At 65.7% G+C, this 84166-nt stretch carries 79 protein-coding genes, 1 tRNA gene and 1 pseudogene (1 of these 81 running past the window's edge); 38 read left to right on the forward strand and 43 right to left on the reverse strand.

Annotated features, from left to right (window positions below; genetic code table 11):
• The 5 genes from RQI43_RS12795 to RQI43_RS12815 form a co-directional block, all read left to right on the forward strand.
• On the forward strand, window positions 1–615 hold the 3' portion of the coding sequence (locus RQI43_RS12795) for an SAM-dependent methyltransferase (protein WP_311275383.1). It extends 462 nt beyond the left edge of the window; the window shows 615 of its 1077 coding nt (coding positions 463–1077); its start codon lies off the left edge, out of view; it ends in the stop codon at window positions 613–615.
• A gap of 287 nt (window positions 616–902) precedes the next feature.
• Complete coding sequence (locus RQI43_RS12800) at window positions 903–1226, forward strand: rhodanese-like domain-containing protein (protein WP_311275384.1); 324 nt, start codon at window positions 903–905, stop codon at window positions 1224–1226.
• A gap of 142 nt (window positions 1227–1368) precedes the next feature.
• Window positions 1369–2517 carry an efflux RND transporter periplasmic adaptor subunit gene (locus RQI43_RS12805; RefSeq protein ID WP_056429913.1) on the forward strand — a complete coding sequence of 383 codons (1149 nt, stop codon included), beginning with the start codon at window positions 1369–1371 and terminating at the stop codon, window positions 2515–2517.
• A 140-nt stretch (window positions 2518–2657) separates the two neighbouring features.
• Window positions 2658–5867, forward strand: coding sequence for an efflux RND transporter permease subunit (locus RQI43_RS12810; protein WP_056429910.1), 3210 nt, complete (start codon window positions 2658–2660; stop codon window positions 5865–5867).
• A 198-nt stretch (window positions 5868–6065) separates the two neighbouring features.
• A tRNA-Pro gene (locus tag RQI43_RS12815) sits at window positions 6066–6142 on the forward strand.
• Between the two features lie 207 nt (window positions 6143–6349).
• Here RQI43_RS12815 and RQI43_RS12820 read toward each other — a convergent pair.
• The 11 genes from RQI43_RS12820 to RQI43_RS12870 form a co-directional block, all read right to left on the reverse strand.
• On the reverse strand, window positions 6350–6604 hold the full coding sequence (locus RQI43_RS12820; protein WP_311275385.1) for a PilZ domain-containing protein: 255 nt from the start codon (window positions 6602–6604) through the stop codon (window positions 6350–6352).
• 111 nt (window positions 6605–6715) lie between these two features.
• Window positions 6716–8275, reverse strand: a complete 1560-nt coding sequence (locus RQI43_RS12825; RefSeq protein ID WP_311275386.1) for a SpoVR family protein — start codon at window positions 8273–8275, stop codon at window positions 6716–6718.
• 117 nt (window positions 8276–8392) lie between these two features.
• Window positions 8393–9694: a YeaH/YhbH family protein gene (locus RQI43_RS12830; protein WP_056429901.1), complete on the reverse strand. Its 1302-nt coding sequence runs from the start codon at window positions 9692–9694 to the stop codon at window positions 8393–8395.
• Window positions 9695–9803: 109 nt separating this feature from the next.
• Window positions 9804–11756: a PrkA family serine protein kinase gene (locus tag RQI43_RS12835; protein WP_207413608.1), complete on the reverse strand. Its 1953-nt coding sequence runs from the start codon at window positions 11754–11756 to the stop codon at window positions 9804–9806.
• A 183-nt stretch (window positions 11757–11939) separates the two neighbouring features.
• A complete protein-coding gene (locus RQI43_RS12840) occupies window positions 11940–12389 on the reverse strand; it encodes a hypothetical protein (protein WP_056429894.1) in 450 nt (149 codons plus the stop codon).
• A gap of 198 nt (window positions 12390–12587) precedes the next feature.
• Window positions 12588–13079 carry a MerR family transcriptional regulator gene (locus RQI43_RS12845; protein ID WP_056430493.1) on the reverse strand — a complete coding sequence of 164 codons (492 nt, stop codon included), beginning with the start codon at window positions 13077–13079 and terminating at the stop codon, window positions 12588–12590.
• Between the two features lie 86 nt (window positions 13080–13165).
• The gene (locus RQI43_RS12850; RefSeq protein ID WP_056429891.1) at window positions 13166–13486 is read right to left on the reverse strand and encodes an integration host factor subunit alpha; all 321 of its coding nucleotides are present in this window, start codon (window positions 13484–13486) and stop codon (window positions 13166–13168) included.
• A gap of 129 nt (window positions 13487–13615) precedes the next feature.
• Window positions 13616–14593, reverse strand: a complete 978-nt coding sequence (locus RQI43_RS12855) for a beta-ketoacyl-ACP synthase III (protein WP_056429888.1) — start codon at window positions 14591–14593, stop codon at window positions 13616–13618.
• Between the two features lie 27 nt (window positions 14594–14620).
• Window positions 14621–15655, reverse strand: coding sequence for a phosphate acyltransferase PlsX (plsX, locus tag RQI43_RS12860; protein ID WP_056255658.1), 1035 nt, complete (start codon window positions 15653–15655; stop codon window positions 14621–14623).
• 238 nt (window positions 15656–15893) lie between these two features.
• Window positions 15894–16400: a DUF177 domain-containing protein gene (locus RQI43_RS12865; RefSeq protein ID WP_056429883.1), complete on the reverse strand. Its 507-nt coding sequence runs from the start codon at window positions 16398–16400 to the stop codon at window positions 15894–15896.
• Window position 16401: 1 nt separating this feature from the next.
• Window positions 16402–16956 (reverse strand): ubiquinol-cytochrome C chaperone family protein, encoded by a 555-nt coding sequence (locus RQI43_RS12870; RefSeq protein WP_311275387.1) that lies wholly within the window; start codon window positions 16954–16956, stop codon window positions 16402–16404.
• Between the two features lie 173 nt (window positions 16957–17129).
• Between RQI43_RS12870 and RQI43_RS12875 the strand changes: the two genes are divergently transcribed.
• Window positions 17130–17627: an outer membrane protein assembly factor BamE gene (locus tag RQI43_RS12875; protein WP_056429879.1), complete on the forward strand. Its 498-nt coding sequence runs from the start codon at window positions 17130–17132 to the stop codon at window positions 17625–17627.
• 142 nt (window positions 17628–17769) lie between these two features.
• Here RQI43_RS12875 and hisA read toward each other — a convergent pair whose 3' ends face one another.
• From hisA to RQI43_RS12925, 10 genes are all read right to left on the reverse strand, one after another.
• Window positions 17770–18504 (reverse strand): 1-(5-phosphoribosyl)-5-[(5-phosphoribosylamino)methylideneamino]imidazole-4-carboxamide isomerase, encoded by a 735-nt coding sequence (gene hisA / locus RQI43_RS12880; RefSeq protein WP_056430488.1) that lies wholly within the window; start codon window positions 18502–18504, stop codon window positions 17770–17772.
• 41 nt (window positions 18505–18545) lie between these two features.
• On the reverse strand, window positions 18546–19205 hold the full coding sequence (gene hisH / locus RQI43_RS12885) for an imidazole glycerol phosphate synthase subunit HisH (protein ID WP_311275388.1): 660 nt from the start codon (window positions 19203–19205) through the stop codon (window positions 18546–18548).
• On the reverse strand, window positions 19205–19693 hold the full coding sequence (locus RQI43_RS12890; RefSeq protein WP_311275389.1) for a DUF2628 domain-containing protein: 489 nt from the start codon (window positions 19691–19693) through the stop codon (window positions 19205–19207). The genes hisH and RQI43_RS12890 overlap by 1 nt, the downstream gene beginning before the upstream one ends.
• Before the next feature lie 33 nt (window positions 19694–19726).
• The gene (gene hisB / locus RQI43_RS12895) at window positions 19727–20314 is read right to left on the reverse strand and encodes an imidazoleglycerol-phosphate dehydratase HisB (RefSeq protein ID WP_311275425.1); all 588 of its coding nucleotides are present in this window, start codon (window positions 20312–20314) and stop codon (window positions 19727–19729) included.
• Window positions 20315–20506: 192 nt separating this feature from the next.
• Window positions 20507–21382 carry an S-methyl-5'-thioadenosine phosphorylase gene (locus RQI43_RS12900; RefSeq protein WP_311275390.1) on the reverse strand — a complete coding sequence of 292 codons (876 nt, stop codon included), beginning with the start codon at window positions 21380–21382 and terminating at the stop codon, window positions 20507–20509.
• Between the two features lie 111 nt (window positions 21383–21493).
• On the reverse strand, window positions 21494–22393 hold the full coding sequence (locus tag RQI43_RS12905; RefSeq protein WP_056430485.1) for a cytochrome c1: 900 nt from the start codon (window positions 22391–22393) through the stop codon (window positions 21494–21496).
• A 19-nt stretch (window positions 22394–22412) separates the two neighbouring features.
• Window positions 22413–23696, reverse strand: coding sequence for a cytochrome b N-terminal domain-containing protein (locus RQI43_RS12910; RefSeq protein WP_056429863.1), 1284 nt, complete (start codon window positions 23694–23696; stop codon window positions 22413–22415).
• A gap of 86 nt (window positions 23697–23782) precedes the next feature.
• Window positions 23783–24343 (reverse strand): ubiquinol-cytochrome c reductase iron-sulfur subunit, encoded by a 561-nt coding sequence (gene petA, locus RQI43_RS12915; protein ID WP_056430481.1) that lies wholly within the window; start codon window positions 24341–24343, stop codon window positions 23783–23785.
• 241 nt (window positions 24344–24584) lie between these two features.
• Entirely contained in the window at window positions 24585–25997 is a 1413-nt protein-coding gene (locus tag RQI43_RS12920) for an MATE family efflux transporter (RefSeq protein ID WP_311275391.1), read from the reverse strand.
• The gene (locus tag RQI43_RS12925) at window positions 25994–27862 is read right to left on the reverse strand and encodes an ABC transporter ATP-binding protein (RefSeq protein WP_311275392.1); all 1869 of its coding nucleotides are present in this window, start codon (window positions 27860–27862) and stop codon (window positions 25994–25996) included. The genes RQI43_RS12920 and RQI43_RS12925 overlap by 4 nt, the downstream gene beginning before the upstream one ends.
• A gap of 98 nt (window positions 27863–27960) precedes the next feature.
• On the opposite strand from RQI43_RS12925, the gene RQI43_RS12930 reads away from it, so the two are divergent.
• From RQI43_RS12930 to hslU, 9 genes are all read left to right on the forward strand, one after another.
• Window positions 27961–28419 carry a tRNA (cytidine(34)-2'-O)-methyltransferase gene (locus RQI43_RS12930; RefSeq protein ID WP_311275426.1) on the forward strand — a complete coding sequence of 153 codons (459 nt, stop codon included), beginning with the start codon at window positions 27961–27963 and terminating at the stop codon, window positions 28417–28419.
• Window positions 28420–28515: 96 nt separating this feature from the next.
• A complete protein-coding gene (locus tag RQI43_RS12935; protein WP_311275393.1) occupies window positions 28516–29196 on the forward strand; it encodes a PspA/IM30 family protein in 681 nt (226 codons plus the stop codon).
• Between the two features lie 318 nt (window positions 29197–29514).
• Window positions 29515–29787 carry a YiaA/YiaB family inner membrane protein gene (locus tag RQI43_RS12940; RefSeq protein WP_027172548.1) on the forward strand — a complete coding sequence of 91 codons (273 nt, stop codon included), beginning with the start codon at window positions 29515–29517 and terminating at the stop codon, window positions 29785–29787.
• Window positions 29788–29841: 54 nt separating this feature from the next.
• A complete protein-coding gene (gene hemF / locus RQI43_RS12945; RefSeq protein WP_311275427.1) occupies window positions 29842–30762 on the forward strand; it encodes an oxygen-dependent coproporphyrinogen oxidase in 921 nt (306 codons plus the stop codon).
• Complete coding sequence (locus tag RQI43_RS12950; RefSeq protein WP_311275394.1) at window positions 30759–31877, forward strand: AAA family ATPase; 1119 nt, start codon at window positions 30759–30761, stop codon at window positions 31875–31877. Before hemF ends, RQI43_RS12950 begins: the two co-directional genes overlap by 4 nt.
• A 70-nt stretch (window positions 31878–31947) precedes the next feature.
• Window positions 31948–32343, forward strand: a complete 396-nt coding sequence (locus tag RQI43_RS12955; protein WP_311275395.1) for a GFA family protein — start codon at window positions 31948–31950, stop codon at window positions 32341–32343.
• 114 nt (window positions 32344–32457) lie between these two features.
• On the forward strand, window positions 32458–32994 hold the full coding sequence (gene hslV / locus RQI43_RS12960) for an ATP-dependent protease subunit HslV (RefSeq protein WP_056429836.1): 537 nt from the start codon (window positions 32458–32460) through the stop codon (window positions 32992–32994).
• Between the two features lie 87 nt (window positions 32995–33081).
• Window positions 33082–34752 carry a HAMP domain-containing methyl-accepting chemotaxis protein gene (locus RQI43_RS12965; RefSeq protein WP_311275396.1) on the forward strand — a complete coding sequence of 557 codons (1671 nt, stop codon included), beginning with the start codon at window positions 33082–33084 and terminating at the stop codon, window positions 34750–34752.
• A 300-nt stretch (window positions 34753–35052) separates the two neighbouring features.
• On the forward strand, window positions 35053–36366 hold the full coding sequence (hslU, locus tag RQI43_RS12970; protein WP_207413585.1) for an ATP-dependent protease ATPase subunit HslU: 1314 nt from the start codon (window positions 35053–35055) through the stop codon (window positions 36364–36366).
• Window positions 36367–36385: 19 nt separating this feature from the next.
• Here hslU and RQI43_RS12975 read toward each other — a convergent pair whose 3' ends face one another.
• From RQI43_RS12975 to RQI43_RS12995, 5 genes are all read right to left on the reverse strand, one after another.
• A complete protein-coding gene (locus RQI43_RS12975; protein WP_311275397.1) occupies window positions 36386–36541 on the reverse strand; it encodes a hypothetical protein in 156 nt (51 codons plus the stop codon).
• Window positions 36542–37864, reverse strand: coding sequence for a Cache 3/Cache 2 fusion domain-containing protein (locus tag RQI43_RS12980; RefSeq protein ID WP_311275398.1), 1323 nt, complete (start codon window positions 37862–37864; stop codon window positions 36542–36544). It lies immediately after the preceding gene.
• Window positions 37865–38305: 441 nt separating this feature from the next.
• Window positions 38306–39373: an MBL fold metallo-hydrolase gene (locus RQI43_RS12985; RefSeq protein ID WP_311275399.1), complete on the reverse strand. Its 1068-nt coding sequence runs from the start codon at window positions 39371–39373 to the stop codon at window positions 38306–38308.
• A 44-nt stretch (window positions 39374–39417) separates the two neighbouring features.
• Window positions 39418–39588: a hypothetical protein gene (locus tag RQI43_RS12990; RefSeq protein WP_200919138.1), complete on the reverse strand. Its 171-nt coding sequence runs from the start codon at window positions 39586–39588 to the stop codon at window positions 39418–39420.
• A gap of 97 nt (window positions 39589–39685) precedes the next feature.
• Window positions 39686–40795 (reverse strand): aromatic ring-hydroxylating dioxygenase subunit alpha, encoded by a 1110-nt coding sequence (locus tag RQI43_RS12995; protein WP_311275400.1) that lies wholly within the window; start codon window positions 40793–40795, stop codon window positions 39686–39688.
• A gap of 471 nt (window positions 40796–41266) precedes the next feature.
• Between RQI43_RS12995 and RQI43_RS13000 the strand changes: the two genes are divergently transcribed.
• Window positions 41267–41860, forward strand: coding sequence for a hypothetical protein (locus RQI43_RS13000; protein ID WP_311275401.1), 594 nt, complete (start codon window positions 41267–41269; stop codon window positions 41858–41860).
• On the opposite strand, the gene RQI43_RS13005 is transcribed toward RQI43_RS13000, so the two are convergent.
• Both RQI43_RS13005 and RQI43_RS13010 read right to left on the reverse strand, forming a co-directional pair.
• The gene (locus tag RQI43_RS13005) at window positions 41852–42313 is read right to left on the reverse strand and encodes a hypothetical protein (RefSeq protein WP_311275402.1); all 462 of its coding nucleotides are present in this window, start codon (window positions 42311–42313) and stop codon (window positions 41852–41854) included. The genes RQI43_RS13000 and RQI43_RS13005 overlap by 9 nt on opposite strands.
• Window positions 42314–42655: 342 nt before the next feature.
• Window positions 42656–43255, reverse strand: coding sequence for a hypothetical protein (locus RQI43_RS13010; protein WP_244478089.1), 600 nt, complete (start codon window positions 43253–43255; stop codon window positions 42656–42658).
• A gap of 295 nt (window positions 43256–43550) precedes the next feature.
• Here RQI43_RS13010 and pgeF point away from each other — a divergent pair, with 295 nt between their 5' ends.
• From pgeF to RQI43_RS13025, 3 genes are all read left to right on the forward strand, one after another.
• On the forward strand, window positions 43551–44321 hold the full coding sequence (pgeF, locus tag RQI43_RS13015) for a peptidoglycan editing factor PgeF (RefSeq protein ID WP_311275403.1): 771 nt from the start codon (window positions 43551–43553) through the stop codon (window positions 44319–44321).
• A 269-nt stretch (window positions 44322–44590) separates the two neighbouring features.
• A complete protein-coding gene (locus RQI43_RS13020) occupies window positions 44591–45412 on the forward strand; it encodes an outer membrane protein (RefSeq protein WP_056429813.1) in 822 nt (273 codons plus the stop codon).
• 270 nt (window positions 45413–45682) lie between these two features.
• The gene (locus RQI43_RS13025; RefSeq protein WP_056429810.1) at window positions 45683–46408 is read left to right on the forward strand and encodes a DUF2076 domain-containing protein; all 726 of its coding nucleotides are present in this window, start codon (window positions 45683–45685) and stop codon (window positions 46406–46408) included.
• A gap of 100 nt (window positions 46409–46508) precedes the next feature.
• Here the strand turns inward: RQI43_RS13025 and RQI43_RS13030 are convergent, their stop codons facing one another.
• A complete protein-coding gene (locus RQI43_RS13030) occupies window positions 46509–47294 on the reverse strand; it encodes a L,D-transpeptidase (protein WP_311275428.1) in 786 nt (261 codons plus the stop codon).
• A gap of 333 nt (window positions 47295–47627) precedes the next feature.
• On the opposite strand from RQI43_RS13030, the gene RQI43_RS13035 reads away from it, so the two are divergent.
• Complete coding sequence (locus tag RQI43_RS13035; protein ID WP_056429805.1) at window positions 47628–48359, forward strand: chemotaxis protein; 732 nt, start codon at window positions 47628–47630, stop codon at window positions 48357–48359.
• A gap of 81 nt (window positions 48360–48440) precedes the next feature.
• Entirely contained in the window at window positions 48441–50495 is a 2055-nt protein-coding gene (gene uvrC, locus RQI43_RS13040; RefSeq protein WP_056429803.1) for an excinuclease ABC subunit UvrC, read from the forward strand.
• An 18-nt stretch (window positions 50496–50513) separates the two neighbouring features.
• On the opposite strand, the gene RQI43_RS13045 is transcribed toward uvrC, so the two are convergent.
• Both RQI43_RS13045 and RQI43_RS13050 read right to left on the reverse strand, forming a co-directional pair.
• A complete protein-coding gene (locus tag RQI43_RS13045) occupies window positions 50514–50852 on the reverse strand; it encodes a type II toxin-antitoxin system RelE/ParE family toxin (protein ID WP_311275404.1) in 339 nt (112 codons plus the stop codon).
• Window positions 50845–51129 carry a ribbon-helix-helix protein, CopG family gene (locus RQI43_RS13050; RefSeq protein ID WP_311275405.1) on the reverse strand — a complete coding sequence of 95 codons (285 nt, stop codon included), beginning with the start codon at window positions 51127–51129 and terminating at the stop codon, window positions 50845–50847. Before RQI43_RS13050 ends, RQI43_RS13045 begins: the two co-directional genes overlap by 8 nt.
• 162 nt (window positions 51130–51291) lie before the next feature.
• Here RQI43_RS13050 and pgsA point away from each other — a divergent pair, with 162 nt between their 5' ends.
• Genes pgsA through RQI43_RS13065 form a run of 3 tightly spaced genes read left to right on the forward strand, consistent with a single transcriptional unit; the run spans window position 51292 to window position 52639 of the window.
• A complete protein-coding gene (gene pgsA, locus RQI43_RS13055; RefSeq protein WP_311275406.1) occupies window positions 51292–51891 on the forward strand; it encodes a CDP-diacylglycerol--glycerol-3-phosphate 3-phosphatidyltransferase in 600 nt (199 codons plus the stop codon).
• A 31-nt stretch (window positions 51892–51922) separates the two neighbouring features.
• Window positions 51923–52174, forward strand: coding sequence for a molybdopterin converting factor subunit 1 (gene moaD, locus RQI43_RS13060; protein WP_056430470.1), 252 nt, complete (start codon window positions 51923–51925; stop codon window positions 52172–52174).
• Between the two features lie 36 nt (window positions 52175–52210).
• Entirely contained in the window at window positions 52211–52639 is a 429-nt protein-coding gene (locus RQI43_RS13065; RefSeq protein ID WP_056429793.1) for a GNAT family acetyltransferase, read from the forward strand.
• A 30-nt stretch (window positions 52640–52669) separates the two neighbouring features.
• On the opposite strand, the gene RQI43_RS13070 is transcribed toward RQI43_RS13065, so the two are convergent.
• A complete protein-coding gene (locus tag RQI43_RS13070; protein ID WP_311275407.1) occupies window positions 52670–53587 on the reverse strand; it encodes a metal ABC transporter solute-binding protein, Zn/Mn family in 918 nt (305 codons plus the stop codon).
• Window positions 53588–53785: 198 nt separating this feature from the next.
• Here RQI43_RS13070 and RQI43_RS13075 point away from each other — a divergent pair, with 198 nt between their 5' ends.
• From RQI43_RS13075 to RQI43_RS13100, 6 genes are all read left to right on the forward strand, one after another.
• Window positions 53786–55564, forward strand: coding sequence for an ABC transporter transmembrane domain-containing protein (locus RQI43_RS13075; RefSeq protein WP_311275429.1), 1779 nt, complete (start codon window positions 53786–53788; stop codon window positions 55562–55564).
• A gap of 56 nt (window positions 55565–55620) precedes the next feature.
• Window positions 55621–56658: an aldose epimerase family protein gene (locus tag RQI43_RS13080; RefSeq protein WP_311275408.1), complete on the forward strand. Its 1038-nt coding sequence runs from the start codon at window positions 55621–55623 to the stop codon at window positions 56656–56658.
• A gap of 69 nt (window positions 56659–56727) precedes the next feature.
• Window positions 56728–57288, forward strand: coding sequence for a GbsR/MarR family transcriptional regulator (locus tag RQI43_RS13085; RefSeq protein ID WP_056145774.1), 561 nt, complete (start codon window positions 56728–56730; stop codon window positions 57286–57288).
• A 23-nt stretch (window positions 57289–57311) separates the two neighbouring features.
• A complete protein-coding gene (locus RQI43_RS13090) occupies window positions 57312–58010 on the forward strand; it encodes a DUF4166 domain-containing protein (RefSeq protein WP_311275430.1) in 699 nt (232 codons plus the stop codon).
• 25 nt (window positions 58011–58035) lie between these two features.
• On the forward strand, window positions 58036–59538 hold the full coding sequence (locus RQI43_RS13095) for a TIGR01777 family oxidoreductase (protein ID WP_311275409.1): 1503 nt from the start codon (window positions 58036–58038) through the stop codon (window positions 59536–59538).
• A 49-nt stretch (window positions 59539–59587) separates the two neighbouring features.
• On the forward strand, window positions 59588–59911 hold the full coding sequence (locus tag RQI43_RS13100) for a YnfA family protein (RefSeq protein WP_311275431.1): 324 nt from the start codon (window positions 59588–59590) through the stop codon (window positions 59909–59911).
• 10 nt (window positions 59912–59921) lie between these two features.
• Here RQI43_RS13100 and RQI43_RS13105 read toward each other — a convergent pair whose 3' ends face one another.
• The 5 genes from RQI43_RS13105 to tesB all read right to left on the reverse strand — a co-directional run bounded on the left by RQI43_RS13105 (window position 59922) and on the right by tesB (window position 67200).
• On the reverse strand, window positions 59922–62648 hold the full coding sequence (locus tag RQI43_RS13105; protein ID WP_311275410.1) for a DNA translocase FtsK: 2727 nt from the start codon (window positions 62646–62648) through the stop codon (window positions 59922–59924).
• Window positions 62649–62861: 213 nt separating this feature from the next.
• The gene (locus RQI43_RS13110) at window positions 62862–63818 is read right to left on the reverse strand and encodes a TorF family putative porin (protein WP_244478085.1); all 957 of its coding nucleotides are present in this window, start codon (window positions 63816–63818) and stop codon (window positions 62862–62864) included.
• 296 nt (window positions 63819–64114) lie between these two features.
• Window positions 64115–65620 (reverse strand): ammonium transporter, encoded by a 1506-nt coding sequence (locus RQI43_RS13115; protein ID WP_311275411.1) that lies wholly within the window; start codon window positions 65618–65620, stop codon window positions 64115–64117.
• An 88-nt stretch (window positions 65621–65708) separates the two neighbouring features.
• Entirely contained in the window at window positions 65709–66047 is a 339-nt protein-coding gene (locus RQI43_RS13120) for a P-II family nitrogen regulator (RefSeq protein ID WP_018044676.1), read from the reverse strand.
• A gap of 283 nt (window positions 66048–66330) precedes the next feature.
• A complete protein-coding gene (gene tesB / locus RQI43_RS13125; RefSeq protein ID WP_311275412.1) occupies window positions 66331–67200 on the reverse strand; it encodes an acyl-CoA thioesterase II in 870 nt (289 codons plus the stop codon).
• 283 nt (window positions 67201–67483) lie between these two features.
• On the opposite strand from tesB, the gene RQI43_RS13130 reads away from it, so the two are divergent.
• Window positions 67484–68755, forward strand: coding sequence for an FAD-dependent monooxygenase (locus tag RQI43_RS13130; RefSeq protein WP_311275432.1), 1272 nt, complete (start codon window positions 67484–67486; stop codon window positions 68753–68755).
• Window positions 68756–68982: 227 nt separating this feature from the next.
• Here the strand turns inward: RQI43_RS13130 and ppa are convergent, their stop codons facing one another.
• From ppa to RQI43_RS13145, 3 genes are all read right to left on the reverse strand, one after another.
• Window positions 68983–69519, reverse strand: coding sequence for an inorganic diphosphatase (gene ppa / locus RQI43_RS13135; RefSeq protein WP_018044679.1), 537 nt, complete (start codon window positions 69517–69519; stop codon window positions 68983–68985).
• 202 nt (window positions 69520–69721) lie between these two features.
• On the reverse strand, window positions 69722–70063 hold the full coding sequence (locus RQI43_RS13140; protein ID WP_056429778.1) for a hypothetical protein: 342 nt from the start codon (window positions 70061–70063) through the stop codon (window positions 69722–69724).
• A 140-nt stretch (window positions 70064–70203) separates the two neighbouring features.
• Window positions 70204–70710: a GNAT family N-acetyltransferase gene (locus RQI43_RS13145; protein WP_056429776.1), complete on the reverse strand. Its 507-nt coding sequence runs from the start codon at window positions 70708–70710 to the stop codon at window positions 70204–70206.
• A 205-nt stretch (window positions 70711–70915) separates the two neighbouring features.
• Here RQI43_RS13145 and RQI43_RS13150 point away from each other — a divergent pair, with 205 nt between their 5' ends.
• Window positions 70916–71641: a fused DSP-PTPase phosphatase/NAD kinase-like protein gene (locus tag RQI43_RS13150; RefSeq protein ID WP_056429774.1), complete on the forward strand. Its 726-nt coding sequence runs from the start codon at window positions 70916–70918 to the stop codon at window positions 71639–71641.
• 36 nt (window positions 71642–71677) lie between these two features.
• On the opposite strand, the gene RQI43_RS13155 is transcribed toward RQI43_RS13150, so the two are convergent.
• Both RQI43_RS13155 and RQI43_RS13160 read right to left on the reverse strand, forming a co-directional pair.
• Window positions 71678–72580 carry a prephenate dehydratase gene (locus RQI43_RS13155; RefSeq protein WP_311275413.1) on the reverse strand — a complete coding sequence of 301 codons (903 nt, stop codon included), beginning with the start codon at window positions 72578–72580 and terminating at the stop codon, window positions 71678–71680.
• 20 nt (window positions 72581–72600) lie between these two features.
• Window positions 72601–73344, reverse strand: a complete 744-nt coding sequence (locus tag RQI43_RS13160; RefSeq protein WP_056429770.1) for a 3-deoxy-manno-octulosonate cytidylyltransferase — start codon at window positions 73342–73344, stop codon at window positions 72601–72603.
• A 240-nt stretch (window positions 73345–73584) separates the two neighbouring features.
• Here RQI43_RS13160 and RQI43_RS13165 point away from each other — a divergent pair.
• The 6 genes and pseudogenes from RQI43_RS13165 to RQI43_RS13190 all read left to right on the forward strand — a co-directional run.
• Window positions 73585–74199 (forward strand): annotated as a pseudogene (locus RQI43_RS13165) (c-type cytochrome); the annotation flags it as partial.
• Window positions 74200–74626: 427 nt separating this feature from the next.
• Window positions 74627–75892: an alpha-hydroxy acid oxidase gene (locus tag RQI43_RS13170; RefSeq protein WP_311275414.1), complete on the forward strand. Its 1266-nt coding sequence runs from the start codon at window positions 74627–74629 to the stop codon at window positions 75890–75892.
• A gap of 484 nt (window positions 75893–76376) precedes the next feature.
• On the forward strand, window positions 76377–78245 hold the full coding sequence (locus tag RQI43_RS13175) for an extracellular solute-binding protein (protein WP_405030616.1): 1869 nt from the start codon (window positions 76377–76379) through the stop codon (window positions 78243–78245).
• Window positions 78197–80104 (forward strand): extracellular solute-binding protein, encoded by a 1908-nt coding sequence (locus RQI43_RS13180; RefSeq protein ID WP_311275415.1) that lies wholly within the window; start codon window positions 78197–78199, stop codon window positions 80102–80104. Before RQI43_RS13175 ends, RQI43_RS13180 begins: the two co-directional genes overlap by 49 nt.
• A 9-nt stretch (window positions 80105–80113) precedes the next feature.
• On the forward strand, window positions 80114–81220 hold the full coding sequence (locus RQI43_RS13185; RefSeq protein WP_207412419.1) for a microcin C ABC transporter permease YejB: 1107 nt from the start codon (window positions 80114–80116) through the stop codon (window positions 81218–81220).
• Entirely contained in the window at window positions 81217–81747 is a 531-nt protein-coding gene (locus tag RQI43_RS13190) for an N-acetyltransferase (RefSeq protein WP_311275416.1), read from the forward strand. Before RQI43_RS13185 ends, RQI43_RS13190 begins: the two co-directional genes overlap by 4 nt.
• Before the next feature lie 220 nt (window positions 81748–81967).
• On the opposite strand, the gene RQI43_RS13195 is transcribed toward RQI43_RS13190, so the two are convergent.
• The gene (locus tag RQI43_RS13195) at window positions 81968–84052 is read right to left on the reverse strand and encodes a hypothetical protein (RefSeq protein WP_311275417.1); all 2085 of its coding nucleotides are present in this window, start codon (window positions 84050–84052) and stop codon (window positions 81968–81970) included.
• Window positions 84053–84166 lie beyond the last annotated feature (114 nt).

Consider the following 84166-nt stretch of genomic DNA (forward strand, 5'->3'; position numbering starts at 1 on the left):
TTCGATGCGCTTCCCGTTCGCCAGTTCCAGCGTACGGAACGCGGCTGGTGTGAGCGTCTCGTCGGCCTTTCGCCGGATGGCGGTCGTCTCACGTTCGGTCTTGCCGCCGAGCCCGATTGCGAAATCAGCGCACCGGCGCCGGTCGGCGTGCTGATGACCGTTCCAGCACCGGCCCTCGACATCGCGCGAAATCTCAGCCGCCGGATTGTCGCCCAGGGCGGCGCGCTGCTGGCCATCGATTACGGGCATGTGCGACCCGGATTCGGCGATACGTTCCAAGCGGTATCGGCTCACCGCTTCGCCGATCCCCTGCTGTCTCCCGGTGAGGCGGATCTGACGACCCATGTCGATTTCGCCGCCCTCGGCCGAGCGGCCAGGGGTGAAGGCGCCCGTATCGACGGTCCGCTGGAGCAGGGAGCGTTCCTCCTGAACCTGGGACTACGCCAACGCGCCGATCGCCTTAAAGTCGGGGCGAGCCGTGCGCAGGCCGACGCGGTCGATACCGCGTTTCATCGGCTCACGGCATCGGGAAAACGAGGCATGGGCAGCCTGTTCCAGGCCATCGGGATCGCCGATCCAAGACTGCCCGTTCTCAGCGGTTTCAACCCGGCCTAACTACGATCTCGGCGGTTTGCGACGACCCTCGGGGCACGGGCGATGCGGTCGCGCAGGTCCTGCACCTACCCAGGATCTGTCGCAGACTTCGAACAGATGCGGCGGGAATTGGCGGTCATCGCGCCTATCCGTGTCACTCGAACAGCTTCGCTCTATCGAGCCGAACCTCCTCTGGCTTAGATTGCCGAATATTGGCGTTGGCCCTTGTCCGGCCGAGGATTTGCCGAGATGACGCCTGACGCATAAGAACATTCGCCACACCGGGCGATGAAGCGAGGGCCAAACGCATGAAGGTTGTCGATCTCGATCGGGAAACGGTCAAACGCGGGCTCGACGACGGATCGATCCTGCTCATCGATGTGCGGGAGCCGCACGAATATTCGGCCGGGCATATTCCGGGTTCGGTCACCCACCCGCTATCGACCTTCGACACGCAAGCGTTGTCGGCCCTCATCTCCGAGGACGGGCGCCGCCCGGTCTTTTCGTGCGCGGCCGGTGTCCGTTCGGTTCATGCCTTAGCCGCCGCGCAATCCGCCGGGATCCCGGTGGAGGAGCATTATGTCGGCGGGTTCAAGGACTGGTATCGTGCCGGCGAAACGGTCGAGTCCTGAATATCCGGTGTCCGAAGTCCGGCCGGTCGGCGGTTCGGCGATTATTCCACGCCTCAATCCCATCGCTCCACGGGCTATGTGCGGCAGCGCACGACATCGCGGGAACGGTGCCTTTAGCTCGCTGGGCGCAGGGAAAAGCAACATGATCAAGCGTCCGCTCTCCGGATGGTCGTCCGCGATCCTCCTGTCCGCAGCATTTCTAGCCTTCGCATCTCCGGTCTCCGCGCAGGCGCCCGGTGGGCCGCCTCCCAAAGTCACCACGGCCAAGCCGGTGGTGCGTGAGATCGTCGAAACCGACATGTATACCGGGCGGTTCGATCCGGTAGAGATCGTCGACGTCCGGGCGCGGGTCACCGGTTATCTCGAGAAGGTCAACTTCGTGGATGGCGCGACGGTGAAGAAGGGCGACCTGCTCTTCGTCATCGACCGCCGCCCTTACAAGGCTGCCCTCGACCAGGCCAAGGCCGCCCTCACCTCCGCGCAGGCCGGGCTGACCTTCTCGCAGACTGACCTCGAACGCGCTCAGACCTTGAGCCGCTCGGGCAACATCTCAGAGCAGGTGACGGATCAGCGGCGTCAGGCGTCGCAGACGGCACAAGCCAATGTGGACAGCGCCGATGCCCAGCTTCGACAGGCTCAGCTCAATTACGACTTCACCGAAGTCCGCGCCCCGATCTCTGGCCGGATCAGCCAGCGCCTCGTCACCGAGGGCAACATTGTCATCACCGATCAGACCCAGCTGACGACCATCGTCTCCCTGGACCCGATCTATTTCGGCTTCACCGTCGATGAGCGCTCGTTCCTGAAATACCAGGGCAGCCTCGGCATAGGCATGGGCCAGACCCAGAAGGGCAAGGGCGTTCCGATCCTGATCGCCTTGACCAACGAGACCAAGCCCACCCGCAAGGGCACGCTCGACTTCGTGGATAACCGGGTCGACAACGCCACCGGTACGGTGCTGCTGCGCGCCACGGTCGAGAACCCGGACGGCTTCATCAAGCCGGGCCTGTTCGGCATCGTTTCGCTGCCGGCGACGAAGCCGTTCCAGGGTATCCTGCTCCCCGACGAGGCCATCTCCGCGAACCAGGACAAGCGCATCGTCTACATAGTGGCCGACGATGGTTCTGTGAGCACCCGCGACGTGAAGCTTGGGCCGAAGGTCGATGGATACCGCGTGATCCGCGAAGGCCTGAAGGGCGACGAAAACATCGTCGTCAACGGCCTGTCCCGCGTCCGCCCCGGCGCCAAGGTGACGGCAGAGGCGAGCACGCTGCCGCCAAGCCGCAGCTGACGCGACCCCATTCTAGACCGGGCCCGCTCGTTTCCGCCTTCCGTTTCAGGGGCGTGACATCAGGCGGGCTCGTGACGGCGAACGAAGAAACATTCCCGCAGAGGTTGCCTAGGGCTCCTATGCGGCGAGAGGTTTGACCGATGCGCTTTGCCCACTTCTTCGTCGATCGGCCGATCTTCGCGTCGGTGACGTCGATCATCTTCCTGATCCTCGGCTACGTCTCCTACGAGTCGCTGCCCGTCGCGCAATATCCCGAGATCGTTCCACCGACCGTCGTCGTGCGCGCCTCCTATCCGGGCGCCAATGCCGAGACGGTTGCGGCGACGATCGCGACGCCGATCGAGCAGGAGGTGAACGGCGTCGACAACATGCTCTACATGACGTCGTTGTCGACCAATGACGGCAACATGCAGCTGACCGTCACCTTCAAGGTCGGCACCAACCTCGATATCGCCAACGTGCTGGTGCAGAACCGCCTTTCGGTTGCGCAGCCGCGTCTTCCGCCGGACGTGCGCAACCTCGGCGTCACGGTGCGTAAGTCGTCGCCCGATCTGATGATGGTCGTGCACCTGCTCTCGCCCGACAACACCTACGACCAGAACTACCTCTCGAACTACATCTACCTGCGGATCCGCGACGAACTGCTGCGCCTCGATGGCGTCGGCGACATCACCGTGTTCGGCGGCAGCGAATACGCGCTCCGCATCTGGCTCGATCCGAACAAGCTGTCCGCCTACGGGCTCTCGACCACCGACGTCATCTCGGCCCTGCAGGAGCAGAACGTCCAGGTCGCTTCCGGCGCCCTCGGCGCCCCGCCCGCGCCGAAGGACAACGCCTTCCAGCTCGTCGTCCAGTCCCAGGGCCGCTTCCAGACCCCGGAGGAGTTCACCGAGGTCATCGTCAAGGCCAGCGACGGCCGCCTCGTGCGCGTAAAGGACATTGCCCGCACCGAGATGGGCCAGAAGGACTACACCACGCAGTCCTTCCTGAACGGGACCCCCGCCGTCGGCGTCGGCGTGTTCCAGCGTCCGGGGACCAACGCACTCGAAGCCGCCTCGCAGGTGCGGGCGACGATGGAGACGATCAAGAAGAGCTTCCCGCCGGGGGTCGAGTACCGCATCGCCTACAACCCCACGGAGTTCATCGAAGAATCGGTCCACGAGGTCTACAAGACCCTGTTCGAAGCCGTGGCCCTCGTGGTCGTCGTGGTCATCGTCTTCCTGCAGAGCTGGCGCACGGCGCTGATCCCCGTGATCGCGATCCCGGTCTCGCTCATCGGCACCTTCGCCGCCATGCAGGCCTTCGGCTTCTCCATCAACAACCTGACCCTTTTCGGGCTCGTTCTCGCCATCGGCATCGTCGTCGACGACGCGATCGTCGTGGTGGAGAATGTCGAGCGCAACATGGCCGAGGGACTCTCGCCCGGAGACGCCGCGCACAAGACCATGGACGAAGTGGGCGGCGCGGTGCTCGCCATCGCCCTCGTCCTGTCGGCGGTGTTCATCCCGACGGCGTTCATCCCGGGCATTTCCGGCCAGTTCTACAAGCAGTTCGCGCTGACCATCGCGGCCTCGACCATCATCTCGATGTTCAACTCGCTGACGCTGTCACCGGCGCTCTGCAAGCTTCTGCTGAAGCCCCACCACGAACATGCCAAGCCGAAATTCTTCCTGACGCGGTTCTTCGGCTGGCTCGCCGACTTGTTCAATCGGGGCTTCGACAAGCTCTCGCATTGGTATGCGGCGACGATCGGCTTCCTGACCGGACGCATGATCGGCTTGCTCGGTATGATGGTGGTGTATGCCGCGATCATCGCCGGAACGCTGCATGTGGCCACCACGACGCCCACCGGCTTCATCCCGCAACAGGACCAGGGCTACCTCATCGGCGTCGTCCAGCTGCCGGCGGGCTCGGCTCTGGAGCGCACTACCGCCGTGGTGCGGCGGGCCGCCGACATGGCCCTGAAGGTCGACGGCGTCGCCGATGCCGTCATCATCTCGGGCTTCGACGGGGCGACCTTCACCAACACCACCAACGGCGCCGTGATGTTCCTGGTCCTGAAGGGGGCAAAGGAGCGTGCCACGACGGGTAGGACGGCGGCGGCCATCACCGGCGACGTGTTCAAGGCCACGGCCTCGATCCAAGAGGCCCGCGTCCTGTTCATTCCGCCGCCGCCCGTCCGAGGCCTCGGTACCGGCGGTGGCTTCAAGATGCAGATCGAGAGCCGCCAGAACTCGGCCATCGCTCCGCTGCTGGCTGCCACGAACGAGATTCTCGGTCAGGCGAACCAGAGCAACGACGTCCAGCGCGTGTTCACCACCTTCGGCAACGACACACCTCAGCTCTTCATCGACATCGATCGCACGATGGCGCGGATGCTGAACGTGCCGCTCGCCTCGGTCTTCGCGACGCTGCAGACCAATCTCGGCGGTGCCTACGTCAACGACTTCAACACGTTCGGCCGTATCTATCAGGTGCGTGCCCAGGCCGACGCGGCCTTCCGCCTGGAGAAGGGCGATATCGAGCGGCTGAAGGTGCGTTCCTCCACCGGCGCCCTTGTGCCGATGGGAACCCTCGCTTCGATCCGCGAGATCAGCGGGCCGCAGATCGTCCAGCGGTTCAACCTGTTCTACTCGGTGCCGATCCAGGGCGATGCCAAGCCCGGCGTGTCGACCGGCCAGGCGCTCGCAGCGATGGAGAAGATCGCTCAGTCCCTGCCGGAAGGCTACGCCTACGACTGGACCGAGATCGCCTTCCAGCAGAAGGCGACGGGTAACACCGCGATCTACGTCTTCGGTCTCGGCGTGCTCCTCGTCTTCCTGGTGCTCGCGGCGCAGTACGAATCCTGGGCGCTGCCGCTGGCGATCATCCTCGTCGTGCCGACAGGTGTGCTCTCGGCCTTGGGCGCGGTCCAGTTCAGGGGGCAGGACAACAACATCCTGACCCAGATCGGGCTGATCGTGCTCATCGGTCTGGCGGCGAAGAACGCAATCCTGATCGTGGAATTCGCTCACCAGCTCGAGGAGACGGAGAAGAAGGGGCCGGTTGCCGCTGCGGTGGAAGCCTGCCGCCTGCGCCTGCGCCCGATCCTGATGACGGCCTTCGCCTTCATCCTCGGTACGGTCCCCCTCGTCATCGCCACCGGTCCCGGCGCGGAGATGCGTCAGGCTCTCGGAACCGCCGTCTGTTTCGGTATGATCGGCGCGACGTTCTTCGGGCTGTTCCTGACCCCGGTCTTCTACGTGGCGATCCGCAACATACTGATCTGGTTCGCCAAGAAGCGTGGCAAGGATCCGCACGACACCACCCCCGACAAGCACGATCCCCACGCGACGCCGTCGCACGCGTGAAGACGACAAGGTCCGGCGCATGAAGCTCTGCGCCGGACTCGCGGAAAAGGGGTTGCACGGGAAGGACCGTGAAGCTAAGACCCCTCAGCCCGTTACAGGGCGTCGAAGCGGAGCGCAGTCCAGTCAGCGCGTTGGTCCTCGGACCAAGGACTGGATCGGTGTCTTTCGCAATCGATCGGTAGTCAGGACGGTTCTTGACGGAGTATAGCGCAGCCCGGTAGCGCACCTGTCTGGGGGACAGGGGGTCGCAGGTTCAAGTCCTGCTACTCCGACCATTAAAACGCGGTGACATTGGCCTTCGAGCTTATGTCGTCCGTCCTGACGGAAAGGCCGGGGTGCGCAGCCCCGGCCTTTTTGTTTGCCCGGGGATTCCGGATTTCGGCATCGACTCCGGATGCATCGCGATACGGCTGAATTGAGATCAGACGCCGATCGGGCGGCGGGGACGGCTACGCGGCCGGCGAGGTCCGGTGTACCGAACCTCAGGCCGTCAGCCTGCTGAAGGTCGCACCGATGGTCTCCTCGCCGCGCCATACCACGCGGCAGACTTCCATCCCCGCGACACAGGCGGAGTACAGGATGAAGGTGTCAGGGACCTGAATGGCTTCCGGGAGGGTGAGGCGCACACCGGAGGCGGATATGTCGTAGACGATGCAGGGGATCGTCGTGTGTTCGTCTATGGCGATCAGGCCAGCCTCGTCCTTGCGGAGCCGCTCATCGATCCGACGCTCACTCATACAAACCTCGCCATTTGCGCCTTCGAGGATGGGTGAGCGCCTGCGAAGGAAAGGCGAGCGCGATGGATCAAATACGATGCATCGCGGCTCAATCCCGTGTTTTCCGGCCCGTCAGAAGAAGATCGGCCGCGCCGCCGCGTGATGTTCGGCGAGGATCGCGCCCGTCGCCGGGTCGATTTCTTTCAGCACCGCGTCGTAGCCCCAGAGATTCGCCAGATGCTGCAGGACGCGTCTGGCATCGTCGGCCTGGAGCGTGATGCGGTTCAGCGCCTTGTGATGGACGATGAGGCGGCGGTCGCCCTCCAGGTCGACATCCACCACCTCGATATCGGGATCGAGCCAGGCAACGTCGTATTGTCGTGCGAAGGATCGGCGTAGCTTGCGGTAACCGCGCTCGTCATGGATCGCCTCGACGCGCAGTTCGGCTTCGTCGGGATCGTCGACGACGTGGAACAGGCGCATGTCGCGCATGAGCTTGGGGCTGAGGAACTGCGCGATGAAGCTCTCATCCCGATAATTCGCCCAGATGTCGCGCAGGGTCGCCATCGCGTCGCCCGTGCCGGCGATCTCGGGGAACCATTGCCGGTCTTCCTCCGTCGGCTGCTCCACGATGCGGGCGATGTCCTGCATCATCGCGAAGCCGATGGCGTAGGGATTGTGCCCGCCATAGCCGCGCTCGTTGTAGTTCGGCTGGCGAATGACGTTGGTGTGCGACTGCAGGAATTCGAGATAGGCGGCTTCGTTGATGAGCCCTTTCTCCGACAGCGAGGTCATAATCCGATAGTGGCAGTAGGTGGCGCAGCCCTCGTTCATCACCTTGGTCTGGCGCTGGGGATAGAAATACTGCGCCACGAGACGGACGATGCGCAGGATCTCGCGCTGCCAGGGCCGGAGCCTGGGGGCGGCCTTCTCGAGAAAATAGAGCAGGTTCTCCTGCGGTAGCTCCAGCAGCGCCTTGCGGCGCTCCAGGGCCGCATCCGGCCTGGCGCCGGCGGTCTTTTGCGGGAGGGTTCGCCAGAGATCGTTGTAGATCTGTTCGCCATGCTCAGCCCGCTCCCGCTCGCGACGTTGCTCGGAGGCGAGGTCGGGCCGTTTCTTGCGGGGATAGCGATGGATGCCCTGGCTCATCAGCGCATGCGCGGCGTCCAGCACTTGCTCCACGGCATGGTGGCCGTAGCGCTCCTCGCATCGGGAGATGAAGCCCTTCGCGAAGTCGAGGTAATCGAGGATACCCTCGGCATCGGTCCATTGCTTGAACAGGTAATTGTTCTTGAAGAAGTGGTTATGGCCGAAGGCGGCATGCGCGATCACCAGCGTCTGCATCGTCGCCGTGTTCTCCTCCATGATGTAGGAGATGCACGGATCGGAATTGATGACGATCTCGTAGGCGAGCCCCATCATCCCCCGCCGGTAACCGGCCTCGTGCTGGGCGAAATGCTTGCCGAAGGACCAGTGCTTGTAGAAGAGCGGCATGCCGATGGAGGCATAGGCGTCGAGCATCTGCTCGGCGGTGATGATCTCGATCTGGTTCGGGTACCAGGACAGGCCGAGTTCCCGCGCCTCGGCCTCGCACGCGTCATGAATGCGGCGGATGGTGTCGAAATCCCAGTCGTTCCCGCTGAACAGGGGTGTCTGGCGGCCCGAGATCGTTTGGGGAAGCGTGAGTGTCATGCGTGGTCCCGATCTATGCGTCGGTATAGTCCGTCCGCCTCATCGCTGAAGACCGAGAGGCCGGAACAGGTCTTCCCTCCTCCGTAGCGGGACGAGGGTCGCGCGCGTGAGCGCCGCTCACCCCTCCGCCTCCGCCCGGGCGTCTTTTCGCCCGAACAGGTCGCGGAAGACGGGGTAGATGTCGCGGCGGTGGTTGACCTTGCGCATGGCGATGGCGCCGCCCGATTTGGCGAGCCCCTCATAAGTGCGCCAAAGGGTGGTGCGGTGCTCCACGAAGCCGGCCCGTGGACCGTTCTCGTCGCCGACCTCGAGATAGGCGAAGTGCTGACAGGCGGGCAGGATATGCGCCCGCAGCAATTCGGTGGCAGTCGGGCCGTCGCTGGAGACGTTGTCGCCGTCAGAGGCCTGCGCGGCGTAGATGTTCCAGTCATCCGGGCTGTAGCGCTCGGTGATGACGCGCTTCATCTCCACCAAGGCCGACGAGACCAAGGTGCCGCCGGTCTCGCGCGAGCCGAAGAACGTCTCCTCGTCCACCTCCGTCGCCTTGTCGGTATGGCGGATGAAGACGATCTCCACGTGGCGGTAGCGCCGCGTGAGGAAGATGTGCAGCAGGATGTAGAAGCGCTTGGCCAGATCCTTCATGTGCTCGGTCATCGAACCGGACACATCCATCAGGCAGAACATGACCGCCTGAGCGATGGGGCGCGGATAAGGCTCGAAGCGGCGGTAGCGAAGATCGATCGGGTCGACATAGGGAATGCGCCGGGTGCGCTCGCGCAGGGCTTCGAGGGCGAGCTTCATGTCCGGCAGAAGCGGGTCGGTCCCGTGGGCGTCGGCGATCCGCGCCTCGAGTTCCGCGATCTCGTTCGGCTTCGGCCGCTTCAGAGCGATGCGGCGCGACATGGAATTGCGCAGGGTGCGCGTCAGGGCGAGGTTGGCGGGCGAGCCGGACACCGTATAGCCCGCCCGACGCAGTCCCTCGGTTTCCACCACGGAGAGGCGGCGCTTGGCGAGGTCGGGGAGCTCCAGGTCTTCGAGGAAGAGTTCGAGGAACTCATCCCGCGTCAGCACGAAGTTGAAGGCGTCCTCGCTGTTCTCGGAGCCTTCACCGCCCTCCCCCGAGCCCTTTCCGCCGCCGCCGCCGGGGGGACGCTCGATCCGGTCTCCCTCCACGTAGGTCTTGTTGCCGGGAAGAATGTAATCCTGAAATCCGGTGCCGGATTGCCGGCTGAATCTCGGTTCGCGAACGCCGTCGCCCGGAACCGTGACGCGGCCATCCTTGCCGAGATCTTTGATGTCCTTCTCGCGGGCCGATTCTCGCACGGCACGTTGGGCCATGTCTTTGACCCGGCGCAGGAAGCGCTGACGGTTCGCGAGGCTCTTGCCTCCTGGATTCAATCGACGGTCGACGATGTGCATCCGGTGTTTTCGCCCTCGCCTTCAAGACTCTGGCAGTTCGCTGGTCGTGGCGGGCGGACATCGATGATGCCCGCCCGTCTGTCCGTCGCGACGGGACGCGCTCGGAAAGCTAGCCCGCCTGTTTCACCCTCATGTACCATTCGACCAGCCGTCGGACCTGCCTTTCGGTGTAGCCGCGCGCCACCATGCGGTCGACGAACTCGCCATGCTTCTTCTCGGTGTCGCCGTCCTTCTTCGAACCAAAGGAGATCACCGGAAGCAGTTCCTCCACCTGGCTGAACATCCGGCGCTCGATCACCTCCCGCAGCTTCTCGTAGGAGGTCCATGATGGGTTGCGTCCGCCATGCTGGGCCCGCGAGCGAAGGGCGAACTTCACCACCTCGTTGCGGAAATCCTTGGGATTCGCGATGCCGGCCGGCTTCTCGATCTTGGTGAGCTCCTGGTTCAGGAGTTCACGATTGAGAAGCTGCCCCGTCTCGGAATCCTTGAAGTCTTGGTCCTCGATCCACGCATCGGCGTAGTCGATGTAACGGTCGAACAGGTTCTGTCCGTAATCGTGGTAGGATTCGAGATAGGCTTTCTGGATCTCGTGGCCGATGAACTCGGCATAACGCGGCGCTAGCTCGGTCTTGATGAATTCGAGGTAGCGCTTCTCCGTCTCCGGCGGCAATTGCTCGCGGCGCAAGGCCTGTTCGAGCACGTACATGAGGTGCACGGGATCGGCGGAAACCTCGGTGGTGTCGTGGTTGAACGTCGCCGCCATCACCTTGAAGGCGAAGCGCGTGGAGATGCCGTCCATGCCCTCGTCGACGCCTGCCGAATCCTTGTATTCCTGCATGGAACGGGCGCGGGGATCGACCTCCCGCAGGGATTCGCCGTCGTAAACGCGCATCTTCGAGAAGGCGTTGGAATTCGCGTGTTCGCGCAGGCGCGAGAGCACGGAGAAGCGTGCCAGCATCTCCAGCGTGCCGGGAGCGCAGGCCGCGTCCGCCAGTTCGGAGCCCGAGACGAGCTTCTCGTAGATCCGCTGCTCTTCCGTCACCCGCAGGCAGTACGGCACCTTGATCACGTAGATGCGGTCGATGAAGGCTTCGTTGTTCTTGTTGGTCTTGAAGGTCTGCCACTCGGACTCGTTCGAGTGCGCCAGGATGATCCCGGTGAAGGGGATCGCACCGATATTCTCGGTCCCGACGTAATTGCCCTCCTGCGTCGCCGTGAGCAGCGGGTGCAGCATCTTGATGGGCGCCTTGAACATCTCGACGAATTCGAGAACGCCCTGGTTCGCCCGGTTGAGGCCCCCCGAGTAGGAATAGGCATCGGGGTCGGCCTGGGATAGCGTCTCCAAGCGGCGGATATCCACCTTGCCGACCAGGCTCGAGATGTCCTGGTTGTTCTCGTCGCCGGGCTCGGTCTTGGCGATGCCGATCTGGCGCAGGCGCGACGGCCGTACCTTGATGACCTTGAATTGCGAAATATCGCCGTTGAACTCATCGAGGCGCTTCAGGGCCCAGGGGCTCATCAGTCCGGTGAGACGGCGGCGGGGAATGCCGTAGCGCTCCTGGATCTCGGCCCCCATCACTTCGGGGTCGAAGAGGCCGAGGGGGCTTTCGAAGACGGGCGAGACCTCGTTGCCTGCCTTAAGCACATAGATGGGGTGGACCTCCATCAGCGCCTTCAGCCGTTCGGCCAAAGACGACTTGCCGCCACCCACCGGGCCGAGCAGATAGAGGATCTGCTTGCGCTCCTCCAAACCTTGCGCGGCGTGCCGGAAGAACGAGACGATCCGCTCGATCGTCTCCTCCATGCCGTAGAATTCCGAGAAGGCTGGGTAGATCCGGATCGTCCGGTTCATGAACACCCGGCCGAGGCGGGCATCCTTGGACGTATCGACGAATTCCGGTTTGCCAATCGCATCGAGGATGCGTTCGGCCGCTGTCGCATACATCAGGGGTTCGTCGCGGCAGGCCTCGAGAAATTCGGAGAGGCTCATCTCCGTGTCGCGGCGTGCTTCGTAACCCCGGGTAAAGCTCTGGAACAGGTCGTTCGTCGATGGCATTGGCATCCCGATCCCTTCACGACTGACGTAGCTTCATCCTGTCTCGGCTAGGATGCAACTGACAGGCCCAGTTTTGTCGCAGTGCGGTCGCGACGGCAATTGAGCGTGGGAAGCTTGCCACAGTGCGGAGTCCGGCGGCGTGGATACAGGCCGCCGGACGCGTCATGCCTGAATGGTCTCAGGCTAGGCTCACAGGTCGGTGGCGCCCTTCTTGCTCTCGTCACCGCCCTTTGTGGCCGAACCGCCGACGGTGATGTTGATCGTCTGGGTCGTGGTCTTCCCATCGGCCTTCTTCACCTCGACCACGACTTCGTCGGTTCCGGTGAACCCGTCCTTGCTCTGGTAGAAGACACCCGTCGCGGCGGTCTTCTTGTTCGGGCATTTGTGGCTCGACGGGGTCGTGACGCTGCCGGTCTTGGTGATGAGCGATCCGTTCTTGGGCGACGTGCTGATGCGGATCTCGGGCATCGAGCCCGGCTTGCAATCGTCCTTCAGGTTCGAGGCGATGAGAATGCGGACGCTCTTGCCGGGTGCCGCGGTCTCAGAGCGGGTCGCGGTGTCCTGGGCGATAGCCGGGACGCTGGCCAGGGCGAGAAACAGGCCTGCTGCGAGAGAGGTCTTCGATTTGACGGCGTACATCGGGCGGTCTCCGGTGATGCCTGGCGACCTTATGGGACGAAAAAAGTGCGACCGCCGTGGCCGGATGCATGTGGGAAGGCGCCTGCCCGCCGTCGAGGGCACCGGAACGTTTCCTTCGCGAGCAGGATTCCGCACGCTCCCGGACACAAACGATCCATCAGGTGCAAAACGTCCCTCGCGCCGACCCCGATGGACGTCTCAGGAGTGAGCCGAAGGATCCGACGGGTCGCGGAGATGCCGTAGAGCATCCCGGCACGCGTAAAGGTCGTCCAGCACTGCCCTCAGAGCCTGTCGATCGAGGCTCTGGCGCTCGTCGCCGGCGAGATGGCTGACCGCTTCGTCCTCTGCCTCAGAATCCCCGGCGTCGAGATCGCGCTGGCTCGGCGCCGCCACCTCCGCTTCGCCTCGGCCGACCGATTGCACGAAGCGGATGCCATTCTCCTTCAGGACACGCTGGGCACCACGGATCGTGTAGCCCTGGTCGTGAAGCAGGCGGCGGATGCCCTTGATCAGGTCGACGTCTTCGGGCCGATAGTAGCGCCGACCACCGGCACGCTTGACCGGCCTGACCTGGGTGAACTTGGTTTCCCAGAACCGAAGGACGTGCTGCGGAACGTCGATATCGTCGGCGACTTCGCTGATGGTGCGGAAGGCGCCGGGGCGCTTCTCCACGGTGTCGCGGTGATCCATCAGGCCGGGGATGCTCGCCTCGAAGGAGCCATCCCTGCCGGAGGTCGGATCGGTCGGAACCTTGGCTGCCAGCGGCATGATGGACCTCAATCGTCGTCCTGTTCCGCGACGCCGTTCACGCCGTTGATCCGGGCCTTGAGCACGTTGGAAGGTTTGAACACCATCACCTGGCGCGGCTCGATGGCGACCTCTACGCCGGTCTTGGGGTTGCGGCCGACGCGCCGGCCCTTGCCGCGAACGACGAAGGAACCGAACGAGGACAGCTTCACCGTTTCACCGGATGCGAGGCAGCTGCAGATCTCCGACAACACGGTCTCGACGAGAGCCGCGGATTCCGTCCGCGACAGGCCGACCTGCTGATAGACGGCCTCGCTCAGATCGGCGCGTGTGACCGTCTTCCCTGCCATGCGTCATTCCCCAAACGAATCGTATTTTCTAACGTATCTCTATGATCGGACACGCTAATCTTCGTTTGCCCCGCGGTCAACCGCGCGTCCGATCCAAAGCTTGGCCATGCCATGGAAGCGTGGCGCGCCCTACCAACGGATGAGTGAGGCGCCCCAGGTGAAACCACCGCCGATGGCTTCGATCATCACGAGATCGCGGCGCTTGATCCGACCGTCCTTGCGGGCCGCATCGAGGGCGAGCGGGATGGAGGCCGCCGAGGTGTTGCCGTGCTGGTCGACGGTGAGGACGACCTTGCTCCGGTCGATGCCGAGCTTGTCGGCGGAGGCTTCGATGATGCGCCGGTTGGCTTGATGCGGCACGAACCATGTCAGATCGTCCGCGCTCGTCCCCGTGGCGGCGAACGCGTCGGCGATGACATCCGTCACCGAGCCTACCGCGAAGCGGAAGACCTCCTTGCCTTCCATCCGCAGGTGGCCGGTCGTGCCGGTGGAGCCGGGGCCGCCATCGACGTAGAGCTTCTCCCGGTGCCGTCCATCGGACCGCAGGTGGCTGGTGAGTACGCCACGATCGTCACTCGTCCCTTCGCCGTCCTGGGCTTCGAGCACGATCGCCCCTGCCCCATCGCCGAACAGCACGCAGGTCGTGCGGTCTTCCCAATCGAGGATTCGCGAAAAAGTCTCGGCGCCGACCACGAGCGCGCGTTTCACGCTCCCGGAGGCAATGAACTTGTCGGCGGTGGCGACGCCGTAGACGAACCCGGCGCAGACTGCCTGGAGGTCGAAAGCGAAACCCGACCGTATCCCCAGCCCCGCCTGGATCTGGGTCGCCACGGACGGAAAGGTATGGTCCGGCGTGGACGTGGCGCAGATGACGAGGTCGATATCCTCCGGACCGAGCCCGGCATCTTCCAGGGCAGCGGCAGCGGCCTTGATGCCCAGGGTCGATGTGGTCTCACCGGCATCGGCCAAGTAGCGCTGACGGATACCCGTGCGCTGGACGATCCATTCGTCGGAAGTGTCGACGGTCTTCGTCAACTCGTCGTTCGTCACCAGGCGAGCGGGAAGGGCCGAGCCCGTTCCCGCCACTACGGAGCGTATAACCGCCATGTCAGATCCGATCCGGCATCGACCACCTCATGCGGAGGCGGCCATGGGCGTGAGTTCGAGCATGTCGCGAATGGTCCGCATCAGGTCGTGACGCGCCATATCGTGCGCAAGATCGACGGCGGCTGCGAAACCATGGGCATCTTCCGAGCCGTGGCTCTTGATGACGATACCCTCCAGACCGAGGAAGACGCCACCGTTTGCCCGGCTCGGGTTCATCTTGTCGCGGAGTGCCTTGAAAGCCTGCCGGGCGAAAAAGTATCCGATCTTGGCCGAGAGGGTCCGGCTCATGGCCGCGCGCAGGTAGCTGCCGATCTGCTTGGCTGTGCCCTCCGCGGTCTTCAGCGCGATATTACCGGTGAAGCCTTCGGTGACCACCACGTCCACGGTGCCCTTGCCGAGGTCGTTGCCCTCCACGAAGCCGTGATAGGTCAGGTTCGGCAGATCGCTTTCACGGAGGCGCCGGGCGGCTTCCTTCACCGCCTCGTTGCCCTTCATCTCCTCGGTCCCGACATTGAGCAGGCCCACGGTCGGCTTGTCGAGATCGAACACGATCCTGGCCATGGCGGCACCCATCAGGGCCATCTCCACGAGATGCTCGGCGTCGGTGCCGATGGTCGCCCCCACATCGAGAACGACGCTCTCGCCGCGCACGGTCGGCCAGAGGCACGCGATGGCAGGGCGCTCGATACCGGCCAAGGTCTTCAGGCAGATTTTCGACATCGCCATGAGCGCACCGGTATTGCCGGCGGAGACGGCCGCATCGGCCTCCCCGTCCTTCACGGCCTGAATCGCGCGCCACATCGAGGACTTGCCTCGGCCCGAACGCACGGCTTGGCTCGGCTTCTCGTCCATGGAGATCGCCACGGTGGTATGGCGGATCTCCACGGCGCCCTTCAGGCGCGGTTCGGCCGCCACCAGCGGGGCGAGGATGGCCTCGTCCCCGAACATCAGGAACGTCATCTCGGGATGGCGCTCGCGCGCGATGGCGGCGCCGGGAACCACGGTCGTAGGACCGTGATCGCCGCCCATGGCGTCGAGCGAGATGCACACTCTTTGAGACATGTGGTTCGGCCGGAGGCCTCTTTCAGGACGGACAGACCCCTCTTGCAAAAGGGTCGATGAGACGCCCTTCGGCGAGAAGGGATGGTCGAGAGGCATGGACCCGCATGGGCGGGCCCCTCCTCGGCGCGGCGGAAAATAGCGGTTCGAGCCCGGCGGGCAAACGAAATCTCAGCTTTTCCGGAATCCGTATCGCGACTTCGGCGCCGGAACCCCGAAAATCCGTCGCTCGGGCAGAGCGTCAGGCCTCGTCGCGCTTCAACGTCTTGAGGATGGCCAGCGGCGATTCCGTCGCGTCGGTGACGGGCTCGAAGTCGATGCCGGGCTTACGCGGATACGGATCGAGGCCAAGCGCCAGGAATTCGGCGGTGACCTGTCCGAGGTCGATCGTACCGTTGACGATCGGATCCGGGATATCGGCCTCCTCGTCTCCGGCGTCCTTTTCCGGCTCGTGATCACTGAACACGATCTCGACCGGTTCGGAGATTTCCGCCTCGAACGGCTCGAGGCTGATTGTGCAGACCTGCGTGACGAAGGCCGAGACCGTGCCGGTGATGACGAGGCGGGCGGACGTTCCGCTCCAGTGTAGCCGGCCCACGAGATCGCGGATGGCCGGAATCCGGAAATCCGCCGCCAGCGCCGCTTCTTCCTCGGGGGTCGCATCAATGACGATCCCTGCCCTGTCCCTGGGCAGGCGGTCGACCCGGAATGGCCGCGACAATGGCCCGGCCGTCGACTTTGCCGTCATGTCAGATGTCTCCTGATTGGCTGAGGGTGAGCGGGGAGGGAAAGCCCGGCCCGTACGAGACGATCCGGTCGAGGTCGCGCGCATCGAGAAGATCGACACTTCTCAGCACGTAGCGCGCGAGGCCGGCACCCGCCTCCGGTGTCTCGGTGCCGATGACGTTGCGGGCCAGGGCGGCCTTGAGGCCGTCCTCGTCCCTCGCATCCAGGGCGCCGTCGTAACCCGCCGCGCGACCGTAGAAGGCCGCACCCAGTTTCTTCATGCGCTTGGGCACGCCGAAATCGCCGACACCGAGTTCGCGCAGCGAGGAATCGAGTTGAAGGAAGACCGCGTTGACCAGATCCTGGGCGATGTCCGCCGCGGGAGCCGGCAATTGGTTCATCCGTCGCAGAACCATGATGACGTGGAGCGTCAGGCATTCGAAACGGCCCTCCACGGTGTCGGGGACGCCGAGATGGGTATAGAGCCCCGGCGCCCGCGAGGCTTCGTTGATCCGCAGATGCAACGCCTCGACGACGCTGGCGCGCGCCGAGCTTCGCTTGAAGAATCGCGAAATCATGCCGTCCACCGGAGGCGCGAGGGGTGTGGCCGAGCTTGCCTTGTCAAAACCATAACCTCGCGGTACGGCAACCGACAGCCAGGGCGCAAGCTCCACCGGAACGTCCAGGTGGAGATCTGCACCGAGCTATGACGTTCAAACGTCGTGTTGTCTCAACGGATCAAGGGTGGCTGATGTCGCGCCGTTTCGTCTCGTCGATCAGCCGTCTCGCCGTCATCGGCCTTGTCGGAGTGGGAATCTCCGGCTGCATCGGTGAGGATCTCCGGCACGGATACCAGATCGATCAAGCCGCTCTCGCCACGGTGAAGCCTGGCATGAGCGCGGAGCAGGTGCTCCAGATCCTCGGTACGCCCTCCACGGTATCCACCGTCGGCAACAAGACTTGGTACTACATCACCCAGAACTCGCGCCGCACGGTGCTGTTCCTCGGGGAACAGGTGGAGGACCAGAAGGTCACCACCGTCTATTTCAACGCCGGCTTCAAAGTGGAGCGCATCGCTCTCTACGGCCTCCAGGACGGCAAGGTGTTCGACTTCATCGAGCGCACCACGCCCACGAGCGGCGCCGATCGTGCCTTCCTCGGCCAGTTGTTCCGCGGCCTCACCCGCTACGAGCCCTTCGGTAGCGGCTCGGGCGCTAGCATTGTGCCCGGGGCCAAGAACGGCCTGTAACCCCGTTTCCTAGGGAAACGAAAAAGCCGCGCGCCCCATGGGCGCGCGGCTTTTTCATGTCGATTCTGACTGTGGCGCGATGACGTCCTATACGAAGTCCCGGTGAGCCCGCCCCATGAGGGGCCCTCACCAAGGCCGGGTGTTACGCCGCTTTCCGGGCGATGGCGGCGAGCGCTTCGCGCGGATCGATGCGGCCGTCATAGAGCGCACGCCCGGTGATCGCCCCGGCGAGCATGGCGCAATCGGGTTCGAGCAGGCGATGGACGTCGTCGATCGAGGCCAGGCCGCCAGACGCGATAACGGGGATCGTCACGGCCTGCGCGAGGGCGAGGGTCATCTCGATGTTCAGGCCCTTGAGAATGCCGTCGCGGGCGATGTCGGTGTAGATGATGGCGGCAACGCCCGCATCCTCGAACCGGCGCCCCAATTCCTCGGCCGTGGTGCTGGAGGTCTTCGCCCAGCCTTCCACCGCCACGCGACCGTCCTTGGCATCGACGCCGACGGCGATCTTGCCCGGATACAGGCGGGCCGCTTCGCGTACGAAGGCCGGGTCGCGTACGGCGGCCGTGCCGATGATGACCCGGCTGACGCCCTTCTCGATCCAGGCTTCCACCGTACGCATCTCGCGGATGCCGCCGCCGAGCTGAACCGGAAGGTTGGTGCGGGCGAGGATGGCGTCCACCGCCGACGCATTCATCGGCGCGCCCGCGAAGGCCCCGTCGAGGTCGACGACATGAAGCCAGGAGAAGCCCTGCTCCTCGAACACGCTCGCCTGCGCGGCCGGATCGTCGCTGAAGACGATGGCCTGCGCCATGTCACCCTGGACGAGGCGAACGCAACGCCCTTCCTTCAGATCGATCGCCGGAAACAGGATCACGGTGGATGTCGCTTTCTGAATGTCGATGAGCGGTGGGGCGTCTACGGACGCCAACGCAGGAAGTTCGCGATCAGCGCCAGACCGAGATGCTGGCTCTTCTCGGGATGAAACTGGGTTCCGGCGACGTTGTCGCGCGCAACGAGGGCGGTGACCGGACCGCCATACTCGCTATCGGCCACGACATCGCGCCGGTCGACCGGATCGAGGGCATAGCTATGGACGAAATAGGCATGCAGCCCGTTCTCGCCCGTGGCGATGCCATCGAGAAGCGCATGCGGACGCTCGAGCCGAAGGGTGTTCCAACCCATATGGGGAACCTTCAGGTCGGGGTCGGACGGGCGGATCGGGCTGACATCGCCGGCGATCCAGCCGAGCCCCGGCGTGACCTCGTATTCGAGGCCCCGGCTGGCGAGGAGCTGCATGCCGACGCAGATCCCGAGAAATGGGCGGCCGCGTTCGTGGGCGGCATGCGTCATCGCCTCGACCATTCCGGAGACGGAATCGAGGCCCTTGCGGCAATCGGCATAGGCGCCGACGCCGGGCAGCACGACGCGGTCTGCGGACGACACCACGTCGGGATCGCTGGTGACGACGATGCGGGTCGCGCTCAGTCCAGCCTCCCGGGCGGCGCGCTCGAACGCTTTGGCGGCCGAATGCAGGTTGCCCGATCCGTAATCAATGATGGCGACGGTCTCGGACATCACGAACGACGCGGCTCGGCGAAGGGGAACATGCCGATGGCCGTATCGACCGGTCGCGCCGATGCGGCGGGATAGGCGGTCGGGCCCGGCCGGACCACGGGGGGCGCCGTCAGCCAGCGGTTCACAGCCTTCATCTCGGCCTCTTCGGCGGAATGGGCGACCACGGCGTCACGGGCGGGACGACCGCGCCTGGCATAGGTCCACCGGCGCAGGCTGGATGCCTCCATCCCCACTAGAAGGAGCAGGAGAATCGTGATGAGGAAGCCCGCGAAGGTGCCGAGCCCCAGGAAACGGCCGGCGAAACCGGCTGCCACGAGGAGGGACAGCACACCGAGACCGGCCAGCCAGAGTCGATGAAAGAAAAACCAGAGCGGACCGAAGACGAAGGCCTGGAGCGAGAACCCGTCGGGGACCAGGACCGCCCGGTCGAGACCGTGAGATTCGCCCGCGACGGCATCCGACGGCAGATGAATGGTGTAGGTGCGCATGCGTCTGTCCGCCTCTTCCCGCCCCTGAAGGCCCTACAGAGAACCCTTCGTCGAGGGAATCCGACCGTCTTCGCGCGGATCGACCGCAACCGCTTTCCGCAAGGCACGGGCCAAGCCCTTGAAGCAGCTCTCCGCGATATGGTGCGCGTTGTCGCCGTACAAAGTCTCCACATGCAGGGTGATCCCTGCATTCATGGCGAAAGCCTGGAACCATTCACGCACCAGCTCGGTGTCGAACTGCCCGATCTTCTCCACCTTGAACGTGGTGCGGAACACGAGGAAGGGCCGTCCGGAAATGTCGATGGCGACCCGCGTCAGTGCCTCGTCCATGGGCATGTGGATATCGGCGTAGCGCGCAATTCCACGCTTGTCGCCCAACGCCCGCGCAAAGGCCTGCCCCAGAGCGATGCCGGTATCCTCGACGGTGTGGTGGTGGTCCACATGGAGATCGCCGGTGACCTTGGCCTCCACGTCGAACAGCCCGTGCCGGGCGAAGAGTTCGAGCATGTGGTCGAAGAAGCCGATTCCCGTCGAGATCGTCGATCGGCCGGTTCCATCGATTCCGATGGACACGCTGACGTCGGTCTCCGCCGTCCGGCGGCTGATGCTTGCGGAGCGCATCGCTGAGGGTTCGCTCATGGTTTGACCGTCACGGACAGGGCCGCCTTCAAGAGCATCGGCACATGGGGGACATCGCCCACGAGCCTATGCCGAACGAGAACTCCGGACCGTCGATCCGGATCGCTATCGGGACCGACGCTCTAGAGGCAAATGCCTTCCTCTGGAAAGGCCTTACTGTCGAATGCTGCCGGGTCAGGCGTCGAGTACGCGCCCCGCCACGGCATCGAGCTTGGCCAGCAGCTCCGGATCGCGGTGGGACGGTGCGGTCATGATCGCGCCGTCCAGGGCACGGTGGGAGCCCGCCGGGCATTCCTCGCGCTCGGCCGGGAAGTCGCGGGCGATCCGCGAGATCAGGCGGGCCGCCTTGTCGGCATTCGCACGCGCGACCGCGACGACCGAGGAGACGTCGACATCGGCATGGCCCGGATGCCAGCAATCGAAATCCGTCACCATGGCGATGGTGGCGAAGGTGATCTCCGCCTCGCGGGCGAGCTTGGCCTCCGGCATGTTGGTCATGCCGATCACGTCGTAGCCCAGGCCCTTGTAGGTCCGGGATTCGGCGAAGGACGAGAATTGTGGGCCTTCCATGCAGACATAAGTCCCGCCGCGATGGACGGGCAGTTCCTCGGCGGCGGCGGCGGCCGCGATGCGCGCCTGAAGGGCCGGCCCTACCGGATGTGCGAAGGGCACATGCGCCACGCAGCCATTGCCGAAGAACGACGATTCCCGGCCGTGAGTCCGGTCGACGAACTGGTCGACGAGGACGAAGAGGCCGGGATGAAGCTCGCTCTTGAACGAGCCGCAGGCCGAGACCGAGACGATGTCGGTGACGCCGGCGCGTTTCATCACATCGATATTGGCGCGGTAATTGATGCCGGAGGGGGAGAGGCGATGGCCCCGTCCGTGACGGGCGAGAAAGACCACCTTGGTCGCGCCGATCCGACCGATCCGCAGCGAATCGGAGGGTTCGCCCCAGGGCGAGACGACGGCTTCTTCACGGATATCTTCGAGGCCTGGCAGATCGTAGACACCGGATCCGCCTATCACGCCGAGCACTGCTGCGGTCATGCCGAATCTCCTGTGGTCTTCATCGAGGGCGCGCCGGGCGTGCCCGCAGGGTGGAAACGAAAACGGGCCCGCCACAGCGAGCCCGTCGGTCGTGAACCGCCTTTAAGGGGCTCAGCTCGTCTTGTGAAGCTCCGGCTGCAGGCCGTGGACCTCGCCGCCCACATCCGCCCAGACCTTCTTCTTCACGTAGTAGAGAAGGCCCGACAGGATGAGCAGGAACAGGATCACACGGAAGCCGAGGGCCTTGCGGGCTTCCATATGCGGCTCGGCCGCCCAGGACATGAACGCCGCTACGTCGTGCGAATATTGCTCGACCGTTTCTGGAACGACGGGGTTGCCCTCTGCACCCTTGGCGTAGGTCACCTGGCCGTCGCTCAGGGGCTTTGCCATCGCGATGAGGTGGCCGGGATAGTACTTGTTGTAGTTCGTGCCCGCCGGGACATCCATTCCCTTCGGCGCGTCCTCGTAGCCGTTCAGGAGCGCGTGGATGTAGTCCACGCCCTGTTCCGAATAGCCGATGAAGGGCATCGCATCGAAGATGAAGTAGGGGAAACCGCGCTCGTAGGTGCGAGCCTTGGCCAGCACCGAGAAATCGGGCGGGGCCTTGCCGCCATTGGCGGCCGCCGCCGCCTTATCGTTCGGGAAGGGAGACGGGAAGGCGTCGGCCGGGCGGCCGGGCCGCTCGAACATGTCACCCGCGTCGTTGGGGCCGTCCTTGATCTTGTACTCGGCTGCCAGAGCCTTGACCTGACCGGCGGTGAAACCCGGCCCGCCCTTCTCGGCGAGGTTGCGGAACTTCACGAGGCTCATGCTGTGGCAGTTCGAGCAGACCTCACGATAGACCTGGAAGCCGCGCTGCAGCTGGGCCTCGTCGAACTTGCCGAAGATTCCGGCGAAGCTCCACTTCTCCCGCGGCGGGTTGGGCGTGGAGTGACCGTCCTCGGCACTGACCGAGGCCGAGCCGAGAAGGGTCGCGACGAGCGTGACGGCGAGGATGCGCGATGTGTTCATGCTTTTCACGATCCGCACCTCAACCCTTCGACGATGGTGCGGCGGCCGCACCGGCTGGCATGCCCGAACCGCCATATTGCGGATGAGGTCCGGTCACGCTTTCCAGGATCGATCCCGGCATCGCCTTCGGCGTTTCGAACAGCCCCACCAGCGGCATCACGATGAGGAAATGCGCGAAGTAGTAGGCGGTGCAGATCCGCGACGCGAGGACGTAGCCACCCTCAGGCGGCTTGGCACCGAGCCAGCCGAGCACCACGCACACCGCTACGAACAGCCAGAAGAACTGGCGGTAGATCGGACGGTAGTTGGACGAGCGGACACGGGACGTGTCGAGCCAGGGCGCGAAGGCGAGGATGATCACGGCGCTGAACATCAGGATGACGCCGCCGAGCTTGTCCGGAACCGCGCGAAGGATCGCGTAGAACGGCAGGAAGTACCATTCCGGCACGATGTGGGCCGGCGTCACCGAGGCGTTGGCGGGAATGTAGTTGTCCGCGTGGCCGAGGTAGTTCGGCTGGTAGAAGATCCAGTAGGCGAAGAAGACGAAGAACACGACGGTGGCGAACACGTCCTTGATCGTCGCGTAGGGCGTGAACGGCACCGCGTCCTTGCCGGTCTTGATCGGGATGCCGGTCGGGTTGTTCTGGCCGGTCACGTGGAGCGCCCAGACGTGGAGAACCACGACGCCGAGGATCATGAAGGGCATCAGGTAGTGCAGCGAGAAGAACCGGTTGATCGTCGGGTTGCCGACGGAATAGCCGCCCCAGAGCAGGCTTTGGATGGTGTCGCCCACGACCGGGATCGCGGCCAGGATGTTGGTGATGACGGTGGCGCCCCAGAAGCTCATCTGGCCCCACGGCAGGGTGTAGCCGAGGAAGGCGGTGGCCATCATCAGGAGGTAGATGATCACGCCCAGGATGTAGAGCACCTCGCGCGGGGCCTTGTACGACCCGTAATAGAGCGCGCGGAAAATGTGGATGTAGACCGCCACGAAGAACATCGAGGCGCCGTTGGCGTGCATGTAGCGCAGCAGCCAGCCGTAATTCACGTCGCGCATGATGTGCTCGACGGAGTTGAAGGCGTTGCCGGCCGAGGGGTCGTAATGCATCGCCAACCAGATGCCGGTGACGATCTGCGCCATCAGCATGGCGATCAGGATCGCGCCGAAGGTCCAGAAATAGTTCAGGTTGCGCGGGACGGGGAACGAGACGAACGACGAATGGACCAGCCCGACGATGGGCAGCCGCGATTCGAACCACTTGGCGATCCGACTCTTGGGGACGTAGGTGGCGTGACCGCTCATGAGGTTACCCGCTTCGAAGTCTGTTTCGCTCAGGTCCGTCGCTGCCGGACCCCTCCCCTCATCGCTCGTAAGCGATGCTGCCGAAGTCAGGCGACGGCCTTGCCGCCGTCTTCACCGATCCGGATCTTGGTGTCGTTCAGGAATGCGTAGGGCGGGATCGGCAGGTTGGTCGGTGCCGGTCCACGGCGCACGCGCCCGGACGTGTCGTAGAGCGAGCCGTGGCAAGGGCACGACCAGCCTTCATACTGGCCCTGGTGGCCGATCGGCACGCAGCCGAGATGGGTGCAGTTGCCGTAGACCACGAGCCACTTGGCGTGGCCTTCCTTCACGCGGGCGGAATCGGGCTGCGGATCCATGAGCTCGCTGAGCTTCGTGTCCTCCGATTCCTTGATCTCCTTCTCGGAGCGGTTGCGCACGAAGATCAGCTTGCCGCGCCAGAACACGTTGACGATCTGGCCTTCCTGAATCGGCGACAGGTCGACCTCGAGGGGCGCACCGGCGGCGATCACCTCCGCATCCGGGGCCATGGACGCCACGAAGGGCCAGGCCAGGGCACCGGCGCCCACGGCGAGACCGGCTCCGGTCGCCAGGAACAGGAAGTCGCGGCGGGACCCGTCGTGACCTGATGAGGGAGGGGTGTTCGCCAAGATCGACACTCCGGTACAGGATGGCTCCGGTTCGGCGACCCGCAGAGTGAGGGCGCGCCGCTTCCGTTCGCCGAGATTTAGAGGCGCTCGAAAGAAGCGCGTAGGGCAGACGCAGACACGATTGCACAAATCTGTGCAATGCGACCGGGCGTCACCCGAGACGAGCCTTCTGAGGCAGGTTTCTCTGGCACGCCAGATGCGAACCTGTCCAGAGTAGGCCCGTGACGGGAAACAGTATTCGTCACGAGCGCGAAATGACGCTGCCGCTAAGCCATAGCCAGCGCCGCACCAGCATCACGGCGACCACCGCCAGACCGGCGCAGAACCCCATCCAGATCCCCGATCCGCCGAAGCCCAGGCCCCAGGCGGCGAGGATGCCGGCCGGGATGCCGACGATCCAGTAGCCGAACAGGGCGATGGCCATGGGCACACGCGTATCCTGCATGCCGCGCAGCGCGCCGAGGGCGACCGATTGGATGCCGTCCGCCATGGCGAAGAGCGCGGCAAAGCCGATGAAGGTGACGGCGTAGGGGATGACGTCGACATTTCCCGGCGCGTCGAGGTCGAGAAAGAGGCCGATGAGCGGTCGCGGCAGCGTCACCTGGATGAGCGCGCATGCGCTCATGAAGCCGAAGCCGAGGAGGATCGCGATGGTGCCGGCCCGGCGCATGGCCATGCGGTCCCCGGCCCCGAAGGCCCGTCCGACCCTCACCGTCGCGGCTTGGCCGATACCGTTGGGCACCATGAAGCAGATCGCGGCGATCTGGATCGTCACAGCATGGGCCGCCAGCGGGGCCGTGCCGAACAAGCCCATCCCCAGAACGGCCGCCTCGAACAGGCTCGCCTCGGCCAGACCCGTCGCCGCCATGGGCAGGCCGAGGCGGAACATGGTGGCGAGGCGCGCAGCATGAGGGCGCCAGACCCCGAGAAAGAGCCGACGCTGGCGCAGGCCGGGCGCAAGCAGCATCACCACGACGAGGGCGGCGAGGGACAGGAAGGCCGCCAGCGTCGTCGCCAGCCCCACGCCGACAAGTCCGAGGCCGAGCAATCCCGGCCCCTCGAAGGCGAGCCAGATCGCTAGGCCAACATTCACCGGCAGGGCCGCGATGCTGATGGCGAGGGGCCAGCCCGGTCGTTCCAGGGCGGACAGACTGGCGCGCAACGCCATGAAGGCGAGTGCCGGCCACATCGACCATTGCAGGGCGCGCATGTAGAGCCCGGCATCCTCGGTGAGCTTCGGTTGCTGCCCCATGGCGAGCAACAGCGACTCGGTGTGCCAGAGCGCGAGCATCACCGGGACGATCGCGATGGTGACGGCCCAGAGCCCGGCGCCGACGATACGGCGCACGTCGTGCTCGGCCGAATCGCCCCGGCCGATGGCGCCCGCGATCAGGGGAGAGACCGCCGAGGCGAGGCCGATCCCGCAGATGAACAGGATGAAATAGAGGCTCGTCGCCAGGGCCCCGGCGGCGAGCGGCTCCGCCCCGAGACGCCCGAGCAGAACCACATCGGCCGTGACCAGGCCGTGCTGAGCGAGATTGGTCAGGATCAGAGGCGCGGCGAGCACCAGCGTCGCCCGCAGTTCGGTGAGCCACGGACCGCGCGAGGGCCGCTGCCGCTCAGCTGCCCCAGCCGAAGCATTGAGGGCGATCATTCCGCCGCGTCCTCGTAGACGGTCGGCGATACGTCACCGAGAAAGCCGCCGGACTGGCGCTCCCATAGGCGCGCATAGAGCCCGCCGGTGCGGATCAGCTCCGCATGGGTCCCCTCCTCCACAATGCGGCCGGCATCGATCACGATCAGCCGGTCGAGAGCGGCGATGGTGGAAAGCCGGTGCGCGATGGCGAGCACCGTCTTGCCCTGCATGAGGGTGTCGAGACTGTCCTGGATCGCCGCTTCGACCTGGCTGTCGAGGGCGGATGTCGCTTCGTCGAGGATCAGGATCGGCGCGTTCTTCAGGATGACGCGCGCGATGGCGATGCGCTGGCGTTGGCCGCCGGAGAGCTTCACGCCCCGCTCGCCGACCTGGGCGTCGTAGCCTGTCCTGCCCCTGTTATCCACGAGACCGGCGATGAACCCGTCGGCCTCCGCGAGTTGCGCCGCCCGCTGGATCTCCTCCAGCGTCGCGTCCGGCCTGCCATAGGCGATGTTGTCACGGATCGACCGGTGCAGGAGGGAGGTGTCCTGCGTCACCATGGCGATCGCCTCGCGCAAGGAATCCTGCGTGACGCCCGCGATGTCCTGACCGTCGATGAGGATCCGGCCGTTCTGGATGTCGTGCAGCCGAAGCAAGAGCGCGGTCAGGGTGGTCTTGCCCGCGCCGCTGACGCCAACGAGACCGACCTTCTCGCCCGGACGGATATGGAGGCTGAAATCCTGGATGACCGACGGCGTGCCGTCGCCGTAGCGGAAGCCGACCCGGTCGAAGCGGATGTCGCCCCCGTCGACCGCGAGCGTCCGCGCGTTCGGAACATCCACGATCCCGTGCGGGCGCGAGATCGTCTGCATGCTCTCCTGGATCACGCCGACATTCTCGAAGATGCCGCGCACCGTCTGCATGACCCAACCGGACATCGCCATCAGCCGCAGCACGAGGGCGAGACCCGCTGCCGCCTCGCCGGTGGTCATTCCACCGCTGCGCCAGAGCAGGAGACAGGCGGTGGCGGTGGCGACGATGAGCGCGCTGTTGAGGATGCCGAGCAGCGTCGTCGTGGTCGTCACGAGCCGGAACTGGTGGAGATGCGCCGTGGTGTGGACGTCGATGGCGTCGCGCACGGCCGCGCGTTCTTCCCGGTCGCGGGCGAAGAGCTTCACGGTGAGGATGTTGGTGTAGCTGTCGACGATCCGCCCGATGAGAATCGACCGCGTGTCGGCCGTCACGAGGGAGCGCGCTCGGGCACGGGGCACGAACCACCAGGTCAGCACCGAATATGCCGCCACCCAGACGATGACCGGCAGGGCCATCCATAACGAGATGGAGCCGAACAGCCCCACCGCCGTCACCGCGTAGATCGCCACGTAAAGAAGCGTATCGATGAAGACCACGGCCAGTTCGCGCACGGCCGGTCCGACCTGCACGACCCGGTTGGCGAGCCGTCCGGCGAAATCGGCCTGGAAATACGAGAGCGAGTGGCCGAGCGTATAGAGATGCGTACGCCAGCGGACCTGGTTGGTCGCCTGCGGCACGAGCAGCTGGTTGGACATCACCTCGTGCAGCCAGATCGTGAAGGGACGAACCACGAGGAGCAGCATTGCCGCGAGGCCGAGCTTCCATCCGTGGTCCTGCAGGATCATGGCCCGGTCGGCATTGTTCAAGAGGTCGATGAACCAGCCCATGAGCAGGTAGAGCGATGCCTCAACCGTCCCGGCAGCCACTGCCACGAGGAACAGCATCACCAAGGCGGTCCGCATCGGCCTGAGATAGAAAGCGGCGAAGCCCGTCACCGTCTTGGGCGGCATCCGCCCGTCTTCGAAAGACGCGAACGGGTCGATGCGGCGCTCGAGCCAATCGAGAAACATAATCTGGTCCGGTGTTGGAGACTTGCCTGAGGTAGTGGGCCTTGACGACGTGCCAACCGCGAGGCGATGCCGCAGACGCAATGCAGCCGTCCGGTCCGATGCTCCGTCTCGCCCTCTACCAGCCCGACATTCCCCAGAATACGGGGACGATCCTGCGGATGGCAGCGTGCCTCGACGTGGCCGTCGACATCATCGAGCCGGCAGGATTCGATGTGTCCGACCGGCACCTGCGCCGCTCAGGACTCGATTATCTCGACCATGTGGCGATCACGAGGCATCGCTCCTGGGCCGCCTTCTCGCAGTGGCGGGAAGAGACCGGAACACGGCTCGTCCTCGCCACCACCGCCGGCGCCCTTCCCTACACCGCCTTTGGCTTCCTCCCCGGTGACTGCATCCTGCTAGGACGGGAATCGGCGGGTGTCCCCGCATCCGTCCACGAGGTAGCCGATGCCCGGATCGTCATTCCCATCCGTGAGGGAATGCGCTCGCTCAACATCGCCGTGGCGGCGGCGATGATCCTCGGCGAGGGGCTGAGACAGATCGGGTCGTGTGCGTGACAAGATTTTGAACGGTGTGCAGTTCAGCACTTGAACGCCGTTCAAATATCGTCGAGACCATGAGTGTGAACAGCGTTCAAACGCCGGAGGCACACCATGCTCAAGTTGTTTCGGCTCCTCGCCCGCGGCGCAGCCGCCCAGGCCGAGGAAGCGGTGATCGATCGCCACGCCTTGCTCATCCTCGACCAGCAGATCCGGGAGACGCGAGTCTCACTGGAGCGCAGCCGTCAGGCCCTCGCCGCCGCAATGGCGGGCGACAAGGCGGAAGAACGGCGTTTCGTCGAGGTCGAAGCCCGCGCGGCCGATCTCGAAGAGCGCGCTTTGGCGGCGCTGACGGCGGGACGCGAGGAACTGGCGTCTGAGGCGGCGGAGGCCATCGCCGAGCTCGAAGCCGAACGGGACGCCATCGGTGAGGCGCGCCTGAGATTTGGCCGCGAAGTCGCCCGCATCCGCTCCGTCGTCGCCGACGCGACCCGTCGTCAGAACGAACTGGAGCGTGGACGCCGCATCGCCGCCGCGGCGGAGGCGGCACGACGCCTCGGCGTTCAGGCCAACCCGAGCGAGCGGGCGACACTCAAGGAAGCGGAGGCGACGTTGAGCCGGCTGCGTGCCCTCCAGACCGAGGCCGCCGACACGGAAGCGGCGCTCGCCGAGACCGAGCCCGGCCTCTCCATCGCCGAACGGCTCGAGCGCGAAGGCTTCGGCGCCAGCACCCGCCCGAGCGGCGGCGCCGTCCTCGACCGCCTGCGGCGCAAGGTCGAGGCGCGTGCTGCATGAAAGTTGATGCGACGCGGACTCGATGGGTCTGGGCAGGTCATCGGAGCATAAAGACATGGGAAACACCATTCTCCCACCCGCCACCTCATCCTGAGGCGCCGGAGCGCAGCGGAGGCCTCGAAGGAGCCCTCCAGCAAGCTCGCTCTAACTGGAGGCCTCCTTCGAGGCTGCTTCGCAGCACCTCAGGATGAGGTCGAGGTGAGGAATAACCTTCAGAACAACCAAATCCGGGGCGATCGACATTCGAAAATATCGCCGATGACTTGAACAGAACTCACGCAACTCAGCTCTCTCCCATCAAGGACCACGACCATGACCATGAACAACGAGACCACTCAGCATTCCGGCGCCTGGGTCACCTTCACCTACGCCTCCTTCATCGGCTCGGCCGCGATGGTCGCCCTCGGCATCCTGTTCATGCCCATGGACATCTGGATCAAGGGCTACCTCGCCATGGGCACGATCATGTTGGTCCAGTCCTGCATCACCGCCACCAAGACGATCCGCGACGTCCATGAGGGTCGCCGCATGGTCAACCGGATCGAGGACGCCAAGACCGAGCGTCTGCTGATGTCGGTGGGTAAAGATTGACCGGACCTCGATTGACGATGGGCGGGAGGGATGGGACATCCCTCCCCCATGACGATGTCCGACACGACTCCGCCACCGCCCCCCGAGGCCGAACTCGCGCTCCTCAAGGACGAGGTGACCACGTGGTTCGCGAGCCTGCGCGACCGGATCCTGGCGGAGCTGGAAGCGATCGAGGCGGAGGCCGTAGGGCCGTTCCATCCCGATGCATCGGCCGAGGCCGGACGCTTCGTGAAGACGCCCTGGAAGCGCACCGACCATAGCGGCACGCCCGGCGGCGGCGGCACCATGTCGATGCTGCATGGGCGCGTGTTCGAGAAGGCCGGTGTCCACGTCTCGCAGGTCTTCGGCGAGTTCGCGCCGGAATTTCGCGCTCAGATGCCGGGCGCATCGGAAGACCCGCGCTTCTACGCCACGGGCATCTCGCTCATCGTCCATCCCTGGAACCCGCATGTTCCGACGGTTCACATGAACACCCGCTTCGTCTCCACGACGAAGACGTGGTTCGGCGGCGGGGCCGACCTGACCCCCGTCCTCGACCGGAGGCGGACGCAGGACGATCCGGATACGCTGCGGTTCCATGCGGCGATGAAGGCGGCCTGCGACGCCCATGCGCCGGCGGCGGATTACGACCGCTACAAGGCGTGGTGCGAGGAATACTTCTTCCTCAAGCACCGCAACGAGCCGCGCGGGATCGGCGGAATCTTCTACGACTACCACTGGACCGGCGATCCGAAGGCCGATCTCGCCTTCACCAAGGATGTCGGCCTCGCCTTCCTCGATGCCTATCCGGCGATCGTGCGCGCGAACCTTTCGACGCCATGGACGGAGGAAGACCGGTTGGAGCAGCAGGTGCGGCGCGGGCGCTACGTGGAATTCAACCTGCTCTACGACCGGGGCACCATCTTCGGCCTGAAGACGGGCGGCAACGTCGCCTCGATCCTGTCCTCGCTGCCGCCCACCGTGCGCTGGCCGTGAGCGACGACCTTCCGACCCGGTTCGCGCCCCAGCAGGACGCGGCGCTCAAAGCCATCGCCGAATGGCGCAAGGCCGGCGGTCCGCAGGTGTTCCGCCTGTTCGGCTATGCCGGCACCGGCAAGACCACCCTGGCGCGCCGGATCGCCGACGATGTCGAGGGCAATGTCGTCTTCGGCGCCTTCACGGGCAAGGCCGCCTCTGTGATGCGGTCGAAGGGCTGCCACGACGCCGCGACGATCCACAGCCTGATCTATCGCAGCAAGGAGACCGAGGAGGGAGGGCCGGCCTTCACCCTCAACCGCACCGGGCCGGTCTCGAAGGCGGAGCTCGTCGTCATCGACGAGTGCTCCATGGTCGATTCGGATCTCGGCAACGACCTGCTCTCCTTCGACAGGCCGGTCCTGGTTCTCGGCGACCCCGCCCAATTGCCGCCTGTGCGTGGCGGCGGCTTCTTCACCGAGGCCGAGCCCGACGTGATGTTGACCGATGTCCACCGGCAGGCCGCCGACGACCCGATCGTGCGTATGGCCATGACGATCCGGGAGGGCGGCCGGCTCAGCATCGGCGAGTATGGCGAGAGCCGCGTCGTCTCGCGCCGCTCCCTCGATCCGTCGAGCGTGCTCGAATGCGATCAGGTCCTCGTCGGGATGAACAAGACGCGGCGGCTCTACAACAACCGCCTGCGGGAGCTCGCCGGCCATACCGATCCGATGCCGGCGGTGGGCGAGAAACTGGTCTGCCTGCGTAACGACCGCACCAAGGGCCTGCTCAACGGCTCGACCTGGACGGTCCATGCCCTTCGCGCCGCGCCGCGCGTCGACACGATCCGCCTCGATGTCGTGCCCGACGACGACCCGGCCTTGAGGCGGCGGCCCATCGACATCAAGGTGCTGCGGGCGGTGATGTCGGGCTCCGAGGAGGAGATCCCAGCCTTCCTCAAGCGCGAGACCGACGAGTTCACCTACGGCTACGCCCTCACCGTCCATAAGGCGCAGGGCTCGCAATGGGACAATGTCGTGCTCTTCGACGAATCCTTCGCCTTTCGCGAGCACCGGGCCCGCTGGCTCTATACCGGGCTGACCCGTGCCGCCCGCGCCATCACCGTGGTTGTGTGAGCGAGGGCGATGCCGTCTTGCCCGCGTCATCGTCCTCTGAGACAACGGCGAGAACGAAGGGGGAACTTACATGGTCTTGACGGGACGGTGCCGCTGCGGAGCGATCCATTACAGCGCCGAGGGCGAGCCGAGCCATAATGCCCTGTGTCATTGCGCCGATTGCCGGCGCTCGTCCGGTGCTCCGGTGGTGGCCTTTGCCCTGTTCCCGGCCGAACGGGTGACGATCTCGGGTCACCCGACCGATTACGAATCCTCGCCCGGCGTTATCCGGCAGTTCTGCGGCACCTGCGGCACGGGGCTGTTCTACCGTAACGAGGCGGTCTTTCCTGGCCAGATCGACATCCATACCGCGACCCTGGACGATCCCGAGGCGCTGCCGCCCCAGGTCAGGATTCAGATCGCCGAGGCCGCCTCGTGGTTCGCTCGGTTCGAGACCCTGCCGGCCTTCCAACGCTACCCGGAATAGCGCGGTAACGCTCCGGCGGAGGTTGGAGTCCGCGTTCCGAAAGACTACCTGACACCGGTCAGAACCAGACCGGAGTCAGCCTTGTCCCATTCCGCATCCGGCGGCCCGCCGCAAATGCACGCCACCACGATCCTGATGGTCCGCAAGGGCGGCAAGGTGGTGATCGGCGGCGACGGGCAGGTCAGCCTCGGCCAGACCATCGTGAAGGGCAATGCCCGCAAGGTGCGCCGCCTCGCCAAAGGCTCCGTCATCGGCGGATTCGCCGGGGCAACGGCCGATGCCTTCACCCTGTTCGAGCGGCTCGAAGCCAAGCTCGATCAGTATCCCGGTCAACTGACCCGCGCCTGCGTCGAACTCACGAAGGATTGGCGCACCGACCGCTACCTGCGTCGTCTCGAAGCGATGATGTTGGTGGCGGACAAGGATGTGAGCCTGCTTCTGTCGGGCGCGGGCGACGTGCTCGAGCCGGAAGGCGGCGTCATGGCGATCGGATCGGGGGGAAATTATGCCCTCGCCGCTGCCCGCGCCCTGGAAGATGGCGAGCACGATGCAGAGGCGATCGTCCGGCGAGCACTCGGCATCGCGGCGGAAATCTGCGTCTACACGAACGGCAATCTCGTCATCGAGCAGCTGGAGTTTTCTGCATCTTAGTGCCAGATTGCAGCTCCGATTAACGTAAACTTGCGGATGTTCCCCTAGCGCTATCGGCTGTCTTTCTTGGAAAGCTGGCCGACGGCGATGCGCATCAAAGCTAAAATTCTAGGTTTCGTCGGTCTCTGCTCGATGGTGACGCTCGTCGTCGCCACGATTAGCATCATGTCGCTCCAGACCTTCAACACTGCGCTCACGGATGCGAAACTCGCCTCCCAGCGGGCCCTCGATGCCGCGAACATGAACCGGCTCGTCACCAGCGTGGTGGTCGAGTCGCGCGGTATCTACGCGGCCAAGGATACGCAGGATGCCGAGAAATACGCGGCCCGGCTGAAGAAGAACCTCGAGGCGATGAACGCTCTCCTGACCGCATGGGCTCCGAAAGTGCCCGCGAGCGAGCGGGCGCTCTTCGAGAAGATCACCGCCGAAGCCGCCGGCTTCACTACTCTGCGTACGGAAACCGCACGTCTCGGCACGCAGGTTTCGCCGAAGGCCGCCGCCGAGCAGGGCTTCAACGAGGCCAACCGCGCCAACCGTCAGGCTTTCCAGGACAGTATCGAGACGCTCGTGGCTCATAGCTCCGCCGAGGTGGAGGCTATCGACCGCTGGACGGACACGCTCTACGCAGAGCGCCTGAACCTGCTCCTGGCCTTGGCGATCGGCGGAACCCTGGGCAGTCTTCTCATCGGCGGCTTCGTCGGAGCGCGGGCGATCGCCCGGCCCCTGGCCGGCGTCTCCGCCGCGATCCGCCACCTGTCCGAGGGTGACCTCACCCTTCCCGAGACGAAGGCCCGACGCGACGAGATCGGCGAGATCTGGACCAGCATGCGGGTCTTCTCGGCAACGATGAAAGAGGCGGCGGAGCTGCGGATCCAACAGAATGAGGCCGCCGGTATCGCGGGCCAACGTCGCCATGCCGAGATGGGCGCCCTGGCGGATCGCTTCCAGGGAAGCGTCGGCCAGATGGTCGGCACCCTGGCCGGCTCGGCCGCCGAGATGGAACTCACCGCCCGGACCATGGCCGCCACCGCCGACCAGACCAACCGGCAATCCACCGCCGTGATGAACGCGGCCAACGAGACCGCCATGAACGTTCAGGCCGTCGCGGCGGCGACCGAGGAACTCGCGGCGACGGCCAACGAGATCGGCGCGCAGGTGTCCCAGACATCCGCCGCCGCCGCTGGCGCAGTGGAAAGTGCGCGCCGAACTTCGGAGCGTGTCCGTGTTCTCGCCGACAGTGCGTCCCGCATCGGCGACGTGGTCGCCTTGATCTCCAACATCGCCAGCCAGACCAACCTGCTCGCCCTGAACGCCACCATCGAGGCCGCTCGCGCCGGTGAGGCCGGTCGCGGCTTCGCGGTGGTCGCAGCCGAGGTGAAAGGGCTCGCCGCCCAGACCGCGAAGGCGACGGACGAGATCACGGTTCAGATCGCCACGATCCAGGAGGCGACCCGCGACACGGTGGGCGCCATCGAGGAGATCGGCTCCACCATCGGCACCGTCCATACGATCGCGATGGGTGTCGCGGCAGCGGTGGAGCAGCAGCAGGTGGCCACGCAGGAGATCGCCCGGAGCGTCAACGATGCCGCGCGCGGAACCCAGGCCGTCACCGAAACGATCGCGGACGTGCAGCTGGCCGCCGTTCAGACCGGGGCTGGCGCGTCCCAGGTTCTGGCCGCCGCCGAGCAATTGACGCAGCAATCCAACAGCCTGGGCAACGAGGTCGAGGATTTCGTCGGCGGCATCCGGGCAGCCTGACCGTCTTGCCCGACCATCTGGAAAGGGCGGGTGCCGACGCTTAGATCGGGGTCGTGCAAGACCGCGTGCTTCTCCTGACCCACCGCAACGATCCCGCCGCAGGCTCGCCGCATCTGGCCGGGCCGGCGGCGTTCCTGCATGAATGGGCTGGCACTTCCGACAGTCGGCGTGTCGTCTCATCGCTCGCCTGTCCCGGTGCTCACCCGCTGCAGGCCGCGTCGGGTATCATTTGCTGGCGGATCGGCTCGGCGCCCTCCCCTCATCCTGGGCAGCTCAACTGCCGCATTCGACCGGAGCGTGATGACAACTTTCTCCCCCCGCGAAATCGTCTCGGAACTCGACCGGTTCATCGTCGGCCAGCATGACGCCAAGCGTGCGGTCGCCATTGCCTTGCGGAACCGCTGGCGCCGTCAGCAGCTCGTGGGGCCATTGCGCGAGGAAGTCGCGCCGAAGAACATCCTGATGATCGGCCCCACCGGCTGCGGCAAGACCGAGATCGCCCGTCGACTGGCCAAGCTCGCCGGAGCGCCGTTTCTCAAGATCGAGGCGACGAAATTCACCGAGGTCGGCTATGTCGGCCGCGACGTCGAACAGATCGTGCGCGACCTCGTGGAGGTCGGTATCGGCCTCAAGCGCGAGGAGAAGCGTCGTTCGGTCAAGGCGAAGGCCGAGGCGGCGGCGGAATCACGCATCCTCGATGCCCTGGTCGGACCGACATCGGGCCAGGCCACCCGCGAGAGCTTCCGCAAGAAGCTGCGGAACAGCGAGCTCGACGACAAGGAGGTCGAGATCGAATTGTCGGGCGGATCGCCAACCGGTCTGCCGATGTTCGAGATTCCCGGAATGCCCGGAGCCTCCATGGGGGCGGTCAATATCGGCGACATGCTCGGCAAGGCGCTCGGCGGCCAGAAGGGCAAGCCGAGGCGTATGACCGTGCGCGAGGCCTACGCTCCCCTGCTCGCCGAGGAGTCCGATAAGCTGGTCGATTCGGAATCGCTGACGCAGGAGGCGATCCGCGAGGTCGAGAACAACGGCATCGTGTTCCTCGACGAGATCGACAAGATCTGCGCGAAGGAAGGTCGTTCATCGGCAGATGTCTCGCGGGAAGGTGTACAGCGCGACCTGCTGCCGCTGATCGAGGGGACCACGGTGGCGACGAAGCACGGTCCGGTGAAGACCGATCACGTACTATTCATTGCCAGCGGCGCTTTCCACGTCTCTAAGCCGTCCGATCTTCTGCCCGAGCTACAGGGGCGCCTGCCGATCCGCGTCGAGCTGCAGCCTCTGACGGTAGAGGATTTCAAGCAGATCCTCACCACCACGGAGGCGAGCCTGCTGAAGCAGACCGTGGCGCTGATGGCCACGGAAGGCGTGACCCTGGATTTCACGGACGATGCCGTGGACGCGCTCGCACGGGTCGCCGTGGAGGTAAACAATTCGGTGGAGAATATCGGCGCGCGCCGGCTCCAGACCGTGCTGGAACGGGTGATCGACGACATCTCCTTCACCGCCACCGACCGGTCCGGGGAGACCGTGGCGATCGACGCCGCCTATGTTCGCGAGCGTGTCGAAAGCCTCGCCGCGAACGCCGATCTCAGCCGGTTCATCCTGTAGCCCTCGTCCCGGCGAGGATTCAGGCCGCGACGGCCGTGAGGAAGCGTCCGATCTCGGCTTCGAGTTCGGCCGCGACGTTTTCCACCTGGGCGGCGCTGCCCTGGACACTTTCGGCCATCGTGGCCGTGCTGCGGGCTGCCCCCGTGACGGTGCCGAGATCGCGTGCGATCTCCACTCAGGTGGCGGCGGTGTTCCCGGCATTGCGTGAGATCTCGCCGGTCGCCGCGCCTTGTGCGGCGACGGCTGTCGCGAGCTCGGTGGTCATCGCGCTGATCGCACCCATCCGATCCGTCACGCGACCGATGGCATGGGCGGCCTGATCCGTCGAAGTCTGGACGGATGCGACCTGACTGGCGATCTCGTCCGTCGCCTTCGCGGTCTGGCTCGCCAGGGCTTTCACCTCCGCCGCCACGACCGCGAAACCACGGCCGGATTCGCCGGCCCGCGCGGCCTCAATGGTGGCGTTCAGGGCGAGGAGGTTGGTCTGTTCCGCGATGGCCCGGATGAGACCCACGACGGTGCCGATGCGTTGCGCGGTATCGGCGAGCTGCCCCATCTGCTGGTTGGTGGCGGACGCCTCGCTAAAGGCTGCGTCGATCTCGCCCTTGGCGACATCGAGGCGGGCGCCGATCTCAACGATCGAAGCGGAGAGTTCCTCGGCGGCGCTTGCGACGGTCTGCACGTTGGCGGAAGCCTCGCGCGAGCCGGCCGAGGCGCCCTCCACCGCACGGGTGGCGTCCGAAGACGCGTCCGACATGGCGGCGGCGCGGGCGCGAAGTTCGCCCGTCTGCGCGCCGACCAGGCGGACAGATTTTGAGACCTGGGCTCGGAAACGGGCGATCTCCGCATCGATGACCGCACGGCGCTCTTCAATGTCTTTGGCACTCGCCATCCGCTCGGCTTGCAGTTCACGCGCCTTCAGGCTGGTTTCGCGCAACGCCTCGAGCGCACGGGCCACGGCACCGACTTCGTCCCGTGCGTCGCGATAGGGAATCGCACCCTCGAGATCCCCTGAAACGAGACGGGAGGTCCGCTCCGCGACCACGCGAATGGGTCGAAACATGCGGAACGCGGCAAAGCCCAGGACGAGACAGGCCAGAACGGCCACGGACAGGATCGTCCAGCGCAGGGTCGAGAGGGTCTGCGCCTGGACGGCGTCATAGGTTTCGAGGGGTACGCCCACGAACAGGATGCCGTTGATCCTACCCTTCGCATCCTGCATCGGTTGATAGACTGTGAGATACCGGCGGCCGAAAAGAGTTGCAGGCCCGAAATATGCCTTGCCGCTTCGAATGAGTGACTGCGCCGGGTGATCGGCGGCGAGGGCGGTGCCCACGGCTCGTTCGCCATTCTCCTTCTTCACCGTCGTGACGCGCCGCACGAAACGGTCGCCCGCGGGGTCGTAGGTGAAAACCGTGGCGGTTCCCCCGACATAGGCGACGGTGCGGTCGACGATGGATTGATCGTCTAATGCGCCGAGGTCCGGCGATCTGGCCAAGGTTACCCGATCCCCATCGAATTCGATCTCCGCCCCGGGGACCGCATCTCGGTACACTAAACTCAGTGTTCGCAGATGAAGGTTCCCATCCGCAGCCTGCTTTTCCTTGAGTTGATGGTCGATCTCCCAGTTGGTGACCATGAGAAGTATCATGGAGACTAGAATTATCATTGCCGCCGTGAGGAGGATCACTTTTCCGGTCAATGATCGGAGGTACACCATCATGCCGCAATCCAAATATAGAAATATGATCGAGGCTTGTATTGAAGCACAATAAGTTTATCGGCCTATTAATGCTTTATTTTGATTTGATAAAGCAGTCTAAGTTTTCATCTACAATTATATTTCTGATTTCTACTCGATCCGCGGCAGATAAGGAGATGAATTGTGCTGTTAATAGTCGCCCCTATGGAATTGCCGGGCGCCGAACCGCTATCCGTCTCACCGAGGTTCCCAGACTTGTCCCGGACGCAGGGCAACGAACCGCTCCGGCGGAATTCCGCCCGCCGCGCATGCCGCCGCCAAAGCCTCCACCGGTTGTTCGATGCCCTCATCGGTGAGGCGGAACGTGCCCCAATGGTGCCCGAGTACCTGGTCCGCCCCGAGCAACCCGGCCGCGACGACGGCGTCGGCCGGGTTCATGTGCTGGGCTTTCATGAACCACCGTGGCTCGTAAGCCCCGATCGGCAGGGTCGCGAGGCGGGCAGGACCGAAGCGCTCGCGGGCATCGCGGAAGATCGCGCCATCGGCGAGACCGGTATCGCCGGAATGATAGACGACACCGGACGGGCTGGTCAGGATGTAGGAGCACCACAGCGCCATGCGCTTGTCGTTCAGCCCTCGCGCCGACCAATGGTTGGCCGGTGTCATATGCACGCTCAGGTCGCCGCCGAGATCGATGGACTGACCCCAGTCACGCGTCTCCACATGCATCGTATCGTCGTAGGACCGAAGGATGCTGTCATTGCCCAGCGGCGCGACGATCAAGGGCTGATAGCTTTGCCAGAGCCGCGCCACGGTCGGCCCGTCGAGATGGTCGTAATGGTTGTGAGTGATGAGCACGACGTCGATGGGCGGAAGAGCGTCGAAGGCGATGCCCGGAGGATTGACCCGCTTCGGACCCGCCAGGGAAAACGGGCTGGCGCGGGGGGCGAAAACCGGATCGACGAGGATGTTGCGGCGCGCGACCTGAAACAGGTAGCTCGCATGGCCGATGAACGAGACGCGCAACCCGTCGACGCGCTCGGGCGGCGTATCGCTGAAGGGGCTCGGAAACGACGTCGGCCAGGCGATCCCGGCCCGCTCCCGCTTCCAGCGCAGGATGTCACCCAGCACCTTGTCGGGCGGCTGATCGACGCCGTGGAATTGAAGCCCGTCGAAATTATCGGTGACGGGGCCGTTGTAATAGGGGTTTCGGCCCTTGCTGCGCCGGTGCGCCGCGTAGCCGACGCCGCCTAGCGTCATGACGGTGACCGCGGACAGGGTCGCGAGAAGGCTTTGCCGTTTCATCGTTCCGAGATGGCGGTGGCCGCCGGGCAATCAAGACGCGTTCGTCAGGCTTCGCACTCCTTCGGCATCACGGCGACCAGTTCACCGGCGAGCGCGCGGATCTTGCGATGAGCCTCGACCTCGACCTCCTCGCGGGTCTTGTTCTCGGTGGGAATGGCGACCACGCCGGTGATCCGCCCATGCGCGCCGATGAGCGTGAAATTGAATCGTCCCATGCGGCTGCGGCGAACGACGTAATGCGGCAACGGTTCCGTCCCTTCCAGAAGGCATCGGCCTGAAAGGAGCAGCTACGGGGCGGCTGACGGAAAAGTTTCAGGACCGCCAGCGCAATTCCTGCTGAACCAGCGGGTTGCGGAAGGGCCGCGTCTCGCGCGCCGCCTGAAGGGCTTCCCGCTTGAGACGGAAGTACCATTGCGACGGGAGATCGCCCTGGCCGAACAGCACCATGGTCGGCTTCCGGTCAAGGCCGGCCTGGGCGTGCTGGAGCACCTGCTGGTCCTGCGTCAGGAACTGCCGCATGAGCGGCCGCGCAAGCGGCTTCAGCAGGTTGAGGAGCGGCATGTTCCAATAGAGGGCGTTCGTCAGCAGGGTGCGATTGTGCGTGAGCGGCGTCGCGAAGGTGTAGTTGGCCACCCGCTTGGCTCCGGCCTCGATCCGCTCCAGCCGCACGCCCGGCAGGCGAAACTCGATCTCGACCTCGGGTACACCGCCCAGCAACTTGTAGACCGGCGAACTCGTCGTCGTGGAATGGCTCGACATGGTGAAGCCGTGCGGCGTCGGCGTGAACGTCTTCACCTTCTCCCGTAATTCCTTCGACGGCCGGAACCACCAGGAATCGTGGACGAAGGCCACGTGGCCGGGGTCGACGAGGCTCAATGTGGTGAGGTCGAACGAGGCCTCGACCACGAGTTCGACCACGAGGGAGCCCGCCGCCTCGAAGCCGAGCTCCGGCAGGGGCGGCAGGTCACCGCCCGGCGCACCCAGGAAGGGATTCACCCAGACGAAGCCGGCGCTCTCGCGAATGGGGAAGCGCTGGACCGTGATCCGCGTAAAATCCGCCGCATCGGCGGAGGAGAGGGTCGGTACGTCGCGGCAGCGTCCGTCCGTGCCGAAGCGCCAGCCATGGAACGGGCAGGTCACGGCGTCGCCATCGAAGCGTCCCTTCGACAGGGCCATGCCCCGGTGCGGGCAGCGGTCGCGCATGGCGAAGGCGGCTCCAGCCTTGTCGCGGCCGAGCACGATCTGCTCGCCGTTGAGTTCGACCGCCCGCAAGGTGCCGGCTTTCAGCGTGTCGGAGCGGCCGACGCAGTAGAAGGCGTCGGGCAGCGGCTGGCGCATGGCGTCCGGGTCGAGGGCCGCGTCGTCGGTCGCCGAATGCGTCGCCGTATCGGCCTTTGCCTGGGTCGGCAGGGATGAGAGCATGACGGGCTGCGATTGTCCTGTATCGGTCTCGCCTCCGGCGACGCCCGATCCGTTCGGATATAGGCCGATGCGTGGCGAAGAGCGCCCCGTCTTACGCTTCGGTGGCGGCGGTGACCATAAGCGGAAAAGGCCAGCCGGGACCGTGGTCCCCACATGATCGGAATTGTGCGCCGTCCCGCTCGCCGACGGAGATCTAGCCCGCTCCTGGTGCCGGTCTTCGGCACAGGGAAGCGACGAGCCATCAATTCCTGAAGGAGCTGTCGCGGGATGTGGACATGCAGGAAACCGCCGCTGGCAAAACTAAATGTAGCACAAATAAATAACGGTCATTTGTTACGGTCGTTCCATCGTTTTAACAATTTTTTAATCTCCATCATTTCACTTATGTAGTCCGGTGATCCATATTGAGAAGCTGCGATGATTGGATTGACAATATACAGCTCTTCTTCCGCAACGCGGACGGGCTTTGCCGTGGCCGACCCGAAACAGGCCGCCGTGACGTCGCCTCAAGCCGGCAGCAGTCAAGCGGAGGGCTCGAATCAGTCGGTCGGCACAGTCTCGCCAACTCAGACGACCGCGCAATCTGCTCGCGCCAAACTTGATGCGGATTATGCCAAGGCAGTAACGCAAGGAACAAACATTGTCGCGGATACCGCGCATGGCGGCCGGCACCTCGACGTATCGTCTCTGAATGACGAAGAACTGGCCGCCGTATCAGCAGGTGGTGGCTTCAGCGATGATGAAAGCCTGACAGCGAAAGCAGAATTGGCTGGACGCATGTGGGCTACCTTGGCGCCTTTCGAGGGGAATCCGCGCGCATCGGCTATGGCTGTCAGGGCCCTCTATCCGGCGCTTAGCGCCACTGTTCGCGAAGCGCTTGGTTGGAACGAGGAAACTCTCTCTTCAAGCGACGCGCTTATCCGGAATTTTAGTGGATCCGACCAGAACCGGGAAAAAGACACCGTCCTCGAGAAGCTGCGAACTATGCCGCAGTCTTTAGACACGTTGAAATTCGATGCCTCTCTGATGCCTTTGAAAGGCGGTACGGTCGATGTTCTAGCCTAGTCTGGAAGACTGAGCATTGGGCGCTCGCATTGCTGAATGCGAGTTCAGAAGGAGATCAATTCTGCCGATTGCCGCCGATGCCCCTCGGCAGAGTTTCGTGGATAAGTCGACGATATTGAGGGAGTACGCGTGGAACTCCGGATGGCAGCGGGAAGTGCGCGGGCGGGACCGCTCCAGAACATCTCGACCGGCTCGTCGACATTCGCCACGGAATAGGAGTGGCCAGAGGAGCGCGGAGAGCAACAGGCCGATACGCAGGTAATCGAAGCCCGACGTGAAACCGGATCCCTTCGCCATTTTGCCGTCGATGGACGTCATTGCCCGAAAGCCCATGGCCAGCAACGAAGCCTTCACCACCATGGAAATCGTGTCGTAAAAATGCTCCATCGTGACGCGATCACAATCGGTGTGATTCGAACCGCTAGCATCAACGGCATCGCGCCGCGCGGGCATCCGCCGCATCCCTCGAGGGTTCCTCTCACGGAGCATGCGCGGGCGGTCCGAAGCCCCCCAGCGGCGAGGCGCCGCGCCCACCGCATCGGGGCTTTTCAAGCCGCGGATCCGTGACTAGCTTGGGGTTCTCGCAACGAACGAAAGGAGGTGATCCAGTGTCTCATTGCCTAAATCAGCCGCTTACCTCGGCTAACCGGACCTGGAACGTCGCCTCCGGCGCGCACGCCTAGCGCGTCAGAGGACCCCTCATCGGGTTCGGCCGAACGGATAAGTGGTTCGGCAATGGAAGGGCCGCCCTCATGGGGCGGCCCTTCGTCGTTTGGGTGTTGGCGGTTGGAGCGTTCAGCGCTTCTGGAAGAGAGGCTGCGCGAGCGCCTCCGCACGGGCCATCCAGAGATCGCGGTCCGAGCAGGCCTCGGCGAGTTCGGCGGCCTCTCTCTCGGAGCGCATGCGCGCCTCGTCGAGTTCCTCGATCAGAAGGGCCTGCAATTCGCTGAGACGGTCGCGCTCGGCGCGCAACTCATGAAGTTCGGCCATCTCCTTCTCCACATGGGAGCGCAGGCGGCGTAGTTCCTGGGCGAGAACCCCTTGGAGCTGGTCGTACCGGTCGCCCTCGACCTGGAGCTTGGCCTTGAGCATGAGATTCTCGGCCATGAGTTCCGAGAGGTCGTCCTCTGCCGGTTCGGCTTGAGCGGGCGGCGGGACGACCCGGGGCGACCAGGACTGAGCCTGCGGCTCGGGCTTCTCGACCGCGGCCGGCCTCTCGAACAGCGCGACCTTGTCAGCCGCCGGCCTGTGCGGCTCGGCATGCTGCGACGCGACCGCCGCCTGTTCCTGTGCGGTGGTGGCGGCCTTCATAGCCGCCAGCCAATCCCGCAGGGGTCCGGGTGCCGGACGCCCATTTACTTCCTGTGCCTGGTTGTGACGGGCTGGTTCCGACATCGCTCGCGTCCTCATGTGTGAGGAGCATTGGATCAAACCATGCTTAACGAACCGTAAAAGTTAAAGAAAATTAGCTGTCCCGAAACGCGGAAAATCCGAGGCCCTCGCATCGAGACGGACATCCCCGCGTCGTCTTTGCACGGCGTGGATCGCCCGGGATGGAACCTGCGTCATCGGGCGTCCGGCGACTGGCCCTGACCGGGCGCAATCCGCCAGTGCCGCCAAGCCACTCCCCTCTCCGGCGGGAGCCGGTGCTATAGGGTGGCCGACATTCTCCGAAGGACGGACACGGCGCATGCATATCGAAGCCCCCAGCCTCGCGGGCCAGCCCGGGATCAGACACGCCTTCTTCACCCGTCTTGGCGGCGTCTCGGACGGATTCTATGCCAGCCTCAATGGCGGCCTCGGCTCCCATGACGAGCCGTCCCTCGTCGTCGAGAACCGCCGCCGCATGGCCGAGCATCTCGGGGTCCCGGCGAGCCACCTCGTCAGCCTGTATCAGGTCCATTCGGCCGGGGTCGCCGTGATCGAAGGCCCGATGGCCCTCGCCGAACGTCCCCGCGCCGACGCCATGGTGACGCGGGTGCCGAACTTGGCCCTCGGCATCGCCACGGCCGATTGCGGCCCGATCCTCTTCGCCGATCCGGTCGGTCGTGTCGTCGGCGCCGCCCATGCGGGATGGAAGGGGGCGTTGACCGGTGTGATCGCTGCCACCGTCGACGCCATGGTGCGCCTCGGATCGGAGCGGAGCGACATCGTTGCCGTGCTCGGCCCGACGATCTCTCAATCCGCCTATGAAGTCGGAGACGATTTCCGCAGCCGCTTTTCCGCGGAGGTTCCGGGTTCCGATGTCCACTTCTCGGAAGGCGCGCGCGAGGGGCATGCCCAGTTCGATCTGCCGGGCTTCATCGCCCGTCGCCTGGGTGAGGCCGGTATCGAGAAGGCATCGGTCCTGGGCCTCTGCACCTACGAGGACGCGGAGCGCTTCTATAGCTATCGCCGTACGACCCATCGGGGCGACGCGGATTACGGCCGCCTGATCTCCGCGATCAGCCTCGCTGCATAGCGGCCACCGCCATACGTTCCCTCGGTGCGACATCTTGTCGTGAAATGGATGCGAAAAAAGCGTGGCCGTAGTTGAACCTTGGCCGTTCATCTGAGTTTTCGGAGTGCACGACCTCCAGCGAGGTGGTCGCCGCCACAAAGGGGCCGTGTTCAACACACGCGGCGTGGTTGCGATGCAACAGCTTCCTGAGGGATGCTGAGATATAGACGGGGAACTGCGCAGGACCGCTCCGAAAAAAGCGGCCGCGCTAACGAGTAGAGGACCAGTCCATGAAATCCTTCCTTCGCGGCACCACCGCCCTTGCCGGCATCGTCATCGCCGGCTCCGCTTTCGCTGCCGATCTGCCGCGCCGCGCCGCTCCGCCGGTCTTCGTTCCCGTGCCGGTCTTCACCTGGACGGGCGCCTACTTCGGTATCAACGCCGGTTACGGCTTCGACGCTGGCAGCAACAGCGACCGTTACAACCTGCCGGCCGGCTCCGTGCTGAACGGCGGCCCGGTCAACCGGGTGTTCAACGCGAACAGCAGCAACGACCTCGAAGGCTTCGTCGGCGGTGGTCAGGTCGGCTACAACTACCAGTTCACCCCGGGTTCGGGCGTGGTCGTCGGTATCGAAGCTGACGCCCAGTACACCGATTTTGGCAACAAGACCCGCACCGTGAACGGCACGTTCAGCCCGGTCGTCGGCGGCCTCAACGGCACCACCGCCGTTCGCCTCCCCGGCAACGAGATGAACTTCTTCGGCACCGTCCGCGGCCGCATCGGTTACGCCTTCGACCGCACCCTCGTGTACGGCACCGGCGGCTTCGCCTATGGCGACGGCGGCACCGGCTCCGACGATTTCCGCACCGGCTACACCGCTGGTGGTGGTATCGAGTACGCTCTCCCCACGGACTCCTTCTTCAACTTCTTCAAGTCGTCCGCTGTGACGCTGAAGGTCGAAGGCCTGTACGTGAACCTCGAGCAGGACGGCCGCGGCAACCGCTCCGTCTACAACCCCACCACGAACGTGCTTTCGCTCAGCCCTTCGGCTCGCGAAGCCGAGTTCGCCGTGGTCCGCGCCGGCCTGAACTACAAGTTCGGCTCGTACTAGGCCTTACAGAACCAACGCTCCGCCTCATGGCGGAGCACGAGGTCTCTCAGAAGGAGCCCGGCCGAAAGGCCGGGCTCTTTTTGTTGCGTGGCGAAGATGCGTAGCCTCCGGCTCCGTCACCTTTCCGAAATTTCATGCTCCGAACCGGAGCTCCCGTGCATCCGCAACGGCGAAGTTCGCGTTGACCCCCTGACAAAGCCAGTGGCGCCACCCCATCTCGGAGGCGCCGGGGCGGCATGGCCCGCAGGCTTCTCTCAGGAGGACGACCCCATGAATAGCGAAGAACGCGAGGTCATCGGCGGCATTTTCCAGCGTCTGGAGCAGGCCGCGAGCCAGCCCCGCGACGCCGATGCCGAGCGCTTCATCGCGGACAAGCTCCGCGCTCAGCCCTACGCGCCGTACGCGATGGCGCAGCTGATCTATGTCCAGGAAGAGGCGATCAAGAGCTTGAACGAGCAGCTCGAGCAGGCGCGTCAGGCGGCACAGCAGCCGCAGGGCGGCGGCGGCGGCTTCCTGTCGAGCATCTTCGGCGGCGGGTCTCGCCAGCCGGAGCCCCAGCGCCCGTCCGGTCAACCGTGGGGCGGCCAGGGCGGACCTCAGCAAGGATATGGTCAGCAGCCGGGCTATGGGCAGCAGCCCGGTTACGGCCAGCAGCCGGGTTATGGCGGACCGCAGCAGGGTGGCCCATGGGCCGGCCAGCAGGCGGCACCCGCTCGCGGCGGCGGCTTCATGGCGACGGCCCTTCCGATGGCGGCCGGTGCGGCCGGCGGCATGCTGCTCGGCAGCGCCTTGTCCAACGCCTTTGCGGGCGGTCATTCGGCTCTCGGCAGCGCGGCGGCGGCGGGACTTCCCTCTGCGGGCGCGGCGGCCGGTAACGAAGATCTCGGTTCGGCCCTCGGCGGCGGCAACGACTTCCAAGACGCGTCGTTCGACAGCGATCCGGGCGGGGATTTCGGCGGTGACCTGGGTGGCGGCGGTGACGACGACTGGGTGTGAGCGACAGTCACAGCCATCACTGCGCGTGATGGCCCGATGACAAGAAAGGCCCGGTGCGTGGAGACGCGCCGGGCCTTTCTCGTGAGCGGCCCGGAGGCCGTTAGAGGACTTCGACCCGCGTTCCCACGGGGGTCCGTTCATACAGGTCGATGACATCCTCGTTCATCATCCGGATGCAGCCCGACGAGACGGATTGCCCGATCGTGTGCGGCTCGTTGGTGCCGTGGATGCGATAGAGGGACGAGCCGAGATAGAGCGCCCGCGCACCCAGAGGGTTGGCCGGGCCGCCGGCCATGTGGCGCGGCAGGTCGGGGCGACGCTGAAGCATCTCCGCCGGGGGCGTCCAATCCGGCCATTCGCGCTTCTGGCTGATCGTCTTCATTCCCGACCAGGCAAAACCCGGCCGACCGACGCCGATACCGTATCGGATGGCCTGACCGCCTGGCTGGACGAGATAGAGAAACTTCGTCTGGGTATCGATGACGATGGAGCCGGGCTTCTGCCGGCCATCGAACGAGACGACCTGGCGGGCAAAGCGCGCGTCGGGCGCGCGCTCGATTCCCGCGATTTGCCTTTCGGGATCGGCCTGAGCCGGCAGAGCTTGTGACGGCAAGGCAGCGAGCCGCGTGCGAACGGGGGCCTGGTAGAGATCGGGATCGGGGATGCGATCGCCCGAATGGAGCACGCGCGGCATCGGCTCGCCACCGTAACCCTGGGCCGCCGGATGTCGTGGAAGCACGCCGTCATCCGCGAGGCCGGGACGCCGGGCGCGCGGCGGCGTTCCATGACCCGTCACCAGGAATTCGATGAAGCCCCCGCCGTATTGGCCGGAGGGAACCTGGGCTTGTGCGGCCCCTCCCGCCACCGTGGCGGACAGGCAGGCCATAGCGACGCACAATTCGAGACGCTTCAACACGCGCGATACTCCGGACCAACACGAACCTCGCGCTCAAGCTGGCCGGACGGGACGAGAATCGGGTGAAAAAACGTGGTGAATCGTTCAGGTCACCGCTGCTCTACTGCTAGCTTCAAAGAACAGCATGAATTGTTTGTAAAAGTGCATCGGCCGTTCTCTGTGTTGAAGAAATGGCAACGACTTTGTCGCATGGTGGCTCGAAGGCTTCTCGTATCGGGATTCGCGTCGTTCACCAGGATGACGACCCCCGGTCCATGCTGCCCTGTCGCTGACCCAGTTACTCCTGCCGGCTGATCATCCCCGATGAACATGAAGCGCTACCGCATCGAAGACAGCCTCGGTTTGGCAAGCGTGCGACCCGTCGTGGAGGTCGCGCACGCCAAGGAGCGTTCCGGCTCCGACGACGTGAAGCTCGATGAGATCCTCTCGGCGATCCAGGAGCTTCGCCGTGTCACGCAGACGAGCACGGTCGAGACCATCGAAGCCTGCCGGAAGGAGCTCAACGAGGCCTTCGCGATGCGCTCCGAACTCGACGTGATGAAAGATGCGATCACCCGGACGAAGAAGGAGATCGCGACGCTCTACCACTCGGAGAATACCGGGAAGGGAATGAAGCGGGTCGCGGGAGAACTCGACGCGGTGGTGGAATCCACCGAACTGGCGACGAGCACGATCCTCGGCGCCCTGGAAGAGATCGAGACGAATGCCAGCGCGTTGCGGGCCATGCGGCAGGCCGCCGGCGGCGAAAACATCGACATGATCCTCGAGCGGGTGATCGTCGCCTACGAGGCCTGCAACTTCCAGGACCTGACCGGCCAGCGCATCAACAAGATTGTGGGTGTGCTCAAGTTCATCGAGGAACATCTCGACCGCATGATCGAGGCCTGGGGCGGCCTCAATTCGTTCAGCGAGATCCTCGGCGTCGTGCCCCAGGGCCCCAGCATCGACGACGAGAGCTCACTCCTCAACGGACCCAAGCTCGACAGCGATCCGGGACATGTGGACCAGGGCGATATCGACGCGCTGTTCGATTAAGACGCGCATGCGCCGACCTTCGCGGGTCGGCGAGACCGGGAGCCCCTTCCCTCTCGAATCCCCGGCGCTTAAGTCTCGGGCATGAGCCGCCAGCCCGCGAAAGACCTGTCTTCCCAACGAGACCTGCCGCCGGATTCGTTCGACGAGCGTGAGGATGCGGACGAGACCCCGGAACGTATCGACGACGGACCGGAGATCGATTTCGATTTCGAGGAAGGCGCTGTCAAAGCCGGCACGGAGATCATCCGCCGGTTCTGGACGACGCTGCCGTCGGGACCGGGCGTCTACCGCATGTTCGACGAGAAGGGCGATGTCCTCTACGTCGGCAAGGCGAAGAACCTGAAGGCCCGAGTCGGCTCCTATGCGAGGGGCCAGGCCCATTCCAATCGCATCGCCCGGATGATCTCGCAGACGGCGGCGATGGAATTCGTCACCACGGCCACCGAGACCGAGGCGCTGCTGCTCGAGGCCAACCTCATCAAGCAGTTGAAGCCCCGCTTCAACGTGCTGATGCGGGACGACAAATCGTTTCCCTACATCCTGGTCACGGCCGATTCCGAGGCGCCGCAGATCGTCAAGCATCGCGGTGCGCGGCGGCGCAAGGGCAGCTATTACGGCCCGTTCGCCACCGTCTGGGCGGTGAACCGTACGGTCAACGCGCTCCAGCGCGCCTTCCTGCTACGCACCTGCACCGACAGCTATTACGAGAACCGCACGCGGCCCTGCCTGCTCTACCAGATCAAGCGCTGCTCGGGACCCTGCACCGGGGAGATCGGCCTGCCGGAATATCAGGCGCTCGCCGAGAATGCGAAGAGCTTCCTCGCGGGCAAGTCCAACGCGGTGAAGGACCGTATGCGCGAGGAGATGCAGGACGCCTCCGAGAAGCTCGAATTCGAGCGTGCCGCCCGCTTCCGGGACAGGATCAGCGCGCTCTCGGCGATCCAGGGGACCCAGGGCGTCAACACCCAGGGCATCGAGGAGGCGGATGTTTTCGCCCTCGACGAACAGGCCGGCCAGTTCTGCATCGAGGTGTTCTTCTTCCGGAACTTCCAGAACTGGGGCAACCGCGCCTATTTCCCGAAGGCCGATCGCAGCATGACGCCGGACGAGGTGCTCGCCTCCTTCATCAGCCAGTTCTACGACGACAAGCCGGCTCCCCGGATCGTCCTCGTCTCCCATGCGATCGAGGATGCGGAGCTGATGGCAGCCGCCCTGTCGAGCCGCGCCGAGAACAGGGTGGAAGTCCATCAGCCTCAGCGCGGCGAGCGCAAGGCCCTGGTGGAATATGCCCAGCGCAACGCCAAGGAGGCCCTGGCCCGCAGGCTCGCGGACACCGCCTCGCAGGGCAAGTTGCTCGTGGCGCTCGGGCAATCGTTCGGATTGCCCGCCCCACCCCGCCGCATCGAGGTTTACGACAACTCACACATCATGGGCACGAACGCGGTCGGGGGCATGATCGTCGCCGGCCCGTCGGGTTTTGCGAAGACGCATTACCGCACCTTCAACATCAAGTCGGAGGAGCTGACGCCGGGCGACGATTTCGGGATGATGAAGGAGGTGCTCCAGCGCCGCTTCAAGCGTCTCGTGAAGGAAAACCCCCGTACCGCCAACGAGGCGGCGATCTCAGCGAGCGAAGGCGGTGCGGCCGAGCCGGTTCCCGAATCGGACAGCGAGACCATGCCGGCCTGGCCGGATCTCGTCCTCATCGACGGTGGCAAGGGCCAGCTCGAAGCCGCCCGCACGGCGCTGGAGGAACTCGGAGTCACCGATGTCGCCCTCGTGGGCATCGCCAAGGGTCGCGATCGCGATGCCGGACGCGAGACCTTCTTCGTGCCCGGAAAGGCCCCGTTCAAGCTGCCGCCGCGCGATCCGACCCTCTACTTCGTCCAGCGCCTGCGGGACGAGGCCCATCGCTTCGCCATCGGCACGCATAGGGCCAAGCGCAAGCGCGAGATGATCAAGAACCCCCTCGACGAGATCGCCGGCATCGGCCCGACCCGCAAGCGCGCCCTCCTCCACCATTTCGGGACAGTGAAGGCGATCCAGCGCGCCTCCCTGGAGGATCTGGCGACCACGCCCGGCGTCAACGCAGCCACGGCACGTGCGGTGTATGATTTCTTCCATGCCGGAGGCTGAGGCTCAAAAACGCCTGCGTCAGGTGGGTTCGGTGCCGGGGTCGTCGTCTGACCGGCGATACAGTGCCTCGTAATCCTTCCCGCCATAGAAGATGTTGGTGATCCGGACCCTGTCGTCCTCGACCAGATAAGCGATTACGGCGGAACGCTCGAATGGTACCGTGCGAAGGCCGGATACGAGGTCGTCGCGTGGTCGACCGGCATGAGGCGCATCTCCGATTCGATCACATCGGGACTTGATGCGTCGTACGAACGACGCGGCGACCGACACGCTTCCACTCGCTTCGCGAACGAAGCGAAAAATGTCGCCAAGGTCGACCAACGCATCCGGCCGGAAGAAGACCGGGAGTCTACGCACCCGAGGTCTTGGCGCCTTCGCCGGCGAACAGGCGTGCGAGGTGAAGGTCCGCTTCCATCGCCGTCAGATCCTGCCGGGCGTCACCAAGTGAGCGGCGAACACGAGCCCGTATCTCGGTCAAGCGCTCCGCTTCTTCGAGCCGTTGCCGCTGCCATAGTCGCAGCGCATCACGCATGACCTCGTTGGTCGATGAATACTCACCTGCCTCGATGCTTTCACGTACCGCCTGATAGAGATCGGGCGTCATGGTGATGCTGATCGTGTCTGCGGACGACATGCGTGAGCACTCTATTCCCTCAGCGCATTGGTAGCACAAAATCCGGCTCGGCACATTCGGTTGCGATGGGCCCAGCGCGACGGCCTAGGCGCTATCGAAGCAGCTTGTCCGTTTGCATCATCGTGGTTGACCCCTCCCCCCGCCCATGGTTTCACCGCGTCGATGACTGTCCTTCCTCTCCGACGCCGGTCACCGGCCTGGACGCTGGCGAATTGCCTGACCTACGGGCGGCTCGTCGCCGTCCCCGTCGTCGTGGCGCTGCTGTACTGGCCGGACGAGCATGCGGCACGGTTCGCGGCTCTCGGCGTCTTCATCGCGGCCGCCATCACCGATTATCTCGACGGCTACGTCGCCCGGACCTACGATCAGAGCTCGGCCCTGGGGCGCATGCTCGATCCGATCGCCGACAAGCTGCTCGTCGCCGCCTGTCTGCTGATGCTGGTGGCCGACAAGACGATCCATGACTGGAGCCTGTGGGCGGCCATCGTCATCCTGTGCCGCGAGATCCTCGTCTCGGGCCTGCGCGAATATCTGGCGGAGTTGAAGGTCAGCGTACCGGTCAGCCGCGTCGCCAAATGGAAGACCACCCTTCAACTCGTGGCGATCGGCTTCCTCGTGGCCGGAAAGGCGGGGGAGACGATCCTCCCCCATACCGTCATCGCCGGAGAGGCCCTGCTCTGGGTCGCCGCGGCCCTGACGCTCTACACGGGCTACGATTATATGAGAGCCGGCATCCGGCACGTGATGGACGATCCGCGCTGACCCGCCGATGCCACAGCCGGAAGGGCAGACCATGAAGCTCGTCTATTTCGCCTGGGTGCGCGAACGCATCGGCAAGGCCGAAGAGGTCGTGACCCCGCCCGCCGGGACCGAGACGGTCGCCGACCTCGTGGCCTGGTTGAGTGGCAGGGGCGAGGAATATGCCTACGCGTTCGAGAATGCCGGCATCGTGCGGGCGGCCATCGACCGCGTCCATGCCAAGCCGGATGCGCCCATCGCCGGGGCCACCGAGATCGCGTTCTTCCCGCCGATGACGGGCGGCTGAGCCGCCTCAAATCGTCTGCGAGGAGACCCTCACGCGATGACGCCCGTGATCCGTGAATTCCAGGACGCCGATTTCGATGGCGTCGCGGCCCTATGGCTCGCGGCCGGAATCTCTCGGCCGTGGAACGATGCGGGCAAGGACATCGCCTTCGCCCGCCGCGATCCGCACTCGACCATCCTGGTCGTCGAGCGCGAGGGGGCCGTCGCCGCCACCGCCATGGTGGGCGAGGACGGTCACCGGGGATGGCTCTATTATGTCGCCGTCGACCCGCGGTATCGCGACCTCGGCCTGGGCAGGGCGATCATGGAAGCAGCCGAGCGGTGGCTGTCCGCGCGTGGCGTCTGGAAGGTTCAGCTTCTCGTGCGCGAAGAGAACGAAGCGATCCGCCACTTCTACGAACATCTCGGCTACCGGGACACCCGGACGATCTGTCTGCAGAAAGTCATCGGCGAGACGGCGGGGTGAGTGGCTCCGACCCAAAACCCCGCCGGGCACTCACTTCTTGCCGAGAGCCGCGCTGAAGGCGGTGATGTTGCTGCGCATCATGGCCACGTAGGTGGCCGCCGGACCATCGGGACCCGACAGGGCGTCGGAATAGACCTTGCCGCCCACAACGGCACCGCTCTCCCGCGAAATCTGCTGCATCAGGCGGGGATCGGCCACGTTCTCGAGGAAGACGGCCGGGATCTTGTCGCGCCGGATCTGCCGGATGATGCGGGCCACATCCTTCGGGCTCGCCTCGCTGTCGGTGGAGACGCCCTGCGGCGCGATGAAGTCGAGGCCGTAGGCGGCGGTGAAATAGCCGAACGCATCGTGCGTGGTGATGATCTTGCGATGTTCGGGGGGAATCGCCGCGATAGCCGTGCGGATGTCGGTCTCCAAACCTGCCAGGGTCGTCAGATAGGCCTTCGCGTTGGCTGCGTAGTCGGCGGCGTGTTCGGGATCGATCGTCGAGAGCCCGTCGCTGATGTTGCCGATGTAGATCCGCACATTGGCGATGCTCTGCCAGGCATGGGGATCGTCGTGATGGGCGTGTCCCGCATGCCCTCCGCCATGGTCGTCGTCACCCTCGATGGGCTTCACGCCCTTGGTCGCGACGATGACGAGCGCCTTCGTCCCGGAGGCCTTGATCAGCCTGTCGAGCCAGCCTTCCAGGCCGAGGCCGTTGACCACGACGAGATTGGCGGCGGTGAGTTTGCGCGCATCCCCGGGGGCCGGGTTGTAGCCATGTGCGTCGGCATCGGGGCCGACGAGAGTCGAGATCTCGACGCGGTCGCCGCCCACCTGCTTCACGAGATCACCGAGGATCGAGAAGGTCGCCACCGCCTTCAGCGGCTCGGCGGCATCCGCATTCCCGCCGAAGGCCGTGAGAGCGAGGGCGATACCGACCCACGCCGAAAGGCCCGTCTTCATGGCGTGACGTCTCGATCGCATACCCGTCGTCCTTCGCATCGGCTCCCGGAAACGGGCAGACCAGATGATCCGTCGCGCCGTGTAATGTAACACTATCACATTGCCAAGCCCGATGGCCTTGCTTGATCTTCCGGTCTCCGACCTGCAAACCCCCGACCGAGAGCCGGGAGCCCCCCGCGCGACAGACAATGGATGAGCATGGCCCGTCGGCCGTTTCTGAGGGGTGAGACCCTCCCCCTCCTCGGCCGGGTCTGGCGCGAATGGCTGCGTCCGCATCGGGGCACCCTCGCCGTGGTGCTGGTGCTCATCGCCATCATCGGAGCGGCGACGGGTTTGTATCCCGCCCTGATCAAGGGGGCGTTCGACGCGTTCGACCACAAGGACCCGTCGGCCCTCACCTACGGACCGCTCATCGTCATCGCCATCACCTCGATCCGGGGCTTCGCCCTGTTCGGGCAGACGGTGCTGACCAACCGGGTCGTCACCCGTGTCGAGGCCGACATGCAGGCGGCGCTCTACGGCCACCTCATCGATTCCGACCTCGCCCAACTCGGCCGCGAGAGCCCGGCGGCGTTCACCCAGCGATTCACAACGGATTTCGCCTTCATCAAGGAGGCGCTGACCCGCATCTCCACGGTGCTGCTGCGCGACCTCGCGATGCTGATCGCCCTCGTCGTCGCGCTGCTCTGGATGGACCCGGTGCTCACCCTCGTGGCCGGCGTGGTCGTGCCCTTCGTCGCCGGCCCCATCGGCCGCATCGGCAAGAAGCTGAGGCGGGTCTCCACCACCACGCAGGAGCAGATGGGCCTCACCGCCAGCCTCATCACCGAGAGCCTGCAGGGCGCGCGCATCGCCAAGACCTACGCGCTGGAATCCTACCTGAAGGGCCGTGCCTCGGGCGCGTTCGATACCGTCCGCCGCTTGAAGATGAAGGCGGCCAATGCGCGGGGACGCCTCGACCCGTTGATGGAGATCGGCGGGGGCTTCGCCGTGGCGGCGGTGCTGGTCCTGGTGGGCCAGCGCGTCATGTCCGGTGACCGCACGGTGGGCGATTTCACCGGTTACGTGGCAGCTTTGCTCCTGGCCGCGCAGCCCGCCCGCGCCTTGGGCACCCTCAACGCCATCCTTCAGGAAGCCGGGGCGGCGCTCCATCGCTACTTCGCCCTGATGGACGAAGCACCGCGCATTCGTGAAAAGCCCGATGCCGTGCCGCTGGTCATCACCGGCGGCGAGATCCGCTTCGAGGAGGTCCGCTTCCGATATCGCGAGGATGCGCCGGCGCTGGAGGGCATCGACCTCACCGTTCCCGCAGGCGCCACCGTCGCCCTGGTCGGGCGTTCCGGCTCCGGCAAGTCGTCTCTGCTGAACCTCGTGCCCCGACTGTACGACGTGACGGGGGGCCGCGTTCTCATCGACGGCGCGGATCTGCGCGACGTGACGATTCCATCCCTGCGCGCGGCCGTGGCAGTGGTCTCCCAGGACGTGGTGCTGTTCGACGATACCATCGCGGCCAATATTGGGTTCGGCCGCCCCGGTGCGACCCGCGCCGAGATCGAGGCCGCTGCGGAGGCCGCCGCAGCGCATGGATTCATCACCCGGCTGACGGAGGGTTACGAGTTCCGCGTCGGCCCCTCCGGCGGGCGCCTGTCCGGTGGCGAACGCCAGCGCATCTCCCTGGCCCGCGCCTTCCTCAAGGACGCGCCGATCCTGCTTCTGGATGAGGCGACGAGTGCCCTCGATTCCGAATCCGAGCGGCTGGTCCAGGGCGCGCTGCTGCGCCTGATGCAGGGGCGGACCACCCTCGTCATCGCGCACCGCCTCTCCACGGTGCGCGATGCCGACATGATCGTGGTGATGGAGGCCGGCCGCATCATCGAGACGGGGACGCATGACGCCCTGATGGCCTCGCATGGTGGCTATGCCCGTCTGCATCGCATGCAATTGTCCGGAGATGCGGAAGAGCCCGCCGCCCCCTGATCCGCTTTCCACGCGTTGAAGCGTCACGAATCCTCGCGCGTGAAACGGATGCCGGCATGGCAGGACAGCCCTTCGGACGGACGAAGGATGGGAGCCCCGTCACTCGATACAGGCTTGCCCGGTCTCGCCTGCGTGTCGACATCCTCGATTATGGCGGCGTGGTCAGCCGGATCGATACGCCCGACCGCGAGGGAGCCTGGACCAATGTCGTCCTCGGTGCGCGTGACGTCGCGGGCTACGAGGCCAGCGACGCGCATTTCGGCGCCATCATCGGACGCTACGCCAACCGCATCGCCGGAGGGCGCTTCAGCCTCGACGGACACGGATACCAATTGCCGCTCAATGTCGGTGGCAACACCATGCATGGCGGGACGAATGGGTTCGACCGCCGCGTCTGGCGGGTGATCCGGGCGGACGAGACGACTTTGGTACTCGGCTATCGCTCAATCGACGGCGAAGAGGGCTTCCCCGGCAATCTCGATGTGGAAGTCGCTTACTCCCTCAGCGACGACCAGACCCTGCGGATCGATTACAGGGCCTGGACCGACCGGCCGACCATCCTCAACCTCACCAACCACAGCTATTTCAATCTCTCCGGCGAGGGCTCCGGCGACGTGATGCAACATCGGGTCGCCATCGCGGCGGACCATTACCTCCCCACCGATGCCGACCAGATTCCCACGGGCGAGATCAGACCCGTGGCGGGCACCGCCTTCGATTTCCGCGAGCCCGAAGCCTTGGGCTCACGCATCCGCGACGGGGATTCGCAGCTCGCTCTGGCCCACGGCTACGACCACACCTTCGTGCTGCGCGAACCCGGCTCCGTCCGGCATGCGGCGTCCGCCGTCGATCCTGCGAGCGGGAGACGGCTCGACGTCGCCACCACCCAGCCGGGCCTGCAACTCTACACCGCCAACATGCTCGACGGCACGGTGATCGGGTCCGGCGGGCGGCTGTACCGAGCCGGCGATGCGGTCTGTTTCGAGGCGCAGGGGTTTCCCGACGCGCCGAACCGGGCGGAGTTTCCCTCCACGACGCTCCGCCCCGGCGAGATCTTCACCGCGACGACGACCTATCGCTTCAGCACAGACTGACACGCCGCTTGTCATCGCCCGACGAGGCGGTCGCTTGACTCGGGTTCTTTTATGTCTGTAATTTCTGTCATGACAGAAATTACAGACACTCCCGAAAAGCTCCCCGTGGCGGTGGAGCGCTTCATCCTCCACTGGGGCGATCTCGGCGGGCAATGGGGCGTCAACCGCTCCGTCGCCCAGATTCACGCCCTGCTCTACCTGTCGGACAAGCCCCTGGCGGCGGAGGAGATCGCGGCGACGCTGGGCATCGCGCGCTCCAACGTCTCGACATCGCTCAAGGAACTGTCCGGCTGGAACCTGATCCGGCGCGTCCCCGTGCTGGGCGAGCGCCGTGATCACTTCGTCGCCGAGACCGACCTGTGGGAGATGGTCACGCGCATCGCCGCCGGCCGCAAGGAGCGCGAGATCGATCCGGCGATCGCGGCCCTGCGCACCTGCGTGGCGCAGGCCGAGGGCGATCCGACCATCGGCGCCGTCGCCTCCCGCCGCCTCAAGGCGATGCTCGAATTCACCGAGACCATGGACCGCTGGCACAGCCAGATGCTGGGCGTTCCGCACGCGACCCTCGCCAAGCTGATCCGCCTCGGCAGCCGGATCGTGCGCTTCCTGCCCTCCAAGCCCGAAGGCTGAACCGGGGAGCCGCGATCATGATCATGACGGCATTGAGGGGGCCTTCCGTGGGAGGCACGGCGCCTCCCATCGGCGAAAGCCCGGTAATCGCCCGTGCGCACGAGGCCGACCTCCGCGACCTGCGCTTCCGCAGCCTGATCGCGGACGAGGACTGGACCACTCTGTCGCCCGCGATCCGCCGGCGCTTCACCAAGCGTCTCCAACCCGGCACCAGCGCCGTCTATGTGGGCACCGTGGTCGAGACGCGGATGAGCCGCCTCGGCTGGGTCGTGGCACAAGCTGCCCGCCTCATCGGCGGCCCGCTCCCCACCTCACGGGCCAAGGGCCTCGCCAGCGTCGTCTCCGTGACGGAGGACCGGTCGGGGGGCGGGCAGGTTTGGACGCGGCTCTACGCGCGGCCGGACGGATTTCCCCAGACCGTCAATTCGGCCAAGCGCTTCGCCGGGCCCACCGGCCTCGAAGAGCATGTGGGCGGCGGTCTCGGCATGAGCCTCGATGTCGCCGTGGTCGACGGCAGGCTGGTCTTTTCGAGCCGCCGCTACTTCATCCGGCTGGGCGAATGGCGTCTGCCGCTTCCCGGTTTCACGACGCCGGGCACCCTCACGGTGACCCACGGCGAGACCAGAGCGAACCGCTTCGCCTTCATCCTCACCATTCGTCATCCCTGGTTCGGCACGCTGATCCGCCAGGAGGCGGAGTTCCGCGACGTCGTCGACGCCTGATCCATCACGGGGGAGACCCGACATCATGACCTCGACCTTGCTGTGGTCGCTGATCGCCGTGCAGATCGCCATGGGGGCCTTCGACACCCTCTACCACCACGAACTAACCGAGCGCCTCGCCTGGCGACCGTCCCAGCGCGGCGAGTTGCGTCTCCATGCCGTGCGCAACTGGCTCTATGCCCTGCTCTTCCTCACCCTCGGTTTCGCCGAACCCAAGGGACTGCTCGCCTGGGCCATCATGGGCGTGCTCATCGTCGAGGTCGTGATCACGCTGATGGACTTCGTCGAGGAGGATCTGAGTCGGCGCCTGCCGGCCACCGAACGGGTGAACCACACCCTCCTGGCGCTGAATTACGGTGCGATCCTCGTCCTCATTCTTCCGGTGCTGCTCGGCTGGGCCGGAGAGGCCACGGGCATCGCCTGGGTCAGCCACGGAGCCTGGAGCGCTCTCGCCTTCGCCGCCTCGCTCTCCGTCGCGATCTTCGGCCTACGCGACTGGTTCGCCGCCGGGCGGTCCGAGCGCCTGGGCCTGCCCGCGCCGGCCGGGCTCACGGACATGCTCGCTCCGGCGCGGACAATCCTGGTGACAGGCGCCACCGGCTTCGTCGGCCAACGCCTCGTGGCGAGCCTCGTGGCGGTCGGCCACGAGGTGACGGTCCTGACCCGTGACGGGGCGAAAGCCGCGGCACTGCCCGCGCCGTTGCGGATCGTCACCTCCCTCGACCAACTGCCGGACGGCGCGCGGCTCGATGCCATCGTGAATCTCGCGGGCGAACCGATCGCCGACGGGCCGTGGACGCCCGCCAAGCGCCGCGCGATCCTCGCGTCGCGCCTGAGGACGACTCGCGGGCTTGCCAAACTGGTGGCCCGCCTCGACAGGGCACCTTCCGTCGTCGTCAGCGGCTCGGCCGTCGGATGGTACGGCCTGCGCGGCGATGACCGCCTCACCGAATCGAGCCCGGCGGCTCCAGCCTTCACCCAAAGGGTGTGCGCGGCCTGGGAGCGGGAGGCGATGGCAATCGCGGCCCTCGGCCCACGGGTCGTCCTCCTGCGCACCGGGCTGGTGCTCGGAATCGAGGGCGGCCTCCTCGCGCGACTTCTCATGCCGTTCGAGTTCGGCCTCGGGGGACGGATCGGCTCCGGGCGGCAATGGATGTCGTGGATTTCCCGCGACGACCTCGTCCGCCTGATCTGCCACGCCATCGCGACGCCGACCTTGGCGGGACCGGTGAACGCGACCGCGCCGGAGCCGGTCCGCAATGCCGATTTCGCCGCATCCCTGGCGCGGCAGCTCCACCGCCCGGCAATCTTCCCGCTTCCGGCGCGGCTCCTGCGCTGGCTGGGCGGCGACTTCGCCGAGGAGATGCTCCTGGGCGGGCAGAGGGTGCTGCCCGAGAAAGCGCTCGCCAGCGGGTTCGCCTTCCGGCATGCCCGGCTGGATTCGGCACTCGGATCCATTCTGGGCCGGAATGTCGGGCGGGAGGCGGAGGCCCGGCCCTCGCGGGCCGTCGTCCCGCTGAGAGAATGACCGGCATGGGAACGCGGCGCACGGTCCCCCTTCGTGATGGAGCGAACCCCTGATCACCGCCCTCGTCTATACCGGCGCCGCTTTGGCCGAGATCGCCGGGTGCTTCGCCTTCTGGGCCTGGCTGCGACTCGGCCGGTCGGCCTGGTGGGCCCTGCCGGGCGTGGCGTCCCTCGTCCTCTTCGCCGTGCTGCTCACCAGGGTGGAGAGCGACGCGGCGGGCCGGGCCTATGCCGCCTATGGCGGCGTCTACATCGCCGCCTCGATCCTGTGGCTGTGGCTCGCCGAGAGCCAGAGGCCGGACCGGTGGGATATGACCGGTGCCGCAATCTGCCTCGTCGGCACCGGGATCATCCTGTTCGCGCCGCGCAGCTGATGGCTGCGCGTCACATCTCGTGCGGATCGGGCTCCACCAGGATCTCGCGTTTGCCCGCATGGTTGGCCGAGCCGACGATCCCCTCCACCTCCATCCGCTCCATGAGCGAGGCGGCGCGGTTGTAGCCGATCTGCAGGCGGCGCTGGATGTAGCTGGTGGAGGCCTTCTTATCGCGCATGACCACCTGCACGGCCTGGGCGTAGAGATCGCCGCCGCTCTCGCCGAAGCTGCCCTGGTCGAAGACCGCGCCATCGACCTCGATCTCGTCGATCGCGCCCTTGGCCGATTTTCCGCCGCCCTTCGAGCCCTTGTCGTCGTCCTCGCCATCGTCGGCGGTGACGGCTTCGAGATAGGACGGCCGGCCCTGGCGCTTGAGGTGGGCGACCACGCTCTCGACTTCCGAATCCGAGCAGAACGGGCCGTGGACACGGGTGGTGCGTCCGCCACCGGCCATGAACAGCATGTCGCCCTGGCCCAGCAGCTGCTCGGCGCCCATCTCGCCGAGGATCGTGCGGCTGTCGATCTTGGACGTGACCTGGAAGGAGATCCGGGTCGGGAAGTTCGCCTTGATCGTGCCGGTGATGACGTCCACCGAGGGACGCTGCGTTGCCATGATGAGGTGGATGCCGGCCGCGCGCGCCATCTGCGCCAGACGCTGGATCGCGCCTTCGATGTCCTTGCCGGCCACCATCATCAGGTCGGCCATCTCGTCGACCACGATGACGATGTAGGGGAGCGGATTGAGATCCATCTCCTCGGTCTCGTAGACCGCCTCGCCCGTCTCGCGGTCGAACCCTGTCTGGACCGTACGGGTCAGGACCTCGCCGCGCCCACGGGCCTCGGCGAGGCGCGCGTTGAACCCGTCGATGTTGCGCACACCGACCTTCGACATCTTTTTGTAGCGCTCTTCCATCTCGCGCACGGCCCATTTGAGGGCGATGACCGCCTTCTTCGGGTCGGTGACGACGGGGGAGAGCAGGTGCGGGATGCCGTCATAGACGGAGAGTTCCAGCATCTTCGGGTCGACCATGATCAGGCGGCACTCTTCCGGCTTCATCCGGTAGAGGAGCGACAGGATCATCGTGTTGATGGCCACCGACTTGCCGGAGCCGGTGGTGCCGGCGACGAGCAGGTGGGGCATCTTGGCGAGATCGGCGATGATCGGCTCACCGCCGATATTCTTGCCGAGGCACAAAGCGAGGCTCTGCTTCGTCTCGACGAAATCCGCCGAAGCGAGAAGCTCGCGCAGATACACGGTCTCGCGCCTGGCATTGGGCAGTTCGATGCCGATGGCGTTGCGGCCGGGCACCACCGCCACGCGGGCCGAGACCGCCGACATGGAGCGGGCGATGTCGTCCGAGAGCGAGATCACGCGGCTCGACTTGGTGCCGGGGGCCGGCTCTAGTTCGTAGAGCGTGACCACCGGGCCGGGGCGGACGGCGAGGATGTCGCCGCGCACGCCGAAATCGCTGAGCGTCGCCTCGAGCAGGGTCGCGTTCTGCTCCAGGGCCTCCGTCGAGACCTGGCTGGCGAGGGACAGGCTCGGCGCTTCGGCGAGCAATTCGAGGGCCGGATGGGCGTAGCTCTCCGCGCCATAGTTTTGGGAGACGGGCGCGCGCCGGATCGGCGCCGGAGCGGGAGACGGTGCCACAGGGGCGACGCGGGAGCGCGGGGGCGGCACAGACGCGGCCGGTTCCTCGGACGCATAGAACTCCTCGCCGCCATCATCCGGCTCGTCGTCGTGCAGGATCGGCTCCGGGAGGGGCCGGCGTGTCACCGGCCGGGGCTCCGCCACGGGCTGCGGCTCGAAGACCGGCTCGCGACGCGCCGAGGCGGCATCGCCTCTCGCCGGGTTTCCCATCTCCTGCGGTGCGTGGGTCGACCAGGGCGCGTCGTCTCCATCCGAGAACGCGCGGCGCGCGGCCAGAGCCGGCGAGGCGCCCGCATAGGCGAGGTCCGTGGCCGCCGCCGCCCTTTCGGCACGCCATTCGGCGATGCGCCTGGCGAGGGCGGTCCGGCCGCCCATGAGGAGATGCGCCAGGGTGCCGAGGGAGACGATGCCGAGGCTCGGCTCGTCCTCCTCATAGCGGCCGTCATGCCGTGCCGAGGATGGCGGACGCTGGTTGGACGCGGACGGAAGGGGCTGATCGTAGGGCTCCTCCTCCGGCTCCGCTCCGGCGCGGCAGGCACCCGTGAGGCAGAGGATCGCTACGGCCGCGAAGGCGAAGCCCACGAGGGCAGCCGCCGGCGACGCGATGGCGCCGACGATGAGTCGCGCGGTATGGATCAGGGCATCGCCCGCCACCCCGCCGAGACCGGTGGGAAGAGGCCAGCGGGCGGTGGGCGGTAGAGCGCTCGCCACCGCGCTCGCGGCAAAGAATCCGATGATCCAGAGGGTGAGCCGCAGCCCGCCCCGGGGTAATTCGCGCGATCGCATCAGCTGCACGCCCCAGAAGGCGGGCGGCAGGGCGAAAGCGAGAGAGCCCAGACCGAGGAGCTGCATCGCGAGGTCCGACACCACCGCACCGCCGGTGCCGAGCACGTTGTGCGCGGCATGATCGGTGGCGTGGTTGATGCTCGGATCGTCGATGGACCAGGTCGCCAGAGCGACCGTGAGCGCGGTCGCGCCGGCAAAGAGGATGAGACCGCCCATCTCCGTCATCCGCTTGGCCAAAAATGGCCGAAAGCTGTCGACGAAGGTGTCGTAAGGCGATGCGGAACGGCGGAGCGAGCGCATACGGGACCAGACGCAGGGAGAAACGATCCGGTAACGCTATGGCGACCGAGTTAACGGCTGTTTAAGGCTTAGAGATCGTTAGCGCGGTGCGTACAGATGTCCGTGCTTTCATGCACTGTCACGACGCGCCTTGCCGGAATTCATCCGCGCCGCCAACGAAGAAAGGCCCCGGATCGCTCCGGGGCCTTCTTTGTCCGTCGCTGAGCTTGGGGCTTAGCGGAAGAGGTTCAGGAGGCCGCCCGGCTCGGCATAGATGCCAGGAGCTGCAGTCGACGTCTGGAAGGTGATCGAGCCGATGACGGCATCGCCACACCACTTGGAGGTTCCGCCGTTGTTGAAGCCGCGGTAGTCGCCGGTGAAGTTGAAGCAGTCGGTCTTGCTCAGGTTGGTGTTGTGGTAGCGAACGTCGAGGACGATGTTCTTGTAGGTGTAGGACAGGCCGACGTTGCCGTAGAGGTAGCTCGGCAGGTTGAACGCGGTCTGGCCGGTGGCCGAGGTCTTGGCAGCGGTCAGGAAGTAGTAGCCCAGCTCGGACGAGAGCGAGAAGCCGCCCGAATAGGCCTCGGGAAGGAACGAGAACCAGTTCGCCGGCAGGGTGTAGGCGGCGGTACCCGAGGTGTAGGTGCCGTTGGCGTGCTGGCCGAGGAAGTTCGGCGAGAAGAACACGTTGAGGCCGAGGGTCAGCGCATCCGACGCTGCCCAGGTGCCCTTGGCGGCATATTCCATGAAGTCGGTGTTGGCGGTGGTCAGGAACGCGCCGCCGGGGCCGAGCAGGCGCTTCTCGTTCGGGTAGAAGTAGTAGAGCACGCCGAGATCGAGGGTGAACTTGTCGAAGGTCGGACGGATACCGGCGGCGAGATCGAACTCCATGTCCGGCTGCGTGGGCAGGCGGGTCTGGTAGGTGGCGAGGCCGGTATAGGCGAAGCCGCCGAAATACTGGGCCTCGAAGAAGGACTGGTAGCTGCCCTGGCGGTTCGACTGCGACACACCGCGGAAGTTGTAGTCCGTCTGGTAGCGCGAGCCGAACGAGAAGCCGATCAGCGGGTCGGCGACCTTCGCCTCGACCGGCATGACCTTCGGAGCGGCAAGGTCGGCGGCGTTGACGCTGCCAACGCTCAGGAACGCGGCGAGGGAAGCGGCAGTCCCCAGTGAAGTCAGCTTCAGTGTCATTAGAGTTCAGCCCCAGTTATTCTGTGAGAGCCAAGTTGCCCAATCCCGCCGATCTTCGCAAAACTAACTTTGATGCAATTGCCCAGCAAATAGGCAAATACGGCTTCTGGCGGGACTTGCCATCGGGATGTTGCATTTGCATCACATTCTCGCCCCAGTCCGGCGGGGTGAGCCGGCCCTGCCCGTATACCGAGGGGCGGTCGATGCCTCTTCGCGGGCTTTCACGGCCATGAAAAAGGCCCCGGTCGCATGGCAACCGGGGCCTCTCGGTGCGGTGAGATCGCGCTAGAGCAGGATCAGTAGTTGTAGGCGCGCTCGCCGTGATCGGCGATGTCGAGGCCTTCGCGCTCTTCGTCCTGGGTCACGCGCAGGCCGATGGTCAGGTCGACGAGCTTGTACAGGATGGCGGAGCCGATGGCGGACCACAGGATGGTGAAGCCGACGGCCTTACCTTGGGCGAGGAGCTGGGCCGCCATATCGTAGGCGCCCACAGCCAGTTCGCCGGGCTTGCTGGTGTAGTCGGGGATGCCGACGCCGCCGAGGTCCGGGCTCACCAGGATACCGGTGGCCAGGGCGCCGAGGATGCCGCCGATGCAGTGGACGCCGAAGACGTCGAGCGAATCGTCGTAGCCGAGGGCGTTCTTGACGGTGGAGCACATGATGAAGCAGGCGCCGCCGGCGACGAAGCCGAGGACGATCGATCCCATCGGGCCGGCGAAGCCGGCAGCGGGCGTGACGGCGACGAGGCCGGCAATGGCGCCCGAGAGCATGCCCAGGAGCGAGGGCTTGCCCTTCAGCATCCACTCCACGAACAGCCAGGAGACGGCGGCGGCGGCGGTGGCGACGAAGGTGTTGATCATGGCCAGACCGGCCGAGCCGTTGGCTTCGAGGTTGGAACCGACGTTGAAGCCGAACCAGCCGACCCAGAGCAGCGAAGCGCCGATCGTGGTCATGGTCAGCGAATGCGGAGCGAGCAGGTCACGGCCGTAGCCGATACGCTTGCCGAGCATCAGGCAGCCGACGAAGCCGGCGATGCCCGCATTGATGTGCACGACGGTGCCGCCGGCGAAGTCGAGGGCGCCCCACTTGAAGAGCATTCCGGCATCGGCGTTGACGGCGTCCAGGGCAGCCTGAGCGGTCGCCTTCGAGGCATCGTCGGTCGCGGCCGCAAGAGCCTTGGCCGCATCGCCGACGACATCCGGACCGCCCCAGTACCAGACCATGTGCGCCATCGGGAAGTAGATCAGCGTGACCCACAGGATGGAGAACACGAGGAGGGCCGAGAACTTCATCCGCTCGGCGAAGGCGCCGACGATGAGGCCGGGCGTGATCATCGCGAACGTCATCTGGAAGCAGATGTAGACGTATTCGGGGATCACGACGCCGTTAGAGAAGGTCGCCACGGTGGTGGACGGATCGACCCCCTTCAGGAAGACCTTGGAGAAGCCGCCGACGAAGTCGTTGAGACCGCCGCCATTGGTGAAGGCCATGCTGTAGCCGAAGGCGACCCACAGAAGGCTGACGACCGCCGCGATGGCGAAGACCTGCGTCAGGATCGAGAGCATGTTCTTGGTACGCACGAGGCCGCCGTAGAACAGCGCCAGGCCGGGCACCGTCATCAGCAGCACCAGGACCGCCGAGATCATCACCCAGGCGGTGTCGCCCTTGTTCGGAACGGGTGCGGTGGCAGCCGGGGCCGAGACGACTTCTGGCGTCGGCGACTGTGCGAGGGATGGCTCGACGAACAGGAGGGCCAGCGCGGCGCCTCCCATCCCGAGCGCAAGGGCATTGCGAAGTTTCATGGAAACGGAACTCCCGGTCGCGGTGCGATGGTGATGTGGGGAAAGCAGGGGAAGGCAGGCCGGAGCGTCGTCCAGCCGGGCCTCTGGATCAGAGCGCGTCGACGTCGGTCTCGCCCGTGCGGATGCGGACGGCCTTCTCGAGCGGCACGACGAAGATCTTACCGTCGCCGATCTGGCCGGTGCGGGCGGCAGCGGCGATGGCGTCGATGACGCTGCTGGTGAGGTCGGACGCGACGGCGACCTCGATCTTCAGCTTCGGCAGGAAGCTCACCGCGTATTCGGCGCCGCGATAAATCTCGGTATGGCCCTTCTGGCGGCCGTAACCCTTGACCTCGGTCACCGTGAGGCCGTGCACGCCGATCCCGGTCAGCGCATCCCTGACCTCCTCGAGCTTGAACGGCTTGATGATAGCCATCACGATCTTCATGGGCGGCGCCCCCTTTGTTCTGGATGCCCCCGGTCACCGGCGCGATCTACGTCGCGGCCCGGCGATCCGGCATTTTCGCACCAGCCAGAATGGCCAAGCGATCGGCGCCCATCATTCAAGGATTATGCCAAAGGGAACTTTTCCCGATTTTGCCATCTGCACACAAAGTGACCGATCACTGACGCGTGATCGGGCGAAATTTCTGCGCCAATCGCCTAAAGAATACTCATTCAGACGATATCGTGAGCAGAGTGGCAGCCAGTAAAGCAAAGGTTGCAGCGGTTCAGGATCCATCGCCGGTTGGGCGTATCAAGCCTTCCTGAGCCACGGAGGCCACCAGCTCGCCACTTCGAGTGAAGAGCGATCCTCTGGCGAAACCGCGCGCGCCGGAGGCGGACGGGCTGTCATGGACATAGAGCAGCCATTCATCGGCGCGGAACGATCGGTGGAACCAGAGTGCGTGATCCAGGCTGGCGGATTGGATCGACGCGTCGAACACCGTCTTGCCATGCGGAATCAGGGTGGCGTCGAGGAGCATTAGGTCGGAAGCATAGGCGAGTACGGCCCTGTGTAGCGCCGGCTCGTCCGGTAGCCGCTCTCGCGCCCGCATCCAGACGTGGAACCGAGGCTCGCGCGGATCGCGCGACAGATAGCGTTCGACCTCCACCGGCCTCAACTCGATCGGGGTGGCCCGTCCGAGATAGGCGCGCATGGTCGCGGGGATCGCCGGCCCCGCCGCCGCGGCGAGAGCGGGGGCGTCCAGCAGCGCCTCGGGGGCCGGAACATCCGGCATGACGGCCTGATGGAAAGCACCGTCCTCCTCGATGTGGAACGAGGCCGAGAGGGTGAAGATCGCACGGCCATGCTGGTGGGCCACGACCCGCCGCGTCGCGAAGCTGCGCCCGTCGCGAATCCGCTCCACCGCGTAATCGATCGGGGCGGCGGGATCGCCTCCGAGGATGAAATAGGCGTGGAGGGAATGCGCCGGGCGACTGGCCTCCACGGTGCGCGACGCGGCCACTAGGGCCTGCCCGAGCACCTGGCCGCCGAAGACGCGGAACCATCCGGTCTGGATGCTCTGTCCACGGAACAGGTCGTCAGCGAGCGGTTCAAGGTCGAGGCAAGCGAGGAGTTCGTCGACGGATCCGGTCATGCGGGCCTTTGCAGGACAGTGACACCGAGGGTGTCGTGCAACGCGTATTATTGGGCATTGGCATCGCCACACCGGGCACGGAATGCAAGGCGCGCGGGTGAAAGCCACGCATCGGACGTCTCGCCCACGTGCCGAGCCTCGCCAATGCACCAAGCCTCGCCTTCGCGCGTTGGCTCCGGCAAAGCGCATGGCCTCGGGCAAGAAACGTTGCCTCGGATGAAACGCGGTGCCAGTGCAGGCCCGTCGGATCGCAGCCGGCGCGGAGGGGGACGAGGTGAAGAGCATGGGCGGATCGATGGACGGTCGCGCACCTCGCAAGGTGATCGTCGCGGGCGGCGGTATTCCCGGCCTCAGCCTGGCGCTGGCTCTGCGCCAGGCCCATGGCGAATCGTTGGATGTGGCCGTCTTCGATCCGGGGCTGGATCGTGCGGCTTTACGCCATCGGGGGCGTGCCTTCGCGGTGGCGGCTGGCGGCCGGCGCATGCTGACGAGGCTGGGGGTCTGGGACGACATCGCTCATGCGGCCGAACCGATCCTCGACATGGCGATCAGCGACAGTCGGCTGACGGACCCGGTCCGGCCCATCTTTCTCACCTTTGGCGGACATGGCGCCGATGACGTAGCGGAGGCCGGCGAGCCCTTCGCACACATGGTCGAAGCGGAGTTCCTGGTGGAATCCCTGCTCTCGGCATCGAGAGCCTGCGGCGTTGTCCTGGAACCGGTCGGCATCCGCCATGCGCAAGCGCGGGGTTCCGGCATCGCCGTCGCGCTGTCCGACGGGCGCGAGGCCGTCGCCTCCCTGCTGGTGGCAGCGGATGGCTCGCGTTCGAGATTGCGTGAGGCCGCGGGGATCGGTTGGGTCGGACGCTCCTATCCGCAGATGGGCATCGTCGCGACGATCGGGCATGAGCGTCCGCATGGTGGCCGCGCCTTCGAACATTTTCTGCCGAGCGGCCCCTTCGCCATCCTGCCGCTGGTGGATGGCGGCGCGCTGGGTCATCGCTCCTCCATCGTCTGGACCGAGCGAACCTCGGATGTGGAGGCGCTGATCGGCGGCAGCCGGGAAGAAACGCTTGCGGAAATCGAACGGCGCTTCGGGCTCAATCTCGGTCGTCTCGTCCTCGAAGACGGGCCGAGCGCCCACCCGCTGTCCCTCGGCATGGCGCGGAGCTTCCGGGGCGAGCGACTCGCCTTGCTCGGCGACGCGGCCCACGTGATCCACCCCATCGCCGGGCAGGGATTGAATCTCGGCCTCGCGGATGCCGCTTCGCTGGCGGAGGAGATCACGGAGGCCCTGCGGCTCGGCCTCGACCCGGGGGCGAAGGATGTGCTGCAGCGCTACGAGCGCAGCCGGCGGTTCGACACCTTCGCCATGGCGGCGGCCACGGATGGACTGAACCGGCTGTTTTCCAACGATGTCCTGCCGGTTCGCCTCGTGCGCGATCTCGGGCTCGGCCTCGTCGACAGGCTCCCCGGACTGAAATCGCTGTTCATCGGCGAGGCCTCGGCCTCGCGGGCTGCCTCGCCCCGGCTGTTGCGGGGCGAGGCTTTGTGAGCGTTGGTGTGATCGGATTTCTCAGTGGCTGCTCAAGGCACAGTAGATCATCCTATCAGACCTCCTCATCCTGAGGCGCCCTTTGCCTGAGCAAAGGGCCTCGAAGGAGCCTTCCAGGGATCGCGCGACGACCACTGGAGGGCTCCTTCGAGGCCGCTACGCGGCGCCTCAGGATGAGGTAGAGCTTGGACAAACACCTCTGGAACAGGCCCTGAGAGGTCCGTGGTTCAGGCCTTCTCGGCCTTGGCGCGCTCGATACCCTCGTTGATGAGGCGCTGGGCCTCGGCCTTGTCGCCCCAGCGCTTGATCTTGACCCACTTGCCGGGTTCCAGATCCTTGTAATGCTCGAAGAAGTGCTGGATCTGCTGGATCGTGATGTCCGGCAGGTCGGTGTAGTTCTCGATCCGGTCGTAGCGCATCGTCAGGTGGCGGGACGGCACGGCGATGATCTTCTCGTCCTCGCCGGCATTGTCCTCCATCACGAGGACGCCCACCGGCCGAACGCTGATGACCGCGCCGGGAGCGATGGCGCGCGTATTGGCCACGAGAACGTCGCACGGATCACCGTCACCCGAGAGCGTGTGCGGGATGAAGCCGTAATTCCCCGGGTAATGCATCGCGGTGTAAAGAAACCGGTCGACCACCAGAGCACCGGATTCCTTGTCCATCTCGTACTTGATCGGATCACCGCCGATCGGAACCTCGATAATGACGTTGACGTCGTCTGGCGGATTCTTACCGATCGAGATGGAATCGATGATCATGGGGTCCTCTCTCTAACCTGCAGCAACCTGGGGCGCTGTTTGACGCGTCTCTTAAATCCCTTCCCGGTTAAAAGAAATCGGCCTTCGCCCGTTGCGCGGGGCTTTTGCCCCGAATCGTTACCTCAGGGTGCAGCGATGCTCGCCCGGTGAAGCGTCCATCGAGCCCGCTTCCGGTTGATCGCCACGACGTCCACGTCGTCGATCAGGGCTTGTTCTTGCGCGAGCCGAACCAGCGCTGCCAGACGCCCTCGATCCAACGGGCCGAGCGTTCGAGCGGGACCTTGAGTGCCGGGATGTCCTGGCTGAGGAGAGCCAGTCCCACCGGCAGCATCCAAAGCCCGAGCACGGGCAGGATGGAGAAGATTCCGCCGAGGATGAACAGCAGCGCCGCGCCGATCCTGATCCAGCGGCGATGGGGTTCGCGAAGCCACTCGATGGCCTTGCGCAAAGTGTCCGGCAGCTTCTCGGTGAGGCGGGTGACGCGGTCGTCCCAATCCTGCGCCGTGCAATCGCGGCGCGACACGTCCTGCTGACTGGTGGTCATTGTGGTCCTTGTTCCGGCGCAGGGAAGTCCGGGCCGGCCCCCGACATGTGGGAGCGGTCCGGCTTCAGCGCAGGATCAACGATCCATGCCGTGCTTAGGGTTCCGTGACGGGGACTTCTGACCGGCCCGGCGGCCGGATGTCATTCGAAGCGGTAGGCCGCCTTGTCGAGGACGGCGCCGGCCATGCGGTCGACGGCCTCGGCCACCCTCTTGCCGCCGAGACCGGCGTAGAACGCGCAGGCGCGCTCGTTGCCCGTCAGCGTCCAGACTCCGATCCGTGTCAGGCCGTGGTCGATCAGGTCGTTGCGGATCGCGCGGAACAAGCGCCGGCCGAGCCCCAGGCCCTGATAGGCCGGCAGGATGTAGAGCTCGTCGATCTCGCCCGCTGCCTTCAGCGCGCTCCCCCTCGCCTGCCCGTAGATGGCGTATCCGACGATCTCGTCGCCGATCTCGACCACGACCAGGGGGCGGTTGCGCTGGGCCGCGCCGACCCACCATTGCGACGAGCGCTGGGAGATCATCCGCTCCAGGGAAATGCCGGGGATGATGCCGCGATAGGCCTCCCGCCAGGTTTCGTCGAAGACGTCGCTCAGCCGGTCGGCGTCTCCCGAACGGGCGCGGCGGATGCTGGTGGTGCTCGTCTTCATGACTGTCCCTACGCTCGGTGGAAACGGGAACGACGTCGCATCGAAATCCACGATACGGGCATGATGAAGGCAAGCCGGATGCCGAATTCTCGTGGCCGGGAATATCGATGCCCGATGGCGCCCTTCCGCGACACGCGTTTGCCCGATCCTCTACCGGCTGTTAGAGCCGCAGCACTGTCCTCCCGACCGGTTCCAGCAGCCACCCGTGTTCAACAGATTCATCAAGCCCGAGATCCGCTATGCCCGGCGCATGGCGCGGATCGCCCGCTTCGAGCAGCCGATCTCCGGTCGGAGCGCACGCGTGCGGGCCTGGGCCAACATGCTGCTCGTCGACCACGGCGTGTTCCGTCTCGCCTATCTGAACCGTCACAAGATCGGGACCGGCAAGATCTGGCGCTCGGCCCAGCCCACACCCCACCAGCTCGCCTGGTTCCGGCGGCAGGGCGTGCGCACGGTGATCTCCCTGCGTGGCGGCCGCGAGCACGGCTCCTGGCCGCTCCAGCGCGAGGCCTGCGCCCATCAGGGGCTGAACCTCGTCGAATTCGTGCTGCGCTCCCGCGAAGCGCCCTCGAAGGAGACGATCCTCGCCGCGAAGGCGTTTTTCGACGGCGTCCAGTATCCCGCCGTGATGCATTGCAAGTCGGGAGCGGACCGGGCCGGCCTCGGCGCTGCCCTGTTCCTCATCCTGCACGAAGGCGTGCCGGTCTCGGAGGCGATGCAGCAGCTCTCGGCCCGGTACGGCCATTTCCGCTTCGCCAAGACCGGGATTCTCGACGCCTTCTTCGACCTCTACCTGCGCGACGGCGAGGCGAAGGGTCTGGATTTCCTGACCTGGGTCGAGGCGGTCTACGACCCCGAGGCCTTGAAGCGCGATTTCCGCCCCGGCTTCTGGTCCGACTTCGTGGTCGACCGGGTGATCAAGCGGGAATAGGTCCGCCTCCCGCGCCTACTCCCCCGCCTCCCGCGCCTACTCCGCCGCCAGCCGCGTCGTCTCGCGGAACGGATGGGCCGGGTAGGTGCCGATGATGCGTAATTCGCGCGAGAAATACGCGAGTTCGTCCAGCGCGCGGGCGAGACCCGGATCCTCCGGATGGCCGTCGACCTCCGCATAGAACTGCGTCGCCGAGAACTGGCCTTCGACCATGTAGCTTTCGAGCTTCGACATGTTGACGCCGTTGGTGGCAAAGCCCCCGAGCGCCTTGTAGAGCGCGGCCGGGATGTTGCGGACGCGGAAGATGAAGCTCGTCACCGTCGGTCCGGTATTGGCTGGCACTTCCGCAGCCTCGGGCGAGAACACCACGAAGCGCGTGGTGTTGTGGCTCTCGTCCTCCACGTCACGGGCGAGGATATCGAGCCCGTAGACGCCTGCCGCCATGGCCGGCGCCAGCGCGCCGCGACTGGGATCCCCGGCCTCGGCGACTTCGCGCGCCGCGCCCGCCGTGTCGCCGGCCACGATGGCCTTCAGCCCCAGCCGCCGGATGATCTTGCGGCACTGGCCGAGGGCGTGGACATGGCTGTGCACCGTCCTGATCGCCTCGATCGGCGTGCCGGGAAGCGCCATCAACTGGAAATGGATCGGCAGGAAATGCTCGGCCACGATGTGCAGGCCGGATGTGGGGATGAGATGATGGATGTCGGCGACACGGCCGGCGATGGAGTTCTCGATCGGGATCATCGCCAGCGCCGCGCGGCCGTCATTCACCGCCGCGAAGGCTTCTTCGAACGAGGCGCAGGGCAGCGGGGTCCAGTCCGGATAGGCCTGGGCGCAGATGATGTGCGAGTTCGCGCCGGGCTCACCCTGGTAGGAGATCGTCTTACGGGATTCGGACGTGCGGGATTCGGACGTGCGGGGCTCGGTCGTCTGGGACATTGAGGTGATGACTCGGTTCGTCAGTTGAGGCGCCGGGCATTGAGCACGGCCCGCGCGCGCTCGAGGTCGGCGGGGGTGTCGACGCCCAGCGGCAGGTCGTCGACGATGGTGGCGTCGATGCGCATGCCCGCCTCCAGCGCCCGCAGCTGTTCCAGCTTCTCGCGGGTCTCGAGCTCCCCGGGCGGCAGGGCCATGAAGCGGGTGAGCGCACGGCGGCGATAGGCGTAAAGGCCGATATGGTGGAACAGCGGCCCCTCCCCCCAGGGCGCCTGCGCCCTGGTGAAATAGAGGGCGCGCAAGCGGTTCGGCGTCACGTGATGGCCCACGAGTTTCACCACGTTGGGATCGTGCCGCTCCTCGTCGCGGGTGATGAGGGCGCAGAGGGTGGCGATATCCACAGCCCGATCCGCGAGTGGCAGGATCGCGGCCGCGATGGCCGCCGGGTCGATCGTCGGCAGGTCGCCCTGCACGTTGACGATGACGTCGTGGTTGCCCTGCGGATCGATGATCTCGAGGGCCTCGGCCAGCCGGTCCGATCCGGAGGGATGATCGGCCCGGGTGAGGGTCGCGAGGCCTCCGACCCGCTCGATGGCATCGACGATCTCGACGGCATCGGTCGCCACCACCACGGGGCCGATGCCGGCCTCCACGGCCCGGCGCCAGACATGCACGATCATCGGCTCGCCGGCGATGTCGGCCATGGGCTTGTCGGGCAGCCGCGTGGCCGCCATGCGGGCGGGGATCAGGACGAGGGGATCTGACATCGACCGGCGGATCTCTCCAGTGAGGGGGCGGATTAGCAGGGGCGATGCGGGTTGTCATCGTCGCCGGGGCGGCGCACGGGTGACAGCTTCGCCTCTGCGACTACGCGGCCCGTGACTCCGGCATTGTCAAGATCGGTCGAGTACCGCTATTCACCCTCGAACATTTCCAGAGTCCGGGGCATCCGCTCACCGGGCCTCGCATGCCGCCGCAACCGGCGGACGCCCCCGGAGTTGTCGAGAATGGACTCTTTCGAGCTGAACAAGGTCGCGGGCGCCGTTCTCGGCACTCTTCTTCTCGCCATGGGCTCCGGGTTTGTCGCCGAGTTGATTTATTCTCCGAAGCCCGCCGGCAGCGCGGGCTACGCCCTCCCCGAGCCTCAGCCCGAGGCGGCGGGCGGTGGTGCGGCCGCCGCTGCCAAGGTCGAGCCGCTTCCGGTTCGCCTCGCCAGCGCCAGCGTCGAGAAAGGCACCGGCGCCGCCAAGAAGTGCGCCGCCTGCCACAGTTTCGAGAAGGGCGGCCCCAACAAGGTCGGCCCGCATCTCTGGGGCGTGGTCGATCGTCAGCGCGCCCATGAAGGCGGGTTCGAATATTCCGCCGCCTTGAAGGAAAAGGGCGGCACCTGGACCTACGACGAGCTCGACCACTTCCTCGCCAATCCGAAGACCTACGTGCCCGGCACCAAGATGGCCTTCGCCGGGATCCAGGCTCCGCAGGAGCGCGCCGATGTGATCGCGTATCTGCGTTCGCTTGCCGATACGCCGGCTCCGCTCCCCGCCGTGGAGAAGGCCGCGGCTGCGGACAGCCCGGCTGGCGACAAGCCTGTCGATCAGAAAGCGCCGGAAGAGAAGCCCGCGCAGTAGGCTACGCGACCGGGGAAGTTCCCACATCGATGAACGATCGGAAAGGCCGGGCTTGTCCCGGCCTTTTGCGTTCCAGGACGTGAGCCGCGTTTCCAACGAGGGAATCACCCGGACCGACAGCATCCCGCACTGCAGCAAAATAATGTGAAAGCCGGCTCACCCAGTGACTGAGGCGGTGCGGATCGCATGATCGTGATGACAGCAAATTAAGCACGATAATCCTGCGCTTTGCGTCGAAAAACAGTCTCCCTGTCGACTTTGTGGAAGGATTTCCCGGTAGGACGGGGGAGTGGGACACCACCACATTGAGTTAGAATTATATCAGTTATTGCATTGCACAATAAAAATGATGCAGGAAAGCCGCGTAATCTGGGCCGTGGAAACGGCGCATAGGTCGAACGGATTTGAAGGGCAGAGTGTTATGAGCGAGCATGCATCGATCCACCGTCGCAAGCTGCTGACGTATTTCTCGACCAGCCCGCTTTTCGCACCGAGCGCTGCCCGCGCCCTGGCCGGCATCGCCGCTTTCGGAACCACCGAAGCCGTGGCCCAGAGCTACGACGTGCTCCGCGCCGCTCCCGTGATGAACGGCGACCTCATCGCCTCCCCGGCGCAGGCCCTCAACGTGTTCGATTTCGAGCCCGTGGCGAAGAAGGAATTGCCGCCGGCGCATTACGGCTACCTTGCCAGCGGCGTCGACGCCGACAAGACGCTGAAGGCCAACCGTGACGATTTCGATAAGATCCATATCCGCGTTCGCCGCCTGATCGACGTGCGCAAGATCGACACGACCGTGAAGATCTTCGGTGAGACCTGGGCAAGCCCGATCGCGCTCGCCCCCGTCAGCAGCGTGGGTGCCTTCCACCCCGAGGCGGAGGCCGCCGCCGCCCGCGCCTGTAAGGTGAAGGGTCACCAGATGATCCTGTCCACGGTGGGCAGCACCTCCATCGAGACCGTGATCAAGGAGCGCGGCGCGCCCGTCTGGTACATGCTTTACCCGACCGACGATTGGTCCGTGACCGAGAAGCTGGTGAAGCGGGCCGAGGCCGCCGGCGCCCCGGCCATCGTGCTCACCGTGGATCGCCAGGGCGGCCGCAACACCGAGACGCTGTTCCGCGAGCGCCGCGCCGACACCCGCACCTGTACCGATTGCCACACGCCCGGCTTCAAGAACGAAGTCAGCCGCAAGCCGATGTTCGACGAGATCGACGTGTCGAAGGTGACCAACCTCTACGGCACCGGCATGACCTGGGATTACGTGAAGCGCCTGCGCGGCATCGTGAAGGGCAAGCTCGTCCTCAAGGGCATCATGACCCAGGAAGATGCCAAGATCGCCCTCACCCACGGCGTCGATGCGATCATCGTCTCCAACCATGGCGGCCGCGCCGAGGAGAGCCTGCAATCGACCATCGGCGCGCTGCCCGAGGTGGTCGCCGCCGTGAACGGCAAGGTGCCGGTCCTCATCGATGGCGGGTTCCGCCGCGGCACCGACGTGCTCAAGGCCCTGGCGCTCGGCGCCACCGCCGTCTGCGTCGGTCGTCCCTACATCTGGGGCCTCGCCGCCTTCGGCCAGCCGGGCGTCGAGATGGTGCTCACCCTGATGCAGCGCGAGTTCGAGACGATCATGCGCCAGGTCGGCGCCACCAAGATCGCCGAGATCACGCCCAAGAGCGTTCAGATCGTCTGACGTCCGGTCGATCGGATTTGTCCTACGGTTGATCAGCCGTGAGCGGATCATCCGTAGAAGTCGATTATCCAATCAGACCACCTCATCCTGAGGTGCCCTTTGCCTGAGCAAAGGGCCTCGAAGGAGCCCTCCAGTCTGCTCTATGGGTTCTGGAGGCCTCCTTCGAGGCCGCTGCGCGGCACCTCAGGATGAGGTAAGCCCTTGGGAGAACAGCCTAAACAGGTTCTTCCCCTCTCTCACGAAACTCCCGCTCCCGCTCCCGCTACGGTGCGGTACGTCGCGGGAAAATCGACCCTGATCTAGAGTTCCGTCAAGCACTCCGACGTCCTTCGGAGGACGGTCCTCCCACGCGTTCAACCGACGCGCCTGGGACTTGCCCGCTTGGCGCGCCCCGCCCCGGCGTCCTAGAAGGACATGCCGCCTGAGCCCTCTACGGCTTCGGCCATGGAATTCGGGAGACAGCCGCCTCGTGAAGCGAACAGCCCTGATCGGACGCCTACTCGCCGCTACCCTGGCAGTCTCCCTCGCCGTGGCGAGCTTCGCGGAGAGTGCGCGCGCCGCCACGCAGGACGGTGGATGGGCCCATGCCCTCACGCTGATGGGCGAGCCGAAATATCCGGCCGATTTCAAGCATTTCGATTACGCGGACCCGAAGGCCCCCAAGGGCGGCCTCGTCCGCCTCGGGGCACAGGGCGGGTTCGACAATTTCAACCTCGTCGTCTCCGGGCTGAAGGGCGATCTCGAGAGCGGGATCGGCCAGATCTACGATACCCTCATGACGGAATCGCTCGACGAGCCCTTCACCTCCTACGGCCTGCTGGCCGAGGGGGCGAAACTCGCCGACGACCTCTCCTCCGTGACCTACCGCCTGCGCGAGAATGCCCGCTGGCACGACGGCAAGCCGATCACGCCCGAGGATGTGGTCTGGTCCTACGAGACCCTGAAGGCCAACAGCCCGTTCTACGCCGCCTATTACCAGACGGTGGCGAAGGGCGAAGTCACCGGCCCGCGCGAAGTCACCTTCACCTTCGCCGAGAAGGGCAATCGCGAGCTGCCGCAGGTCCTCGGCCAGCTCCGCGTACTGCCCAAGCATTGGTGGACGGGCAAGGACGCGGAAGGACGCCAGCGCGACGTCACCCAGACCACCCTCGAGATGCCGCTGGGCTCCGGCCCCTACCGCCTCGCCAAGTTCGAGCCCGGCCGCAGCGCCACCTATGAGCGCGTGCCAGATTACTGGGGCGCCGACCTGCCGGTGAATGCCGGGCGCAACAATTTCGGCACGATGCGCAACGAGTATTTTCGCGATTCCACCGTGCTGATCGAGGCGCTGAAGGGCGACCTGTTCGATTTCCGGGCCGAGAACGTCGCCCGCAACTGGGCCACGGCCTATGACGATTTCCCCGCCGTGAAGGAGGGTCGCCTCATCAAGGAGGAGTTCCCCGATCGCGGGAACGGCACCATGCAGGCCTTCGTCTTCAACACCCGCAAGGCGAAATTCGCCGACGAGCGGGTGAGGCGCGCCTTCAACCTCGCCATGAATTTCGAGGAGATGAACCGCTCGCTGTTCTACGGCCTCTACAAGCGGATCGACTCCTACTACTTCGGCTCGGAACTCGTCTCGTCGGGTCTCCCCCAGGGTGAGGAACTGGCGATCCTCGAGGCGGTGAAGGACAAGGTCCCGGCCTCCGTCTTCACGACCCCCTACGCGAACCCGGTGAACGGCACGCCGGATGCGGTGCGCGCCAACCTGCGCGAGGCCGTGCGCCTCCTCAAGGAGGCCGGCTACGAGCTTCGCGACGGGCGCATGACCAACGTGAAGACCGGTGAACCGCTCACGGTCGAGTTCCTTGAATTCCAGAGCGTGTTCGAGCGGGTGATCCTGCCCTTCTCGGCTCAGTTGAAGCTCATCGGCATCCAGACCTCGCTGCGCGTCATCGACCAGGCGCAGTACCAGAACCGGCTGCGCGGCTTCGACTTCGACGTGACCACGAGTTCCTGGGGCCAGTCGCTTTCGCCCGGTAACGAGCAGCGCGAATATTGGGGATCGGCCGCGGCCGACAAGCAGGGATCGCGCAACCTGATCGGCATCAAGGACCCGGCCATCGATACGCTGATCGAGCGTGTGATCTTCGCCAAGGACCGCCCGGGCGTGCTTGCCGCCACCCACGCCCTCGACCGGGTGCTCCTCGCCCACAACTTCGTCGTGCCGCAATGGGCCTCGAACGTGTCGCGGACCCTGCGCTGGAACCGGTTCGCGCATCCGGCGACCCTGCCGCTCTACGGCTCCTCCGGCTTCCCGACCACATGGTGGTACGACGAGGCGCTCGCCGCCAAGACCGGGGCGCCGCGGTGAGGTTCGCGCCGACCCGCCGGGACTTCGTCGCCGGGGCCGGCGCCCTCGGCATCGCCACCGCCCTGACGAAGCCGGCGGGGGCCGCCCTCACCGGGGCGAGACACGGCATGTCGAGTTTCGGGGAACTGAAATACCCGGCCGACTTTCCGCATTTCGCCTATGTGAACGCGGCGGCCCCGCGCGGCGGCCGGTTCTCGGCGCAGCTCTCGGCGACCCTCGGCAACCAGGCCGGCGACACGTTCAACACCCTCAACATCTACGTCCTGCGCGGCGACGGCGCCGCCGGCATGAACCTCACCTTCGATTCGCTGATGGTGCGGGCGTTGGACGAGCCCGATTCGCTCTATGGCCTCGTCGCCCGCAGCGTGGAAGCGAGCGAGGACGGCCTCACCTACCGCTTCACCCTTCGCCCCCAGGCGCGGTTCCACGATGGCACGCGCCTCACCGCCGCCGATGTCGCCTTCTCCCTGAATCTACTGAAGGAGAAGGGCCACCCCGAGATCTCCCAGGTGATCCGCGACATGGCGGATGCCGTGGCCGAGAGCGACGAGACGCTGATCGTGCGATTCGAGAAGGGCCGCAGCCGCGATCTGCCGCTCTTCGTCGCCACCCTGCCGATCTTCTCGAAGGCCTATTACGCGGGCCGCGACTTCGAAGCCTCCACCCTGGAGCCGCCGATGGGGTCCGGCCCCTACAAGGTCGGGCGCCTGGAAGCCGGCCGCTTCATCGAGCTGGAGCGGGTGGCCGATTACTGGGCCGCCGACCTGCCGGTGATGGTGGGCCAGAACAATTTCGAGCAGATTCGCTACGAGTATTTCCGCGATCGTCAGGTGGCGTTCGAGGCGTTCAAGAGCGGCATCTTCACCTTCCGCGAGGAGTTCACCGCCCGCGTCTGGGCGACGGGCTACGATTTCCCCGCCTTCCGCGAGGGCCGCGTGCGCAAGGAGGTCGTGCCCGATGCGCGACCCTCCGGCACGCAGGGCTGGTGGATCAACACCCGCCGCGAAGCCTTCAAGGATCGCCGGGTCCGCGAGGCGATCGGCCTGTGTTTCGACTTCCCCTGGGCGAACAAGAACCTGATGTTCGGCGCCTATATCCGCACGGCCTCGTTCTTCGAGAATTCAGACCTCAAGGCCACCGGGAAACCCTCGGCCGAGGAACTCGCGCTGCTCGACCCCATGCGCGCCGGCCTGCCGGACGAGGTCTTCGGCGAGGCCTGGCAACCCGCGCAGTCCGACGGCTCCGGCCAGGACCGGGCGTTGCTCAGCCGCGCCGTGGCGCTCCTGCGCGAGGCGGGCTGCACGCGGGAAGGCGGCACCATCGCGCTGCCGGGAGGCAAGCCCCTTGAGATCGAGTTCCTCGACGCCGATCCGGCCCTCGAGCCGCACACCCAATCCTTCATCCGCAATCTCGGCCTGATCGGGATCAAGGCCACCATCCGGCGGGTGGACACGTCCCAGTATCAGTCCCGCCTGAAGGATTTCGACTTCGACATCACCTCGCGCCGCTATAGCAACGGCCCAACGCCCGGGCCGGAACTGAGGCAGGTCTACGGCTCGGCCAGCGCCGCGACGCCGGGCTCGGACAACCTCGCCGGGATCTCCAACGCTACGGTGGACGCCCTGATCGGCCGGGTGCTCGATGCGTCCACCCGCGCCGATCTCACCGTTGCCGCCCGCGCCCTCGACCGGGTGCTGCGCTCGGGCCGCTACTGGATTCCGATGTGGTACAAGGCCGATCACCGCCTTGCCCTCTGGGACGTCTACGGCCACCCATCGCCCGGACCGGCCTACGATCTCGGCGCCCCGGCGATCTGGTGGCACGATGCCGACAAGGCCCGGCGAATCGGCAGGAATTGAGGACCAGACGTGCTCGCCTACATCCTGCGCCGCATCGCCCTCATGGTCCCGACGATCTTCGGGATCATGCTCATCACCTTCGTCATCGTGCAATTCGCCCCCGGCGGGCCGGTGGAGCGCGTGCTGGCGCAGCTGCAGGGCCAGAGCGAGGGCAGCCTGTCCCGCGTCACCGGCGGGGCCGGCGATCTCGGCGGCGGCGGGCGCTCGGCCGGCGGCGGCTCGGAGGCGAGTTCGCGCTATCGCGGCGCGCAGGGGCTCGACCCGGCCTTCATCAAGAAGCTCGAACAGCAATTCGGCTTCGACAAGCCGGCACCCGAGCGCTTCGCCAAGATGCTGTGGGACTACGCCACCTTCGATTTCGGCAAGAGCTATTTTCGCGATGTCTCGGTGCTGCAGCTGATCCGCGAGCGCCTGCCGGTCTCGATCTCCCTCGGCCTGTGGATGACGCTCCTGTCCTACGCGATCTCGATTCCGCTGGGCATCCGCAAGGCGGTGAAGGACGGCTCGCGCTTCGACCTGTGGACCTCCAGTATCGTCATCGTCGGCTACGCCATCCCGAGCTTCCTGTTCGGCATCGCCCTCATCATCCTGTTCGCCGGCGGCTCGTTCCTGCAGGTCTTCCCGATCCGCGGCCTCACCAGCGAGGGCTGGGAGAACTTTACCCTCTGGGGCAAGATCGTCGATTACGCCTGGCACATGACGCTGCCGCTCACCGCGCTGGTTCTCGGCGCCTTCGCCACCTCGACCCTGCTCACCAAGAACTCGTTCCTCGACGAGATCCGTAAGCAATACGTGATGACGGCCAGGATGAAGGGGCTCACCGAGCGGCGGGTGCTCTATGGCCACGTGTTCCGCAACGCCATGCTGATCGTGGTCGCGGGCTTTCCCGGCGCGTTCATCTCGGCCTTCTTCGCCGGCTCCCTGCTCATCGAGACGATCTTCTCCCTCGACGGGCTTGGCCTCCTGTCCTTCACCGCCATCGTCGGGCGCGATTACCCGATCGTCTTCGCCACGCTCTACATTTTCTCGCTGATGGGTCTGGCGGTGAACCTGCTCTCCGACCTGATCTACACTTGGATCGATCCGCGCATCGATTTCTCCGCTCGCGCCACATGACCAGCCTGCCTCTCGTCATTCGGCCCGAGCGGCCGGGCGATGCCGATTCCATCGAACGCCTCCACGCCCGCGCCTTCGGGCCGGGACGTTTCGCCCGCACCGCCAATCGCCTGCGCGAAGGCGCCCGGCCCATGGCGGATCTCTGCTTCACCGCGCTGGTCGGCACGTATCTGGTCGGCTCGGTTCGTGTCGCTCCGGCGGAGGCGGGAGGGCCGCTTTTGGTGCTGGGGCCGCTCACGGTGGATCCGAGCTTCGGTAAGCGTGGCACCGGCGGATCGTTGATGCAGGCGAGCCTCGACGCCGCGCGGGCCGGCGGCCACGGGCTCGTCATTCTGGTGGGAGACGCGCCCTATTACCGTCGCTTCGGTTTCGCGCCCGTGCCGCCGGGCCGCCTGCTGCCGCCGGGACCGGTCGACCCCGCGCGCTTCCTCTGGCTCGAACTCCGTCCCGGCGCCTTGGAGACGGTATCTGGGATCGTCAGGCCCGTTCGTCCGCTCGCAATCTTGGGCGGCGAGACGCGCGGCTGAACCCTCTTCCCGCTGTGGGGAGGGGGACGCGGTATGCGATCCATTGATGGGAAGATAGAGCACCGGGCCGTTCTACCGGCGCACTCCTTCTCCCCTCTGCGGGAGAAGGTGGCCCGCGAAGCGGGTCGGATGAGGGGAGCTTCGGTGCCGGATGTCGCGCTGCCCCTCTCCCGGTCGCTCCGCGACCACCCTCCCCCGCAGAGGGGGGAGGGTCGGAGACCTACGCCGCCCGCCCGCGCCGGCCCTCCACCAGCCACATCGCCAGCACCGCACCGGCCAAAGCCACCAGCGCCCACAGACCGAGCGCCAGGGGATAGACCTCGACGCCGCGAATGACGGCGCTGTCGCTGGGGCGGAAGCCGATCCAGTCGGCGCCGGCCAGACGCCCGCTGCGCACGGCCTGAAGGCGCGGCACCACGGTGGTCCCGCCCGCATCGGCGACGCGGCGGATCGAGCCGCCGGTCCCTTCGGCCAGGGCCTTCAGACGCTCGGTATCGCTGAACACGTCGGTGAGTTCGCGCGGGTTCGGCGGCCCGACGCTGACGAAGGCGATGAGCGAGCCGGAGCGCAGGGTATGGAGCCCGAGCTCCGTGGCCTCGAAGGTCGTGCTGAACAGGCCGGGCTCCCCGGCCGTGAGGGTGAGCGTCCGCTCCGGTCCGGTCGGTCCCTTCACGGTGACGGGGTCGGTAGTCTCGGCCATGGTCTGGCGCTCGACGCGGACTTCGCGGCCATGCCCCGTCGTCTGCGCCCGCAAGGCCTCTTCTTCGAGCGCCGGCTCCTTCATCAGCCAATGGCCGAGGCGGCGCAGCAGGTCGAGATAGGGGCCGCCCTCCTGGTAGCCGCGTGCCCAGAGCCAGGCATGGTCGGACAGAAGAAGGGCGACCCGACCCTTGTCCTCCCGCGAGAGAGCGAGGAGCGGCAGGGCGTTCGGCCCCTGCAGGATCGGCTGGATGCCGGGCTTGGTCTGGGCGGAGACGATGCGCAGCCAGTCACCCCAGGCCGGGGGAGAGGCCTCCGAGCCCGGCAGGGCGCGGGTGACGGGGTGGCGGGTGCCGGTGCCCGTCAGCGCCGCCTTGTAGGGCTGCTCCACCACCCGACCATTGGGCTCGCCCGGCAGAATCTGGGAGAGCCGGGTACGGGCGAGGCTCGCCGAGGAGGCGAATTCCGGCCCCGCCGCGATGAGCAGCGCGCCGCCATCGCGGACATAGCGGACGATGTTGTCGAAATAGGCCGAGGGCAGCACGCTCTGGTTGGCGTAGCGGTCGAAGATGATGAGGTCGAAATCCTTGATCTTCTGGACGAACAGCTCGCGCGTCGGGAAGGCGATGAGCGACAGTTCGGAGATCGGCGTGCCATCCTGCTTCTCCGGTGGCCGCAGGATGGTGAAGTGGACGAGATCGACGTTCGCGTCCGATTTCAGCAGGTTGCGCCAGGTCCGCTCACCCTGGTGCGGCTCGCCCGAGACGAGGAGCACGCGCAGCTTCTCGCGGATGCCCTCGATGGGCAGGACGGCGCGGTTGTTGATGGTGGTCAACTCACCGGGCAGCGGCTCGACCTCGATCTCCACGACGTTGGGGCCGCCATGCTCGATCTTGGTCGTCAGCGAGAAGGGCTGGCCGGTGGGGAAGGTGCGGCGTCCGATCTCCTCGCCGTCGCGGCGCACGGTGACGGTGGCGTTGCCGGTGCCGCCCCGCTCCATCACCTCGGCGCGGATGGTGAGATCGCGCCCGACGATGCCGAAGCGCGGGGCCTCGATCAGCTTGATCTGCCGGTCGCGCTCGTCGGGATGGCCGGTGACGAGGACATGGAGCGGCGCCTTGATGCCGAGCGCCGCGACATTGGCCGGGATGTCGTGGACCACGCCGTCCGTCAGCATCACCACGCCGGCGAGGCGATCCGGCGGAACGTCGGCAAGCCCCTGGGACAGGGCCGTGAACAGCTTGGTGCCGTCATCGCCGTCCTTGGCGTCGGGCACATCGATGAAGCGCGGCTCGATGTTGCTGAGCGATCCGAAGCGCCTCTGCAACTCAGCCCGCACCGTATCAGTCATGGCCGGACGGTCACCGAGACTTTGCGACCCCGACCGGTCGACCACGATGGCCGCGATGTCCTTCACCGGCTCGCGGTCCTCGCGCACCAGCGACGGGTTGGCGATGGCCAGCAGCACGAGCCCGAGGGCCAGCGCCCGCAGGATCGCCGTGCGCCCCCGCGCCACGAAGGCGAGGACGACGAAGATCGCCACCAGAACGCCGAACCCGGCAATGACTGGCCACGGGATGAGGGGGGTGAAGCTGAGGCTCAGCATGGGCTAGCGGCCTCTGTGGTTGTGATGAACTGGCACGGCGTTGCCGCCGAACCCCCTCTCCCCTCTGCGGGGGAGGGTGGCCCTCGCGTCAGCGAGGGTCGGGAGAGGGGAGCG

The sequence above is a fragment of the Methylobacterium sp. WCS2018Hpa-22 genome, assembly GCF_031843785.1.
Lineage (GTDB): Bacteria > Pseudomonadota > Alphaproteobacteria > Rhizobiales > Beijerinckiaceae > Methylobacterium.

Excerpts from the sequence above, each read along its gene's own strand:
- RQI43_RS12800 (WP_311275384.1), top strand. The coding sequence starts at position 903 with ATGAAGGTTGTCGATCTCGATCGGGAAACGGTCAAACGCGGGCTCGAC.
- RQI43_RS12805 (WP_056429913.1), top strand. The coding sequence starts at position 1,369 with ATGATCAAGCGTCCGCTCTCCGGATGGTCGTCCGCGATCCTCCTGTCC.
- RQI43_RS12810 (WP_056429910.1), top strand. The coding sequence starts at position 2,658 with ATGCGCTTTGCCCACTTCTTCGTCGATCGGCCGATCTTCGCGTCGGTG.
- RQI43_RS12820 (WP_311275385.1), bottom strand. The coding sequence starts at position 6,604 with ATGAGTGAGCGTCGGATCGATGAGCGGCTCCGCAAGGACGAGGCTGGC.
- RQI43_RS12825 (WP_311275386.1), bottom strand. The coding sequence starts at position 8,275 with ATGACACTCACGCTTCCCCAAACGATCTCGGGCCGCCAGACACCCCTG.
- RQI43_RS12830 (WP_056429901.1), bottom strand. The coding sequence starts at position 9,694 with ATGCACATCGTCGACCGTCGATTGAATCCAGGAGGCAAGAGCCTCGCG.
- RQI43_RS12835 (WP_207413608.1), bottom strand. The coding sequence starts at position 11,756 with ATGCCAATGCCATCGACGAACGACCTGTTCCAGAGCTTTACCCGGGGT.
- RQI43_RS12840 (WP_056429894.1), bottom strand. The coding sequence starts at position 12,389 with ATGTACGCCGTCAAATCGAAGACCTCTCTCGCAGCAGGCCTGTTTCTC.
- RQI43_RS12845 (WP_056430493.1), bottom strand. The coding sequence starts at position 13,079 with ATGGATCACCGCGACACCGTGGAGAAGCGCCCCGGCGCCTTCCGCACC.
- RQI43_RS12850 (WP_056429891.1), bottom strand. The coding sequence starts at position 13,486 with ATGGCAGGGAAGACGGTCACACGCGCCGATCTGAGCGAGGCCGTCTAT.
- RQI43_RS12855 (WP_056429888.1), bottom strand. The coding sequence starts at position 14,593 with ATGGCGGTTATACGCTCCGTAGTGGCGGGAACGGGCTCGGCCCTTCCC.
- plsX (WP_056255658.1), bottom strand. The coding sequence starts at position 15,655 with ATGTCTCAAAGAGTGTGCATCTCGCTCGACGCCATGGGCGGCGATCAC.
- RQI43_RS12865 (WP_056429883.1), bottom strand. The coding sequence starts at position 16,400 with ATGACGGCAAAGTCGACGGCCGGGCCATTGTCGCGGCCATTCCGGGTC.
- RQI43_RS12870 (WP_311275387.1), bottom strand. The coding sequence starts at position 16,956 with ATGATTTCGCGATTCTTCAAGCGAAGCTCGGCGCGCGCCAGCGTCGTC.
- RQI43_RS12875 (WP_056429879.1), top strand. The coding sequence starts at position 17,130 with ATGTCGCGCCGTTTCGTCTCGTCGATCAGCCGTCTCGCCGTCATCGGC.
- hisH (WP_311275388.1), bottom strand. The coding sequence starts at position 19,205 with ATGTCCGAGACCGTCGCCATCATTGATTACGGATCGGGCAACCTGCAT.
- RQI43_RS12890 (WP_311275389.1), bottom strand. The coding sequence starts at position 19,693 with ATGCGCACCTACACCATTCATCTGCCGTCGGATGCCGTCGCGGGCGAA.
- hisB (WP_311275425.1), bottom strand. The coding sequence starts at position 20,314 with ATGCGCTCCGCAAGCATCAGCCGCCGGACGGCGGAGACCGACGTCAGC.
- RQI43_RS12900 (WP_311275390.1), bottom strand. The coding sequence starts at position 21,382 with ATGACCGCAGCAGTGCTCGGCGTGATAGGCGGATCCGGTGTCTACGAT.
- RQI43_RS12905 (WP_056430485.1), bottom strand. The coding sequence starts at position 22,393 with ATGAACACATCGCGCATCCTCGCCGTCACGCTCGTCGCGACCCTTCTC.
- RQI43_RS12910 (WP_056429863.1), bottom strand. The coding sequence starts at position 23,696 with ATGAGCGGTCACGCCACCTACGTCCCCAAGAGTCGGATCGCCAAGTGG.
- RQI43_RS12920 (WP_311275391.1), bottom strand. The coding sequence starts at position 25,997 with ATGATCGCCCTCAATGCTTCGGCTGGGGCAGCTGAGCGGCAGCGGCCC.
- RQI43_RS12925 (WP_311275392.1), bottom strand. The coding sequence starts at position 27,862 with ATGTTTCTCGATTGGCTCGAGCGCCGCATCGACCCGTTCGCGTCTTTC.
- RQI43_RS12930 (WP_311275426.1), top strand. The coding sequence starts at position 27,961 with ATGCTCCGTCTCGCCCTCTACCAGCCCGACATTCCCCAGAATACGGGG.
- RQI43_RS12935 (WP_311275393.1), top strand. The coding sequence starts at position 28,516 with ATGCTCAAGTTGTTTCGGCTCCTCGCCCGCGGCGCAGCCGCCCAGGCC.
- RQI43_RS12940 (WP_027172548.1), top strand. The coding sequence starts at position 29,515 with ATGAACAACGAGACCACTCAGCATTCCGGCGCCTGGGTCACCTTCACC.
- hemF (WP_311275427.1), top strand. The coding sequence starts at position 29,842 with ATGTCCGACACGACTCCGCCACCGCCCCCCGAGGCCGAACTCGCGCTC.
- RQI43_RS12955 (WP_311275395.1), top strand. The coding sequence starts at position 31,948 with ATGGTCTTGACGGGACGGTGCCGCTGCGGAGCGATCCATTACAGCGCC.
- hslV (WP_056429836.1), top strand. The coding sequence starts at position 32,458 with ATGCACGCCACCACGATCCTGATGGTCCGCAAGGGCGGCAAGGTGGTG.
- RQI43_RS12965 (WP_311275396.1), top strand. The coding sequence starts at position 33,082 with ATGCGCATCAAAGCTAAAATTCTAGGTTTCGTCGGTCTCTGCTCGATG.
- hslU (WP_207413585.1), top strand. The coding sequence starts at position 35,053 with ATGACAACTTTCTCCCCCCGCGAAATCGTCTCGGAACTCGACCGGTTC.
- RQI43_RS12985 (WP_311275399.1), bottom strand. The coding sequence starts at position 39,373 with ATGAAACGGCAAAGCCTTCTCGCGACCCTGTCCGCGGTCACCGTCATG.
- RQI43_RS12990 (WP_200919138.1), bottom strand. The coding sequence starts at position 39,588 with ATGGGACGATTCAATTTCACGCTCATCGGCGCGCATGGGCGGATCACC.
- RQI43_RS12995 (WP_311275400.1), bottom strand. The coding sequence starts at position 40,795 with ATGCTCTCATCCCTGCCGACCCAGGCAAAGGCCGATACGGCGACGCAT.
- RQI43_RS13005 (WP_311275402.1), bottom strand. The coding sequence starts at position 42,313 with ATGCCCGCGCGGCGCGATGCCGTTGATGCTAGCGGTTCGAATCACACC.
- RQI43_RS13010 (WP_244478089.1), bottom strand. The coding sequence starts at position 43,255 with ATGTCGGAACCAGCCCGTCACAACCAGGCACAGGAAGTAAATGGGCGT.
- pgeF (WP_311275403.1), top strand. The coding sequence starts at position 43,551 with ATGCATATCGAAGCCCCCAGCCTCGCGGGCCAGCCCGGGATCAGACAC.
- RQI43_RS13020 (WP_056429813.1), top strand. The coding sequence starts at position 44,591 with ATGAAATCCTTCCTTCGCGGCACCACCGCCCTTGCCGGCATCGTCATC.
- RQI43_RS13025 (WP_056429810.1), top strand. The coding sequence starts at position 45,683 with ATGAATAGCGAAGAACGCGAGGTCATCGGCGGCATTTTCCAGCGTCTG.
- RQI43_RS13030 (WP_311275428.1), bottom strand. The coding sequence starts at position 47,294 with ATGGCCTGCCTGTCCGCCACGGTGGCGGGAGGGGCCGCACAAGCCCAG.
- RQI43_RS13035 (WP_056429805.1), top strand. The coding sequence starts at position 47,628 with ATGAACATGAAGCGCTACCGCATCGAAGACAGCCTCGGTTTGGCAAGC.
- uvrC (WP_056429803.1), top strand. The coding sequence starts at position 48,441 with ATGAGCCGCCAGCCCGCGAAAGACCTGTCTTCCCAACGAGACCTGCCG.
- RQI43_RS13050 (WP_311275405.1), bottom strand. The coding sequence starts at position 51,129 with ATGTCGTCCGCAGACACGATCAGCATCACCATGACGCCCGATCTCTAT.
- pgsA (WP_311275406.1), top strand. The coding sequence starts at position 51,292 with ATGACTGTCCTTCCTCTCCGACGCCGGTCACCGGCCTGGACGCTGGCG.
- moaD (WP_056430470.1), top strand. The coding sequence starts at position 51,923 with ATGAAGCTCGTCTATTTCGCCTGGGTGCGCGAACGCATCGGCAAGGCC.
- RQI43_RS13065 (WP_056429793.1), top strand. The coding sequence starts at position 52,211 with ATGACGCCCGTGATCCGTGAATTCCAGGACGCCGATTTCGATGGCGTC.
- RQI43_RS13070 (WP_311275407.1), bottom strand. The coding sequence starts at position 53,587 with ATGAAGACGGGCCTTTCGGCGTGGGTCGGTATCGCCCTCGCTCTCACG.
- RQI43_RS13075 (WP_311275429.1), top strand. The coding sequence starts at position 53,786 with ATGGCCCGTCGGCCGTTTCTGAGGGGTGAGACCCTCCCCCTCCTCGGC.
- RQI43_RS13080 (WP_311275408.1), top strand. The coding sequence starts at position 55,621 with ATGGCAGGACAGCCCTTCGGACGGACGAAGGATGGGAGCCCCGTCACT.
- RQI43_RS13085 (WP_056145774.1), top strand. The coding sequence starts at position 56,728 with ATGACAGAAATTACAGACACTCCCGAAAAGCTCCCCGTGGCGGTGGAG.
- RQI43_RS13090 (WP_311275430.1), top strand. The coding sequence starts at position 57,312 with ATGACGGCATTGAGGGGGCCTTCCGTGGGAGGCACGGCGCCTCCCATC.
- RQI43_RS13095 (WP_311275409.1), top strand. The coding sequence starts at position 58,036 with ATGACCTCGACCTTGCTGTGGTCGCTGATCGCCGTGCAGATCGCCATG.
- RQI43_RS13105 (WP_311275410.1), bottom strand. The coding sequence starts at position 62,648 with ATGCGCTCGCTCCGCCGTTCCGCATCGCCTTACGACACCTTCGTCGAC.
- RQI43_RS13110 (WP_244478085.1), bottom strand. The coding sequence starts at position 63,818 with ATGACACTGAAGCTGACTTCACTGGGGACTGCCGCTTCCCTCGCCGCG.
- RQI43_RS13115 (WP_311275411.1), bottom strand. The coding sequence starts at position 65,620 with ATGAAACTTCGCAATGCCCTTGCGCTCGGGATGGGAGGCGCCGCGCTG.
- RQI43_RS13120 (WP_018044676.1), bottom strand. The coding sequence starts at position 66,047 with ATGAAGATCGTGATGGCTATCATCAAGCCGTTCAAGCTCGAGGAGGTC.
- tesB (WP_311275412.1), bottom strand. The coding sequence starts at position 67,200 with ATGACCGGATCCGTCGACGAACTCCTCGCTTGCCTCGACCTTGAACCG.
- RQI43_RS13130 (WP_311275432.1), top strand. The coding sequence starts at position 67,484 with ATGGGCGGATCGATGGACGGTCGCGCACCTCGCAAGGTGATCGTCGCG.
- ppa (WP_018044679.1), bottom strand. The coding sequence starts at position 69,519 with ATGATCATCGATTCCATCTCGATCGGTAAGAATCCGCCAGACGACGTC.
- RQI43_RS13140 (WP_056429778.1), bottom strand. The coding sequence starts at position 70,063 with ATGACCACCAGTCAGCAGGACGTGTCGCGCCGCGATTGCACGGCGCAG.
- RQI43_RS13145 (WP_056429776.1), bottom strand. The coding sequence starts at position 70,710 with ATGAAGACGAGCACCACCAGCATCCGCCGCGCCCGTTCGGGAGACGCC.
- RQI43_RS13155 (WP_311275413.1), bottom strand. The coding sequence starts at position 72,580 with ATGTCCCAGACGACCGAGCCCCGCACGTCCGAATCCCGCACGTCCGAA.
- RQI43_RS13160 (WP_056429770.1), bottom strand. The coding sequence starts at position 73,344 with ATGTCAGATCCCCTCGTCCTGATCCCCGCCCGCATGGCGGCCACGCGG.
- RQI43_RS13170 (WP_311275414.1), top strand. The coding sequence starts at position 74,627 with ATGAGCGAGCATGCATCGATCCACCGTCGCAAGCTGCTGACGTATTTC.
- RQI43_RS13180 (WP_311275415.1), top strand. The coding sequence starts at position 78,197 with ATGGTGGTACGACGAGGCGCTCGCCGCCAAGACCGGGGCGCCGCGGTG.
- RQI43_RS13190 (WP_311275416.1), top strand. The coding sequence starts at position 81,217 with ATGACCAGCCTGCCTCTCGTCATTCGGCCCGAGCGGCCGGGCGATGCC.
- RQI43_RS13195 (WP_311275417.1), bottom strand. The coding sequence starts at position 84,052 with ATGCTGAGCCTCAGCTTCACCCCCCTCATCCCGTGGCCAGTCATTGCC.